Origin of the sequence: Halomonas hibernica (genome assembly GCF_013183775.1) — a bacterium.
Lineage (GTDB): Bacteria > Pseudomonadota > Gammaproteobacteria > Pseudomonadales > Halomonadaceae > Vreelandella > Vreelandella citrativorans.
Window position 1 is genome coordinate 1 of sequence record NZ_VIFN01000007.1, and the last position, 115,343, is coordinate 115,343.

Annotated in this window: 100 protein-coding genes, 3 pseudogenes and 1 riboswitch (1 of these 104 running past the window's edge); of the genes and pseudogenes, 48 read left to right on the top strand and 55 right to left on the bottom strand. The window is 53.8% G+C overall.

Annotated elements, in window-relative coordinates; all coding sequences use genetic code 11:
* From FKN99_RS11615 to FKN99_RS11625, 3 genes are all read right to left on the bottom strand, one after another.
* A partial coding sequence (locus FKN99_RS11615; protein WP_216658070.1) for a hypothetical protein occupies nucleotides 1-347 on the bottom strand: 347 nt, incomplete at its 3' end.
* Nucleotides 348-395: 48 nt separating this feature from the next.
* Nucleotides 396-1,249 (bottom strand): IS5 family transposase gene (locus FKN99_RS11620; RefSeq protein ID WP_087110723.1). Its coding sequence is split into 2 segments (ribosomal slippage): nucleotides 396-893 and nucleotides 896-1,249, totalling 852 coding nucleotides; the frame shifts between segments, so codons are not numbered across the junction.
* A 147-nt stretch (nucleotides 1,250-1,396) separates the two neighbouring features.
* Nucleotides 1,397-2,239: a DUF4365 domain-containing protein gene (locus tag FKN99_RS11625; protein WP_172118004.1), complete on the bottom strand. Its 843-nt coding sequence runs from the start codon at nucleotides 2,237-2,239 to the stop codon at nucleotides 1,397-1,399.
* 241 nt (nucleotides 2,240-2,480) lie between these two features.
* On the opposite strand from FKN99_RS11625, the gene FKN99_RS11630 reads away from it, so the two are divergent.
* From FKN99_RS11630 to thiC, 3 genes are all read left to right on the top strand, one after another.
* Nucleotides 2,481-3,425 carry an integron integrase gene (locus FKN99_RS11630; protein WP_172118005.1) on the top strand — a complete coding sequence of 315 codons (945 nt, stop codon included), beginning with the start codon at nucleotides 2,481-2,483 and terminating at the stop codon, nucleotides 3,423-3,425.
* A gap of 82 nt (nucleotides 3,426-3,507) precedes the next feature.
* Nucleotides 3,508-3,661, top strand: a riboswitch (TPP riboswitch).
* A 90-nt stretch (nucleotides 3,662-3,751) separates the two neighbouring features.
* Nucleotides 3,752-4,420, top strand: a complete 669-nt coding sequence (tenA, locus tag FKN99_RS11635; protein WP_172118006.1) for a thiaminase II — start codon at nucleotides 3,752-3,754, stop codon at nucleotides 4,418-4,420.
* Nucleotides 4,421-4,442: 22 nt separating this feature from the next.
* Nucleotides 4,443-6,353, top strand: a complete 1,911-nt coding sequence (thiC, locus tag FKN99_RS11640; protein WP_319941283.1) for a phosphomethylpyrimidine synthase ThiC — start codon at nucleotides 4,443-4,445, stop codon at nucleotides 6,351-6,353.
* A 68-nt stretch (nucleotides 6,354-6,421) separates the two neighbouring features.
* Here thiC and FKN99_RS11645 read toward each other — a convergent pair whose 3' ends face one another.
* From FKN99_RS11645 to FKN99_RS11660, 4 genes are all read right to left on the bottom strand, one after another.
* Nucleotides 6,422-7,585 (bottom strand): DUF2955 domain-containing protein, encoded by a 1,164-nt coding sequence (locus FKN99_RS11645; protein ID WP_172118007.1) that lies wholly within the window; start codon nucleotides 7,583-7,585, stop codon nucleotides 6,422-6,424.
* Complete coding sequence (locus FKN99_RS11650; protein ID WP_172118008.1) at nucleotides 7,575-8,636, bottom strand: HlyD family secretion protein; 1,062 nt, start codon at nucleotides 8,634-8,636, stop codon at nucleotides 7,575-7,577. Before FKN99_RS11650 ends, FKN99_RS11645 begins: the two co-directional genes overlap by 11 nt.
* Before the next feature lie 243 nt (nucleotides 8,637-8,879).
* Entirely contained in the window at nucleotides 8,880-9,389 is a 510-nt protein-coding gene (locus FKN99_RS11655; protein ID WP_172118193.1) for a porin family protein, read from the bottom strand.
* A 77-nt stretch (nucleotides 9,390-9,466) separates the two neighbouring features.
* Entirely contained in the window at nucleotides 9,467-10,387 is a 921-nt protein-coding gene (locus FKN99_RS11660; protein WP_172118009.1) for an EamA family transporter, read from the bottom strand.
* Between the two features lie 147 nt (nucleotides 10,388-10,534).
* Here FKN99_RS11660 and FKN99_RS11665 point away from each other — a divergent pair, with 147 nt between their 5' ends.
* On the top strand, nucleotides 10,535-11,719 hold the full coding sequence (locus tag FKN99_RS11665) for an acetate/propionate family kinase (RefSeq protein ID WP_172118010.1): 1,185 nt from the start codon (nucleotides 10,535-10,537) through the stop codon (nucleotides 11,717-11,719).
* The gene (gene pta, locus FKN99_RS11670) at nucleotides 11,716-13,899 is read left to right on the top strand and encodes a phosphate acetyltransferase (protein ID WP_172118011.1); all 2,184 of its coding nucleotides are present in this window, start codon (nucleotides 11,716-11,718) and stop codon (nucleotides 13,897-13,899) included. The genes FKN99_RS11665 and pta overlap by 4 nt, the downstream gene beginning before the upstream one ends.
* Before the next feature lie 129 nt (nucleotides 13,900-14,028).
* Here pta and cyoE read toward each other — a convergent pair whose 3' ends face one another.
* The 6 genes from cyoE to FKN99_RS11700 all read right to left on the bottom strand — a co-directional run bounded on the left by cyoE (nucleotide 14,029) and on the right by FKN99_RS11700 (nucleotide 19,882).
* On the bottom strand, nucleotides 14,029-14,955 hold the full coding sequence (gene cyoE, locus FKN99_RS11675; protein ID WP_172118012.1) for a heme o synthase: 927 nt from the start codon (nucleotides 14,953-14,955) through the stop codon (nucleotides 14,029-14,031).
* A complete protein-coding gene (gene cyoD / locus FKN99_RS11680) occupies nucleotides 14,913-15,236 on the bottom strand; it encodes a cytochrome o ubiquinol oxidase subunit IV (RefSeq protein WP_087108378.1) in 324 nt (107 codons plus the stop codon). The genes cyoE and cyoD overlap by 43 nt, the downstream gene beginning before the upstream one ends.
* Complete coding sequence (gene cyoC, locus FKN99_RS11685) at nucleotides 15,233-15,847, bottom strand: cytochrome o ubiquinol oxidase subunit III (RefSeq protein WP_172118013.1); 615 nt, start codon at nucleotides 15,845-15,847, stop codon at nucleotides 15,233-15,235. The genes cyoD and cyoC overlap by 4 nt, the downstream gene beginning before the upstream one ends.
* On the bottom strand, nucleotides 15,847-17,823 hold the full coding sequence (gene cyoB, locus FKN99_RS11690) for a cytochrome o ubiquinol oxidase subunit I (protein ID WP_172118014.1): 1,977 nt from the start codon (nucleotides 17,821-17,823) through the stop codon (nucleotides 15,847-15,849). Before cyoB ends, cyoC begins: the two co-directional genes overlap by 1 nt.
* Before the next feature lie 2 nt (nucleotides 17,824-17,825).
* The gene (gene cyoA, locus FKN99_RS11695) at nucleotides 17,826-18,812 is read right to left on the bottom strand and encodes a ubiquinol oxidase subunit II (RefSeq protein WP_172118015.1); all 987 of its coding nucleotides are present in this window, start codon (nucleotides 18,810-18,812) and stop codon (nucleotides 17,826-17,828) included.
* 278 nt (nucleotides 18,813-19,090) lie between these two features.
* Nucleotides 19,091-19,882: a DeoR/GlpR family DNA-binding transcription regulator gene (locus FKN99_RS11700; RefSeq protein WP_172118016.1), complete on the bottom strand. Its 792-nt coding sequence runs from the start codon at nucleotides 19,880-19,882 to the stop codon at nucleotides 19,091-19,093.
* A 304-nt stretch (nucleotides 19,883-20,186) separates the two neighbouring features.
* On the opposite strand from FKN99_RS11700, the gene FKN99_RS11705 reads away from it, so the two are divergent.
* The 8 genes from FKN99_RS11705 (at nucleotide 20,187) to FKN99_RS11740 (ending at nucleotide 28,368) form a co-directional block, all read left to right on the top strand.
* Nucleotides 20,187-21,029: an outer membrane protein OmpK gene (locus FKN99_RS11705; protein ID WP_406565428.1), complete on the top strand. Its 843-nt coding sequence runs from the start codon at nucleotides 20,187-20,189 to the stop codon at nucleotides 21,027-21,029.
* 54 nt (nucleotides 21,030-21,083) lie between these two features.
* Nucleotides 21,084-22,367 (top strand): NupC/NupG family nucleoside CNT transporter, encoded by a 1,284-nt coding sequence (locus tag FKN99_RS11710; protein WP_172118017.1) that lies wholly within the window; start codon nucleotides 21,084-21,086, stop codon nucleotides 22,365-22,367.
* A gap of 86 nt (nucleotides 22,368-22,453) precedes the next feature.
* Entirely contained in the window at nucleotides 22,454-23,245 is a 792-nt protein-coding gene (deoC, locus tag FKN99_RS11715; protein WP_172118018.1) for a deoxyribose-phosphate aldolase, read from the top strand.
* Nucleotide 23,246: 1 nt separating this feature from the next.
* Nucleotides 23,247-24,575 (top strand): thymidine phosphorylase, encoded by a 1,329-nt coding sequence (gene deoA / locus FKN99_RS11720; RefSeq protein WP_172118019.1) that lies wholly within the window; start codon nucleotides 23,247-23,249, stop codon nucleotides 24,573-24,575.
* Nucleotides 24,576-24,602: 27 nt separating this feature from the next.
* Entirely contained in the window at nucleotides 24,603-25,847 is a 1,245-nt protein-coding gene (locus FKN99_RS11725; RefSeq protein ID WP_172118020.1) for a phosphopentomutase, read from the top strand.
* A gap of 32 nt (nucleotides 25,848-25,879) precedes the next feature.
* Nucleotides 25,880-26,605 (top strand): purine-nucleoside phosphorylase, encoded by a 726-nt coding sequence (deoD, locus tag FKN99_RS11730; RefSeq protein WP_172118021.1) that lies wholly within the window; start codon nucleotides 25,880-25,882, stop codon nucleotides 26,603-26,605.
* Nucleotides 26,606-26,629: 24 nt separating this feature from the next.
* Nucleotides 26,630-27,037, top strand: a complete 408-nt coding sequence (gene cdd, locus FKN99_RS11735; protein WP_172118022.1) for a cytidine deaminase — start codon at nucleotides 26,630-26,632, stop codon at nucleotides 27,035-27,037.
* 206 nt (nucleotides 27,038-27,243) lie between these two features.
* The gene (locus tag FKN99_RS11740; RefSeq protein WP_172118023.1) at nucleotides 27,244-28,368 is read left to right on the top strand and encodes an aminotransferase class V-fold PLP-dependent enzyme; all 1,125 of its coding nucleotides are present in this window, start codon (nucleotides 27,244-27,246) and stop codon (nucleotides 28,366-28,368) included.
* 151 nt (nucleotides 28,369-28,519) lie between these two features.
* On the opposite strand, the gene FKN99_RS11745 is transcribed toward FKN99_RS11740, so the two are convergent.
* Nucleotides 28,520-29,956 carry a hypothetical protein gene (locus FKN99_RS11745; RefSeq protein ID WP_172118024.1) on the bottom strand — a complete coding sequence of 479 codons (1,437 nt, stop codon included), beginning with the start codon at nucleotides 29,954-29,956 and terminating at the stop codon, nucleotides 28,520-28,522.
* 111 nt (nucleotides 29,957-30,067) lie between these two features.
* Between FKN99_RS11745 and FKN99_RS11750 the strand changes: the two genes are divergently transcribed.
* Nucleotides 30,068-31,150, top strand: a complete 1,083-nt coding sequence (locus tag FKN99_RS11750) for a DnaJ domain-containing protein (RefSeq protein ID WP_172118195.1) — start codon at nucleotides 30,068-30,070, stop codon at nucleotides 31,148-31,150.
* Between the two features lie 52 nt (nucleotides 31,151-31,202).
* Nucleotides 31,203-31,631 (top strand): hypothetical protein, encoded by a 429-nt coding sequence (locus FKN99_RS11755; RefSeq protein ID WP_172118025.1) that lies wholly within the window; start codon nucleotides 31,203-31,205, stop codon nucleotides 31,629-31,631.
* On the opposite strand, the gene FKN99_RS11760 is transcribed toward FKN99_RS11755, so the two are convergent.
* Entirely contained in the window at nucleotides 31,628-33,979 is a 2,352-nt protein-coding gene (locus tag FKN99_RS11760; RefSeq protein ID WP_172118026.1) for a mechanosensitive ion channel family protein, read from the bottom strand. The two genes, FKN99_RS11755 and FKN99_RS11760, sit on opposite strands and share 4 nt — an antisense overlap.
* A gap of 129 nt (nucleotides 33,980-34,108) precedes the next feature.
* Between FKN99_RS11760 and FKN99_RS11765 the strand changes: the two genes are divergently transcribed.
* Complete coding sequence (locus FKN99_RS11765; RefSeq protein WP_172118027.1) at nucleotides 34,109-35,113, top strand: amidoligase family protein; 1,005 nt, start codon at nucleotides 34,109-34,111, stop codon at nucleotides 35,111-35,113.
* A gap of 58 nt (nucleotides 35,114-35,171) precedes the next feature.
* A complete protein-coding gene (locus tag FKN99_RS11770) occupies nucleotides 35,172-35,855 on the top strand; it encodes a gamma-glutamyl-gamma-aminobutyrate hydrolase family protein (RefSeq protein ID WP_172118028.1) in 684 nt (227 codons plus the stop codon).
* Here the strand turns inward: FKN99_RS11770 and tpx are convergent.
* The gene (tpx, locus tag FKN99_RS11775) at nucleotides 35,845-36,348 is read right to left on the bottom strand and encodes a thiol peroxidase (protein ID WP_087108345.1); all 504 of its coding nucleotides are present in this window, start codon (nucleotides 36,346-36,348) and stop codon (nucleotides 35,845-35,847) included. The genes FKN99_RS11770 and tpx overlap by 11 nt on opposite strands.
* A 167-nt stretch (nucleotides 36,349-36,515) precedes the next feature.
* Between tpx and FKN99_RS11780 the strand changes: the two genes are divergently transcribed.
* Nucleotides 36,516-37,232 (top strand): glutamine amidotransferase, encoded by a 717-nt coding sequence (locus FKN99_RS11780; protein ID WP_172118029.1) that lies wholly within the window; start codon nucleotides 36,516-36,518, stop codon nucleotides 37,230-37,232.
* Between the two features lie 34 nt (nucleotides 37,233-37,266).
* Here the strand turns inward: FKN99_RS11780 and nfi are convergent, their stop codons facing one another.
* Together nfi and FKN99_RS11790 are read right to left on the bottom strand one after the other, a co-directional pair.
* Nucleotides 37,267-37,977, bottom strand: a complete 711-nt coding sequence (gene nfi, locus FKN99_RS11785) for a deoxyribonuclease V (RefSeq protein WP_172118030.1) — start codon at nucleotides 37,975-37,977, stop codon at nucleotides 37,267-37,269.
* Nucleotides 37,978-38,101: 124 nt separating this feature from the next.
* Nucleotides 38,102-39,826, bottom strand: a complete 1,725-nt coding sequence (locus FKN99_RS11790; RefSeq protein WP_172118031.1) for a DEAD/DEAH box helicase — start codon at nucleotides 39,824-39,826, stop codon at nucleotides 38,102-38,104.
* 531 nt (nucleotides 39,827-40,357) lie between these two features.
* On the opposite strand from FKN99_RS11790, the gene FKN99_RS11795 reads away from it, so the two are divergent.
* Both FKN99_RS11795 and FKN99_RS11800 read left to right on the top strand, forming a co-directional pair.
* The gene (locus FKN99_RS11795) at nucleotides 40,358-40,555 is read left to right on the top strand and encodes a CsbD family protein (RefSeq protein WP_087108335.1); all 198 of its coding nucleotides are present in this window, start codon (nucleotides 40,358-40,360) and stop codon (nucleotides 40,553-40,555) included.
* 122 nt (nucleotides 40,556-40,677) lie between these two features.
* Nucleotides 40,678-41,160: a PRC-barrel domain-containing protein gene (locus FKN99_RS11800; RefSeq protein ID WP_172118032.1), complete on the top strand. Its 483-nt coding sequence runs from the start codon at nucleotides 40,678-40,680 to the stop codon at nucleotides 41,158-41,160.
* Nucleotides 41,161-41,250: 90 nt separating this feature from the next.
* On the opposite strand, the gene FKN99_RS11805 is transcribed toward FKN99_RS11800, so the two are convergent.
* Both FKN99_RS11805 and FKN99_RS11810 read right to left on the bottom strand, forming a co-directional pair.
* Nucleotides 41,251-42,252 (bottom strand): glutathione S-transferase family protein, encoded by a 1,002-nt coding sequence (locus FKN99_RS11805; protein ID WP_172118033.1) that lies wholly within the window; start codon nucleotides 42,250-42,252, stop codon nucleotides 41,251-41,253.
* A gap of 83 nt (nucleotides 42,253-42,335) precedes the next feature.
* The gene (locus FKN99_RS11810; protein WP_172118034.1) at nucleotides 42,336-43,256 is read right to left on the bottom strand and encodes a LysR family transcriptional regulator; all 921 of its coding nucleotides are present in this window, start codon (nucleotides 43,254-43,256) and stop codon (nucleotides 42,336-42,338) included.
* Between the two features lie 738 nt (nucleotides 43,257-43,994).
* On the opposite strand from FKN99_RS11810, the gene FKN99_RS11815 reads away from it, so the two are divergent.
* Nucleotides 43,995-45,665 carry a peptidoglycan DD-metalloendopeptidase family protein gene (locus tag FKN99_RS11815; protein WP_172118035.1) on the top strand — a complete coding sequence of 557 codons (1,671 nt, stop codon included), beginning with the start codon at nucleotides 43,995-43,997 and terminating at the stop codon, nucleotides 45,663-45,665.
* Between the two features lie 144 nt (nucleotides 45,666-45,809).
* Here FKN99_RS11815 and FKN99_RS11820 read toward each other — a convergent pair whose 3' ends face one another.
* Nucleotides 45,810-47,450, bottom strand: a complete 1,641-nt coding sequence (locus FKN99_RS11820) for a L,D-transpeptidase family protein (protein WP_172118036.1) — start codon at nucleotides 47,448-47,450, stop codon at nucleotides 45,810-45,812.
* Nucleotides 47,451-47,555: 105 nt separating this feature from the next.
* Between FKN99_RS11820 and FKN99_RS11825 the strand changes: the two genes are divergently transcribed.
* From FKN99_RS11825 to FKN99_RS11855, 7 genes and pseudogenes are all read left to right on the top strand, one after another.
* Nucleotides 47,556-48,281: a murein L,D-transpeptidase catalytic domain family protein gene (locus FKN99_RS11825; protein WP_172118037.1), complete on the top strand. Its 726-nt coding sequence runs from the start codon at nucleotides 47,556-47,558 to the stop codon at nucleotides 48,279-48,281.
* Between the two features lie 85 nt (nucleotides 48,282-48,366).
* Nucleotides 48,367-49,386: a patatin-like phospholipase family protein gene (locus FKN99_RS11830; RefSeq protein WP_172118038.1), complete on the top strand. Its 1,020-nt coding sequence runs from the start codon at nucleotides 48,367-48,369 to the stop codon at nucleotides 49,384-49,386.
* A 304-nt stretch (nucleotides 49,387-49,690) separates the two neighbouring features.
* A complete protein-coding gene (locus FKN99_RS11835; protein ID WP_172118039.1) occupies nucleotides 49,691-51,043 on the top strand; it encodes an MFS transporter in 1,353 nt (450 codons plus the stop codon).
* A gap of 108 nt (nucleotides 51,044-51,151) precedes the next feature.
* Complete coding sequence (locus tag FKN99_RS11840) at nucleotides 51,152-52,417, top strand: nitrate regulatory protein (RefSeq protein ID WP_172118040.1); 1,266 nt, start codon at nucleotides 51,152-51,154, stop codon at nucleotides 52,415-52,417.
* 15 nt (nucleotides 52,418-52,432) lie between these two features.
* Nucleotides 52,433-52,607: pseudogene (locus FKN99_RS11845) on the top strand (short-chain dehydrogenase); the annotation flags it as partial.
* Nucleotides 52,608-52,774: 167 nt separating this feature from the next.
* On the top strand, nucleotides 52,775-53,767 hold the full coding sequence (locus FKN99_RS11850) for an LLM class flavin-dependent oxidoreductase (RefSeq protein WP_172118041.1): 993 nt from the start codon (nucleotides 52,775-52,777) through the stop codon (nucleotides 53,765-53,767).
* A gap of 134 nt (nucleotides 53,768-53,901) precedes the next feature.
* Entirely contained in the window at nucleotides 53,902-54,396 is a 495-nt protein-coding gene (locus FKN99_RS11855) for a GNAT family N-acetyltransferase (protein WP_172118042.1), read from the top strand.
* 201 nt (nucleotides 54,397-54,597) lie between these two features.
* Here FKN99_RS11855 and FKN99_RS11860 read toward each other — a convergent pair whose 3' ends face one another.
* Both FKN99_RS11860 and FKN99_RS11865 read right to left on the bottom strand, forming a co-directional pair.
* Nucleotides 54,598-55,173 carry a DUF1415 domain-containing protein gene (locus FKN99_RS11860; RefSeq protein WP_172118043.1) on the bottom strand — a complete coding sequence of 192 codons (576 nt, stop codon included), beginning with the start codon at nucleotides 55,171-55,173 and terminating at the stop codon, nucleotides 54,598-54,600.
* A gap of 75 nt (nucleotides 55,174-55,248) precedes the next feature.
* A complete protein-coding gene (locus FKN99_RS11865) occupies nucleotides 55,249-55,917 on the bottom strand; it encodes a GntR family transcriptional regulator (RefSeq protein WP_172118044.1) in 669 nt (222 codons plus the stop codon).
* A 191-nt stretch (nucleotides 55,918-56,108) separates the two neighbouring features.
* Between FKN99_RS11865 and FKN99_RS11870 the strand changes: the two genes are divergently transcribed.
* The 4 genes from FKN99_RS11870 to FKN99_RS11885 all read left to right on the top strand — a co-directional run bounded on the left by FKN99_RS11870 (nucleotide 56,109) and on the right by FKN99_RS11885 (nucleotide 59,746).
* Nucleotides 56,109-56,666, top strand: coding sequence for a chromate transporter (locus FKN99_RS11870; protein ID WP_172118045.1), 558 nt, complete (start codon nucleotides 56,109-56,111; stop codon nucleotides 56,664-56,666).
* Nucleotides 56,663-57,193: a chromate transporter gene (locus tag FKN99_RS11875; protein ID WP_172118046.1), complete on the top strand. Its 531-nt coding sequence runs from the start codon at nucleotides 56,663-56,665 to the stop codon at nucleotides 57,191-57,193. The genes FKN99_RS11870 and FKN99_RS11875 overlap by 4 nt, the downstream gene beginning before the upstream one ends.
* Nucleotides 57,194-57,339: 146 nt before the next feature.
* Entirely contained in the window at nucleotides 57,340-59,190 is a 1,851-nt protein-coding gene (locus FKN99_RS11880; protein WP_172118047.1) for an ABC transporter ATP-binding protein, read from the top strand.
* Nucleotides 59,191-59,500: 310 nt separating this feature from the next.
* Nucleotides 59,501-59,746, top strand: coding sequence for a hypothetical protein (locus FKN99_RS11885; protein WP_172118048.1), 246 nt, complete (start codon nucleotides 59,501-59,503; stop codon nucleotides 59,744-59,746).
* 78 nt (nucleotides 59,747-59,824) lie between these two features.
* On the opposite strand, the gene arfA is transcribed toward FKN99_RS11885, so the two are convergent.
* Complete coding sequence (gene arfA, locus FKN99_RS11890) at nucleotides 59,825-59,974, bottom strand: alternative ribosome rescue factor ArfA (RefSeq protein WP_172118049.1); 150 nt, start codon at nucleotides 59,972-59,974, stop codon at nucleotides 59,825-59,827.
* A gap of 130 nt (nucleotides 59,975-60,104) precedes the next feature.
* Nucleotides 60,105-60,914, bottom strand: coding sequence for a 2,5-didehydrogluconate reductase DkgB (gene dkgB / locus FKN99_RS11895; protein ID WP_406565429.1), 810 nt, complete (start codon nucleotides 60,912-60,914; stop codon nucleotides 60,105-60,107).
* A 163-nt stretch (nucleotides 60,915-61,077) separates the two neighbouring features.
* Here dkgB and FKN99_RS11900 point away from each other — a divergent pair, with 163 nt between their 5' ends.
* A complete protein-coding gene (locus FKN99_RS11900; protein ID WP_172118051.1) occupies nucleotides 61,078-62,337 on the top strand; it encodes an MFS transporter in 1,260 nt (419 codons plus the stop codon).
* Here FKN99_RS11900 and cobA read toward each other — a convergent pair.
* Nucleotides 62,302-63,216: a uroporphyrinogen-III C-methyltransferase gene (cobA, locus tag FKN99_RS11905; protein ID WP_172118053.1), complete on the bottom strand. Its 915-nt coding sequence runs from the start codon at nucleotides 63,214-63,216 to the stop codon at nucleotides 62,302-62,304. The genes FKN99_RS11900 and cobA overlap by 36 nt on opposite strands.
* Nucleotides 63,176-65,911 (bottom strand): nitrate reductase, encoded by a 2,736-nt coding sequence (locus tag FKN99_RS11910; protein WP_172118054.1) that lies wholly within the window; start codon nucleotides 65,909-65,911, stop codon nucleotides 63,176-63,178. The genes cobA and FKN99_RS11910 overlap by 41 nt, the downstream gene beginning before the upstream one ends.
* A gap of 758 nt (nucleotides 65,912-66,669) precedes the next feature.
* Between FKN99_RS11910 and FKN99_RS11915 the strand changes: the two genes are divergently transcribed.
* Genes FKN99_RS11915 through nirD form a run of 3 tightly spaced genes read left to right on the top strand, consistent with a single transcriptional unit; the run spans nucleotide 66,670 to nucleotide 70,882 of the window.
* Nucleotides 66,670-67,953 carry an NAD(P)/FAD-dependent oxidoreductase gene (locus FKN99_RS11915; protein WP_172118055.1) on the top strand — a complete coding sequence of 428 codons (1,284 nt, stop codon included), beginning with the start codon at nucleotides 66,670-66,672 and terminating at the stop codon, nucleotides 67,951-67,953.
* A gap of 2 nt (nucleotides 67,954-67,955) precedes the next feature.
* A complete protein-coding gene (gene nirB / locus FKN99_RS11920; protein ID WP_172118056.1) occupies nucleotides 67,956-70,466 on the top strand; it encodes a nitrite reductase large subunit NirB in 2,511 nt (836 codons plus the stop codon).
* A gap of 26 nt (nucleotides 70,467-70,492) precedes the next feature.
* Complete coding sequence (gene nirD, locus FKN99_RS11925; protein ID WP_172118058.1) at nucleotides 70,493-70,882, top strand: nitrite reductase small subunit NirD; 390 nt, start codon at nucleotides 70,493-70,495, stop codon at nucleotides 70,880-70,882.
* Between the two features lie 48 nt (nucleotides 70,883-70,930).
* Here nirD and FKN99_RS11930 read toward each other — a convergent pair whose 3' ends face one another.
* The 5 genes from FKN99_RS11930 to FKN99_RS11950 form a co-directional block, all read right to left on the bottom strand.
* Nucleotides 70,931-71,842 (bottom strand): GntR family transcriptional regulator, encoded by a 912-nt coding sequence (locus tag FKN99_RS11930; protein WP_172118059.1) that lies wholly within the window; start codon nucleotides 71,840-71,842, stop codon nucleotides 70,931-70,933.
* 10 nt (nucleotides 71,843-71,852) lie between these two features.
* Entirely contained in the window at nucleotides 71,853-72,584 is a 732-nt protein-coding gene (locus FKN99_RS11935) for an ABC transporter substrate-binding protein (protein WP_319941286.1), read from the bottom strand.
* Between the two features lie 37 nt (nucleotides 72,585-72,621).
* Complete coding sequence (gene acnA, locus FKN99_RS11940) at nucleotides 72,622-75,249, bottom strand: aconitate hydratase AcnA (RefSeq protein ID WP_172118061.1); 2,628 nt, start codon at nucleotides 75,247-75,249, stop codon at nucleotides 72,622-72,624.
* Nucleotides 75,250-75,452: 203 nt separating this feature from the next.
* Nucleotides 75,453-75,578, bottom strand: coding sequence for a hypothetical protein (locus tag FKN99_RS18005; protein WP_264757786.1), 126 nt, complete (start codon nucleotides 75,576-75,578; stop codon nucleotides 75,453-75,455).
* A 214-nt stretch (nucleotides 75,579-75,792) separates the two neighbouring features.
* Nucleotides 75,793-76,320: a GNAT family N-acetyltransferase gene (locus FKN99_RS11950; RefSeq protein WP_172118062.1), complete on the bottom strand. Its 528-nt coding sequence runs from the start codon at nucleotides 76,318-76,320 to the stop codon at nucleotides 75,793-75,795.
* Nucleotides 76,321-76,449: 129 nt separating this feature from the next.
* Here FKN99_RS11950 and FKN99_RS11955 point away from each other — a divergent pair, with 129 nt between their 5' ends.
* Complete coding sequence (locus tag FKN99_RS11955; RefSeq protein WP_172118064.1) at nucleotides 76,450-77,385, top strand: cation diffusion facilitator family transporter; 936 nt, start codon at nucleotides 76,450-76,452, stop codon at nucleotides 77,383-77,385.
* A gap of 14 nt (nucleotides 77,386-77,399) precedes the next feature.
* Here the strand turns inward: FKN99_RS11955 and FKN99_RS11960 are convergent, their stop codons facing one another.
* Nucleotides 77,400-78,572 (bottom strand): MFS transporter, encoded by a 1,173-nt coding sequence (locus tag FKN99_RS11960; RefSeq protein WP_172118065.1) that lies wholly within the window; start codon nucleotides 78,570-78,572, stop codon nucleotides 77,400-77,402.
* 136 nt (nucleotides 78,573-78,708) lie between these two features.
* On the opposite strand from FKN99_RS11960, the pseudogene FKN99_RS11965 reads away from it, so the two are divergent.
* Nucleotides 78,709-80,109 (top strand): annotated as a pseudogene (locus tag FKN99_RS11965) (aminotransferase-like domain-containing protein).
* Here the strand turns inward: FKN99_RS11965 and FKN99_RS11970 are convergent.
* Both FKN99_RS11970 and FKN99_RS11975 read right to left on the bottom strand, forming a co-directional pair.
* Nucleotides 80,088-80,231: a hypothetical protein gene (locus FKN99_RS11970; protein WP_253927035.1), complete on the bottom strand. Its 144-nt coding sequence runs from the start codon at nucleotides 80,229-80,231 to the stop codon at nucleotides 80,088-80,090. The pseudogene FKN99_RS11965 and the gene FKN99_RS11970 sit on opposite strands and share 22 nt — an antisense overlap.
* A 75-nt stretch (nucleotides 80,232-80,306) precedes the next feature.
* Nucleotides 80,307-81,056, bottom strand: coding sequence for a FadR/GntR family transcriptional regulator (locus tag FKN99_RS11975; protein WP_172118067.1), 750 nt, complete (start codon nucleotides 81,054-81,056; stop codon nucleotides 80,307-80,309).
* Between the two features lie 406 nt (nucleotides 81,057-81,462).
* Between FKN99_RS11975 and FKN99_RS11980 the strand changes: the two are divergent.
* Nucleotides 81,463-81,703: pseudogene (locus FKN99_RS11980) on the top strand (IS630-like element ISHsp2 family transposase); the annotation flags it as partial.
* Between the two features lie 170 nt (nucleotides 81,704-81,873).
* Here the strand turns inward: FKN99_RS11980 and FKN99_RS11985 are convergent.
* The 11 genes from FKN99_RS11985 to FKN99_RS12035 form a co-directional block, all read right to left on the bottom strand.
* Nucleotides 81,874-83,451, bottom strand: coding sequence for an aldehyde dehydrogenase (NADP(+)) (locus FKN99_RS11985; protein WP_172118197.1), 1,578 nt, complete (start codon nucleotides 83,449-83,451; stop codon nucleotides 81,874-81,876).
* A complete protein-coding gene (locus FKN99_RS11990; RefSeq protein WP_172118068.1) occupies nucleotides 83,451-84,200 on the bottom strand; it encodes a FadR/GntR family transcriptional regulator in 750 nt (249 codons plus the stop codon). The genes FKN99_RS11985 and FKN99_RS11990 overlap by 1 nt, the downstream gene beginning before the upstream one ends.
* 47 nt (nucleotides 84,201-84,247) lie before the next feature.
* A complete protein-coding gene (locus FKN99_RS11995; protein WP_172118069.1) occupies nucleotides 84,248-85,573 on the bottom strand; it encodes an enolase C-terminal domain-like protein in 1,326 nt (441 codons plus the stop codon).
* 11 nt (nucleotides 85,574-85,584) lie between these two features.
* Nucleotides 85,585-87,072: a tripartite tricarboxylate transporter permease gene (locus tag FKN99_RS12000; RefSeq protein ID WP_172118070.1), complete on the bottom strand. Its 1,488-nt coding sequence runs from the start codon at nucleotides 87,070-87,072 to the stop codon at nucleotides 85,585-85,587.
* 2 nt (nucleotides 87,073-87,074) lie between these two features.
* Nucleotides 87,075-87,608, bottom strand: a complete 534-nt coding sequence (locus tag FKN99_RS12005) for a tripartite tricarboxylate transporter TctB family protein (protein ID WP_172118071.1) — start codon at nucleotides 87,606-87,608, stop codon at nucleotides 87,075-87,077.
* 7 nt (nucleotides 87,609-87,615) lie between these two features.
* Nucleotides 87,616-88,560, bottom strand: coding sequence for a Bug family tripartite tricarboxylate transporter substrate binding protein (locus tag FKN99_RS12010; RefSeq protein ID WP_172118073.1), 945 nt, complete (start codon nucleotides 88,558-88,560; stop codon nucleotides 87,616-87,618).
* Between the two features lie 50 nt (nucleotides 88,561-88,610).
* On the bottom strand, nucleotides 88,611-89,522 hold the full coding sequence (gene kdgD, locus FKN99_RS12015; RefSeq protein WP_172118074.1) for a 5-dehydro-4-deoxyglucarate dehydratase: 912 nt from the start codon (nucleotides 89,520-89,522) through the stop codon (nucleotides 88,611-88,613).
* A gap of 426 nt (nucleotides 89,523-89,948) precedes the next feature.
* A complete protein-coding gene (gene garD / locus FKN99_RS12020) occupies nucleotides 89,949-91,517 on the bottom strand; it encodes a galactarate dehydratase (protein ID WP_172118076.1) in 1,569 nt (522 codons plus the stop codon).
* Nucleotides 91,498-93,057, bottom strand: coding sequence for a tripartite tricarboxylate transporter permease (locus FKN99_RS12025; protein ID WP_172118078.1), 1,560 nt, complete (start codon nucleotides 93,055-93,057; stop codon nucleotides 91,498-91,500). Before FKN99_RS12025 ends, garD begins: the two co-directional genes overlap by 20 nt.
* Nucleotides 93,058-93,074: 17 nt before the next feature.
* Nucleotides 93,075-93,509 (bottom strand): tripartite tricarboxylate transporter TctB family protein, encoded by a 435-nt coding sequence (locus tag FKN99_RS12030; protein ID WP_172118080.1) that lies wholly within the window; start codon nucleotides 93,507-93,509, stop codon nucleotides 93,075-93,077.
* 116 nt (nucleotides 93,510-93,625) lie between these two features.
* Nucleotides 93,626-94,681: a type 2 periplasmic-binding domain-containing protein gene (locus FKN99_RS12035; protein WP_172118082.1), complete on the bottom strand. Its 1,056-nt coding sequence runs from the start codon at nucleotides 94,679-94,681 to the stop codon at nucleotides 93,626-93,628.
* A gap of 910 nt (nucleotides 94,682-95,591) precedes the next feature.
* Between FKN99_RS12035 and FKN99_RS18010 the strand changes: the two genes are divergently transcribed.
* A complete protein-coding gene (locus FKN99_RS18010; RefSeq protein ID WP_264757783.1) occupies nucleotides 95,592-95,714 on the top strand; it encodes a hypothetical protein in 123 nt (40 codons plus the stop codon).
* Between the two features lie 94 nt (nucleotides 95,715-95,808).
* On the opposite strand, the gene speG is transcribed toward FKN99_RS18010, so the two are convergent.
* Nucleotides 95,809-96,342, bottom strand: coding sequence for a spermidine N1-acetyltransferase (speG, locus tag FKN99_RS12040; protein WP_172118084.1), 534 nt, complete (start codon nucleotides 96,340-96,342; stop codon nucleotides 95,809-95,811).
* 64 nt (nucleotides 96,343-96,406) lie between these two features.
* Entirely contained in the window at nucleotides 96,407-97,621 is a 1,215-nt protein-coding gene (locus FKN99_RS12045) for an NAD(P)/FAD-dependent oxidoreductase (RefSeq protein WP_253927036.1), read from the bottom strand.
* A gap of 81 nt (nucleotides 97,622-97,702) precedes the next feature.
* On the opposite strand from FKN99_RS12045, the gene ltaE reads away from it, so the two are divergent.
* Nucleotides 97,703-98,713, top strand: a complete 1,011-nt coding sequence (ltaE, locus tag FKN99_RS12050) for a low-specificity L-threonine aldolase (protein WP_172118085.1) — start codon at nucleotides 97,703-97,705, stop codon at nucleotides 98,711-98,713.
* A gap of 24 nt (nucleotides 98,714-98,737) precedes the next feature.
* Here the strand turns inward: ltaE and fhuB are convergent, their stop codons facing one another.
* Nucleotides 98,738-100,735, bottom strand: coding sequence for a Fe(3+)-hydroxamate ABC transporter permease FhuB (fhuB, locus tag FKN99_RS12055; RefSeq protein WP_172118087.1), 1,998 nt, complete (start codon nucleotides 100,733-100,735; stop codon nucleotides 98,738-98,740).
* A 219-nt stretch (nucleotides 100,736-100,954) separates the two neighbouring features.
* On the opposite strand from fhuB, the gene FKN99_RS12060 reads away from it, so the two are divergent.
* The 3 genes from FKN99_RS12060 (at nucleotide 100,955) to fhuF (ending at nucleotide 103,357) form a co-directional block, all read left to right on the top strand.
* Entirely contained in the window at nucleotides 100,955-101,548 is a 594-nt protein-coding gene (locus tag FKN99_RS12060; RefSeq protein ID WP_172118089.1) for a cytochrome b, read from the top strand.
* Nucleotides 101,549-101,652: 104 nt separating this feature from the next.
* Entirely contained in the window at nucleotides 101,653-102,420 is a 768-nt protein-coding gene (locus FKN99_RS12065) for an ATP-binding cassette domain-containing protein (protein ID WP_172118091.1), read from the top strand.
* A gap of 160 nt (nucleotides 102,421-102,580) precedes the next feature.
* Nucleotides 102,581-103,357: a siderophore-iron reductase FhuF gene (gene fhuF, locus FKN99_RS12070; RefSeq protein ID WP_172118092.1), complete on the top strand. Its 777-nt coding sequence runs from the start codon at nucleotides 102,581-102,583 to the stop codon at nucleotides 103,355-103,357.
* Between the two features lie 56 nt (nucleotides 103,358-103,413).
* Here the strand turns inward: fhuF and FKN99_RS12075 are convergent, their stop codons facing one another.
* From FKN99_RS12075 to FKN99_RS12090, 4 genes are all read right to left on the bottom strand, one after another.
* Nucleotides 103,414-105,069 (bottom strand): multidrug ABC transporter permease/ATP-binding protein, encoded by a 1,656-nt coding sequence (locus FKN99_RS12075; RefSeq protein WP_172118094.1) that lies wholly within the window; start codon nucleotides 105,067-105,069, stop codon nucleotides 103,414-103,416.
* Nucleotides 105,070-105,230: 161 nt separating this feature from the next.
* On the bottom strand, nucleotides 105,231-105,953 hold the full coding sequence (locus tag FKN99_RS12080) for a hypothetical protein (protein WP_172118096.1): 723 nt from the start codon (nucleotides 105,951-105,953) through the stop codon (nucleotides 105,231-105,233).
* Nucleotides 105,954-106,019: 66 nt separating this feature from the next.
* Complete coding sequence (locus FKN99_RS12085) at nucleotides 106,020-106,577, bottom strand: cytochrome b (RefSeq protein WP_172118098.1); 558 nt, start codon at nucleotides 106,575-106,577, stop codon at nucleotides 106,020-106,022.
* A gap of 83 nt (nucleotides 106,578-106,660) precedes the next feature.
* Complete coding sequence (locus tag FKN99_RS12090) at nucleotides 106,661-107,533, bottom strand: LysR substrate-binding domain-containing protein (protein ID WP_172118100.1); 873 nt, start codon at nucleotides 107,531-107,533, stop codon at nucleotides 106,661-106,663.
* A 101-nt stretch (nucleotides 107,534-107,634) separates the two neighbouring features.
* On the opposite strand from FKN99_RS12090, the gene FKN99_RS12095 reads away from it, so the two are divergent.
* Nucleotides 107,635-108,513 (top strand): DMT family transporter, encoded by an 879-nt coding sequence (locus FKN99_RS12095; protein WP_172118101.1) that lies wholly within the window; start codon nucleotides 107,635-107,637, stop codon nucleotides 108,511-108,513.
* Nucleotides 108,514-108,645: 132 nt separating this feature from the next.
* Here FKN99_RS12095 and FKN99_RS12100 read toward each other — a convergent pair whose 3' ends face one another.
* Together FKN99_RS12100 and FKN99_RS12105 are read right to left on the bottom strand one after the other, a co-directional pair.
* The gene (locus tag FKN99_RS12100) at nucleotides 108,646-109,419 is read right to left on the bottom strand and encodes an RsiV family protein (protein ID WP_172118103.1); all 774 of its coding nucleotides are present in this window, start codon (nucleotides 109,417-109,419) and stop codon (nucleotides 108,646-108,648) included.
* 109 nt (nucleotides 109,420-109,528) lie between these two features.
* Nucleotides 109,529-110,956: a hypothetical protein gene (locus FKN99_RS12105; RefSeq protein WP_172118105.1), complete on the bottom strand. Its 1,428-nt coding sequence runs from the start codon at nucleotides 110,954-110,956 to the stop codon at nucleotides 109,529-109,531.
* Nucleotides 110,957-111,332: 376 nt separating this feature from the next.
* Between FKN99_RS12105 and FKN99_RS12110 the strand changes: the two genes are divergently transcribed.
* From FKN99_RS12110 to FKN99_RS12120, 3 genes are all read left to right on the top strand, one after another.
* On the top strand, nucleotides 111,333-111,656 hold the full coding sequence (locus FKN99_RS12110) for a septal ring lytic transglycosylase RlpA family protein (protein WP_406565430.1): 324 nt from the start codon (nucleotides 111,333-111,335) through the stop codon (nucleotides 111,654-111,656).
* A 260-nt stretch (nucleotides 111,657-111,916) separates the two neighbouring features.
* On the top strand, nucleotides 111,917-112,921 hold the full coding sequence (locus FKN99_RS12115; RefSeq protein ID WP_172118108.1) for an NADP-dependent oxidoreductase: 1,005 nt from the start codon (nucleotides 111,917-111,919) through the stop codon (nucleotides 112,919-112,921).
* 237 nt (nucleotides 112,922-113,158) lie between these two features.
* A protein-coding gene (locus tag FKN99_RS12120) for a glucose/quinate/shikimate family membrane-bound PQQ-dependent dehydrogenase (protein ID WP_172118110.1) crosses the window boundary here: on the top strand, nucleotides 113,159-115,343 show its 5' portion. It continues 335 nt past the right edge of the window; the window shows 2,185 of its 2,520 coding nt (coding positions 1-2,185); the start codon lies at nucleotides 113,159-113,161; its stop codon lies off the right edge, out of view.

Genomic DNA, 115,343 nt, shown 5'->3' on the forward strand with positions numbered 1-115,343 from the left:
TTTAAATGCTCGATACGCTTTACTGATACGTCTTTGCTCTCGATTACTACTCCAGGAGCTGGACATATATGGTTGTATTGGAAAAGTAATTCATGTAAGTGCTCTTCGATTTCGTCTATTGAAGCGATGTACTTTTTAGCAGCCAAATAGGCATCTTCTTTACGCTTACTGCTTAGCCATTGAAAATAAGTGAAAAAACCGAAAGCAAAACCAAAAAAGGTTACAAGGAGCGTGCCGATATCAGTCCACTTCACGTCCGAGAATATATTTTTATGCTCAGTAGCGCCGATACAATATCCGATCACCAATAAACATAGCGCTATAAACAACCCAATTCCATATTTCATAATTTCTTAAACTCGAAGTGTTGCTGCTTAGCTCAAACTAACGCTTTGCTAGGCTTTGTACGAAAAGTTGGCTCGCAAGCAACGCTCTATGCAGGCTACGCATACCATCGCTCTGAAACTGCTCGCTAATTTTTCGTAGCGCGTTGCAAATCGACGTAACTCTTTAAGCCATCCAAAGCAGCGTTCTACCGCGTTTCTCTGGCGGTATCTGTGCTGATCAAAACGCCTCGGCAAACCAGGGCGTGTCTTGCGATGCATTTGACGTTGCGCAATAACGGGTTTTATACCGTGCCTGTCACAGTAACGGCGCAGTTCATCACTGTCATATCCTTTATCAGCGACCACGTAGCGGCTACGTTTGCGAGGCCTTCCAACACGGCCTGGTAGATAAACACTCTCCAGCGTCGAGATGAAATGTCGAGAATCAGCCTGCTGTCCTGGAGACAGGGTAAATGCCAGCGGCCAACCATGGGAATCACATACCAGGTGGATTTTTGTCGTTAAACCACCACGACTACGCCCCAATGCGTGATCTACCGGTTCTTCTGAGCCCCCTTTTTGCCGCCTCCTGCGGCAGCGCGGGTGGCACGTATCGAGGTCGAATCAATCATCCACGTATCCAGATCCATCAGTCCATCTTCACGCAGCCTGAGCTGTAAGCGAGAAAGGATAGCTTCAAACGTGCCATCATCCCGCCATTTTCGAAAGCGCTCATAGGCAGTTGACCAGGGACCATACCGCTCGGGTAGATCTCGCCATTTGGCACCAGAACAGAGCACCCAGAAAATACCATTGAGGACCTGCCGGTCATCCCGCCGGGGCCTGCCCATCACCTGAGTTGGCGACACAATATCTGTAATCTGCGCCCAGTTCTCATTGGATATCTCGTACCGGCCAACCATAATTCATTTCCCCCTATGCTTCTATTGCATGGGAAAACTTAGCAGATATCACTTTTCGTACAAAACCTAAGCGGCAATAAAATAGCTGGCTAAAATTAGCGAGGAACGAGCAAAAGCCAGCTGTTTTTTGTCCGTTTGAGCAACTTGTTATATGCTTTTGATATTATCGACAATATAGGCAAGATTACTATGATATGGGTGCTCTTTCCATGACTGCAATACATCCATTATAGAGTTATGTTCTAGCGATCTAATATATTCTATTGATAATTCTCTAAAAGAGTTATATGCATCTTGTAAAGCTGGAAATTCAACAAGTCTATCGTTAAATACAGTAACAATATCAGTGAAGCATTCTATTTCTTGCACTTCATCCATTTCAAAACAAAAAACATTAAATATTTCAATGAAATCGTCATCACACCCGGTATTATAAAACCCATAAGCCTGTTGTGATGGAATATAGTATGACGATAAAAAGTCAATATATTTTTCTTTCAAAACCTTACTGCTTTCTTCAAGGGTGTCTACATTTTTTAGCGCAGGAAGAAACCTGAATGTATTTTTTTCATCTATTGTCAACCTGTTACCTTCAGCAAAAGACAAAGTTGCCGTCTTTGAAGAATTTAATTTAGCTTTTTTTATTAATTCATCTATTGACTTCGTATTTACAACTTTCCAGTAAAGTATTGGCTCTATATCATCGACACCAATGATACGAACTATTACTACAGGCTCTTGCATTTCACTCCAATATTGAAGATTATTGAGCTTTAAAGAAGTCGACATTTTTTTGGTGTCGGTAGACTTTATTTGGACAGCTATAAACTGTCCAAGAGCTTTGTCACTTTCATCGCATATTTCAATTTGAGCATCCAATCCTATATCAATATCAAGAAGTCGACATGGCCAACCAAATGTTTGCGTTATCCAGTAAGCAAAATAATACTCACCGATATCACCATTTCTATTTTCCTTTGCATAGTACATTGCAACTTCCCTTACTGATGCATATAACAGTGATTATATAGCCAGCTGCATAACCTCAATGAACGCGTCAGCGCGTTCATTGAGGTTATCTAGCCGCCTAAACCAAATCTACCTCATTGATTCTATTGCTAGCAAAGCAAATTTTGGCTGCCTATCAAAAATTCGCATGCTGTCACGATTTGCCATTTTCAATAACACTGTATATAAATACATACCAAGATAAATACAAAGGGATACCCCCATGAAGCTAATGGATAGGGTCCGGGCTACCTTACGGGTGAAACGCTATAGCTTTCGTACTGAGAAGACATATTGCTATTGGATTCGATTTTTCATTCGTTTTCATGGAATACGCCATCCAGCCACAATGGCGGGTGAAGAGGTAAAGCAATTTCTGGAGCACCTTGCCGTTGAAAGGCACGTTGCAGCGGCCACACAAAACCAGGCACTTAATGCCATTGTATTCCTGTATCTCCACGTATTAGACCAACCTCTGGGCGAGATCGGCACGTTCAGCCGAGCTAAACGCCCTCAGCGTTTACCGGTCGTGCTTTCCCACCAAGAGGTGATGCGTGTTTTCGAGCATCTTGCAGGCTCCATGCATCTCATTGCTTCTCTTATGTATGGCTCCGTGTTACGTGTTTCTGAGGCCTGCCGTCTGCGTGTCAAAGACCTCGACTTTTCACGGCAAGTCATTACCGTCCGTGCTGGTAAAGGTAATAAAGACCGGACGACGCTCTTACCACCGTCTTGTATGGCGCCATTGCAATCTCACGTTCACCGGGCAGAGCAGCAACTGAAAAAACGCCTTAAAAATGGCGCGATACCTGTATCGCTACCTCACGCGCTAGACCGAAAGTATCCAAATGCTGGCATCTCCCTTACTTGGCAATGGATTTTTCCTTCATCCAAGCCTTGTTTCGATGCTGATAACCGGGTAGTGCTCCATCATATTCACACCTCTGCCGTCCAAAAAGCGGTGAAACACGCTATGTGCGCGGCGTCTTTAACGCGTCCTGGGTCATGCCATTCTTTGCGTCATAGTTTTGCGACACAGTTGCTTAGCCAAGGTACAGATATTCGCACGGTGCAAGCATTGCTGGGGCACAAAAGCGTCGAAACCACTCAGATATATACGCATGTACTGGATAATGATTTTGCGGGAGTGAAAAGCCCTTTGGGTTAACGGCGCCGCCTGACCAACCTGGATATGTTCGGCCATTTGTCCCCTTGCATCTCCTTCCACCGCCACCTAGACTCGCTGAGTTGAATGCTTGACGGGGTGCCGGTGATATCCGGCTGAGATGGCGCAGGGCGTAGCAATTTTGCTGCCAAGCGCTGGTCCCGCTGAACCTGATCCGGCTAATGCGCTGCTTTTGATGTAGCGCGGGTACCGGCGTAGGGATCAAGCGATGGCGCCGGCTAGCTCTCTCCCACAATCGCTCGCCACCCTTCCGTGCCATTTCCTCGATCTTTTCGCCTGCCCTTCGGATCACCACCACCGGAGGATGTATGGGCTACCGCTTTACTGATTTAACCACTGCCTGCCATGACGATTGGCGCGCCTACATTGAGCACGACTTTGTGCGCCAGCTGGGCAACGCCACGCTGCCTGAAGCGTCATTTCGTCACTACCTGAAGCAGGATTATCTGTTTCTGATTCACTTCGCTCGCGCCTATGCATTGGCCGCCTACAAAAGCCCTACGCTTGCCGATTTGCGCCAGGCCCACGAAGGGTTGAAAACCATTGTGGATGTGGAACTGGGCTTGCACGTGGGCTTTTGTCGCGAGTGGGGTATTTCCGAGGAGGCGCTTGCCGAGCTACAAGAAGCTCGGGCGACCATGGCCTACACCCGCTACGTGTTGGATACCGGCAACCGTGGCGACCTGCTGGATTTACACGTGGCACTTGCTCCTTGCCTGGTGGGCTATGGCGAGATTGCCAACTGGTTGAACGCGCAATCCTCCACAGTGCGTGGCGGCGATAACCCGTTCGATGCCTGGATTGCGATGTACGAAAGCGAGGAGTTTCAGGCGGCCATGCAAGCCGAGCTTGAATGGCTTGACGCACGCCTCGCCGACGTCACCCCTGCCCGCTTTAATGAGCTCAGCAAAATTTTCCGCGATGCTACGCGCCTGGAAATCGACTTCTGGCAGATGGGCCTGGACCTTTCTCATTAATTCCAAGAACAAGGATATAACCGTGAACAAAACCGTTACCCAGAAGACAGCCCGCTTTCTAGCCGAAACCGCCCAAGTGGATGCCGCCGCGATTTCTCCGCTGCCCGGTTCACGCAAGGTGTATCTTGAAGGCTCGCGCCCGGATATCCGCGTGCCGTTTCGGGAAATCAGCCTCTCGCCGACCAAAACGACCAGCGTGGATGAACAGAATCCGCCGCTGCTGGTGTACGACACCTCTGGCCCCTACACCGACCCCAACGCTCAGATTGATCTACGCCGTGGGCTTCCCGCGCTTCGCCGGGCGTGGATTGAGGAGCGCGACGACACCGAGTTTTTAGAAGGCCATACGTCTGAGTACGGCAAACGCCGCGCCAACGACCCCATGCTGGCCCAGCTGCGCTTTGATTTGAAACGCACGCCGCGCCGGGCAAAAGAAGGCAAGAACGTTACCCAGCTGCACTACGCCCGCCAAGGGATTATCACGCCGGAAATGGAATTTATCGCCCTGCGCGAGAACCAGCGCCGCCAAGCACTGGGTAATGCTGAGGTAGAGCGAATTTTGGGCCACCAGCATCGCGGCCAGAGCTTCGGCGCGAGCATCCCAGAAGAGATTACGCCGGAGTTTGTGCGCGATGAAGTCGCTCGCGGGCGGGCGATTATTCCTAATAACATCAACCATCCTGAAAGCGAGCCGATGATTATCGGGCGTAACTTTCTAGTCAAAATTAACGGCAACCTGGGCAACTCAGCCGTTACCTCGTCGATTGAAGAAGAAGTCGACAAAATGACCTGGGGGATTCGCTGGGGCGCGGATACCATCATGGATCTCTCCACCGGGCAGAATATCCACGAAACCCGCGAATGGATTTTGCGTAACTCTCCAGTACCTATCGGTACAGTGCCTATCTACCAAGCGCTGGAGAAGGTCAACGGCGTGGCCGAAAACCTGACCTGGGAGGTGTTTCGCGATACGTTGATCGAGCAGGCCGAACAGGGTGTGGATTACTTCACCATTCACGCAGGCGTTTTGCTGCGCTATGTGCCGCTGACCGCCAACCGGGTGACGGGCATCGTCTCACGCGGCGGTTCGATTATGGCCAAATGGTGTTTGTATCATCATCAGGAGAGCTTTCTTTACACCCACTTCGAGGAGATCTGCGAGATCTGCAAGCAGTACGATGTGGCGTTTTCATTAGGTGACGGCCTGCGCCCAGGCTCTATCGCCGATGCCAATGACGAAGCGCAGATGGCCGAGCTTAAAACCCTGGGTGAGCTGACCCACATTGCCTGGAAGCACGACGTGCAGGTAATGATTGAAGGTCCCGGCCATGTGCCCATGCATCTTGTGAAGGAGAACATGGACAAGCAGCTGGAGTACTGCGACGAAGCGCCCTTCTACACGCTCGGCCCGTTGGTCACGGATATCGCACCAGGCTACGACCATATTACCTCGGGCATTGGGGCGGCGATGATCGGCTGGTTTGGTTGTGCCATGCTCTGCTATGTCACGCCAAAAGAGCACTTGGGCCTGCCCAATAAAGATGACGTCAAGACCGGCATTATTACCTACAAAATTGCCGCCCACGCGGCGGATCTCGCCAAGGGCCACCCGGCAGCACAGCGGCGTGATAACGCGCTTTCCAAGGCGCGGTTTGAATTCCGCTGGGAAGACCAGTTCAATCTGGGCCTCGACCCGGACACCGCGCGGGAATTCCATGATGAAACCCTGCCCAAGGATTCCGCGAAGGTCGCGCATTTTTGCTCCATGTGCGGGCCCAAGTTCTGCTCGATGAAGATTAGCCAGGAAGTGCGCGACACCTACCGCGACCGCACGCCAGAAAGCACTAACGACGCGGAGTCCGTTAAGCGCGGCATGGAAGAGCAGGCGGAGAAATTTCGCCAAACGGGAAGCCAGCTGTACCAGGAAGTGTAAAGCGGTTTAAAAACTCAAGGGTTAAACGCAAACAGGGGCCTGAAAGCCCCTGTTGTCGACGTGTTACGCTAACTTTCGGGTAGTCGCGTTGGCTCCCAAAGATTAAGCAAATAATGCAGGCAAGCCATAACGAGTAGCGTTACTACCAGCGCCACGCTCATGGATGAGAAGCGATACAGCGCGCTATAGACAAGGTCCTGACTGGGGCCTAATGATTGCCCAAACAGAATGCCTAAAGTGGTCATCCCGCCAAACCCAATGCCGGAACCACCGCCTTCAAGTATGTGTTCGCGCCCAAACAGCAATAGCCCCAACCAATAAAGCACAATCGCCAGCAGGAAGTGGTTGCTTTGCGTATAAAGCAGAAGCTGCATTATCAGCGCCAGGTTACACCCCAACAGCGTGCCGATGGCGCGTTTGCGAGCGGATACGCGCGCACCGGCATACCCCATCGCGAACAGCACCAGAATGGTCGCCATTTGTGCCGAGAGCGACCCCTGCAGGTCAAACACCTGAAAAACGACAAAGGAAAGTGTCGCGGTAATGCCGCCCATCAGCGTTTCATGGCGCATCTGCGCTTTCGTCTTGGTGCTTTTGGGCGGCGGTTGGCGGGGCTCAACGTCGGGGAAAAGTGTGTACATCAGCATGGCGATGAACACGGCAAGCACACTGGCCACAAAATTGGAGGCCAACAAATCCGCTAGATCGACGCTGGGGTAGCTCGCAAAATGCAGCAGGATGCTTAAGGTTAATACGCCATTGGCCCCAAACAGAAACAACGGGCCTTTTGCCATCAAGCTAAACCGAAACAGGAACATACCCAACACGACCAGCGTCATCACCACCGGCATATGTTTAAGTAGGCCGACCACCAGGCTGACTTCCAGCGCATTCACCGATACGTTACCTAAAAACTGGCGAATAATGCTGATATTCAGAATGGGCACCATACCCAGCAAAAACATCGGAAAAACGGTAAAGAAGACGCCGTAGTTCCAACCCATTAACTGACTGATAATAAATCCGAGCGTGCCACCACCAGCCACCCGCAAACACTGGCGAAGGGCATTCTCACTCAGGCGATGGTAAGCAGGTGCCTCTGGGCCAGCGCCGCTACGGCGGGGCGTGCGCTTAAAAAAACTACGCAACACGTGACTGATTGACCACGTGCTGGCATCCGCCGGTTTTGTATCAGCGGGCCCTGCAGTAGTAGAGCCCGCATCAGTAGACATAATGTAGCCAACTGATCAGATGCGTTTGTAGCCATGCAAAGGGGTGCGCCAGCGCATGTTCTCCCGGCAGCAGTTGCACCGTTGCCCGGGCACCGCTTGGCAGCAGCGCCGCAATGGGTTCGTTGAGGGCAACATGAATACGCAAACGCTGCGCATCGCGCACCCAGCGGTCAGAGGTAGGAATATCCGCCAGCTGCCCATCAGCGGTCAGTTGCCCTTCCCGCACGCCAGCATCAAAAGCACTGACCTGCCCTTCAAAGATATGCCCAGGCATGGCATCAAAGATCACCGCAGCCGAGTCGCCGGGCAGTACGTGGCGTAGGCTTTTTTCACGGAAGTCGGCAACGATATCCATGTTCTGAGTCACCAGTGCAATCACTGGCTGCCCTGCCTGAACATAGTCGCCCACCTGAAGCTGCAAGTTCGTCACCTGGCCTGACTCTGCCGCCCGCACTTCGGTACGTTCGACGTCCAACTGCGCTTTCTCAAGGGCGTTGTCGGCTTGGCGCAAGCGCAGGTTGGTATTTCCGTTCTCGCCTAGCTGTACTTCCAGGCTCTGTATGTTCGCCTCGGCGGAAGCCACGTCTGCCAGGGCGGTATGCTCAGCCGCTACCTGCTGCTCGTACTGCTGGCGTGAAATACTCTGCCGCCCCACCAGGGTTTCGCCACGGCGCCGCTCGCTGCTGCGCTCCTCCGCAACGGCCTGGGCAGAGGCCAGCACCGCCCGGGCGGCGGCAAGCTCTGCTTCAAGGCGCGTGTTTTCGCGCTCAGCCTGCTCACGATTTAGCCGCGCTTGATCAAGGGCAAGCTGAAAGGGCTCGGGGTCCAGACGAAACAGCACATCGCCTTTAGCAACCTGCTGATGGTCACGCACGGCCACTTCTTTCACTGGCGCGCTGAGCTCTGGCGCCACACGGGCAACCGGGCGCATTACCCTGGCCTCGGGCGTCATGGGCATGAAGCTGTCAGCTATCAAGAAATAGATAAACAGCAGTGCAAAGGCAGCCAGCGCTACCTTCACCCAGCGGGCGAATTTTTGATCAGGGGACATGAAGTTTTACTCGTTGATTTGCGCACCTTCTGCGTACGCGCAGAGCGCTTATGGCCAGCGCATGCTTAATGGAATAGCGTATTTTAGCAAATGATTAGCAAGCTAACAATAAGCCACCCTTCTGCTTTATGAACGTTATTGAGTAGCGTCCTTGGCTGCCTGCAGAAAAACCCTATAAAAAAACCCCAGAGCCAAAAGGCCCTGGGGTTGGATACACCACTAACGCGTTTTAAGCGTTAATCATTAAAAACGGTATTTTAAGCCCACACTTGCGGCATCGAAATCGTAGGCAGACTTGTCCAGATAACGCATGTAATCAGCGCTGATGGCCAGATTGTTGGCGACATCAATTTCACCGCCCGCGCCATAGGAGAAACCGCTTTCTCTGTCGTGGTCGAAGTCCACTTCAGTGACACCGACCAGACCATAAAGGCGCGCATTGGGGGTAATAGGCGCGATGCCTTTTGCGTAAGCACCTACCAGGTAATCCAGCTTGGTATCACCATCGGAGCCACCGGCACCCAGATGCCCTTCGAGCGCGAAGTAATCATTGAACTGCGCGCCACCGCGTAAACGCAGGCCTACGTCGTTACGTGAGGAACCGCGGTCAGGGTCAAGGTTCCAAAACATGGCGTCGCCCGCCACGTAACCTTCAGGGTAACCCAATGATTGCTGTGCCTGGGCTGATGCAGCGAATGCACCCGCGCCGACCAAGAGTGCCGCAGAAGTGAGTGATAATACGGTCATCTTCATCGTCATGTACCTCCGTTAAAAAACAGTGTTTCCTTACACAGATTCATTGTGGTACATGTCCGGAAAGAACGCAACGTTTACCGCCCCTTGGATAGGCTAAGTGCGACAATACCACCCACCACAACAGCCCCGCCCAATAACTGGCCTGGGCTTAGCGTTTGCCCTAATACGAAATAGCCGATCACCAAAGAGGCGACAGGTTCGATATTCATGACCGGGGCGTTGCGCGCCATATCCAGGCGCGGCACAAAAATAAACAGTGTCGAGAACGCGGTGGCGTAGAGCAGCGCCAAAAGCCCCAAACCCACCCAGCCTTGGCTATTGTCAGGTAGGCTCATGCCGCCTGGCACGACACCTAAAACCCCGCCGATTACCATGGCGAAAAACACGGTTTGCATGGTTAAAAGACTGCGCAGCGTGCTGCCTACCTGGGATAAACGGTGCTCGGTAACCCATAGCGCGCAGGCGAAAACGAACGCGGCCAGCAACCCAAATCCAATACCGGCGACCCATTCCGGCCCCATACTGTCAGCACTGGAAAGCCACGCAGGAATATCCAGCACGACCAACAGCCCGATTAAAATGGTCCCCATAATAAGGCAGCTGCGAAGCGTTGGACGCGGCCCGCCCAGCGCCCAACTCAATAGTGCTAACTGAATGGGGAAGGTATTGACCAACAGTAGCGCAATAACGACAGGAAGCCGCGCAACCGCTGAATAAAGGCTGACACTTTGAATGGTGATAAGAAGACCTACCACCAATTGCCAGGGCCAAGTGCCCGAAGGCAGCCATAAGCGTTTCTTCTGAACGATCACAAGGGCGAGCAGGATCAAACAGGCTACCCCGGAACGCGTTAATACGGCCAGCAGTAACCCTGTACCGTTATCAAAGGCAAGCCTAGCCGATACATGGTTGGCAGCGAACATGGTGCCAACGGTCATTAACAGCAAAATGGCCAAGTGGCGCGGCAGGTGGTTGGGTAACGAGGACGTAGTCATAGGCTCCAGGCAGCAAAAGAACGTTAACCGCCAAGCATGCCCGGATTTGAGTCGAATGGCTAAACAAATATCCGCCTACGTTAATGCCCCTTGCCGCCTGCCACACTAAAGTACAAACTAAACCTTTACTCTTTTGGTAGATTCTTTATGAATGCACCGGTGCTGGTTATTAATTGTGGTTCATCCTCTATTAAATACGCACTGATCGATCCGGCCCCTGATGCCCCGCGCTTAGCAGGCTTGGCAGAGCGCTTAGGCAGCGCCGATGCCCGTTTAAAAGGAATAAATAGCGCGGGGGGAAGCTTTAGCCATGCACTCCCCAATGCTGACCATACTCAAGCGCTCAACGCCATTTTAAACAGCCTGGAAGGACGCATTCCTGGCGCTATTGGGCATCGCATTGTTCATGGCGGAGAGAAGTTTACTCAGGCCGCCTTGATTGATAGTGATGTTATCAGTGCGATTAAGGCCACCGCCGCGCTGGCGCCCCTGCATAACCCTGCCAACCTGGCAGGCATCAGCGCTACTCAAAAGATATTTCCAGCACTACCTCAGGTTGCGGTATTCGATACCGCGTTTCACCAAACCCTCCCCGTAAAAGCTTACCGCTATGCCCTGCCAGAGAGCCTCTACGCTGAACACGGCATTCGTCGCTACGGGTTTCATGGCACTAGCCACGCCTTTGTTAGCCAGCGTGCGGCCGAGCTTAGCCCTCGCGGTGCGGGCGGTTGGTTAACAGCCCACTTGGGCAACGGCTGTTCCACCGCAGCGGTGTGGAATAATCAAAGCCTGGACACCAGCATGGGCCTTACCCCGCTGGAAGGCCTGGTGATGGGCACGCGCAGCGGCGACGTCGACCCAGGCTTGCACGCCCATTTACACCGCCAGCTGGGCTGGTCGATGGACAAGATTGATGATGTGCTGAATAAGCAAAGCGGGCTATTGGGGCTTTCTGGCTTAACCAACGACATGCGCGAAGTCGAGGAAGCAGCCGAGCAGGGTCATGCAAGAGCCATGCTGGCGCTAGACGTGTTTTGCTACCGCATTGCCAAGTCGCTTGCTGCTCTATCTTGCGCACTGCCGACGCTTGATGGCGTCATTTTTACCGGCGGCATCGGTGAGAACTCTCCTCTTGTACGCCGCCGCGTTATCAGCCTGCTGCCTCACTTTGGCTTTGCCCTTGATGAGGCGAGCAATGACGTGATGATTCGCGGCAAAGAGGGCAAGCTGGACAGGGCAAATCATCAGGGCCCCGAAGCCTGGGTTATTCCTACCGACGAAGAAGGCCGTATCGCAATGGAAACACGTCAATGCCTGGAGGCCCACGCATGAGTTCGCCCCCTTCTCAACCCCAAGCCATTCTTCTAGTGCCCACAAGCATGGGGGCCGGGTTAACCTCGGCCTGCTTAGGCTTGATTCAGGCGCTCGACACCATTGGCCTTAAAGCCGGTTTTTTGAAGCCGTTTATGCAAAAAGAGCTGAACGGCCCAGGCCTTGATCGCTCAACGGCACTGGTGTCTCGCACGCTCAACCTGCGCCCGCCTTCGCCGATCTCACAAACCCGGCTGGAGCGCCTGCTGCGCGATGACCAAACCGATGAGCTATTGGAAAATGTGGTCGAGTTATATGAACAGGTAACGCAACAGGCTGAGCGGGACGGTAACGCGCTGGATTTAGTCGTAGTGGAAGGCGTAGTGCCTACCCAGTACACCACGTACGCGACGCAAACCAATGCTCAACTGGCGCATGCACTTAATGCCCGCATCATCCTGGTGGGCACCGGGGATTTAAACGAGCCACAGGCACTTGCTGAAGAGCTTGATATGCACGCCAGAAGCTTTGGCGGGGTTAGCTCGACCCGCACGTTGGGCGGCATCCTGATGCGCATGAAAAACCTGCCTTACGGCCAGGAAGATGACCTTTCGGCAGCGCCGGGCACCATTAAGCCGCAGCTTGAAGAGTCGGTACTTAACGAGCTTCGCGGCTATTCACCGTCACTGGCCACCGACAGTTTTCACCTAATCGGTATCGTGCCTTACAGCAAAACACTCAATGCCCCCCGCACGCTGGACGTGGCACGGGCACTGAGTGCCAAGGTGCTAAACGAAGGCGATGCGGCAAGCCGCCGGGTAATGTCGACAAGCCTGTGCGCGCGTAGTGCTGCGAATGCCCTGCATATTTTCACACCCGGTAGCCTGGTGGTGGCGTCTGGCGACCGTGACGACGTCGTGCTGGCATCCGCCCTCGCTACCATGAACGGCACTCAGTTGGCGGGCATATTGCTGACCAATGGTTTTTTGCCTAACGACAATATGATTGAGATGTGTCGCCCGGCGCTTAGAACCGGCCTGCCCGTGCTGGCGGTTGAAACCGACAGTCTGACCACCGCTCAAAACTTGAGCCAGCTTAGCAGCGAAATCCCCGTTGATGATTTCGAGCGTGCCGAGCAAGTGGCGCGCTTTGTCGCTGCCCATATCGACCTTGAATGGCTAAAAGACAAGTTAAGCCACGGCTATGCACGGCGCTTATCACCTTCAGCGTTTCGCTATCAGTTGGTCAAACAGGCGCAGCACGCAAAAAAACGGATCGTACTGCCGGAAGGCGACGAACCCCGCACAGTGGAGGCAGCGATTATTTGTCAGCGGCGCGGCATTGCCAACTGCGTGCTGTTGGGCAGTCGTGAAAACATCGAGGAAGTGGCGCGTAACCGCGGTTTAGCACTGCCCGGCGAGTTGACGATTATCGACCCCGAAAGCACGCGTGCCCACTATATCGCGCCCATGGTAGAACGCCGGCGTGGCAAGCTTAACGAACTCACTGCTGAGGCCCAGCTACAGGATAACGTGGTGCTTGGCACCATGATGCTCCAGCTGGATGAAGTCGATGGCCTTGTCTCGGGTGCTATCCACACCACCGCTAACACCGTGCGCCCGGCGTTTCAGCTGATAAAGACCGCGCCAGAATATAGCCAGGTATCATCGATCTTCTTTATGCTGCTGCCCGAGCAGGTAGTGGTGTATGGCGATTGTGCGGTGAACCCGGACCCGGATGCCGAAACGCTGGCTGAAATAGCCCTGCAAAGCGCTCGCTCCGCAGAAGCGTTTGGTATTGAGCCGCGCGTGGCCATGATCAGCTACTCAACGGGAGATTCAGGCACCGGCGCGGATGTCGATAAAGTGCGTGAAGCTACGCGCATCGCCAAAGAGCGTGCCCCGCACTTATTGATCGATGGCCCGCTTCAGTACGATGCAGCCGCCATTGAGAGCGTGGGCAAACAGAAAGCGCCAGATTCGCCCGTAGCGGGCCGCGCCACCGTCTTTGTATTCCCGGACCTGAACACCGGCAACACGACCTACAAAGCGGTGCAGCGTAGTGCCCGCGTAGTGAGCGTTGGCCCCATGCTGCAAGGCTTAAACAAGCCAGTGAATGATCTTTCCCGAGGCGCACTGGTGGATGATATCGTCTATACCATCGCGCTGACCGCTATTCAGGCAAGCCAGCGAGAAGCGTAACCCCGTCATCGCACCTGATAAGCTTCGCCGGTGCGACCAATGGTAAGTAAGCGTTAAGACAAGAAAAAGCCCCGGCCAGTTTAACTGCCCGGGGCTTTTCTCATTCAACCACTTAGCGGTGTGGGTCAATCACGCCCACATTATTGGCACCATGGATTCCAACACAATCACCAGGCTCATTGCGGTGATGGTCAAAATCGATACGCCAAATACGCGTTTGGCCCAGCGTACATCATCATCCAGCCGGTAGCCGCAAATCGCCAGGTAGAGCCAGTAGCCCCCCATGGTCAGTGCGACACACAGGTAGCCAGTACCTGCCTGACTTGCCAGTACCAAAGCCAATGAGGCGGGAATAAACGCCACAATGTAGCCAAGGATGTGATGCTTTGCGCGCTTGATCCCGTGAACAACAGGCAGAACGGGAATCGAAGCGCGTTGGTAATCGGCATAGCGGAAAATCGCAATGGCATAGGAGTGAGGCATCTGCCAGAGGCAGAAGATTAACAGCAGAACCATCGCTCCACTGTCAAAGGTACCCGTCACTGCGCAGTACCCGATCACGGGCGGCATAGCGCCTGACAAGCTGCCTACTACCGTGCCGTATTCGGAGTTGCGCTTCATATAGAGACTATACAGCCCCACATACACGCCCCATCCGATAACAGCCAAGGCCACCGTCAACCCATTGGTGCCCAATGCCAAGCAGACCACACCACTGATACCCAGAAACGCCGACAAGCCCAATGCTTGCGTGATAGAGACGCTTCCTCTCACCAGAGGACGATGGCGCGTGCGCGCCATCAGAGCATCAATGTCCCTATCAATCACGTTGTTACAGGCACAGCCTGAGGCGATCACTAATGCGATCCCCAACATGACCGAAGCAAACGTCACCAGATCGAATTCACCATGCGCGGCTAGAAAGTAGCCACCAAGGGCGGCAATGAGATTGCCGCCAATGATTCCTGGTTTGGTTAGCTCAAGCAGATCGTGCCACCGGTTGGGCATTCTGGTTAGCCGATCATCATGTTGAGATGTAGATGCTGCATGATCCACAGCGAACCTCCTACCACTAGGCCGAGAATCAGCACCGTAAAGACGAAGGAAAGCATGTTCCAGCCATCTTCAGTCTTGAAGTCCAAGTGCATGAACATCACAAGCTGAACTAGCACCTGCAAAACGGCCGTCACAGTGATGATTCCCACGTTCACGGGTAAGCTGAACGAACCCAGCATAACCGCGCCAAATGGAATGACAGTCAGGACTAACGACAACACAAGACCCGTTACATAGGACTTTACGGTGCCGTGACCGGACGGTTGGCTAGAAGAACTCATACCAGCACTCCCATCAAGTAGACGAAGGAGAAGACACAGATCCAGACGATATCCAGGAAGTGCCAGAACAAGCTCAAGCACAGGATACGCGGACGCGTTTTATCATTCAGACCTTTAGTCGACAACTGAACCAGCATGACCAGAATCCAGATCATACCGAACATTACGTGCAGACCGTGGGTACCTACCAGTGTAAAGAACGCTGACAGGAAGGCGCTGCGATCCGGGCCCCACCCTTCATTGATAAAGTGATGGAATTCATAGATTTCCATGCCCAGGAACATCAGGCCCAGCACGAACGTAATACCCAGCCACATTTTCACCTGGCCGACGCGATTGGCATTCATTGCCAGAACGCCCATGCCGAAGGTGAAACTACTGATCAGCAGTGCAAAGGTGCCGAAGAGAATCAAGGGTAGTTCAAAAATATCCGCGCCGGTCGGCCCACCTGCCGTGCCCCTCATGAGCACGGCGTAGGTGGCGAATAGTGTTCCGAAGATCACTAAGTCGCTCATTAGGTAGACCCAGAAACCAAATACCTTGGTAGGACCGGCATCGTGGTGCTCATGCTCTTCAGCATGGGCATCGTGATGTAGGGATTCAGTAGCCATTACGCCTGGGCCTCCACACGTTGTTGATGAGCACGTTCGATTCGCTCGACCTCTGCAGCAGGCACGTAGTAATCGATATCGTCGTTAGATACCCGCATCAGGAAGCTCACCAGCATGCCGATTGCACTGAACCCAGCCAGCCACCAGATGTGCCATACCATGGCGAAACCAAAGATCATCGCAAAGACACTGATGACAGGTCCGGCCACCGTGTTCCTCGGCATATGGATATCCGTGTAAGGAGCATTGTCCAGTTGCTCGTTGCCACGCTGCTTTTGTGACCAGAAGCTGTCGATATCACCAACGACGGGCAGGCGTGCAAAGTTGTAGAACGGAGGCGGTGAAGAGGTTGCCCACTCCAGCGTACGGCCATCCCATGGGTCGCCGGTCACATCCGCATACTTATCGCGGTTACGCACGCTTACGTAGAACTGGATGAGCGTACAAGCGATACCCGCAGCAATCAGCAGTGCACCGACCAAGGCAACGATAAACCAGGGCTGCCATTCAGTGTTCGGGTAAGAGTTCATGCGGCGTACGGCACCGTAGAAGCTCAGTACGTATAGCGGCATGAATGCCACGTAGAAACCTGATACCCAGAACCAGAAAGAGCGCTTGCCCCACTTCTCGTCAAGCGTGAAGCCAAAGGCTTTCGGGAACCAGTAGGTCAGACCCGCCATCATGCCGAAGACCACACCACCAACGATAACGTTATGGAAGTGGGCAATAACGAACAGACTGTTGTGTAGCACGAAGTTTGCCGCCGGCAGCGCCAGCATAACGCCTGTCATACCACCGAGGACGAAGGTGATAATAAAACCCAGCGTCCAGAGTGTCGGCGAGGTCATTTCCAGGCGTCCACGGAAGATAGTGAACAGCCAGTTAAAGACTTTCACCCCAGTCGGTACGGCGATGATCATTGTCATGATGCCGAAGAAGGCATTGACGTTGGCGCCTGCGCCCATGGTAAAGAAGTGGTGCAACCAAACGATGAATGACAGGATCGTGATCGCGATCGTTGCCCATACCATGGTGTGGTAACCGAACAGACGCTTGCGTGCAAAGGTCGCAATAACTTCTGAAAACACACCGAAGGCCGGCAGAATCAGAATGTAAACCTCAGGGTGGCCCCACGCCCAGATAAGGTTGACGTACATCATCATGTTGCCGCCCATATCGTTCGTGAAGAAATTCATCCCCAGGTAACGATCCAGCGTCAGCATGGCAATAGTAGCGGTCAAAATCGGGAAGGAGGCAATGATCAGTACGTTGGCGCACAGCGACGTCCAGGTAAAGATCGGCATGCGGAACAGGGTCATGCCCTTGGTACGCATTTTCAGGATAGTAACGAAGAAGTTAATACCCGTTAACGTGGTACCTATCCCGGATATCTGCAACGCCCATATCCAGTAATCGACCCCGACCCCGGGACTGTACTCTATCCCCGATAACGGCGCGTAAGCCAACCAACCAGTGGTAGCGAACTCACCCACGAACAGAGAAATGTTGACCAGCATAGCCGAAACCGCGAACAGCCAGAAACTCAGGTTGTTCAGGAACGGGAACGCAACATCGCGCGCACCGATCTGTAACGGAATAACCAGGTTCATCAGGCCGATAACCATAGGCATGGCCACGAAGAAGATCATGATAACGCCGTGGGCGGTAAAGATCTGGTCGTAGTGGTCAGGCGGCAAAATGCCCATCGAACCACCTGCGGCTACCGCCTGCTGCACACGCATCATCAGGGCATCAGCAAAACCGCGCAGCAGCATGATAAGCGCCACGATGAAATACATGATACCGAGCTTTTTATGGTCAACGGAGGTGAACCACTCGTTCCATAGCCAGCCCCACTTACGGAAATAGGTCAGCGCGCCTAACAACGCCGCGCCGCCTAGAATCCCCACGAGACCCGCAAGAACCAGAATGGGTTCGTGAAGGGGAATTGCTTCTAGGGTTAATTTACCGAACACGGTTACTCTCCCGCCTCATTGCTCACAGGTTGGCCTTCTTCAGCCTCGCCACTCGCTTGGTTGTCGGTCGTTTGATAGGCTTCATTGCTATCGATAGCTGGTGCGCGAGGCGCATCTTGAGTGTCGGTTTCAGGGTTGCTGCCAGTACGGAAGCTGGAGACCAGACGCTCATAGAACTCAGGTGTAACACTTGCGAAGTACTCAACGGGGTTGAACGAAGAGCGCTCAGCCAATTGTGAGTAGCCTTCTGGGTAGGTCAGCGTTTGTGGTGACTGCCGAACCTCTTCTACCCACGCATCAAAGTCTTCATCTGATGTCGCGTGAGCATCGAAGATCATTCCAGAGAAACCTGCACCGCTATAGTTGGTCGAACGACCGCTATAGGTACCGATCTCATTAGCTTCGAGATAAACGTCATTATCCATTCCTGCCATGGCATAAATCTGGCTGCCTAGTCGAGGAATGAAGAAAGAGTTCATCACCGAACCGGAGCTCACTCGGAAGCGGACGGGCGTATCAACCGGGAATGCCACTTCATTTACCGTTGCAATACCTTGCTCGGGATAAATGAACAGCCATTTCCAATCAAGTGCCACGACTTGGATTTCAAGCTCAGGTGTATCACTTTCAAGTGCGCGATGGGGGTCAAGGTCGTGTGAACTTTTCCAGGTAATTACGCCCAAAATAGCGACGATTACGACAGGAACTAGCCAAACAATGCCCTCGATCCAGTTAGAGTGCGCCCAGTCAGGAAGGTATTCAGCCATCGTATTGCTACGGCGATAGTACCAGCCAAACACTATCGTCATAACAATAACGGGGATGACCACGATCAGCATCAAGCCAAATGAACTCAGGATCAGTGAACGCTGGGTTTCACCAACGACACCTTTTGGGTCCATCAAGGCCGAGCTACAGCCTGCAAGCAGCAAGCACAGCGCAATGAGCACCAGAGTGCCTGACCTGCGCCAGTAGGAAGGTTGTTGCATGGTGCGATCTCGTCAGAGTTGCGTTACAAAACTAGCCGTCAAACAGCAAGCCAAACGATATGCCATATGTCAGCTAACTAACACCCCATACTCTTCCCAAAACACTCTGCCAAAGGTACTGCCTGTGCTCCGGGAAAAACATGCGCTACCGGGATTAGAAGCAGGTAGCGGATTGAACCGACATCCTAACATGAAGGAGGCCCGCTCTAACCGGCGTATCTTCCTTTGATCCAGGCAACGAATCAAAGCGACGATTTGACGCACCTAGCCGCACCCTCTTAACGCGGTTGTTCATAAGTAGATGAAACAGAAAGGTGGGTAAGCACACGCCCCGTAAAATGGGTAAATAACGCGGGCGCGCTGCCCTCATTAGTCACAACAATGTCAAAATCGTTCAATGACGCGAAATAGGCGGGGCGAATCATGCCGATTTTACTCGCGTCGATCACTAATAAGCGCTGCGAAGCACAGGCAATAGCCGCCTGCTTGGGGGCTACTTCATGAAAGTGAAAACAACTAACGCCCCGCGTGCAATCAACCCCAGCAGCGGAAATAAATGCCTTATTGATACCGATACGCTCAATGGCGGCGCGCATGTCATCGCTGCCAAATGATTGTGATGACACATAAAATAGCCCGCCCAATAGCACCAAACGCACATTGGGTAGCGTCGATACCGCCGTGGCGACATTTAACGCATAGGTCACCACCGTTAGCTCATGAAAATTTCCCAGCTGCCCCAAAAGAGGCACCAGCGTTGAGCCGCAATCAATAAACAGCGTATCGCCCTCTTCAATAAAGCTTGCGGCCCGCTTGCAGAGCAAGTGCTTTAACGGATAGTCGTTGGCTTGCTGCTCCGCCAAATCGTACGCAGGAGTGTTACTTGGGTAACTTGCCATTACCAACCTTCCGCCCAGCAGCGTTAACGCAGAAGGCTGCGTTGAAAGGTCGCGGCGTATGGTCATTTCTGAAACACCGCATAAACTAGCGGCGTCACGTAAATGCAACGTACCACCACCAGCAAGCGTTTCCTGAAGCAATGCCAACCGCTGGGCGCTACGGTCGCTCATACCAAGTATCTCCTCATTACCGTTATTATCCGCTTTATAATGTGTCGTGTATGGCGGGTGCCATGACCATTGTTACCCAACGGCGTGCTTAGCCTATGGCCGAGACGTTAAAGCCGCAAGCTTAACGTCTGGAACATGCAAGCCCTCCTGCGACGCCCCGGTCGCGTCATCCAAGAAGCGTTGGTGTGAGTTTATTGCAAATGGGCGTTAAAAAAATAACATGCAATGTTATAATTATAACATTTTCGCCAGCCCACATAATTCTAACGACGGCCAAACTATGGCAACCCCTCTTGAGGCTTACATGACTGCTCCGATCTCAATGCGTACGTTTTCATTCACTACCAGCGTTGGCGTTTTAGCCGCTGGCTTGGCACTGGCAACACCGGCAATAGCTGCCGATGCGCCACCCCAGCCGACGACACCTCTTTGGTCCTTTGCCAATGTCTCGGTTAACTACCTCGACTGGTCTAACGGTACCGAGCGCCGCACGGCCTCCAACGCGGCAAAAAGTGACTTTACCTACGTAGAGATCGAAGGCGGCGCGGGCTTTAGCTGGGGCGAGTTCTACGGTTTCTTTGATTTCGAAAACCCGACCAACGATCAGTTCGATGAATCGAGCGGCGGTAAAGATAACTTCCGCACGGCAGGCAAGGTAACGTCACACATTTATCTGGGGGATACCCCGCTGTCGCTCTACGCCCACGTGTACGACTTCCGTGACTACGGCTATAACAGCCGCGAACAAGACCAAATCCTGGGCCTGGGCTACCGCACAACGTTCGCCAACGGTTTATGGTTTAAACCCTTTATTGGCGCAGCACGCGTTCAGAGCGAAAGCTATACTGGCATGAACGGCTACATGGCTGGCTGGGTCGCGGGCTATGACTTCGCCGCCCTTAATCAAAACTTCAGCGTCACCAACTGGCACGAGCAAACGTTTGGCCGCGACAGTGACTACCTGGAACAGAACTATGTAGGTGGCAAAGCCGGAAGCGTAGGCACCAACGGTGCGCTGAGCCTTTGGTGGCACCCCAACGATTTGATCACAACGGGCGTTCAGTATCGCTACTCGGAGAATAAGCTCGGCACGCCGAATGCTTATCAAAACGCGATGATTTACTCTATCAAGCTCAACATACTTTAAGCAGGCTCAACTTACTTTAAACGAGCTCCCTTAGCGGACTCAAAGGATTCCCATATGACCCTCCTTATGAGCTTGGTTGGCATGGTCACTCTGGTGGCTATCGCTCTGATTTTTTCTTACGACCGCAAGTCAATTCGCTTGCGTACCGTGCTGGGCGCTTTTGGCATCCAGGCAGCCATCGGGGCGTTTGTCCTCTATGTGCCGTTTGGACAAACCATTTTGCAAACCATTTCCATGGGAGTGAGCCAGGTACTGGTTTACGCCAACGATGGTATTGGCTTTCTGTTTGGTGGTCTGGCTGATGTGGATAACGTTGGCTTTATCTTCGCGATCAAGGTCCTGCCGGTCATTATCTTCTTCTCCTCGCTGATCGCCGTGCTTTACTACATGGGCATCATGCAGTGGGTGATTCGTATTCTGGGTGGCGGGCTGCAAAAGGCGCTCGGCACGTCGCGTACGGAGTCGCTTTCTGCGACCGCCAATATCTTCGTAGGCCAAACCGAAGCGCCGCTGGTGGTACGCCCGTTTATTGCTCGCATGACGCCCTCGCAGCTGTTTGCCGTTATGTGCGGCGGCCTTGCCTCGGTAGCGGGTTCGGTACTTGCCGGTTACGCGCAGCTGGGCATTCCCATGGAGTATCTGGTCGCGGCGTCGTTTATGGCAGCCCCGGGGGGGCTGCTGTTCGCCAAGCTGATCATGCCGGAAACCCAGGACGCGACTGACAGCGACAGCATCTCTAAAGTCGAGGAAGAGCTCCAAGAGCAGGAAAACAAACCCGCCAACGTGCTGGATGCTGCTGCCTCAGGCGCTACCTCTGGCCTAATGCTGGCGGCCAATGTTGGCGCCATGCTGCTGGCCTTTATTGCCTTGATCGCACTGATCAACGGCATTTTAGGAGGCGTTGGCGGCTGGTTTGGATTTGAGTCGCTGAGCCTTGAAATGATCCTGGGCTGGCTGTTTGCCCCGCTGGCTTTCATGCTGGGCGTGCCATGGGCTGAAGCCACCGTTGCGGGCTCCTTTATTGGCCAGAAGCTAGTGGTTAATGAGTTCGTCGCCTTTATTAACCTGGCCCCCTACATTGATGGGGAGCAGGTGGTTGCCGCGACGGGTCAATTAATGACGCCTCATACCACGGCCTTCTTGTCTTTCGCCCTGTGCGGCTTTGCCAACCTGTCCTCAATCGCTATTTTGTTGGGCGGTTTAGGCAGTATTGCACCGAGCCGTCGCGCTGAAATTGCCCGCTTTGGGGGCAAAGCCGTTCTGGCCGGTACACTGTCCAATTTAATGTCAGCCACTATTGCTGGCTTCTTCATCTCGCTGAGCAGTATTACGACATAACGCAGCGAGTACGACACCATGCAACGGGCGCTGCTGTTTGATCTCGCAGTGCCCGTTTTGTCTTTTATCAATTTTGTGAGAATCCAATGACCGCGACAGCCTCTCCCCACGCCATCCAGGCCGCCCGCCAAGCGCTGAGCTTAATGGATTTGACCAGCCTGAATGACAGCGACACCGACAGCACGATTGAAGCGCTTTGCCAGCAGCTTAAAACGCCTTACGGCAACCCGGCCGCCGTTTGCGTCTATCCGCAGTTTATTGTTACCGCTCAGCGTGCGCTAACTGCCCACAAACTCAACGAGCTGGTAAAAATCGCGACCGTCACCAACTTCCCGAATGGCGGCGATGACATTATGGCGGCTGCCCGTGAAACCCGCGATGCCGTTGCCTCTGGCGCCCACGAAGTCGATGTGGTGTTCCCCTACCGCACGCTGATGGCAGGTGACGAAGAAACCGGCCTTGAGCTGGTTGAAATGTGTAAAGCCGCCTGCGCAGACCAGGCCCTGTTAAAAGTCATTATCGAGTCAGGCGAACTCAAAGACCCAGCGCTTATCAAACGTGCTAGCGAGCTTGCTATTGAAGGCGGCGCCGACTTTATTAAAACCTCTACCGGCAAAGTGGCCACCAACGCCACGCTGGAAGCCGCCGAAATTATGCTGAACGCGATTAAAGCAAGCGGCAAAGACGTTGGCTTTAAAGCCGCAGGCGGCGTGCGCACCACAGAAGAAGCCGCTGAGTACCTGGCACTGGCAAGCAACATCATGGGCAGTGCATGGATAACACCGGCACATTTTCGCTTTGGTGCATCGAGTCTTTTAGCCAATTTATTAAACACACTGGGCGGCGTAGAAAGCGCAGCACCACAGGAAGGCTACTAATATGCTCCCACAGGAATTAATTCGCGAAAAACGCGATGGCAACCCGCTGGCAGCAGCGGACATCAAAACGTTTGTCCAGGGCATTGCCGATGACCGTATCAGCGATGCTCAGATTGGCGCCTTCACCATGGCGGTATTTCTTAACGGCATGAGCCGTGAGGAAGTCGTAGCCCTAACCACCGCCACGCGTGACTCCGGCCACGTCATGCAGTGGGACTCCTTAAACCTGCCAGGCCCGGTGGTCGATAAGCACTCCACCGGCGGCGTGGGTGATCTGGTGTCTCTGGTACTCGGCCCGTGGGTCGCGGCGTGTGGCGCCTTTGTACCGATGATTTCAGGCCGTGGCCTTGGCCACACCGGCGGTACGCTGGATAAGCTTGAGTCGATCCCCGGCTACGACCCCTACCCAGCTCCTGAGCGCTTCAGTGATGTGGTGAAGTCCACTGGTGTGGCGATCATCGGCCAGACCGGCAACCTGGCACCGGCGGATAAGCGCATTTACGGCGTGCGTGACGTTACCGCCACGGTTGAGTCCATTCCGCTGATTACCGCGTCCATTCTGGGTAAGAAGCTTGCTTCCGGCCTCGATGCACTGGTTATGGATGTCAAAGTCGGCAGTGGCGCGTTTATGCCCACCACCGAAAAATCCCACGAGCTTGCCAAAAGCATCGCCTCGGTCGCCACCCAGGCCGGTACGCCGACGACAGCCCTATTGACCGACATGAGCCAGCCGCTGGCACCGTGCGCGGGCAACGCGGTTGAAATCGTTGAGACACTAGAGCTGCTGCGCGGCGAGCGTCCCAACAGCCGCGTAATGCAAGTCACGCGTGAGCTGGCGGTTGAAATGCTCATGGCGGGCAAACTGGCCAAGAGCCGTGAAGATGCCCTGAGCCAGCTTGAAAAAGCCCTGACCTCAGGTGCCGCAGCCGAAGTATTCGCGCGCATGGTACGTGAGCTGGGCGGTCCGGGTGACTTTATGGAGCGCTCTGACAGCTACCTTGCCAAAGCCAACGTGGTCAAACCCGTATATGCCGAGCAGTCGGGCAATGTGCTGCGCATCGATACTCGCGCAGTGGGCATGAGCGTGGTCGAGCTGGGCGGTGGCCGCCTGCGTAACGACGCCAGTATTGATCATAGCGTGGGCTTTAGTGCGATTGCCGAGCTGGGCACCCAAGTGGATAGCCAGCAGCCGCTAGCCTTCGTTCACGCGCGTAGCGATGAAGCAGCTGACCGCGCCGCTGCCCAGCTGCGTGCTGCCATCACCATTGGCACGGGCGAAGCGACGATTGATTCACTGCTTCAAGAAACCTATCGCGGTGAAGCGCTTTAATGAGCACCGCCTGACGAGGAAAACGCCATGAAACGTGCAATTGTGCTGGTACTAGACTCCTTCGGCATTGGCAGCGCTGCCGATGCTGCCGCCTTTGGCGATGAAGGCTCGGACACCTTGGGCCACATCGCTGCCGCCTGCGCGCGTGGCGAAGCCGATACGGCTGAGCGCTCAGGCCCCTTGAAGCTGCCTAACATGGCCAAGCTTGGCCTGTTTCACGCCCACCGGGATAGCACCGGCACGGTTGCCGAAGGCGTTGCCCTCCCCGAGGTGCTTGAAGGCGCCTACGCCCACGCCCAGGAAATTTCCAGCGGCAAGGACACCCCGTCCGGCCACTGGGAAATCGCTGGCGTGCCGGTACGTTTTGACTGGGGTTATTTCAGCGATAAGACCGAAAGCTTTCCACAAGAGCTACTGGACAAGATTGTTCAGGCAGCCGACCTGCCCGGCGTGATCGGCAACTGCCATGCTTCAGGCACCGAGATCATCGCCCGGCTGGGTGATGAGCATGTGCAAACCGGCAAACCGATTGTGTATACCTCAGCGGATTCGGTCTTCCAGATTGCCGCCCACGAGGAGCACTTTGGCCTGGATCGCCTTTACGCGCTGTGCGAAACCGTGCGTGAGCTGCTGGAGCCTTACAATATCGGCCGGGTAATTGCCCGCCCGTTTATAGGTGAAGACAGCGCAAGCTTTGCGCGTACCGGTAACCGTCGCGATTACAGCATAGAGCCGCCTTCGCCCACGGTACTGCAAAAGCTCGCCGATGCCGGTGGTGAAATGGTATCGATTGGCAAGATTGCCGATATCTACGCCCACTGCGGCATTACCCACAAGGTCAAAGCCAGCGGCCACGATGCACTGATGGACGCGACGTTGGGTGAAGTGGCGCGCACCGCTGCTGAAACCAGCGACCGCCCGACCATGATCATGACCAACTTTGTCGATTTCGACTCGGTCTACGGTCATCGTCGTGACGTGCCGGGCTACGCGGCCGCCCTTGAGCACTTTGATGCTCGCCTGCCGGAGCTGCTGGCTGCGTTGAACAGTGACGATCTGCTGATTCTTACCGCCGATCACGGCTGCGACCCAAGCTGGGAAGGTACTGAGCACACGCGCGAATACATTCCTGTGATGGTCAGCGGCGCGGGGTTTGCGCCAGGGCCGATGGGCGCACGCGATACGTTTGCCGATATTGGCCAGACACTGGCGGATTACTTCGCCCTTCCCGCAATGGACGATGGCAAAAGCTTTCTCTCTTATGCTGCCTGATGGCGCTATTTAACAAGACATAAGGAAACCACATGGCTACTCCGCATATTAATGCTGAACAGGGTGATTTCGCGGATACGGTGTTGATGCCCGGCGACCCGCTGCGCGCCAAGTACATTGCCGAAACTTACCTTGATGACGTGCGTCAGGTGAACGACGTGCGTGGCATGCTGGGCTATACCGGCACCTATAAAGGCCGCAAAATTTCCGTGATGGGCCACGGCATGGGTATTCCGTCAGTGTCCATCTATGCCAAAGAGCTGATTACCGATTACGGCGTGACGTCGATTATTCGCGTAGGCTCCTGCGGCGCAGTACGCGACGACGTTAACGTTCGTGATGTGGTGATCGGCATGGGTGCGTGCACGGATTCCAAGGTGAACCGCATGCGCTTTAACGACCACGACTTTGCCGCGATTGCGGATTTTGAGCTGACAAGCCACGCCGTAGCCGCCGCCAAAGCGCAAAACGTGCCGGTGAAAGTGGGCAACATTTTCTCCGCCGATCTGTTTTACAACCCGCAGACCGATATGGCCGAGCTGATGAAGCGCTACGGCATTGTAGGCGTTGAGATGGAAGCGGCTGGCCTTTACGGCGTTGCCGCCGAGTTCGGTGCCCGCGCACTGACCATCTGCACCGTATCGGATCATATTTTGAAAGGTGAAGCGCTCTCCAGCGCCGATCGTCAAACCACCTTCAACGATATGATGGTCATCGCGCTGGATACCGTCCTGCGTGACGACGCCGCCAACGCCTAAGTGGGTTAAACCGAGGAATCATCTATGAGCCAAGCAGACTCTGCGCTGGTCAACACGCTGCTTGATGCACTGAACAATGCCTACGTCCCTTACTCCGACCACCCGGTCGCGGCCGTCATGGAGTGCCCGGACGGCCAGCAGTTTGTAGGCGCTAACGTCGAAGTTGCTCACTACAAGGGGCTTTGTGCAGAAGCATCGGCCATTAGTGCGATGGTAACCGCTGGCCAGCGCGAGCTTGCCAAGGTGTATGTAATGGGGCCAGGCGAGCACCTGTGCACGCCCTGTGGGGATTGCCGTCAGCGTATTCGTGAGTTCGCTACCCCCGATACGCAAATCATGGTTATCTCCCGCCAGGGAGAGGTGCTCAAAACCTACACCATGGAAACATTACTGCCGGACGCCTTTGGCCCCGAGCAACTGCCTCAACGCTAGGCCGCATTCATTACTGCGGTTAGCCGCATCAGGCTGGTTGTCACTCTGCCGCCGTCTTCATGACGGCGGTTTTTTATTGCCTTGCGAACCACACTGCCAGCACTGGCCTCGCCTAACAATTCCTCGTACTCTATTTCCTCGGGCTCTAATTCCCCAAACCCTGTAAGGCACTTTATCTCGCACGCTTACTCATTAAGGAGAACGCCATGGCGGCCCTACTGCCCAACGTTGATCCCACCGGACTGCTTGAATACTCGGTGGTGTATACCGACCGTTCGCTCAATCACATGTCGCAGCAGTTTCAAGGCGTCATGCGCGATATTTCGACCACGCTGAAAGAGGTCTATAACGCCCATGCAACGGCCATTGTTCCCGGTAGCGGGACGTTTGGCATGGAAGCGGTCGCACGTCAGTTCGCCCTGGATCAGAAAACCCTGGTGATTCGTAACGGCTGGTTCAGCTACCGCTGGACGCAGATTATCGAGATGGGCCGTTTAACCGACCAACACACAGTGCTCAAAGCACGCCGCGTGACGTCTGATGACCCGCAGTCGCCGTTTATGCCTGTACCTGCGGAAGAAGCCGCCGAGCGTATCCGCCAGGAAAAACCCGCTGTGGTGTTTGCCCCCCAGGTAGAAACCTCTGCGGGTCTACTGCTGCCTGATGACTACATTCGTACCGTGGCGCAAGCGACGCGTGAGGTGGGTGGCCTGTTTGTGCTGGACGCCATTGCCGCAGGCACCCTGTGGGTGGATATGCAGGATTTGGGTATTGATGTAGTGGTAAGCGCACCGCAAAAGGGCTGGAGCGGTTCACCCTGCTGCGCCATGGTCATGCTTTCTGAGCGCGCCACACAGCGCTTAAGCGAAACGCAAAGCAATAGCTTTGCCTGCGATTTAGCCAAATGGCACGCGATCATGCAGGCCTACGAAAACGGTGGGCATGCCTACCACGCCACCATGCCAACGGATGCCTTGCGCCAGCTGCGCGATATCATGCAGGAGACTCGTGAATACGGCTTTGCCAAGGTGAAGCAAGAGCAGCAGGCCATTGGTCAGGGCGTTCGGGACATGCTCGCACGCCACGGGTTTATCAGCGTTGCCGCTGAAGGCTTCGAAGCACCGGGTGTCGTGGTCAGCTACACCAACGATGCCGGGCTTGTCGGCAAGTTTGCCCAAGCAGGCGTTCAAGTGGCGGGCGGTGTGCCCTTAATGTGCGATGAAGGTGATAACTTCCAGACCTTTCGTATCGGCCTGTTTGGGCTGGATAAACTGCATCACACTAAACGCAGCGTGGACAACCTGGAAAAGGCCCTTACTTCGTTCAATTAATCAGCCGTTACACAGTGCTTAACGCTGACTATATCCGCTCAGAGGCGTCTTTTCGGGCGCCTCTGAGTGAATCGCTTGCAGCTGGCTGGCACTCGCATGCACAGAGGCTGCATGTAAGGACTGAATTAAGAACTGAGTTTAAGAAATGGCTTCAAGGGCTGAGCTCACTGGATGTGCCTTCTGAGGCGCCACTTTCAGCAACTTTTTCGACATCGACGATGCCTGAACGACTAACCACCACCTTCCAGCGCGCCAGGTAGGGGGCATCTTCACTGCCGGTTTCACGCACCACCAGGTTGAACAAATGGCGCCGTTCAACGCTTTCACGTACGGCCTGACCATCTTTTAACCGAAAGATATGATGCTTCTCTTTGCTCATTAAGCGGGTCAGCATCAAGAGATCAATATACAGTGTCTCTCGCGTATGCTCGTAACCACTCAAAAACCGCGTGGGCGACATACGGGAACTGGAACGGTAATGCAGCACATCCTCTTCCCGCTCAGCCACGGTCCGTCTTCGCATCTGTTTGATGTCTTCGTTCAGGGCGGTGTAGCGCTTGTAATCAAACCATTCAAGCTGACGCCCCACCAGCGCATTACGCGTGGGGTCAACGTATTGGCGACGCCATTTTGGCCGCCCCCGACGCAACAGGCGCCAAAGCGTATTGCGCAGGTCGTCCTTAAACACTTCACGCAAGGCATACAGCAGCGCCATGGCAAGCACAAACAGCGCCGTAATATCGCCAACGACTTCGCGTACGCGCAATACTCCCAGCGTGACACAGGCCATTACCAGTGCGGTTGCCAACGCTTTTACGGCTTTTTGCTCACCGCCGCCTAACTCCAGCGCCTCCTGCTTCAAGGTAATCGGATATTCAATCAAGCGGCGTAGCAAGCGCATTTTATTCGACATGCGTGTTGGGTCTTCCATCACACGCTCTGAGTTGTACTTCTGTTCGCGTCGATACTCACTTTCACGCTCGCACACATTGATAAACTGGCGCTTGATATCACTAAACTCGCCACCTCTTGGCATATAGGCCACTAGTGAAAGCAGCTGCTGCTCAGTAAACCAGGAGAGATAGTTATCAATATTGGCGAAATATTTGTATAAGCGCTCATCCGTGGGTTGATTGCGGCGCATCTTCCTTAAAATGCTTTCGCTGAGCTTCTGCATTTCATTCAGTTGCTCACACAGCTCTTCTCTTAGCGTCTGCACATCGCTGGACTCTTTTTGCCGTTCGCTACGCAGTTTGCGTTCGCGGACCAGCATTTTTTGAGTCGTCCGCTCCATGGCAGTCACATACTGATACGCATAAAGACTTAAGCTTAATCGGTAGGATTCGCTACCCAACTGATTACGGCTGGCGAGCCGGCTATGCACTAGCGGCAGGTGGTAGGCATCGCTATAGTACGTCCGCGAGACACTAATGGATGAGTGATAAAATGCCTCTTCCGAGATGACGTGAGCATTTAAACCCAGCTCGCCAGGTACAAAAAGATAGACGTCAAGCCTATGCGATGTCTCTTCCTTGAGCCGCCGTGTAAGGCGTAGCTGGTAGCTATTTTTGCGCTCGACGTTAATCACCTGGTCAATCTCCTACTTCATTGCCTTGAGCGATGATATACCATGACACCAATTGTCATGGTGGTCCGCTTCGTGCGGGGATGGTTTACTTTTACCCTTTGGAGCCTGGGAATGCCCATTGCCCGTTTCTCCCCCTTTGAGCTGCTGCTACTGCAAAGCCGCAGCCAAGTGGATACGGCAAAGCTACTGCTGTTGGCCTGGATATTGGTACACCGCCAACACGTTTCAGAAGGTCAACGGCGACGCCGTTTGGCCCAGGTGTGTGCGCACTTTCGTCATGGGCATGAACTGGCGCCAGTCATGCATATTGCGCGGCAGCGCGACCTCAAGGCTATTCAGCTTGCCGCTGAAGTCATTCGCAAGGAGTGCTCTGCAGAGCATAGCCTTGGCGTCATGCATCAAGCCATCACAGTGGCAACCGACAATGGCGACCTTTCTCTGTCGAACCATTATATATTGCGGTTCGTGGCAGATTTGCTCAATGTGCTGCCCACAACACTTGGCACGCTATTTAAAGAGCTTACAGGACGCGCGCTCGCTCTGCCGGAAGATCCCAGCCGCGACGCCTATTGGCGTACCCATGACGCTGACTATTACGCACAGCAAGCACGCAAGGCTGAAGAGGCTGCCCGCCAGGCCCGCGAGGCTCAGGAAAAAGCCGAACAGCAGGAAAAAAGGCGCCAGGAAGAAGAGGCCCAACGCGCGCATTCGAAAGCCCAGGAAAAGGCCGAGCGTGAGAGAGCCCGCAGCGACAAGTCTCGTGACGACAAAGCGCGTAAAGACCAAGCGCGCAACGAAAAGGCTCGACAGCAGCAGGAACATGCTCGGCGCAAAAAAGAGGAGCGTGAGCGCGCAAAACGCCAGCAACAAAACTCGAAAAGCGGTTCGCAAAAAGGCTCACAGCAGGGCTCATACCAGGGTTCACGCCAGGGCTATCAGAACGGCTATCAGCACAGCCATCAACAGCGCTCGTCCACACCGGCGCCACCTGATCGCACCACCCGCGCTTTGGCGGTACTGGAGTTATCACCCGGCGTTACCCAAGCAGAAGTGCGCCGTGCCTACCGGCGCATGGCACAGCTACACCATCCGGATCGCTTCTATACCCAAAGTGAACATCAAATTGCCCTTGCTTCAGCACGTTTTCAACGTATAAAAAGCGCCTATGATTACTTGATGCAAACCTATCGGTAAAATAGGCACACTCTCTGGTGTTAACCTCCAACCCTAAAAGAACAATGCACCTATGCGGGATTTGTACCAACGCCTTAACGTTCCACCCCAAGCAAACGATGAAGAGCTACAGCAAGCCGTTGCTCGCTGCCCCAACAGCGCTTTGCGCCAGGATGCGGAAGCCGCATTCGCCGTCGCCAAGCGGCGTGCAGACTACGATAAGCTGCACGCCACGCTGAGCGACATTGGGCAGCTGCGTACTCAGCTTGGGCTAACCCACGGCGCCCATTGGCAGGATGATGTTGCCAACGATTTTTCAGTACCGCCTGACGAGATAGTTTCCCGTCACGATAAATTGGTCGACCGCGTCAGCCACGTCGTAAAACTCTACAACCGTTGGCGTGGCTTGCGCGGCGCTTGGCTACTCATTGCGATTTTCACCATCGGTACAGGCCTGGGGATTGCGCTGGGACTCACCTTGAGCCAGACGATTGCGGCTTAAGGTGAGCCGCGATACGTCCCCCCCTCATCACGCTCTATCTCTGCTTGAGTAGGCTGCGGGGCGGGCCTGGGCGGTGCAGGCTTTTTATTGGCCTCGTGCTCACCCGTTGTGGCTTCCCCATTATCAAGCGATAGGTCGGTGCCTCCGGTCAGCTCCATACGGTCTTCTGAGCGCGCTTCCATGCTGACACTTAGACGCGGCACACCCAAATCGATGGACTGCGCTTCCATCCTCTGTTTAAGCAGTAGATTAAAGGCCCGCGAAACATCCCATTGCATTTCAGGAGCGGTCCGAAAGCGCATGCGCAAGATAGGGCAGCCCTCTTCAAATCCCTGAACCCCCTGCATTTCAAGCGGCGACCAGATGTAATGACGCATCATCGGGTCATTGCGCAGCTCCTGGGCGGTTTCCTGCATTAGCGTAATGGCATCATCAATTTTCATGTCATAGGGAATGCGTATCCGCATTAGCGCAATACCAAACTGACGCGACATATTGTGGATCGATTCAATACGACTGAAGGTAATAATATGTACCACGCCATCCAGGTCGCGTAACCGCACGGTACGCAGAGTCAGCCCTTCTACCGTCCCCATATGGTTGTTGATGCGCACAAAGTCATCTACCGCCAACGAATCTTCAATCAGAATAAAGATGCCGGTAATCAAATCCTGAACCAACGTCTGTGCGCCAAAACCTATCGCCAAGCCGATCACACCGGCACCCGCCAGCAGCGGTGTCACGTTCACCCCCAGGTTAGCCAGCCCGACAATAAACGCGATAATCAAAATGGCGACAAAGATTACGTTACGGATCATCGGCGTGATGGTTTGCGCCCGCGCCTGGTTAACCCGCCGACCACGAGCGCGGCCCGAGGAAGTCAGTGCCCGCTGAATGGCCGTGTCGGCAAATATCCACACCAACCATGCCAACAAAATTGTCGCCCCCAGGCTAACCAGCGCTTGGCCGATACGCGTACTGGCCACCGCTTCTTGACCTAGCCCAAACAGCGATCCTCCCCACACTTGCATGGAGAGTTCAGCAAATACCATCCATGAACAGATATGCGCCAACACAAACCCAAAGCGCTCGAGGCGTTTTCGGTACTGGCTAAAGCGCCGACGACGACGCTTACTCAAGCGCTCGGATTGACGGCGTATCAACCCGGTAATCACCAAGGTAAGTACCAGCAAGCTCGCAGAAATTATCGAACGTGCCAGCGCGGTCCCGACATCGCCCACGGTGATAAAAATCGCCAATAACGAGCCGCCCACCAGTAGCAGTGCCGGGATATGCCATAAGCCGCCCAAGGTACGCACCATCTCAACGGCCGTGCTGGCCTCCCGGCGCTGCTTATAGGGCCGATTACAAATGAGATGACGTACTGGCTGCTTGAACTTGATAATAAAGCGCGCAGCCAGCAGCGCGGCCAGCATATTGGACAGCATCGAGACAAGGCTTGAGAGTTCGGTCCCCAGTAGATCCACCAGGCGCGCTGAATTTACCGCATCGCCCAAAGCGATCAACGCCCCGATCACAAACAGCCCACGCAGTGCCTGCTGCTGCAACAACTGCACAGCGGTAAAGCGGTGCCCTCGACTAAAGAAGGCAATGACGGTCTCGAACACTACCGATAACGCACGTCCAAACAGGCAGACATACGCAATAACCAACACCACCGTGCGCCCTGGGCTGTAGGGCAGCAGTTGGGCAATGCCCAGAATAATCGCAAAGGCCAGTGCCCAAGGCAGCATGCGGCGTAGAAAATGCGCCGCCAGCAGCCACGCCTTGGGATCACGAGGCAAATCCAGGGGCCACTCTCGGCGCGTCGCAACCAAGCGGCCAAAGGCAATCATCAGTACCAGCAGCGTGACCCAGATAATCCCCATCACTGCGCCGTCAACAACTTCACGGATCGCCTGCCCGCGGTCCGTGCCAGCATTTAAGGCACGCAGATCAGCGGCCCCTTGCACCAGTTGCCGTGACCACTCATCAATCGGTGAGTTGCCTGCCTGGGCCTGTTCGCCGAGATCCGTTAGCGTGTCGGCAAGTGCGCCCAGCAGCCCTTGGCGTACGATGCCTTCCTCTTGAGTAGCATCCGTTGTTACCTGTAGCTCGCGCAGCGAGTTAAGCAGCGCCGTACGCTGCTCTTCATTGTCGAGCATGGCGATAACATCATTCAGCGAGCGTTGGAATTCATCACTGCTGACCTCTTCTTCCTGGTTCGGCTCATTTCCACTCAAACCGGAAAGCGAGACGACCTGGGCCTGAACCTGAGTCGCCATTACGCTGACCAGTACCGTTAACGCAATGTAAATGGCAGTGTTAATTATCCAGTGCTGTCGCACACCATGCTCCTAAAATGGATTCAAAAATGACACCGCGCCTACTCCCTCTCGCCTCCCGGAATCCGCTCAGCCTACCTGCGCGACTATGATAGGCTGATAGTCTAAACGTTCACCTCACAGGATGCCGAGATGACGCTGCAAGCTCCCCCGAATCGGTTAAATAGCGACGGCAAGGCACGCCGTGTGGGCATTGAGATCGAATTTGCCGGTTTGCCACCCCACGACACTGCATTAGTGGTTCGCGATCTGTTTAAAGGTGAGCTTAACGTGGTAAGCCCCCACCGGCTACTGGTTGAGGGAACCCGCTGGGGTGTATTTGGCATTGAGCTTGACACCCAGTATGCCCACCCCGATCAGGCATTGCTTGAAGAGCAGGCCAACCAGGATAGCGAATGGGAGCGGCATCGGCATCAGCGCCGCCTGGAATTTCACCAAAAGACCCGCGAATTTATTGGCGACATGGTAACAGGCCTGGTGCCCACCGAGCTTATTTGTCCGCCGGTGCCGTGGAATGAACTTAAAGAGCTGGATACTATTTTTCAGGCATTACGCGACCAGGGTGCAAAAGGCACAGATGCTAGTCTGCTGTATGGTTTTGGTTTGCACCTTAATTTGGAGGTAGCGCGTCTGGACGTTGACTACCTGCTGGCGGTGCTGCGTGCTTATCTCTTGCTGGCCCATTGGCTGCGCGATGAGATCAAAGTGGATATCACCCGTGAAGTGCTGCCCCATGCTAACCCTTTCCCCAAGGAGTACGCGTTAAAGGTGCTGGATAGGCGCTACCAGCCAGACCTTGCATCGTTTATTAACGATTACCTGCACTATAACGCCACGCGCAATCGTGAGTTTGACCTACTGCCATTATTTGCATATTTGTGTCCAGAGCATCCTCACGCGCTGCTGCATACCAAACTTATAAAACCGCGTCCCGCGTTTCATTACCGATTACCCAATGCACAGCTCTCTCAGCCAGGCTGGGGGGCAGTAGTGGAATGGAACCGCTGGGTTGAAGTGGAACAACTCGCGGCGGACACTCAGCTTCTTCAAACACGCTGCGATGAATATATCGCCAAGCAAAATCGACCGTTCATGATGCGCTTAAAAGACAAACTGACAACGTGGATGCGCCGTTAAGACAGCGTTCCATGTCAGCAGCACGGCTATTTTTGACGACTCAAGAGAACCTATCTGAATGCAACGGCCGCTTATTGGAATTACCACCTCGGATTATAAAAGCCACCTTGCCTGGTGGTTTGACTGGTTTGCCGTATGGCGGCATGGCGGAAAACCCTTGCGGCTATCCCCTTCCCGCCCGTTACCAGCGTATCTGGATGGGTTAATTATTGGCGGTGGCGATGATATTCAGGCGACCCTTTACGGCGGTGAACTCCAGTTGGATGTACGCCTTGACCCAGCACGCGACGCCTTGGAACTTACCTTACTTGAACGATTCATTCCCTTAAACACACCCGTTTTGGGTATTTGCCGAGGTGCGCAATTAATCAACGTGCATTTAGGCGGCACGCTGGACCCCGATATTTACACCACCCACGAAGGCTTAAAACGTCGACGCACGGTACTTCCCCGTAAGACGGTCGATATCGTGGGGGCAAGCCAACTGTATCAACTACTCGGCGTCACCTGGTGCCGGGTAAATAGCCTTCATCATCAGGCCGTTAACCAAGCGGGCCAAGGGATAGAGATTGTCGCGCGTGACCGTGATGGCCTGGTGCAAGGCATCGAATCGCGCGAACATGATTTTTTAATTGGGGTTCAATGGCATCCCGAATGGCTGATATTTAACCGACCCCAGCAGCGCCTGATTAGTGCGCTGCTGGAGGCCGCTAAACGTTGTCAGCAGTCAGCTACGCCGTAAGTACGGCCAGTGCCGCATCGTAGTTCGGTTCATTTTTGATTTCGCTGACCAGCTCGCTATGCAGTACGCGATTATCGCTATCCAGCACCACCACGGCACGTGCACATAAGCCCTCCATAGGGTTATTACGCAGCGCGACACCCCAGGCTTCTAAAAACTCGGGATGGCGGAAGGTGGAAAGCGTTTTAACATTGTCCAACCCTTCCGCACCGCAAAATCGCTGAGCGGCAAAGGGCAAATCAGCTGACACCACCAACACCACGGTATCGTCCAAATTAGAAGCAAGCTCATTAAAACGCCGTGTCGACATGGCGCAGGTCGGCGTGTCGACGCTGGGAATTATATTGAGGACTTTCCGCTTGCCTGCGTAGGTATCCAGCGTTACGTCTTGAAGATTGCCATCGGTTAATACCATCTCTGGCGCGGCTTGATCAACGGAAGGTATTACCCCGGCTACATCCATCGGTTCACCGGCACGCGTCACGTGTTGCATTGTCATCTCCTTGTTAAAGCTTAATGAGCAGGATCGCTCATTATTGGCGTTACTCACTGAATGGCGGTTACATCCTATTCGCCCTGTCGCATAATGACATGCTTTATCCCCTTGATGCTCGCATCAACAGTGTGCGCACCAAGCTGCCTTTTTTCACAGGAATCAATATGGCCTCTGTCGTCATTATCAAAACCGGCGATGCATTTTCTGACGTTGTCGAACAGCACGGTGACTTTGAAACCCTCTTTGAGCAACAGCTAAACGATACGCTGCCTGAGCATTTAACACTTCGCGTATGGGACGCCCGAAAGGAGTCTGCGCCGCTACCGCTAAACGCGCTGGCAGGCATTCTGATTACCGGTTCGCACAGCATGGTGAGCCACCAAGAGCCCTGGAGCGAACGCTTAAAACCCTGGCTACAGGAGGCGCTTCAAGCGGACATTCCCATGTTAGGCGTTTGCTACGGCCATCAGTTAATGGCAGCGGCTTTTGGAGGTGTCAGCGACTTCCACCCCAAGGGGCGTGAGCTGGGTACGCATAGCGTTACGCTGACGGATGCGGGCCTTCAAGACCCCCTGTTTAGCCAGCTACCCGCGCATTTTATGGCCCACCTGACCCATGCGCAGTCTGTGTTAGGGTTGCCTTCCAATACCCAGGTGCTGGCCTGTAATTCCCACGATGCGCACCAAGCACTGCGTTACGGACCGCGCCAGTGGAGCGTGCAGTTTCACCCTGAGTTCACTGTACCTGTCATGCGCGCTTATATAGCGCATCAGCGCGAAGTGCTGCTTGAACAGCAACAAGACGCAGAGGCAATTGCCGCTCAGGTGGTTGAAACACAGGAGGCTACAAGCTTACTCAAGCGCTTTATCACGCTTTTATAAAACGCTCATCACATGGTCACGTGAGCCAGACATCTTAAAACAGCGAATTCTGTGGCTTTTTGACATGCTGGTCGCGCCTTGAAGCCAACCTGTCGGCCAAGCGGGTAGGCTCTGGCAACTTGGTACGCCCCAGGCAACGCATTACCCAATCAAGCGATGTTTCAAGACTAATTCGGTGGCCAGGCGAGACAAATACCGGCTTCACCTTGTCACGCGAGCGCAGGACGGCGCCAATCGTCTCGTCACCGGCTCGCAGTGGCACCCAATCCCCACGTACCTCGCCTACCTCATCGTGCTTGCCGTAAAGGCGTGATTTGGCAACGCCGATGGTAGGCAGGTCCAGCCACAACCCCAAGTGCGCGGCGATTCCGAGCCTTCTGGGGTGGGCGATCCCTTGGCCATCCACCATGATTAATTCGGGCAGTATATTGAGCCGTTCAAAGGCGCCCAGTGCCGCCGGTATTTCGCGAAAAGAGAGCAGCCCTGGAATATACGGCATTCGCGTCGGCTCACGATGAACAACGCGCTCAACAAGCGTTAAGTCAGGTGCTGTTTGTGGGTCCCACTTGAGCACCACCACGGCTGCCCGCGTGGTATCTCCGTTGTCTTCAAAGCCAATATCCATCCCGGCGATGTGCGTTACCGGCGCAATACGGTCATCAGACTCTAACCGTGTAGCAAGCTCTTTCTGAAGCGCGATAGCCTCTTTAGGCGCCAGGTTCCATTCATGCAAGGCTGCTTTCACTGTCGACTCCCTGTCGCTTTTTTGGCGTGTCATCTTTTAGCGTAGCAAAAAAATGCCCCCGCACCGGAAACCGGTACGAGGGCATTTTAGGCGCGGTTAATACCGCTATCGCATGCTTAAGCGATTACGCTTCGCGGCGACGGATCGGCGCATCGCCATCATCACGACGACGGCGCGGAGCACGCTCAGGCGCACGGTCTTCGCTGATTTCCAACGGACGACCGGCGACACGAGCACGGGCCATCTTGGTCAGAATAGTGGAAGGCAAACCGCTAGGCAGCTCAACCACTGAGAAGGCGTTACGGATATCGATACGACCGATACGCGCACCTTCAATGCCGCCTTCATTCGCCAACGCACCAACCAGTTGGCCTGGCTTAACGCCATCTTTATGGCCAACGGATACACGGTAGCGAGTCATGCCTTCGCTAGGTGCGCGCGGACGCTCGCCACGTTCGCCACGCTCACGGCGAGCACCTGGCTTGGCGCTGCCACCTTCACGCGGGGCACGCTCTTTACGCGGCGCTTGCAAGCGGCCAATCGGCGCTTCATCAGCACGTGCCATGGCAGCAAAGGCGCAGGCCAGTTGAATAGCGTCGTGACCTTCTTCTACCAGACGCTCTACCAGTGCCTGCTGCTCTTCGGCGCCTTTGGTAAGCGCTGCCACCACACGGTGGTGGAACACTTCGTCACGGTGAGCGCGAATAGCAGCTTCGTCAGGCAGCGGCATTTCGGCCATTTTCTGACCAGTTGCCTGCTCCATCCAACCTACTTTACGGCCTTCACGGAAACCAGCAAAGGTAATCGCGATGCCGCTACGACCAGCACGACCAGTACGGCCGATACGGTGCGTATACGCTTCTGCATCTTGCGGAAGATCGTAGTTGATAACGTGCGTAATGCGCGGCACGTCAAGACCACGGGCAGCAACGTCAGTCGCAATCAGTACGTCGACCTTGCTACGCTTCAGGCGAGTAATCGTACGCTCGCGCAGGCTTTGGTCCAAGTCACCGGACAGGCCAGCGGCGTTGACGCCACGAGCCGTCAGTTGCTCAACCAGGGTAGTACAAGCGGCACGAGTACGTACGAAGACAATAGCGGCATCGACCGGCTCGACTTCAAGAATACGCGCCAGCGCTTCAAGCTTGGCACCGCCGTCAACGCGTACAATGCGCTGCTCAATGTTTTCGCCAGTGGTCGTGCGCGACTCAATCGCCACTTTTACCGGGTCAACCAGATAGCGGTTAACAATGCGCTCAATTTCAGTCGGCAGTGTGGCCGAGAAGAACACACGCTGTGCATCTTTCGGGGTATCGGCGACCACGCGTTTTACGTCGTCGATAAAGCCCATGCGCAGCATTTCATCAGCTTCGTCTAATACGAGTGCTGACAGGCCGTCCAGCTTCAAGCTGCCACGGTCCAGGTGATCAATAATACGGCCGGGGGTGCCAACGACAACTTGGGCACCACGCTTCAGCGCGCCTAACTGTTCACGGTACTCTTGGCCACCACACAGGATGGCCACTTCAAGGCCCTGCAGGTTTTGACCATACTTACTAAATGAGGCTGCAACCTGCTGAGCAAGCTCGCGGGTTGGGGCCATGACTAATACTTGAGGAGCACGACGCTGAAGATCCAGTCGTGACAATAACGGTAAAGCAAATGCTGCGGTTTTACCGGTACCGGTTTGTGCTTGGCCCAGCATATCGCGACCTTCCAGCAACGCAGGAATAGTTTGCGCCTGGATAGGTGAAGGGGTTACATAGCCCTGTGCTTCAACAGCAGACAGAACGGCAGGCAATAGAGCCAGATCGCCGAAGCTCGGCGAGGCGACAGAAGTCGAGGTCATTAATCACACCTTGGTAGGCCGGCAGTACCGGCAAAAGAGCATCGTAAGCGTCTCTGACTCTGACAACGATGTTGCGCTAAAAAGCAGCATCGAAAAACAGGTTCCGTCAATAAGCGGATAATGTCATCAGTGGAGTCGGAGACGCCGGTCGCACCTGGCATACGGTTGGCAAACCTATATATTCTCAAAGGGCCAACCGCTGTGGCGACCTTCTGCGCCGATTTCACCCGTTTGGTGAAATGCTGGAGGCGCGCCATCTTCACAGCAATGAACATCTGCAATCAGCGAGATGTTCCCGCAAGCCTTGCTACGCATCAAATATAAAAACTACGTAGACATCGCTTATCGTCGTGATGGAGGGGTCAACACATGCGAGGAGCGCGCATCCTAACACCTCAAATAATGAATGACCAGCCTTTTTACTACACCTTTTTTACTTCACCCAAAACAAACATCGTCATTTGCACTTGTGCAAATATCGTCTAACTTAATTAGATGCCTCAACACGTTCAGCAATTCAAGGAGTGATGTATGAACTGGGATCAAATTGAAGGCAAGTGGACGGAAATGAAAGGTAAAGCACGCACTAGCTGGGGCGACTTCACCGATGATGAGCTTGATCAGATTGGTGGCAGGAAAGATCAGCTAGTGGGCAAGCTTCAGCAAAAATATGGCCTGACACGTGAAGAAGCCGAAAGACGTGCTGATGATTGGGCCAACACGCTATAACCCGTCAGCGTCATAAGCCTACTCACTTCTGTTTTAGTCAAACGTTGCAAGTTATTGGCGACTAGCGATGAATGGGCAGCCAATGTTGACCATTCTGTATTTTAGCCACATGGAGAGAAGCTATGCGTAAGACAATGTTAACCACCGCTATCGGTACCGCCCTGTTAGGCAGCCTGGCCTTCGGAGTGCAAGCGTCAGAAGAGCCCCAAGGCATGTACTCCGCTAAAGATATCCTTGACGCTGACGTCTACTTCAACAACGGGTCCGGCGATGAGATCGGTGAAGTCGATAATATTCTGTTCGATGAAGAGATGCGTATCAATGCGCTGGTCATTGAGAGTGGCGCCGTATTAGGCCTTGGTGGTCGTGAGATCGTTGTAGGCACTGACTACTTCTCGCTTGAAACCCACACTGAGAGCGACGGGGATACCGAGCACCGCATTATTCTTGATGCAACCCACGAAGAAGTTGAAGAATTTCCGACCTACAACCATGACTGGTGGGAACAAACGAAAGTAAATGCTCGTGATGCGTGGGAGACTACCCGCGATGGCGCACAAAGCGCTTGGCAATCAACACGTGAAGCCATATCAAATCACGATTAACACCGTCCATCATCAGCTAACGTAATAACAGAAGACCGCCTTTTCGGCGGTCTTCTGGTTTGCAGCGGCCGGCTGTGCTGAACAAGCTGCCTAAGCGCTCTGCTTAGAACGTACCCCACGCCCTGGCAGGCGCTCTCGATCATGGGGGCGTTCAAAGTCAAGCAGCGGCCCAGCAGGTACAATACGTGTTGGGTTAATCGTATCGTGGCTGTAGTAGTAGTGACGTTTTATATGGCCCATATCAATCGTTTCAGCCACCCCCGGCCATTGGTAGATCTCGCGCACATAATTGGACAAATTGGGAAAGTCTTCAATACGCTTGAAATTACACTTGAAATGGCCGTAATACACGGCATCAAAACGAATCAGCGTCGTAAACAGGCGGATATCCGCTTCTGTTAGCCACTCACCCGCCAGATAACGCTGGTTACCCAAACGTTTTTCCACACGCTCTAGTGCTTCAAACAGCGCATGAACATGCTTTTCATACACATTCTGCTCGGTGGCAAAACCGGTCTTGTAAACGCCGTTGTTAATATGGTCATAGACATCGGCATTCACTTGGTCGATCTGTTCGCGCAAATCCTCCGGATAAAAATCCAAATGGTTGCCAGTAAGATCATCAAACGCGACATTCAATATACGTAACAAGTCGGCCGACTCATTATTAACGATGGCACTTCGCTTTTTATCCCAGAGCACCGGGACCGTTACCCGACCGGTATAGGTGGGGTTAGTCATGGTGTATAGCTGATAGTGGTAATCAACGCCGTTAACGGCATCACCGCTTGAGCCTTCATTCTGCTCATAGGTCCACCCTTTATTTAGCATCAAAGGGCTCACATGCGACTCACCTATCAACGACTCCAGCCCTTTTAGCTTACGCATTATGAGGATGCGGTGCGCCCAAGGGCAGGCTAACGAAACGTATAGATGGTAGCGGTCCTTTTCAGCGGGATAGCAGGCCCCGTCAGTTTCCGGTTGATCGCCGACCCAATCACGCAGCTGAGCAGACTCACGGACAAATTCACCGCCGCTCTTTTTCGTGTCGTACCACTGGTCGTGCCATTCACCATTAACAAGCAAGCCCATAAGGCATCTCCTAAAAGGGTAATAAATATCTGACGACGCTACCTTCAGCATACCCCCGGTGCGCAGATGCTCAAGCGGATGTTTTACGGTGCTTCATTCGAGATAATCGAACCATGGGAATAGAGCTCTTCGACCGCTTGCTTTAACGCAGCCGCCATAGCATGAGCGGCAGGCCCTGCACGATCACGATCCCGAAAAATCATCTGAACAGGCACTTCGCGTGTGCCACCCGCCGGAAGCGGCAATGGCTTTAACTCGCCACGCGCTAGCTCTTCTGTAATATGGGATTCAGGCATCCAAGCGAACCCTAGGCCACGCTTTAACATATCCAGAGAGGTGTTCAAATGACCTACCGTCCAACGCTGCTCGGCCTTTAACCACCCTGCATCCAAAGGCTGACGCAAGGCTGAGTCACGAACCACCAACTGGCGATGCTGTGCCAGATCGCGAAGGTCCAATGACCGCCCCAACTGGTGTAGAGCATGGTCCGGATGGGCAACCGCAATAAAGCGAACGAGCACCAGAGGCTCACCTAAAAACCCCTGCGCCGATATACCCGAAACCACGAGGTCTGCGCGGCCGTCATAGAGCATTTCAATTCCACCGTGGAGTACGCTCTCATATAGCTGCACGCGTACTTGAGGATACTCTTCCGAGAAACGCTCTAGTGCCTTCGCCTGGACCGCCGCTGGGAATATCTGCTCGATTGCCACGATAATTTCAGCTTCCAGGCCTGCCGCCAGCCTTGACGCCACATCTTCTAAAGAGGCTGCGCTTTCTACCAATTGACGTGCGCGGCGCAGCAGTAACTCACCAGCCTCCGTCAAGCGTACCTGACGCCCAACCGGCTCAAGCACCTGAACACCTAACTGCTCTTCCAGCTTATGAACGGCATGGTTCAACGTAGAGGGGCTTTTATGGATCGCTTCCGCTGCACGCGCAAATCCTCCATGGTCTACCACGGCTGCCAGCATTTGCCATTGCGCAAGTGTTACCCGGGACATTTCGATTTCCTCGATGCTATACAGCGATACAATCCGCTTAATCTTCGAAAAAATCTCACTAGAATGCCAGTAATCAATAAAAAGTACCGCTTATTCAGTGCTTATTTACGCCATCCGGCACAATACAGCCGGCCTGCCAGTGCATGTTGGTTTTATCTGCGTCGCTCAAATACGCAGCGCGCTCTATTGCTCGTCTGGCCAACGCCCTAACCACGTTAAAACGCTAAAAAAACCCGCAATTAACCTTTTGTTACAAAAAAAACGTCAAGATTAACCCCGCCTTAAGTCTGACAGACAGTATCCACGGCTCACGGTATTATCTTCGCCCAACCTAAAAATTCTTAACTAATATTAACAATAGCTTAAGCGCTTGTTTTCAAACAACAATAATAATAATTCCTATTAGACCTTACTTACCCGACACTCCTAACCGCCACAAAACCTCTACACCATTCCCTTCCTGTCTATGACTAGGTTAGTAATTCTCATGTTTTTCATGATCAGAAGTATGCAATACACAGAGGTAGCCGACTCGCTTTATCCAAGCTTTTATTTACCTTTGTTAGCAAACAGTGTTCACAAACAGTGATATCTGCCATTTACTTATGCTCATATAGCAAAAGTATCTTTTATGTATAGATATACAGTCTATGCACCTTTTGCTCCATGGGGTATGGTTCCGGGGTTTGTTTACTTTCATATTCGTTTTCGATCACGAACTCGGCGGTCTATTTACCCATGTTGCGAATCCTTCATTCGCTGCCCCGCACGCATAAGTTGTTACTGTTACCTGTGGCTACAATGGTCACTGTGCTGGGCGCACAAAAATTAATTACAACGTATCACGATTTAAACCAACCCCATACACCGCTTGAAAGCGTGTTAGTACCGCTTCCCAGCGATTCAGCGCCAGGTCTTCCTTCCCTTGGTCAGGAACGAGCGCCGGTTGCTGATGCCATCAATCGCGCCTCAAGGGCCATTGATGCCACCCGCGAACATATTCCCCTTAGCGATTTAGCGGCAACAGAAATCGTTGATCTTGATCTTATCTCTAGTGCGGATGCGGCGGTAGCAGAACACCAGCCGCCCAGTGCAGTACTCAACGATAGCGCAATCGATAACGGCGCACTGCATATGTCTATTGTCGTAGGCACACTCTCAAGCGGCATGCTCGATATCGATCCGTCGTCCTCTGTCGAAATCGCAGATGCTACTTCTTATGAAGATTACGGCATTGATCTGTTCGATGACGTCTCTTTTCTTGAGCTGGAACTGGCTGCTGAAGAGCCCTATGTCCCTGAATGGAAGACCCACCTTGTTGAGCCAGGTGAAACCTTTGCCGTTCTGGCACAAGATGAGCTGGGGCTAGGCTATAGCGAAGTACTGGCACTGTTGGATGACATGCCAGAATCTCAAATGCTGACAAACTGGCGTGCAGGCCACAGCTTCGACTACCAGCTAGATGAGGACGGCCGCCTGCTTGCGCTTCGCATGATGAAAAACATGCGCGACGGGGTATTAATAGAAAGCGATACTGACAGTTTCGCCATTACGTCTATTGAGCGACAGGGTGAGCCGGTTCAACGCCTTTTTGCGGGTAGTGTTAGCGGTAGTTTCGCCCGTTCAGCTCAGGCAACAGGTTTGAGCAGCAGCTCGGTTACCGAGCTTACTCACTTGCTAGAGAAGAAACTTGATTTTCGCCGGGACAGTCGCCGTGGCGACCAATTCCAGGTGCTGGTTGAGTCCGACATGATTGATGGCGAAACGCTGGGCTCCCGCGTACTAGCAGTAAAGTATGCCGGAGAGCGCATGGACCTCACTGTCGTACGTAATGCCACCGACAATAATTTCTATACGCCCGAAGGCAATAGCCTGGATCCCTCTTTTGCACGCTACCCCTTTGACGGCAGTTACCGCCTTAGCTCCGGTTTCAATCCACGCCGTAAACATCCGGTAACGGGTCGGATCAGCCCACACAACGGTACTGACTTTGCAATGCCTATTGGTACGCCGGTGACTGCCCCCGCCAATGGCCGTGTTGAGAAAATTGCCAACCATCCAGCCGCAGGCCGCTATATTATTATCCGCCATGACAATGGCTATCGTACGCGCTACCTGCACTTGTCCCGGCAGTTGGTAAGCCAGGGCCAACGCGTCACCATGGGCGAGCGCATCGCGCTTTCGGGTAACACTGGCCGCAGTACAGGCCCTCACCTGCATTACGAGGTCATCGTTAATAACTCGCCCGTTAATGCAATGACGATAGACCTTCCTGAAAACATGGGCTTAAACGGCGACACACTAATTGCCTTCCAACGCCAAGCCGAGCCGATGCTTGCTGCGCTTGAAAGTGGCGAAACCGGCACGATTAGCGTGGCGGGCTACCAGTCAGAAAGCGATACTGAGTAATCCAGGTTTTTGTAATCCAAGTTTTGTAATCCAAGCTTTAACACCCTATAACAATGCCGCCCCCAAGGGCGGCATTGTCGTTTTTACCCTCTGAACGGTAGCCACGCACCTTGCGCTATCTACACGCTGGCCTGCCCTCTACGTTCATACAGAACGCTGGAGCGCTGCCAATAGTGACGCATCGCGCCGGTAGATATCCGTGCGAAACTCCACTTCCCCTTGGGCGTTGGGCCATGCGGTCAAGTAATGTAGTGCAACAGGAATGCGCTGAGGCAAGTTCACATTACGGTCGCTGCCACCACTATTTATTAGCGTGCTGAGCTGGTAACGACTGCCACTATCTTGCAAAAGCATTTGGGCAAATTCGCGCACCCCTTCGACGCGTACGCAGCCCGAGCTCAATGCCCGTTGATCACGCTGGAAAAGCCCCTGTGCTGGCGTGTCGTGTAAATAGATCATGTCATTATTGGGAAAGCGCACCACTACCCGACCCAAAGGGTTACTGCTCCCCGCTACCTGGCGCAACATAACGCCCCCAGGGCGTTGCCAATCGACCTCGGCGGGGTCTAGCTGCGCACCGGACATATTGATCACCTGCATATTATGCTGGGCTAAATAGTCGGTGTTCTGACGTATCCGGGGCAGAACATCTTCACGCAGGATGGTAGGCGGAATCGTCCAGCTGGGATTGATCGTTAGGTGGCTGATGGATGAGTGAATAATAGGCGTTTCACGGCGCGGCGACCCAACGACCACCCGGGCATTCCACTGCTGGCCGTTTGGCCGAATATAGTGCAACTGGTAGCCTGCGATATCTACCCAGACCCGCGGCTCACTAGACTGCTGGGGGCCTATCCAGCGAGCACGCTCCAGATTAACCCGCAACTGATCAACACGTGAGGCGGCAGGTGCATTAAGCGCCAAGCGAGTACGATCGCCGACGACGCCATCGGCGGTTAGTTGATGGCGCCGCTGAAAGCGTTTTACGGCCATTTCGAGTTCAGTATCAAAGGTGCGTCTATCGCCGCCTGGCGCCTGAACGCCAATCATGGGATAGGCGCTGCTGTCTGCCGAGACCAGGCCATCTTCTCCCCACATCGCCAGGCGTTGGCGCAGCAGGATTACGTCATCATCCCTATCACCCGGGCGCAGCGAGTCTTCGCGCGACGGCAAATACGGGGTGCTGCCTAGCGTGGCCATCTGACGATAGCGGCTGAGCGCCTCTCGCAACTGCTGATACTCACTTGAGGCTGGACGAGCCAGCTCAAAGGCGCGCTCCAATGCCTGGTCATCAACGGCCTGAGCAACGCGAGCCAGCGAGTAGCGACGCTCAGGGCGTGGGGCATCCCAATTCGGCTCAACGTCACGCGGGTTGACCTTGCCACGCTCCAGGTGATCGAGCGCCAACAACAGCGACGACGTTGCCTGAATATCAAACGCAGCCTGAGCGGACTCTCCAGCGTTCTGGCTACTCTGGAAGGCGCTCAACAATCTATCGGCACGGTAGTCACTAGGGGTCAAACCATCACTTTCAAGCAGGTTAAGCGCATTGGCTAACGCCTCAACCGATGAAGCCTCGCGCCAGGCTAGCTGCTCATTACGCAATTGATAAAATTCACGGATCGGCAGCGACGCCTGATCTTCAGCCGCCAAGCGCTGTATAAGTGCCTGTTTAAGCGGCTCAGAGGCCGCATACGCCGGTGTTAAACCGAAAGGGATATGGGACAGTGCTAGACCTAGAGCGGCCCCTATCGCCCATTGTCTTAGTGACTGCATCTCGTTCATCACCCTCTCCTTGCGTTACTATGAATTCCCATTCGCGGCATGCTTACTTTCATCATAGCCGTTTACTGTTTTTCGTCGTCGCTCTTGTCAGCAGGATTGCTCTGTATGGTAACCCGTTTGCGCCCACTATCGTTGTCATGCTGTTTACCTTTCGCGTTCATTAGCCTCCCTTTATACGCGAGCAGTTTCTTTTCTGATGTCGCCTCAACGCCCCCTCCCGGTGTGTTATCGCTTAATCATCAGTTGCTTCAATTAGCGCCTTCGGCTACCCCAGAAGCGCTGCGCCTTGCCGCCCAAGCGCTTAGCTGTGCGGACCCCGATGTCGAGCGGCTGGCAGTTATCGACTATTCACTGCCTTCCACCGAGCGGCGCATGTGGGTCTTTGATCTGCGCCAGCACACGCTGCTGTTTGAGGAATTGGTTTCCCATGGCCAGGGTTCTGGTGATGCGCAAGCCGACGCCTTCTCGAATATCCCCGAAAGCTATCAATCAAGTCTTGGCTTGTTTCGTACCATGAATAGCTATTACGGACGCAACGGCTACTCCCTTAGGCTTAACGGGCTGGAACCCGAGGTCAATGACCTCGCCTACGAGCGTGCCATTGTGATTCACGGAGCCGACTATGTTAGCGATGACTTTATCGCGCAAACAGGCCGCCTCGGCCGCAGCCATGGCTGCCCCGCTGTACGCCAGGATATCACTTACCCGCTGATTGATAGCTTAAGAGATGATCAGTATGTGTTTGCCTATTACCCCGATGAGGAGTGGCTCGCCAGCTCAAATTTCTTACGCTGCCAAACGCCAGGTGCCCCCCATTTAGCGCAACGTTAAATTCGCGCCTGGTGGCATGTGTCGGTTCTTATGCCATGCTGAGAAGCAGTGCAGCATGAATAAGCTAACTAACGCATGAGGCCTTATGACTCAAGTCAAGAAGTTGGATCTCGCATTGCAAGGCGGCGGGGCACACGGCGCTTATTCATGGGGCGTCATTGACCGCCTGCTTGAAGATGAGCGCATCGAAATAGAAGGTATTAGCGGCACCAGTGCCGGTGCCATGAATGGCGTGGTGATGGCCGATGCCCTTACCAGGGGCGGCAAGCCGTTAGCCAGGCAAGCACTGACGGATTTTTGGCAGGCGGTCAGTCGCGCGGGTATGGCAAGCCCGGTACGTCGTTCGCCGATGGATGTCTGGACCGGCAACTGGAGCCTTGATCATTCGCCAGGCTATATCGCGATGGACCTTATGACGCGCCTGATCTCGCCCTATCAATTCAACCCGTTAAACGTTAACCCACTGCGTGACATCGTTGATGCACACATTGATTTCGAGCGGGTGCGCCAATGCGAGCAGCTTAAGCTGTTTGTGGCGGCTACCAATGTGCGCACGGGCAAACAGCGTGTCTTTCGTCGTGAAGAGATGAGTCTTGATGCTGTGATGGCCTCTGCCTGTTTACCCTTGGTGTTCCAGGCCGTTGAAATTGATGGCGAGGCCTACTGGGATGGTGGCTACATGGGCAATCCTGCGCTGTTTCCCTTAATGGAGGAGTGCAGTTCACGCGATATCCTGCTGGTACAAATTAATCCTATTAGCCGCGACTCAGTGCCGACCTGTGCGTCATCCATCCTGAACAGACTTAATGAAATTACCTTTAACGCCGCACTGATTAAAGAGATACGTATGATTGCGCTGCTGCAACACGCCCTGGAAGAGCAAGGGATCAACAACTGTTACCAGCAGGCACTCTTTCACCGTATTAGCGGCGAGCAAGCGCTGGAAAACCTTTCCGTTTCCAGCAAGATGAATTCGGAATGGCCGTTTCTTTCACATCTTTTTGAACAAGGCCGAGACGCCGCGCAGCGCTGGCTGGATGAGCACTTCGAGGCAATCGGCAACCACTCAACGCTGGATATCGACGCCGTTTACCTGCACGACTAAACAGCACTATTGTGATGCATGCCGCCTACGGCATGCCCATCAACAGCGCATGGGGCTGTTCCTCTTTCTGTAAATCTTCGGCCTATAAAAAGTAACCAACTGATAAGGCTTATAAAAATCCCCGATGGCGAATTAATTGCTTAACTATCTCTTGTGATGGTAGGCGTAGACCAGGCCCAACCGGGTACGAGTGCGTCGAGCCTGACCTTCAATGACGAAGGCATGTTCTCGTGAACACGTAACGCAACAGAGCGATTTGGCGTTGCGTGATGCTCAACTGGTTAAGATCCTGTGAGGCCATCCCATGGACATACGCAATAAAGCCAATCGTATTCGACTGCTAACGTTCTCCACGCCTCAGATGCGTGCCTTCCACTTGTCGTGGTTTGCTTTTCATATCTGTTTTTTTGGCTGGTTCGGCATCGCACCACTTATGGCGGTGGTGCGCGATGACCTTTCCCTGACACAGACACAAATTGGCAACACGATCATCGCGTCTGTCGCGATTACCGTTATCGTACGGCTCCTGATCGGATTGCTGTGTGACCGGTTAGGACCGCGCAAAACCTACACGGGCCTGCTCATTTTAGGTTCCCTTCCGGTCATGGGCATCGGCTTTGCCAATAGTTTTGAGACGTTCCTGCTTGCCCGCTTAGCTATTGGCGCTATCGGTGCCTCGTTCGTGATTACGCAGTACCACACCACCATGATGTTTGCACCGAATGTCGTGGGCACCGCTAATGCAACGAGTGCGGGCTGGGGTAATCTGGGCGGCGGTACCACGCAAATTCTTATGCCGCTTATCTTTGCGGGAATGCTGATGCTGGGTGTTAACGAAGCGCTCGGCTGGCGTCTTGCCATGGTCGTGCCCGGCGTTGTGATGTTTATCACCGGGCTAGGTTATTGGTTTCTCACGCAGGATGCGCCTGACGGCAACTTTAGTGACCTGCGCGCACGGGGAGAATTACCCGAGGCAACGGGCGAGAACAGCGCCACTCAAAGCTTTTTAGCCGCGGCGAAAGATATCCGCGTTTGGGCACTGTTTGTGGTTTATGGACTCTGTTTTGGTGTTGAACTTACGATCAACAATATTGCAGCTATCTACTTCTTCGACAAATTCGACTTAACGCTGGCAATGGCTGGCATGATTGCAGGGCTTTTTGGGTTGATGAATATTTTTGCCCGCACGCTGGGTGGTGTTTTCTCGGATCTGTTCGCCAAACAGGGCGGGTTAAAAGGACGTGTGCGCTGGCTATTTATTGCGCTGGTTTGTGAAGGCATTGCGCTGGTCGCCTTTTCGCAAATGCACGTTCTAAGCCTGGCCATTGGCATCATGCTGGTGTTTAGCCTCTTCGTACAAATGGCCGAAGGCGCCACGTTCGGTGTCGTGCCGTTTATCAATAAAAAAGCCTTGGGCGCAGTTGCCGGGATTGTGGGTGCAGGCGGCAATGTCGGCGCCGTCTCGGCCGCCTTTCTGTTTCGCAGTGAAAGCTTAAGCTATCAACAAGGGCTATTTTACTTGGGCGTGACCGTGCTGGTACTGGCCTCGTGTGTATTAGTCGTTCGGTTTAACGACGTAACGGAAGCACAAGAAGCAAACGCTTACCGTGACGCCGTGGGCGATGATACCGGTGCGGGGGCCCTTTCATTACGTTAACGCTAGGCATTAAGTTAACGCCAGGCATTATGCTCAAGCAGCCCCCTACTCTCCGGCGCAAGCCAGCCATGAGAGAAGGGGCAACGCGGCGAGTAAAAGGAAATCGTTATGTCATCTGCCCAGCAGCTACTCTTAACCGCCATTCGTTGCGATATCGACAATTTTCGTTATTTAGCGACGGCCTCGGAAATCGTTGCGGATATTAGCCGTTTTATCCATGTGCTTCAGCGCGAACGCGGTGCCTCAACGATTTACCTTGCCTCTCAAGGTCAGCGCTTTAAAACACGCCGCCAGACGTATATTAACAAGAGCAAAGAGGCCGAAGCGCTGATGCGCAGGCGCTTAGAGGCGCTAAGCCAAGAAGCACGCCCACAGGCAGCGGCGCGCCTGCTGCGCCGAATAGCCGCCATGTGGAACGCCCTGGACGACTTAAGCGCACTGCGCAGCGCCATTGATAACGTTGCTATTTCTCCCGATGCCGCCACCCAAGCCTTTAATCACCTTATTGGCGGTTTGTTAGCGATTGTCTTCGAAGCTGCCGACACTTCAGACGATCCAGATATTACCCTCGCGCTGGTGGCTATTTTCCATCTCATGCAAGGCAAGGAGCTGGCCGGACAAGAGCGTGCCTGTGGCGCCTTTGGCTATACCCTTGGCCATTTTGATGACAGTCACCGCCAACTTCTCGGCCAACTGGTTAACGACCAGCAGCGCTGTTTTGACACTTTTATCGAATTTGCTACGCCAGACGCCGCGCTTGCCTGGCAGCAAGCCGTTTCAATCAGCACGCTAACCGGTATTCAACAGCTGCGCGAGGCCGCCTGCCAGCCAGCGTCGCCGCACATAGCGTCTAACCCGCTGGGTGAAACCTGGTACGAGCTAACCACGCTGCGCATTGACGCAATCAAAAGCGTCGAAGATACGTTAAACGTACAACTAGCCGCACTTTGCTATCGAAAAATACACCAGGCAGAAGCAACGCTTGAGCAGACCAAAGCCAAGCCTTACGCGCATAAACCCACGCCGTGCGAACCGTTACTGGCCCTTAACCATCCTCAGCCGCTGGGTGATTTAACGGCCAGCGCGCTGACCTCACCGCTTGGCCGCTCCTTGATAGCGTTAACCCAGGCCCAGTCCAGCCGCCTACAAGGGTTAAGCGATGAGCTGGAAAATACCCGCAAGGCACTGCGCGAGCGCAAGCTTATTGAACGCGCGAAAGGGCTTATTATGGCGCACCAATCAATGAGTGAAGAGGAGGCTTACCGCTTCCTTCGCAAGACATCAATGGATCAAAGCAAAAGCATGGCAGACATGGCGCAAGCCATTCTCGACCTCTCCTCCATGCTCAAAGAGGCTCCAGCATACTCACGCTAAACGGGCCATCCACTGATGTCACCTCGTTTGATTGAGCCAGGCATGGTCAATACGCCCTTTTTTTGATGAACCGCCTGAAACGGCGCTGGAAGCTCGCGATATTGCCAACGCGGTTATTTATGCGCTCTCTCAACCGGCTCATGTCGACGTTAACGAGATCCTGGTTCGCCCCACCCCGCCGAGTGACTAACCGATCAAACAGGTTACGCAGCCCAAAAGGGCTGCTCCTTGCATTTGGCCTTCATAGCCCGCATACACTCTACTAACAAGCGTGCTAATGATTTAACCGCGTGCCGCCTCATTGCCTACGCGTCCAAATCTTTAAGCATGCTCCACGTCTTTATTAGTAGGTGAAATATGAGCCAACTCTCTTCGACCGCGCTCTCTGTACTCGACCTTGCCCCTATACGCCAAGGCGGCAGCGCTGCTGAAACGTTCCGGGATAGCGTTTCACTGGCACAGCGAGCCGAGCAGTTGGGCTATACCCGTTACTGGCTTGCCGAACATCACAACATTCCTGGAATCGCCAGTGCCGCCACGTCCGTTCTGATTGGCCATTTGGCAGGCCACACTTCCACTATACGGCTGGGCTCGGGCGGGGTAATGCTGCCTAATCATCCTCCGCTTGTGATTGCTGAGCAGTTTGGCACGCTGGAAACGCTCTATCCTGGGCGCATTGACCTGGGACTTGGGCGGGCGCCCGGTTCTGACGGTGCCACTATGCGTGCCATGCGGCGCAGCATGCATGCGGGCGTAGATGATTTCCCCGAGCAACTAAGCGAGCTGCGTCGCTACCTGGGTGATGCAGAGCCCGGCCAGCAGGTGAAAGCGGTACCTGGCCAAGGAACTAACGTGCCTATCTGGCTGTTGGGTTCAAGCGGCTACAGCGCCCAACTGGCCGCCAGGCTGGGCCTGCCCTTTGCATTTGCGGCGCAGTTTGCACCCGGCTACCTATTTGAAGCGTTACGCCTCTACCGCGATAACTTCCGCCCGTCTGAGCATCTGGATAAGCCTTATGCCATGGTCGGGCTGCCGGTGATGGCCGCAGAGAATGATGCCATGGCGCACTACCTTGCTACCTCCGCCCAGCAGAAGTTTCTGAACCTGATCCGTGGCAAGCCGACTCAGTCGCAGCCTCCGGTAGAGCAGTTGGACTGGTCACCCATGGAGCAGTCGCAAGTCAACCAGTTCCTGGGTGCCGCGATTATTGGTGGTCCAGAAACAGTTAAAGCAGGACTTGAAGACTTTCAGGAACGTACAGGCGCCGATGAGTTAATGATTAATAGTGACTTTTTTGATCATGCCGACCGCGTGCGCAGCTACGAAATCGTTGCTCACGTAGCAAAATAAGCGCAACGTACAGCCACTTAAGGGGCCTCAAGCGCAGATGCCCCTTCCATGTTGACAGCCGCAGGCATCGCTGCGGCCTGGTACCATTCACGCCCCTCACATGCTACTCGGCTTATCTCTACCAGGTATTAACCATGTCTACACTTACCTTCACCTTGATGACGCAAGACGACTTCGCTATTTTCTGGCCCACTTTTAAGGCGATTGTGGCGGAACAATACACCTATGCCATTGACCCCGACATTAGCTACGAGGCGGCCTACTCACTATGGTGCCAAGTCCCCAAAGCCACGTATGCCGTCAGAGATTCAGCAGGCGAACTGGTGGGAAGCTACTACCTCAAAGCCAACGCGGCAGGCCCGGGTGGCCATGTGTGTAACTGCGGCTATATGGTCACCGCTGCTGCCCGCGGTAAAGGCGTTGCGCGCGCGATGTGTGAACACTCTCAGCAACTAGCCCGCACCCATGACTTTAAAGCCATGCAGTTTAACGCTGTTGTTGCCACGAACGAGGCAGCGGTAGCGCTTTGGCAGCGTTTAGGATTTAGTATTGTGGGCACGGTGCCGAAAGCTTATTGTCACGCAACACAAGGACTCGTAGACAGCTACGTGATGCATAAATTCTTATAACTTATTCGACTAAAATATTAATTTTCATAGCTTTATCGATATCACAACCACCCCAACGAACCATGCTCTGGGAGATGCATTAGGTTTTCTCGTTGTCATGTTGATGACAGTGGCGGCGCTTGGCATACCCGCAGAGAAAAGCGCAACAATCGATCCAAAGCAAGGGCGTTTGAGCTTTACATAAACAACACGAATAAGGCGTTATGGCGTTTTACCCGTAGATGCCCGTTGCACTAATGCATCCTGAAGATAGCGCTCTGCCCTACTGCTTCCCATCGCGCTCAAGTGCGCCACATTGCGTTCCGGGATGACCGAGGTATCACCATAAAACTCAATGGCTTTTTCAACGCTCGCTTCGCGCAATAGGTGCACCATTGCGTAGGGTGAGCGGTTGGTGTAGTTCGAAGCGTCCTCTGGCGTGGCGTCCTCAAAGCAGTAGTCCGGGTGAAAAGTCGCCAGCTGATAAACACCTTCATAGCCCTGTTCGGCCAGCATGCTTTCTGCCAGTTCTACATAGTCCAGATAGTGGTCAAAGTGCTTAAAAAGCGTGGGAAAGACCAGCAGCGTGGTTTCTGTTTCCGGATGCTCATCCAACCACTGCACTTCGACCATCAGCTCTTCCAATGCCACCTCAAGCTTTTTTGAGCGTACGACGCCCACACGAATAGTGTCACGCTCTACTTCTCGCTGAGCAAAGGGACATACGTTTTCAGCCACAATAAAGTTGCGCACCCAGCTCAACGTTTGCTCAATGACATCACTATCTGAATATTGCATCGCTCTTTTACATCCGCTTTATCGTGTTTAGTACGCGCCAGTGTACACTGATCGCTGATGGCTTAGCTGATGCTTTTAGCCGTGCTGCGCAAAGCACGTTAGCGCAGCCTCATAGGATTTAAGGATATGCTCATCAAGAAGCTTTCGCGCTGCTTTCACATCGCGCTTTAAAGCAAGCGCCACTAGCTCATGGTGCTGCTGATCCAACTCCTGGCGAATGACCGGCATTTTGGGGCCCAAGCGCCGGTACCGATCAAATTGATCGTGCAGCTGTTCAATAAACCGCAGCGACCATATAGAGCCGCACGATGCGACCAGCGTGCGATGAAACTGGGTATGCAATCGCTCCCACTCATCGTCATTATCCAGCGTCATGTCGGCACATTTCAGGCGATGCTCTGCCGCGAGAAGGTTTGCCTCCCACGCCGCATCCCCCAGCGAAATTGCCTGTTCAAATGCCATACCTTCCAAGGCCAAGCGCGTTTTTACAATATCATCCAGTTCACTGCGTGAAAGAGTCGGCACCCGAAAACCGCGCTGATTTTCCTGTATCAGCAGACCATAGGCGGCCAACTTGTTTAACGCTTCACGCAAGGGGCTTAAGCCCACTTGATACAGCTCTTTAAGCGCATTGATTGCCAACTTTTCGCCAGCAGCAAAACGCCCATTAACCAGGTCTTTGCGTAAAATATCGTAAATACGGCTAGATGCTGTTGTTGTGGAGGGCTGAACGTACTGGTTCATGGTAGGGTCCTTTCATCCACCGGTGAGCGCATATCACTTATTCCGTTTGACGCCTGCTAACGCTCTTGATTATATTATTCTACCCTGAAAAATAATCGATTTTATTACATATAAACGATATAAAGAGAAAATATGGTTTTTCAACGCATCTACTACCGTTTTCGGCCTGCCTACCATAGCGTGACACGCTGATGAAACAGACAGCCCTGTTCTGGGCCTTCTTTCGCGTCGGTATTTTTGGTTTCGGTGGCGGCCCCTCAATGATACCGCTGGTACATGCAGAAGTCGTTACACGCCACCAATGGCTGACGGACGAAGAGTTTGCCGACATATTAGCCATTGGCAACACCTTGCCTGGCCCTATCGCAACTAAAATGCCTGGTTATATCGGCTATCGTGTAGGCGGCATTAGTGGCTGTATAGCGTCGGTACTTGCTGTTTGCTTCCCTATGATAGTTGCCATGGTGGTCATGCTGGGCGTTTTTAGTCGGTATCGGGATGTGGCCTGGATTCGTGGGATGGGGCAAGCCGTGGTGCCCGTCGTCATGGTGATGATGGGGCAACTGGCTTGGGACTTCTTTGATAAATCGCAAAAGGCGCTAGGCTGGCTTGTCAGTAGCCTAATGGCGATTACCGCTGGCCTATTGATTTATTGGCTAGGCATTCACCCCGGTTTTATTATTGGCGCGATTTTGCTGGCGGCGCTGTTACGCCCTTCCACGGCTAAAAAAGCGGAGCGCTCAGCATGATTTATTGGCAGCTCTTCCTGGCATTTTTTGTCCCGAACATTGTTGGCTACGGCGGTGGCCCAGCCATTATCCCCCTGCTTGAAGCCGAAGTAGTCGGCCGCTATGGCTGGATGACGTCTCAAGGGTTTGCGGAAACGCTTGCGCTTGGAAACGCGCTGCCTAGCCCGATTGCTACTAAAATGGCCGGCTACGTGGGTTATGAAGTGGCCGGCATCGGCGGTGCCGCCGTCGCGATAGCGGCAACGGTTGTGCCTTCACTACTGCTGATGATTGCCGCACTAGGGCTTTTGTACCGCCATCGCGAGTCGCCCCAAGTCAAGCGTATGAGCCAATGGGTACGCCCAGTAATCGCCATTATGATGGCTTGGTTAACGTTGGGCTTTTTCCTTGAAGGCGTTAATGGCGCAGGGTGGGCACATACGCTGATTATCGGCGCCATTGCCGCGATTGCGCTGGTACGGTTCAGCGTTCATCCCGCGTTTGTGGTGATGGGTGCGCTTGTGTACGGCGCCTTTATCCTTCCCTAAGGTTTGTACAAAAAGAGCCTGTGTTCATCTTCTTCTCCAGCTTCAACCGCCGCGCGCTATTAAAGCGCCGGCGGTTGGAGTGGCTATTGCGACGCAACCCACGCATCATAATAGCTTCTTTCGCTCTCGGTTCATGTTAACTCCCTATGCCCCCACTGTTTTCCACCTCTGGTAACGCCCCGTCGGTTAACGGTTTTTTCAACGTGTTTCGCTACAGCAAGCGAGCCCTGGGCCTTGTTTGGGAAACCTCCCGTTGGATGATGTTCGGGCTGGCGCTTTGCACGCTGGTGGCTGGCGTGTTGCCTGCGGCGGGTGCCTGGGTGGGCCAACTGATCATTGATGGCGTCGTCAATGCAATGGACACCTATCGCGACAACCCTTCCGCTAACCTGACGGTTATTATTATGCCGGTGCTTGAGCTTGTGGCGTTAGAGGCTCTCGTCATCGCCTTGATCGCACTGGCCCAACGCGGGCTTTCTGCTCAGCAGTCGCTGCTTCGCGCCCTGCTGGGCCAGAAAGTCAATGTCATGATTTTAGAAAAAGCAGGCACGCTATCATTAAGCCAGTTCGAGGATTCAGAGCTTTATGACCAATTAACACGTGCTCGCCGTGAAGCCTCCACGCGGCCTTTAGCGCTGGTTAATAAAACCTTCGGGCTGCTGCAAAATGCCATCTCACTGGTCAGTTTTAGTGTACTGCTTGTGCAGTTTTCCCCTTGGGCGCTGCTGATTCTAGCGGCAGGCGCCCTACCGGTGTTCGTTTCAGAAGCCAAGTTTTCAGGTGATGCATTTCGCTTGTTTCGCAGGCGCTCACCCGAAACGCGTATGCAGGGCTATTTGGAAACCGTACTGGCCCGCGAAGACAGCATTAAAGAAGTCAAACTGTTTGGCCTTGAGCCGCTTTTTTTGCAACGCTATCGCGATATTTTCAACCGACTATTTCGCGAAGACCGGCGGTTGGCACTCCGCCGCGAGGGCTGGGGCTTCTTGCTTGGCTTGCTGGGCACGCTAACGTTCTACGCAGCGTATGGCTGGGTAGTGGTTGAGACGATTGCAGGTGCTATCACGCTGGGTCAGATGACCATGTACTTGATGGTGTTTAAACAGGGCCAGTCTGCGCTTTCTGCAAGCCTTACCGCCATCAGTGGCATGTACGAAGACAATCTCTATCTCTCCAACCTCTACGAGTACCTGGAACAACCTACCCAGCAGGAAGGCGGCACGCGCTTGCAAGGCACGCTTCCCGGCGACGGGCTGCGCTTTGAAGATGTAAGCTTTGCTTACCCAGGCGGCAAGCAGGTATTGCAGCATATCTCACTGCACCTGTCTCCCGGTCAAAGCCTTGCCCTGGTCGGCGAAAACGGCTCCGGAAAAACCACCCTCATTAAGCTTTTAACGCGGCTTTATCACCCTACAGCGGGGCGAATTCTGCTGGATGGCAGTGATCTTCGTGACTGGGAAAACAGTGCGCTACGCAAACGCGTCGGGGTTATTTTTCAGGACTTTGTCCGCTATCAATTGCCGGTTGGCGAAAATCTGGGCGTGGGCGACACCCAGGCGTTTAATAATCAAGCGCGCTGGCAGCAGGCCGCTCGCAATGGCATGGCCGACAGTTTTATCAAACGCATGCCTCAAGGCTATAACACTCAGTTGGGCCGCTGGTTTAAGGATGGACAGGAACTCTCTGGCGGGCAGTGGCAAAAGATAGCGCTCTCGCGCGCTTACATGCGCGAAGAGGCCGATATTTTAGTGCTGGATGAACCCACCGCTGCGATGGACGCCGCCGCTGAAGCCGACGTATTTACAAGGTTTCGGCAGCATAGCCACAATAAAATGACGATTCTCATATCGCACCGCTTCTCAACCGTCCGCAATGCGGATCTCATCCTCGTTATTGACCAAGGAGAGATTATTGAACGCGGCACGCATGAGGCATTATTGGCTATCAATGGTCGTTATGCTCACTTATTTCATCTGCAGGCGAAAGGCTATCGCTAAGTAAATGTTGCAGCATTTTTATCAATACGTTAAAACAAAGAGGTTGCCTGCTGAAGGCAACCTCTTTGTTTTAACTCGCTGTATTAACCGAGAAACTATCATGCGCTGGCAAATCCGCGTCACACGATCCAATAAGCTACCCCGCGTTATGCATAACGTGGCGAGTGCTTATTGTCATCGTGCGCCAGAGTAAGAGAGTTATCACTGGCCGCGACGATCTCGCGGCCAGTCTCAGTTAAAACCCGCCCTTCTCTTAACGACTGACCGCAAGCCCGTCCGGCCTCCCAATGAATGTATGGAGACCGAACTCATGGCAATCACTCTTACCCGTAACTTGTTCAAAATTCTAAGAAAGCACCGCATACAGCGCCGCCTGCCTACAGACCGGCGTCTACACGATGCTCACCTGCTTAACGATATCGGCTTACGTTGGGAGCACGGCCAACTGGTCTCAATTCATGGCGTAGAAGAAGCGGCCGCCCGCACACAGCGTCATCAGGCTGATAATCGCAATGCTTATGAAACGTGTCCCCACTGCGGGAGCCGGTTGACATAGCCAACGCCCCGGCCACAGGAAGTGGTCGGGGCGTTCTGTTTTGATAAAGCCACGCAGAAGTATTGCCAAAACGCTTTATCAAGCGGCTTGGCGATACCCCCGCAGGGCCTTGCGCCCTTTACGGGAGTAGCTGCCTTTACCTTTTTTGGGCGTTTGCTGCTGCATCTTGAACATGGGGGTTCGTAGCTGTGCTTTGAGCGCGTTGTCGCGAATCTTGTGTTGCTTCATGGAGTCTTCCTGTAAAGCGGATTTATTTAAAAGCTGTATAAAATAAAGCTATATAAATAGCGGTGCCTGCTTGTGCAGGCACCGCTATGACATTATGAGATGCCTAACGTTCCCATGCGCTCATTTAATATCACTCATCCCATTTAGGTGCAAAGTCAGGGTTGGCGATGCGCTCCTTGCGGTCCAGCTTGGCAATGTCGTCCATTTCACTGTCGTTTAATACAAGATCAAACGCGGCAATATTGCTTTGGATATTACGCGCCTTGGTGGAAGAAGGAATGGTGATCATGTCGCGCTGATTGACCCAGGCCAAGGCGATTTGCGCAGGCGTTACGCTGTGCGCATCCGCGATCTGCTGGAGCGTGGCATCGTCCATTACCTTACCCACCGCCAGCGGCATAAAGGCCGTTACCTGAATACCGTGATGCTCGCAGCGCTCAACCAGCTTGCGGTTTTGCAGGAAAGGATGCACTTCAATCTGATTGGTGAGGATTTCGCCTTTACCCAAAATCTCCACCGCTTTATCAAGCTGTTCAATAGTGAAGTTGGATACGCCGATGTGGCGCGCCTTACCCAGTGCCTTCACCTCTTTGAAAGCGGCCAGGTACTCTTCCATCGGCACTTCGTTATCCGGCGATGGCCAGTGGATCAGCAGTAGGTCAACGTAATCGGTACCGAGCTTTTCCAGGCTTTCATCAACACTCTCTTTCAAGCGCTGCGGCGCCAGGTTGTCGAACCACACTTTGGTGGTCAGAAAAATGTCGCCACGCGGTACGCTGCTGTCACGAATCGCTTCACCAACGCCCTTCTCATTACCGTAAAACTGAGCGGTGTCGATATGGCGATAGCCTGCTTCAAGCGCCGCATGGATGCTCTCTTTAAGCGTATCGCCTTCCAGGCGAAAAGTACCAAAGCCGGGGTTAGGCATAACCTTTTGCATCATTAACATCCTTTTCTATTGATAGCGTGTTAATTAACATGGGGCGGCCACCGCGTGACTTCAACCACCTATTCAAAAAAGCCCATACCACGTTTGGCGCCATAAGCGATAGAATTATGAAAATTCGCTTGCTAACATTCTCTTGCTAACCAAGATACCGCCCATGCCCCCCGATAACGACACACTTGCAGCGACCGATGCCCCGCTGCTTCCCATTCACCGCCAGCCGGGCTTTTTAAGCTTTCTTCTCTCTCGCCTTGCTGCCGTTTTTGCCATGCAAATTCAAGCCATTGTGGTGGCATGGCAGGTATATGACATTACCCGCGATGCCATGTCGCTTGCCTACGTGGGGCTTGCGCAGTTTCTGCCTATGGTGATTTTACTGCTGCCCGCAGGCGATGTGGTCGACCGTTTTCCGCGCAAGCGCATCCTACAACTCAGTTGGGCGGTACAGGGTATCTGTAGCGCCCTGCTGCTTTTATTGGCGCAGGCCAATCATGGCAGCGTTATTGAATTTTATGCTGTGCTGGCTCTGTTTGGCTGTGCTCGGGCGTTTACCGGCCCCACGCTGCAAAGTATGTTGCCCAACATTGTGCCCCGCACTCAGTTGGCCCAGGCCATTGCGCTGAATAGCTCGATCATGAAAGTCGCCGTGATCAGCGGGCCATTGCTGGGCGGCGTGCTTTACGCCATGGGCGGCGGTAGTCTGGCCTACGCCGTGTGCCTGGGCTGCTTTATCGTCGCGCTGGCCTTACTGGTGCTGGTACCGGTGCGCTATGTCGAGAAAGCCAAGGTATTGGAAAGTACCGCTTGGAAGCGTTTTTCCGCAGGTATTCGTTATATCCGCTATCAGCCGATTATTCTGGGCGCCATTTCGTTGGATCTGTTTGCCGTGCTGCTGGGCGGCGTCGTGGCACTGCTGCCCATTTACGCTCAGGAAGTCTTGCATGTGGGCCCTGAAGGATTGGGTGCTCTGCGCAGCGCAATTGCGGTGGGTGCATTATTGATGGGGCTTTATCTTGGCGTTCGCGGCATCAAGCGACGCGCCGGGCATGTGATGTTTGCCGCCGTGGCCGTGTTCGGGTTGGCGAATCTAGTGTTCGCGTTCTCCACCCTGTTCTGGGTGTCGATGATCGCCATGCTGGTGGCGGGTGCGGCCGATATGATCAGCGTTTATGTACGCACCACCGTGATTCAGCTAGCCACGCCGGATGAAATGCGCGGCCGAGTGAATGCCGTCAATATGCTGTTTATTGGCTCAAGCAATGAGTTAGGCGAGTTCCGCGCGGGCAGCATGGCCGCCGGGTTTGGCGTAGTGCCCGCCGCGGTAATTGGCGGCGTAGGCACGCTGGCGGTGGTCGGCCTGTGGATGCGTCTGTTCCCGACGCTATGTCGGGTCGACCGCTTCGATGATGCCCGCTGAAGCAAGCATATTAGCGGGGCTGCTCGCGACCATACTGACCACGCTGCCCACCAGAATCACACAGGGTGACGGCAGCGGATGATCCGCCAGGCGCTGGGGCATATCATTAAGCGTACCCACCAATGCCTGCTGTTCGGGCAGGCTGGCATTGGCGACCAGCATGATCGGCCACTCATCGGGCAGTCCCGCCTGGCGTAGCCCTGTGCAAATGGCCTCTACCTTGGAAAGCCCCATATAAAATACCAGGGTTTCATCGCGACGGGCCAGGGTTTGCCAGTCGGGCGCGCCGCCCTCACGGCATAGCTGTGCAGTAATAAAGCGCAGTTGCTGAGAGTGGCCCCGGTCGGTCAGCGGAATCCCCAAACTTGCGGCGGCGGCAGACGCCGCAGTAATCCCGGGCACAATGTGTGCGGGCACATTGGCATCCGCCAGGGCGGCAAGCTCTTCGCCCATACGCGCAAATATGCCGGGGTCACCGCCTTTCAAGCGCACCACCGATTTGCCGGCGGTTGCCAATTTGACCATCAAGGTGCCAATTTCCGCTTGCGGCATGCTGTGATGGCCGCTGGCCTTGCCAACGTAGTAACGCTCAGCGGAAAGCGGAACCAGCCCTAACACATCGTCGCCTACCAAACGGTCATACACGATAGCATCGGCCTGCATTAACAGCCGCGCGGCTTTCAGCGTTAACAGCTCCATATCACCACTGCCCGCACCAACCAGATACACATGCCCAGCCGTGCATTCGCCGCGTAGCTTAAGCGAAGGAGTGCTTGAGGCGCTGCGTGGGGAACGCTGGAACGGCGACAGCACGCGCTGCGTAAAGCACAACGTGGCCTCAGGCCACTTCTGTAGTAGACGCTTGCTTAGCACGCGCATGTGAACGCTCCTCTTCAATCAGGGACTTCAATTCAGGCAAACAACTACCGCATTGGGTTCCGCAAGCAAGCCGTGCGCCCAACGCTTCAACGCTGGTATCACCGGCACGAATAGCATTAACAATCGCCGCCTGGCCCACTTGGTGGCAGCTGCATACTACGGGGCCGGTATCCGCAGCGCCATCTTCGCACCCCGCCAGCAGTCGGCGCCGGTGCTTATCACTGATGGCTGTTTCGTTAAAACGCGCTTCAAGCCAGGCAAGCCCGGGCAATTCGCGCGGCGGGCCGACCATCAGCCACCAGCGCAGTTTGCCCCGCACAATAGCCGCAGCGCGCAAGCGGCCATTGCCGCTGTCTTCACACCACAAAGAAGCCCCTTCGGGTAGCCACGTAGTGAGTAGCGCCAGCCAATCATGTACCGGCTTTGCATCAGCCAGCTGCCAACGCTGACAGCCCTGCATGGGTACGCGTGCCCAATAATCGCTTCTGCACCACGGGGGCACTTCCTGACTATTATCCCCTAATGGATGGGCAATCAACAGCGTTGCCTCCCAAGCTGCTTCAAGCGGTGCCAGCGCCACAGCGCCGTGCTTGGCTTCTGGCTGGCCTGACACAGGGTCGGTCAAAGCTTTTAGCATGGCACCGCTACGCGCCGATTTACTGAACGCATCGCTCCAGTGCATGGGAATAAACACCTCGCCACGCCGCTGGGCATTCGAGATTCGCACGCGCCCCCGGTACTCGCCACTGGCGGCGGACAATACTGCCAGTTGCTGGTCGCCAATGCCATAGTTCGCAGCATCGTCTGGATGGAGCTCAATAAACGGCTCGTGGCGATGGTTCATTAGCCGGGGCGCACGCGCCGTGCGCGTCATGGTGTGCCACTGATCACGAATACGCCCGGTGTTCAGGCGCAGCGGGTAGGCGTCACTTAAGCGTTGCTCCGGCAAGCGCGGCGTTATGGCGATGAAGTTGGCGCGCCCATCAGGCGTGGCAAACTTGCCATCTTCAAATAACCGCGCCGTTCCGTGAGGCGCTGAAGACGTCACCGGCCACTGAATAGGCGCCAGCGCGTCGTAGCCCTCGCGCCCAAGTCCCACCAGGCCGGAAATATCGAATAGCCGTTTGCTCTCTCCCTCATTCTCGAAGCCGGAAAGGCGCGCGTGCTCATCAAAAATCTCATGGGGATGGTTATAGTCAAACGCCTCATGAAAGCCCAACCGTTTGGCGGCTTCGCACATAATCCACCAGTCGTGACGTGCCTGGCCAGGCGCAGGTAGCAAACCACGCTGCCGTGAAATACGCCGCTCGGAATTGGTCACCGTGCCGTCTTTTTCAGACCACCCCGTCGCGGGCAGAATGATATCGGCGTACGCCAGCAGGTCGGTATGGCTGGCGCACTCAGACACAATTACCAGTGGGCACTTTTCAAGCGCACGCCGCACGCGGGCGGCATCCGGCAAGCTGACCACCGGGTTGGTGGCCATTATCCACAGCGCCTTTATGTCGCCCCACTCAACTGCTTCAAAAAGCTCAATCGCCTTATAGCCAGGCGCCTGGGGCAATTCAGGCGTTAACGTTTCCGTCGCCCAGAAGCGGGTGACTCGCCTGAGGGCGCCGGGCGTGTGGTAATCCATATGCGCGGCCAGCTGGTTGGCAAGCCCACCCACTTCACGCCCGCCCATGGCATTGGGTTGGCCGGTAATCGAGAAAGGCCCCGCCCCCGGCAAGCCGATTTTGCCGCCCGCCAGATGACAGTTGATGATCGCGTTGCACTTATCAGTACCGCTTGTGGATTGATTGACGCCCTGGGAGTAGAGCGTCACGACATGGAGTTGGCTGGCAAACCAGTAGTAAAAGGTCTCCAGCCGCTCTGGGTCGATATCACATATCGCCGCCACGCCATTAATGTCGCAGTGGCTCGCGGCCAGTAGCGCTTCGTCGAAACCTTGTGTATGGCGGTCCAGATAGAGCTGATCCAGCTTGTTATTCTCAGCCATCCAGGCCAGCAGACCGTTGAACAGCACCGCATCGCTGCCGGGTGCGATGCCGAGGTAAAGGTCGGCAATTTCGCAGCTGTCGGTCACGCGTGGGTCGATGACCACCACCCGCATCAGCGGATTGCGCGTTTTGGCGACCTTCAAGCGCTGATAGAGTACTGGATGGTTCCAGGCCAGATTCGAGCCCACCAGCACCACCAGCTCGGCCTCTTCAATATCTTCATAGTTGCAGGAAACGGCATCCGCGCCCAACGAACGTTTATACGCCGCCACGGCAGAGGCCATGCAGAGCCGTGAGTTGGTATCCAGGTGCGGCGTGCCTAAAAAGCCTTTAAATAGCTTATTGGCCACATAGTAATCTTCGGTCAATAGCTGGCCTGAAAGATAGGCACCGACTGACTCAGCGCCGTAAGTTGCGCGAGTTGTTTGCAACCGCTCTGCCAAGGTGGTTAACGCCACATTCCAGTCAACCGCTTGGCCATCGACCCAGGGCGTGGTGAGCCGGTCATGGTGGCCGAGGGTTTCGTGAAGTGCCGAGCCTTTCACACATAGCCGACCAAAGTTGGCGGGGTGGTCACGGTCGCCTTCAACGGCGCTGATTGTGCCGCTAGCCACAGTGGCGATTACGCCGCAGCCGACACCGCAATAAGGGCACGTTGTGTTTGCTTTACAAGCCGAGCGTGTGGCCTGGGACATACTGATTTCCTCCCGCTTAAAAGCAAAAAGCGCCCAAGCGAGCCTCACAAAAAGCCTGCCTGGACGCCGTTGTCTCAGGGACACCTGCACCGGTGCCAAATGTCGCACTGCTGGGATTGGACATACTTATTAATGGCCTGTCGTCTGATGGCGTTAGCGTTGTTATTTGCCCCTCAAACTCGATGGCTGCATTTTATTGTGCCGATAAACCCATTTGTGCTTTGTTGCTTGTTGCCAAGGTAATAGCAAGGCCTACGCCAACCAACCCATTAAAACAAAAACACCAAATTAAACAGAAGGTTAATAACCAATAAAATATCTTTCGACTTATCTTGTAGGCAGGTTTTTTGCTAACGTTGACTACTCACGGTGCATTCTTACCGCTTAGCGCACCAATAGCGTGCGCAGGCTGAGCGTAAGCGGCTGAAAAGGCGCTGCCTTCAATCTACCTCTTTAAACCAAAGCATTGATAATCAATATAAAAATAAATAATTAACGATATTTGGCTGATTAATTGCCCTGTACTGGTTAGATAAATTTAAGCTTAGCGGGCAGCCAACGGTGGCTGCTCTGTGCGAAACCCAACAAACGGGTTTGGCCTCAGCTACCGGGCAACGAAGCCCCTGATACGGTTTTCCTGGTAATCCACTTGCCCGGGACGCTGACTCAGGGGCTTTTTTTATTGGCTTTTCTTCAGCGCTGCCGAGTATTTGTGGATAGGCATTTGTAGCCAAGCGCTAAACTGTAAGGAGCAACCTATGATCGCTATCTCTCGGTGCTCGTCTGATGATCACTTGGTCATTATCGGCAACGGCATGGCGAGCCAGCGTCTGCTAGAGGCGGTCGTTAAATTGCCTCACCGACCCCAGCAGATAACGGTGATTGGTGCAGAAGCATCTCCCGCTTATAACCGGATACTGCTATCGCCACTGCTCGCCGATGAAATGCCGCCTAGCGCCCTCACCTTGCGGGATGCGCAGTGGTACGCCAAGCAAGGTATCACCCTCCACCTGAATGAATGCGTGCTGGAGATCAACCGCGAAGAGCAGCGTGTTGTCACTACCTGCCGCACGCTGACCTATGACCGCTTGGTGATTACCACCGGCTCACGCCCAACGCTGCCCGAGGTTCCCGGCATTGGCCTTAACGGCGTGTATGGGTTTCGTACCCTGCAAGATGCCGACACGCTCGCAACGCTTGCCCTACAGGGCGGCGAATGTGTCGTAATCGGCGGCGGTTTGTTGGGCCTGGAGGCCGCCGAAGGGCTTCGCAAGCGGGGTGCCAGCGTCAGCGTTCTACAGCGCAGCGAGCGATTGATGAATCGTCAGCTGGATAGCATGGCCGCTGGGCTGCTTGAAACGACGCTTACCCTGCGTGGCTTGACCATCTTAACCAATGCGCGCATCCGCCATTTTGAAGACGATGGCGCAGGCAACTTAGCCGTTGTTGTACTCGGGGATGGCCAGCGTCTGCCTGCTCAGAGCGTCATCGTGGCAACCGGTATTACACCTAACGCAGAACTGGGCCATCTGGCAGGCCTGGCAACGCAGCGCGCCATCATGGTTGATGACACGCTCACCACCTCAGACCCGCGTATTCACGCATTGGGTGAGTGCTGCCAGTTCGAGCAGCACACCTACGGCCTGGTCGAGCCAATCTGGCGCCAAGTAGATGTGTTAGCCAACACGCTGTGTGGCGATGGCAGCGCCCGCTATAGTGAGGCGCCGACCGCCACCAAGCTTAAAATCAGCGGCGTGGCCCTTTACGCGTTTGGCCCCACCGAGGCTGCGCCAGAACACGAAGTACTGCATTACAGCGACCCGGAAAGCGGTGATTACCGCCGTTTGTTACTGCGTAACGAAAGACTTGAAGGCGCGGTGCTGTATGGCGATACCCATTCCGGTCCCTGGTATTTCGCCCAAGCGCTGGCCAAAACCAATCTAGGCACCTGCCGCCAAGCGTTGCTGTTCGGTGAAGCCGATGCCAACGCCCTGCTTCTTGATACCCCACCCACTCCCTCATCGACGCTGGAGGCAGCTTAGCCATGTCCACCACCTCTAAACGCAACGTAATTATTATTGGTAACGGTATGGTCGGCCACCACCTGGTCGAACAGTTGGTTGAAAACGGCGCCTTGTCGCAGATGAGCGTCACCGTGTTTGGCGAAGAGCGCCACCGTGCTTATGATCGCGTGCACCTTTCTGAATACTTCAAGGGCCGCGACGCCGAAGCGCTGGCCCTGTGCGATGGCGACTACTACGCAAGCCATGGCGTGACATTCAACAGCAGCGAAGCGGTGGTCTCCATCGACCGCGCGGCAAAAACGCTAGCCACCGAGCGCGGCCATTACGCCTATGATCAGCTGGTAATGGCCACCGGCTCCTACCCGTTCGTGCCGCCCATTCCCGGTAACGATCGCGAAGGCTGCCTAGTCTATCGCACGCTGGACGACCTGGACGCCATCCGCGAGGCGGCGCAAAGTGCGGCCACCGGCGTTGTGGTGGGCGGCGGCCTGCTGGGTCTGGAAGCGGCTAACGCGCTGCGCGGGTTAAGTCTGGAAACCGCGGTAATCGAGTTTGCTCCACGCCTGATGCCCATGCAGGTGGATAGCGAGGGCGGCGAACTGCTGCGCGAAAAGATCGAAGCACTGGGTGTTCAGGTACTCACCGAGCGTGCCACTCAGCGCATTGAAGATGGCGCAACCAGCCGCCATCGCATGGTCTTTCAGGATGACAAAATACTGGAAACCGACCTGATCGTGTTCTCGGCGGGTATTCGCCCGCGTGATCAGTTGGCCCGGGAGTGTGGCCTGGAAATCGGCGAGCGCGGCGGCGTAGTGATCAACGATCAGTGCCAAACCAGCGACCCGGCGATTTTAGCCATTGGCGAAGTGGCGCTGTGGAATCAGAGTATTTTTGGCCTGGTGGCGCCTGGCTATCAGATGGCCAAGACAGCGCTTTCGACGCTCACCGGCGGCGACGCTTCTTTTACCGGTGCTGATATGAGCACCAAGCTTAAACTTCTGGGGGTAGACGTAGGTTCGATTGGCGATGCCCATGGCAACCAAAACCCCGGCGCGCGGATGTTTCGCTACCTTGACCCACTTACCCAGATTTACCGCAAGATGGTGGTCTCAAGTGACGGCAAGAAGCTTCTGGGGGCCATGCTGGTGGGCGATAACAGCGTCTACGACACACTGCTTCAGTACTACTCCAACGGTATCGAGCTGCCCAAAGAGCCCGCCTCACTGATTCTGCCGCAAAGCGACGCCGCCCCGGCACTTGGCCCGGATGCCCTGCCGAAAACAGCGATGATCTGCTCGTGCCATAACGTCACCAAGGCCAGCATTTGTACGGCCATTGACGCAGGCGCCAGCGACTTGGCATCCGTGAAAGGTGATACCCGCGCCAGCACCGGCTGCGGTGGCTGCGCGTCGCTGTTGAAAAGCGTGGTGGATCATGAATTGGCCGCACGCGGCGTTGAGGTGGATAAGTCGATTTGCGAGCACTTTCAGCACACCCGCCAAGAGCTTTACGACATCGTGCGTGTGGAGGGCATCAAGACCTTCAGCGAGTTGATCGAAAAGCACGGCGCGCCTAGCACCCACCACTTGGGCTGCGATATCTGCAAGCCTGCCGTAGGTTCTATTCTCGCCTCCTGCTTTAACGAGCCGATTACCGATGCCGCGCATATCCCGCTTCAGGATACCAACGACACCTTCATGGCCAATATGCAGAAAAACGGCACCTACTCGGTGGTGCCGCGCATTGCAGGCGGGGAAATCACGCCGGGTAAACTGGTGGTGCTGGGCCAAGTAGCGCAAAAGTATGGCCTTTATAGCAAGATCACTGGCGGCCAGCGGATCGATCTGTTCGGCGCCCGCCTGGAAGACCTGCCTGAGATCTGGGGCGAGCTGATTGAGGCCGGCTTTGAAACCGGCCACGCCTACGGCAAGTCGCTGCGTACGGTGAAATCCTGCGTGGGCAGCACCTGGTGTCGTTACGGCGTGCAGGACAGCGTGGGCATGGCGATCAAACTTGAGAACCGCTACAAGGGTCTTCGTGCACCTCACAAGATCAAGTTCGGTGTTTCCGGCTGCACTCGCGAGTGCGCCGAAGCCCAAAGCAAGGATATTGGGATTATCGCCACTGAAAACGGCTGGAACCTCTACGTGTGCGGTAACGGCGGTATGCGCCCACGCCATGCGGAGCTGTTTGCCACCGATCTTGACGATGAAGCCCTCTACCGCACCATCGACCGCTTTCTGATGTTCTATGTGCGCACGGCGGATCGCTTGCAGCGCACCTCGGTATGGCGGGAAAACCTGGAAGGCGGGCTGGAGTACCTTAAAGAGGTGATTCTCGACGACCGCCTGGGCATGGGCGAGGAACTGGAGCGCCAGATGCAAACCGTAGTGGACAACTATCAGTGCGAATGGGCAGGCGCCATCAGTGACCCGGATAAGCTCAAGCGCTTTAGAAGCTACGTCAACGACAGCCGCCCCGACCCATCGATCATCATGACCAGTGAGCGCGGCCAGCTACGGCCTGCCTAACCACCATCATTTCAAAGGGCTACTCCATGACCGCTACCGCAATGAAGCAAGCACCTGATATACAACGCAGGCACGGCCAGAAACTGTGCAGTAAAGCCGATCTGGTCGCGTTTTCCGGGGTTGCTGCGTGGCTTGAAACGCCACAGGGGCCAAAGCAAGTCGCGCTGTTCTACTTGCCGGGCCTCCCGCGTGAGCTTTACGCCATCGACCACCACGACCCGTTTTCCAACGCCAATGTCATCGCCCACGGTATTGTGGGCGATATAAAGGGCGCCGCCGTGGTGGCTTCACCCATCTACAAGCAGCACTTTCGTTTGGAAGATGGCCAGTGTCTGGAAGATGACAGCGTCACGCTAGGTACCTGGAAGGTGAGCTTTAAAGGGGTGGATGTGTGGGTTGAGGAATCAGCCACATAGGCGAAGATGCCCATGCAAGAAGCAGCTTAATCGTTCTCTGCCGTGCCGTTAACGGGCAAAAATACCCTGGGCAATGCGCATTTTTTCCTGACGCGTGCGCTCCAGGTGTTCCGTTAGATAAACAGCCGCTTGTTGATTATCTCCCGCCTCCAGCAGGTCAAGAATCGCCAAGTGCTCTTTATACTCGGGCACGGGCGATTCGCGCCGGGCATAAACGTGGTATTCAATCAGGCGACGCAACCGGTTAGCGCGTTTAAGGCTCTCAATCAGAAACTGGTTATTTGAGCCATTAACGATGCTTTCATGGAAGTAGGTGCCGTTTATATACATTTGACGCTCAGAGATCGTGTTTCCTTCTTCAGACACGGCCTCCGTTAACGATTCCCTTAACTGCTTGAAGACTTTCTTATTAATCTGGTAGCCAGGCTCTCTTAACGCGGCGGGCTCAATTAGTAACCGAAAACGAAAACACTGATCATACGTTGCCTGAGAGGTTAAGAATTCGTTAAATTCCCAGCCATAGCCCAAAAGCCTGGACACCCAGCCTTCAGCCTCCATGGCATGCATCGCTTGAAGAATCGTGCTGCGGCCAAGCGTATATTTTTTAGCAAGTTCCGCCTCGGTAATTTTCCCGGCGATCTGATTATTTAAATAATCGACGCCAATCGTAAAACACAGTGGCGAGATAGAAGAGCCTTGCTCTAGCGGCTCGACAGCATCGGCAAAAAGCCCACGTTTGGTATCCACTAAAAAGAAGCCGCGATTAGGCTGGCGCTTCACCACCCCCTGCTCTTCCAAAAACTGGAAGGCGGCACGAATGGGCGTCCGCGAGACCTTCAATTTCGTTACATAGCTCGCCTCCGTCAGGTGGCTCCCTACGGGTATAGCCTCTTCATGAATCAACGTGTGAATACGCTTTGCCAAACGCTCAGCGGTAAGAGGTGATGCACTATTAACCACGACCCATCCTTTAAGCGCTTGGCGCGACCGAGGCACCCTGAATATTATGCTTGGCTAACAAGCGAGCGACCTCTCCTTCCGCTTTTGCCTCTTCAATAAACGCGGATAGAAAAGCGGCGGCTTCCTGAGGGCGGTTTTTCGGAACGCCCATCGCCTGCTGGATCGTCATAAAGTGCCCAGGCAACAGCCGCAAACCACCAAACTCCTCAATACCCGCTTCCAGCTGCTGCTTCACGCCTGCGGCGATATCCAGCTTGTGTTCAATAAAGAACTCCACCACTTTCGGAGAAGTAGGTGCTCTAACCAGCTCGGCGTGTTGAATAGCGCGGCTAAGGTAAAGATCATAAGCACTGCCCTTACCAACCACGATCTTCTGACCATGGCGGTCAGCCTCTTGCTGATCCGTAATTGGCGAATCCTCGCGTACCAGATAGCAGCCTTCAATCAGCACATAGGGCGCAGTAAATTGAATACTTTCAGCACGCTTGGGGTCTAGCGCAAAAAAGCCCATATCGGCCTTTTCATCGCTGACAACGGCAACGGCCTCACCGGCGGAGGCATATACTTGAAGCTCAAGCTCAACTTCCAGCCTGTGCGCGATCATCTTTGCCAAATCAACCGAAACGCCGTAGGGCTGCTGATCGGCATCGAGCCCGGCCAAAATGGGGTTACCCACGTTAATAGTGGTGCGCAACACGCCGGTGGGCGCCATTAGATCTCTTAACCGGTTAATATCGTTCACTTATCACTTTCCTTATGAAAGGCTTGGCCAGTATTACTCAGGCCAATGTTTTTTTCAGTAGCGAGGGAATAACGCCGCCTTCTTTAAGCAGTGCAATTTCTGCCTGCGTATCGACCTGGGCGATAGCCATTAGCGTCTCTACCTCGCCTTGCTCTCTGAAAATATTAACCGTAATCCGAGCGCGAGGGGTTAGCGTATCGGCCTGCGCCTGAATCTCGATTTGATCACCCGGCTCAATATTCAGCGTGGTTGAGCTAACGCCCGCGGGTAAGCTCAGCGGCAAAATTCCCATGCCGATCAGGTTTGAGCGGTGAATACGCTCAAAACTTGCGGCAAGTACCGCACGAACGCCTAGCAGCCGCTGGCCTTTTGCAGCCCAGTCTCGCGATGACCCTATACCGTAGCGCTCCCCCGCGATGATCACAACGGACTCATTGGCTTCACGGTAGCGCCTGGCTGCCTCAAAAAGAGGCATAACATCGCCGCTGGGTATATGACGCGTGTGTGCAACCGGTGCATCGAGAGCAAGATAGTTTTTTAACGTTTTATTGTGGAAGGCGGCCCTTACCATGACCTCCCAATTGCCCCGGCGCGAGGCAAAAACGTTCAGATCGTCACGACGTTCACCACGCTCAACCAGATAGTCAGCGACACGGCTATCAGCCGGAATGGCGCTGGCAGGTGAGATATGGTCGGTCGTGACATCATCACCGACTATCAGCAGCGGGTAAGCAGTATAATGGCCTAGCTGACTGCCCTCGGATACCGCAGCAAACGGTGGGCGGCGCAGCGTGTTAGAAGCTTCCTCCCATGGGAAGGTCGCTGTTTTAGGCGCATCCAGAGCCTCCCAACGGGTGTTACGGCTTGCCTGTTTGAAATCTTTTGCAAAATCGGCAGCGTTCAGCGCCTCGGCTAACGCGGCATCGACGTCTTCCCTGGCAGGCCATAGGTCACGCAGGTAGATATTCCTACCTTCATACTCCGCCAGTGGCTTTTTGAAATCATGCTCGGCATTACCGGCCAAGGCAAAACCCACGACCAGCGCAGGCGACATGATAAACCCCAGATCAAGATCTGGGTGCACGCGTCCTGGGAAGTTTCGATTCCCCGACAGCATCGCTACTGCACGGCAGTTGCCTGCTTCCTGTGCCTGCCTGATCCCTGGGGGCAATGGCCCCGAGTTACCGATACAGGTAGTACACCCATACCCGACGATATCAAAACCGATAGCGGCCAGATCTTCCATTAGCCCTGCCCGTTTGAGATAGGTAGCGGCTGCTGGTGAGCCTGGAGCAAGCGAGGTTTTTACCCAAGCAGGCGGTGTTAATCCATAGCGGCGAGCCTTTCTGGCCAATAGCCCTGCGGTGATAATAAGGCGTGGATCGCTCGTGTTGGTGCAGCTAGTAATGGCAGCAATCGCTACGGGGTGGCGGGGCAGGTTTGAAACTGCGCGGTGAGGTGCTGCACTTGGCGTAAATTCAAGCTGTGACAACACTTCTCCCACATCGGTGTAGTCATGCACATCCTGGGGTCGCGTAGGCCCGGCTACCTGTACACCAATACCGCTTAAATCAATCTCTATACACTGTGTATAGGTAGGCTGCTCATCGGCTTCAAACCACAGTCCTGTCGCTTTGCAGTAGTGCTTTACCCGTGCAACGGCTTCTTTTGAACGCCCTGTTTGGTCAAGATAGCGCAGGGTTTGCTCATCCACCGCAAAAAAACCGGTAGTGGCGCCGTACTCAGGCGCCATATTAGCCACGACAGCACGGTCACCGGCCGTTAATGTGCTCACGCCCGGTCCAAAAAACTCAACGAACTTGCCCGTTACGTTCAGCGCCCTCAAGCGCTGAGTAACTATCAGCGCCAAGTCGGTGGCCTGTGCTTGCGGCGCCAGTGTGCCTGTCAGCTTAACCCCCACCACGTCAGGAATGCGTAGCATGGTGGGCACACCAAACATTACCGTTTCCGCCTCCAGGCCACCTACTCCCCAGCCCAATACACCAATGCCGTTAACCATTGGTGTATGGCTATCAGTACCTATCATCGTATCGGGCACCATCCAGCATTCGCCGCCACGCTCTTGAGTGGTTACGACGGTGGCCAGTTGCTCAAGGTTTAGCGTGTGCATAATACCGGTGCCCGGCGGATGAATGGTCACGCCTTCAAGTGCATTAGAGGCCCAGCGTAAAAAACGATACCGCTCGCGGTTACGGCGCATTTCGTGCTGAAGGTTGTCCTCTGAGGCGCTGCTGCTGGCGAACACTTCCACAGCAAGCGAATGATCTACAGAAACATCTACCGGTAAATGCGGTTTAAGCACTTCAGGGTCACCACCCGCCTCACGTATTGCATCACGCATAGCGGCAATATCCACTAACGCAGGTGTGCTCGTTGTATCGTGCATCAATATCCGTCCCGGCTGAAAGGCGATTTCATCACTGCTCGTGCCGTTTTCCAGCCACCTCAAAAGCGCTTGAATACTGCGCTTGCGCTCCTCCCCCATCGTATTACGCATAATATTTTCAAGCAGAAGGCGCAGCACATAGGGCAGCTTATGAAGCGTCTCGCCGAGTAGTTTGGGTAGTTCGATAATCGCGTAATCATGGCCCTTGAACGTCAAATAGCCATGCGTGTAGTGGGTTAGCTTCTCAAGCTTGTGCATAGTTCATGCCGCCGTATCTGACGATTGTCGTTATTAACTGGTGAGTCGATCTCAGGCGCCATAATTGCACTTTATTAATCAAAAATACAATATTTGCTTTAGCCGACTTCCTGTCCTGAAGAGGTCTACTGTTTGATTTTTCCAATGAAAACGCCGCCTGATAGGCGGCGTTAGAAGCAGAAGTGCGTTACAACCATTAGCCGTTAAGCATTAAGAAAATCGATCAACGCTTTATTAAACTCGTCAGCGTGGGTGGTGTTAATCGCATGCGGGCCGCCTTCACTAGCGCTGGTACCTGCTTTTCCCAGGAACGGCCGCTTAATGGCCATCCATGGATAAGCACCACAGGTTTGCCTGCGCCGTATACCTCATAATAAATCTCTACCGGCGTTCCCTGTTCTGTACCCGCGCTTAACACTGGCATCGTTAGCCCCTCCTGATTGGCTGCGTATTGATCAACAGCATGCCTTCAAGGTAGTACACGCTTTTTAACGTTACCAAGGTACGCAGCACAGAGCGTTGCTGGGCCTTATAACGCCGCTTTCAGCAGACTGCCTTCAAGGCACACTGATATACTAGGCAATCAACGCGCTTGTCGGCCACTTGGGAGTGCGCTGGCAAGATATCCATGGCATCGAAGCTGGCTTTCTGCAACACATGCTGAGAGGCATCGTTCTCGACAGAAACAATCGCCGTTAGCGTAGTGAGACCATAGACACCGCGCGCTTCCTTCATTAGATGCTTAAGCGCCCTATAAGCAACTCCTTGACCGCAGGCACTTTTTGCAATGCGATAACCTACCTTCGCTTGGTGTTCGTCAATATCGCGCAAATTGGCGCGGCCGATAAGCATTCCTCTCTTGCGTATCAACAGCGGGCTCATTCGACGCTGGGCATTCAGGGAAAGGCACTCAACAATATGCTGTGAGACGCCTTGAGGCGTATAAAAATGCCTATAACGCGCTTCAATATGCTGCTCAAACCAGGCACGTTCGGCGGTTTCAAACGCCAACAGGTCGACAGCGTCTTCAGGGGTTAATAGCGAAAAGGTTAAGTCCTTGGCATGACGCATAACGTCCTTCTCTTTGTGAGTACTTTGTCACTCGCCTTTGTGGCCTTAATGCATAGCATTCGTTGGTTCAAAGATGAAAAATGTTGCTATGCTTGCGGGTTATATCACTGGCGGTGGGGCCAAATATCCATGAAAACAGAAACGCGTACACTGGCATTTTCCGCCTTTATGGCGCTCTTGATTGGCTGTGCCGGAATTACCGCTACACTCGCCTCCAATTCCCAGGCTATTTTGCTCGATGGGTTATTTAACCTAATCTACTTTAGTGTAGCTTTAGTGACGATCAAGGTGAGTAAATTAGCCAGCCGCCCTGATAGTGAATCTTATCCGTTTGGATACAGTTACTTCGAGTCGCTGGTTAACCTGTGTAAAGGGTTATTAATTCTGGGTGTTTCCATCTTTGCTTTGGTCGATGCCATTGTCGCGCTCCTCTCTGGCGGGCGAGAGATTGCAGCGGGCCTTGCGGTCATCTATGCCCTGTTTGCCACGCTTGCCTGCTCGCTGACCGCTTGGGTAATGCACCGCAGCCAACGCTATACCGCAAGCCCTCTGATCGCGGCCGACAAACTCAACTGGATCGTCAATAGTGTGATTTCCGCAGCAGTTCTCGCGGCATTTTGCCTGGTCGTACTCCTTGAGCAGTTAAATTTGAACACGCTAGTGCCGTATATCGATTCGGTACTGGTTATTGCGGTCGTTGTGCTGTGCCTGGGCGTGCCTGTACGCATGGCCTCCCAAGCGCTGAAGGAGTTACTCAATAAAACGCCCGAAGAAGCCATTGCTGCCCCTGTGCGCGACGCTATTTCCCAAGCACTGGCAGAAACGCATACCCAAGAAGTCCGTGTGCGTATGGTACGTCCAGGGCGCCTGCTTTACGTTATGGTGCACGTGGTGCTGCCTGATGAAGGCATCACCACGTCGTTAACCGCTCAGGATGACCTACGCGCACGGATTGATGAGCAGGTGCGCCGCTGCTACGTACCGGTCGTATGCGATGTGGTGTTTACCGCAGACACGCTGTGGGCAGCGCCCTCTTGTGGGTTGCTGATTGAGCGACACACGTAAGCAAAGCGCACGATTTATGGCTGGCGAATGGCCGTCAGCCGCTTGGAAGGCTTGTTCCGGCCGATGAGCAGCAAACTAACCGTGGCAATGGAACCCACCAGTAACGCCACGCCAAATAGCGTCAATGCGGCTACATGCCCGACTGAATCAACAAGGGCTCCCGTTGTCATTACCGGGAGGCTAAATCCCACATACGCCATCAAAAAATAGCCGGCGCTTGCCTGGTTAGAAGACGGGCCAGCAATGGCTAGCACTCCGCTTAAGCCCCCCAAATAGATAAACCCATAGCAGGCGCTGCTGGCCGCAACTGCTCCCAGTAACACAGCTACCAGGCTTCCTTGAAGGGCGCCCCAAGCAATTAATCCGTAGGCGAGAGGTAAGATCATCAACCCCAGCACCGTGGCCTTCACGGGCGCCAAGGCGCGTGCCCAAGGCTGAAACAATACTCCGCAGCTGCAAATGCCAAACGTGGCAAAACCACTCCAGGGTGTTAAACCGTTCTGGCTTAACGTGGAGGGCAATATAGCAATCACCAACCCTACGGTTGCCCATGCAAGTAAAATGGCTAGCCCAAAGCTCAGTGTTCCCGGCGGATAACCTGGCAGTCGCCACATCGCACTTTGGGTAGCAGCAGGTGCGATATTTTTTAGTGGCATCACTGCAACTAACGCAATGGTGCCTACGCCCAGATACAGCCATAGGCTTGGCGGCGTCACACTGGGCGTATGGAGAATAAACAAACTGGTAACCGCCGCACCCAAACCAAACCCAAGCGCGGTACTGGACGTTACGTACGTCGTTGCCATGCGACTGCCGTCACTATTAAGTAACTGATGCATATATCCAGGCGCGACGGCTGAGGTCAGCCCGGTACCAATGCCTAATAAAAAGCGCGCAACCCCCAGCGTTATCAAGCCAGGCATCAACAGGGTTAGCGCAGTGGCACTTAAACAGAGCAGAAGTGCGACAATGATTAGCGGTTTAGGACCCACCCGATCCGCCAGCCCATTAAGCCCCAGCAATACCGGCATGACGCCCGCGACGTAACAAGCAAACGCGAGTGTGGCTGCGCCCACGCCGACGCCTGCTTTCGCCGCCAGGATATCGTAAAGCGGTGCCTGTAAATTAACCGCAGTGGTAATCATACATAGTGCAAAAGCCAACCGGGGCGCGTTATATCGGTCCATCTGTTTTCCTAAACGGGTCATGGGTTAAGCCATTACGCTCGCACCCATCCCACCTAGAGGTAAGGTACACTTGTCCATCATTACCCAAGCACTGTTCCTGCGTTTGTGAGAACAGTGGCCGGCAGCAGAGATGTTTATGAAACTTCAGGTCGACCGACATGCCGCTTCCCCAATTGCGCAGCAGCTTGAAAAGAGTATTCGCCATTGGATTCAAGAGAATGGAGCGGGCGGGCGTCGCTTACCTTCCATACGCCGCCTAGCGGCAGAGCTCGATATTAGCCGTAATGCGGTTATTGACGCCTACGAACGGTTGGTGGCTATTGGCCTGGTTCGCTCAAGACCCGGCTCCGGATTCTTTATCGCTGATGGCGCTGCCGTTACCCCCCAACCATCGTTAGCCTCTCCCCCTCTTCAAGAAGTTACCAATGGACTATGGGGGCTTTTTAGCGCTAATGAGCACTCGCTAAAACTGGGCTGCGGGTGGTTGCCTAATGCTTGGCGCGAGAGCGAAGACCTGACCTACGCCATTCGCCAAGTGGCGCGTAAAAGCCAATCAGGAATTTTTGAATACAGCACGCCCCAAGGACTGCAGGAGCTTCGCAGCTTGATCCAGGAGCGCTTGCGCCCCCTCGCAATATCAGCAAGTGCTGAGCAAATTGTCATGACCAGCGGCGGCAGCCATTCACTGGATTTATTGGTGAGAATGCTGCTTGAGCCCGGCGACGTGGTGTTTGTGGAATCGCCGGGCTATTACAACCTATTCGGCTTGCTGCATTTACAGCGCGTTCGCGTGATAGGGATACCGCGCCTTGCTGATGGGCCGGATATTAACCGTTTGGAAGCCCTCTTAGCAGAGTACCGTCCCAAGCTTTTTTACGTGAACAGCGTGTTTCAAAACCCTACCGGCAGTACGCTCACACCGGCGATTGCACATCGCGTTTTACAGCTCGCCGAGCAGTACGATTTCACGATTGTAGAAGACGATATCTACGCTGACTTTCAGCACACCCCGACCACACGGCTCGCCGCACTGGATGGTCTTAAACGAGTTATTTACCTGTCCAGCTTTTCCAAAACGCTCACCTCATCGCTGCGGGTCGGCTTTATAGCCGCCCCGCCTTCACTAGTGCAACGGCTTGTGGATATCAAGATGTTAACCAGCATTTCCTCCTCGCGCTTTGCTGAGCAGGTGCTGATCACGCTGCTTCAAAACGGCAGCTATCGAAAACTCACTGAACGCTTAAGAACCCGGCTCTCCAACCAGATGGCACTGGCGCTTACGCAGCTCAAGCAAGTCGGTTGGGAGGTATTCACTGAACCGGCAGGCGGCATGTTTGTATGAGCCAAATCGCCGGTGGAGAAGGAAGCACTAATGGCGAGCGCACGCCGTTTTGACATCATGCTATCGCCCAGCCACTTGTTTTTCCCTGACAATCAAACAACGCCATGGCTGCGCCTGAATATCGCCTATCTGCAGGACCCAAGAGCTAAAGCGTTTATTGCCGCCAATAGCGATCAAGGCAACACGCCAAAATAGGTCATCAAACCAACAATGACGCTGATGGTGACAAAGGACATGAGCGTGCTCGCCATCAGTGCACCGGCAGCCACGTTTCCCATACCATAACGCTGCCCCAGTAAAGGATAGACACTTGCCATGGGCGCGCTGGCAGTTACGCCACGTAGTTGCAGCCCATAGAGTGAGATAGAAAGAGCCGATAGATATGCTCTGCACTATTTTAAATCACGATACTGGGCATAGGTATCTCGAGCCCGGCCAAGATGCTGACGCATCATTTCTCGTGCGGCATTGCCATCACGGCATAAAATAGCATTGAGAATTTGGACATGCTCTTCTTGCACCCGCTCCAGATAGCGCTGAGAAGAAAGCGGATTAATATCATTACTCAGAAGCTTGGCTCGTGGAATCACGCTTTGACTCCACTGCTCATAGAACGATTGAAAAAAAGGGTTTTTAGTCGCCGTAGCAATTGCAAAATGAAATAGATAGTCTTCTTCCCGAGCCTGGGACTTGGTTTCATAAGCATTGGCAAACGCTTGGTGTTGGAATTCCAAGCGCTGCCGGTCTTCCTCATCGTAGCGCAGGGCTGCCAACTCGGCAGCCGCAGGCTCCAATGTTAAGCGCAGCTCCAAAAGATGCAAAATATCTTCCACCGTAGTGGGATTGATACGCTCTGCTGGAAGCGCCTTCAATTTAGAAGAACGCAGAACGGACGTACCTACACCACGTCGGGTTTCTACCAACCCTAATGATTTTAGATGAGTAATGGCTTCTCGGATAACGGTACGGCTTACACCAAAGGATTCACAAAGGCTATTTTCTGTTGGCAGTTTATCGCCTACCGCCACCTTGCCTTGTGTGATAAGCGCCTCTAACTGATCCGCCACATGAACAGACAAACTGCCCTGCTGAGCGACTTTATTGACCTTAAATGACGCCGTACCAGGTGTCTGTTTGATCATATCAACGATCCTTTCCATTTATTTACCTGCTTGTACTATATCGTACAAACAAAGCTCTATAAGTACTATTAGGCTTTATAAGGGTGACCAATTGCGGCAAGCTTTCCTCCTCGATACCGCATTGCCCCATCATTGCGGTCAATAGTCACAAACATGATATTCCGTCTTTCCACGCTGTGGCTAAGAGTTACCCTCGAAGTACCTAGCCTAAAAAAACCAGCATGGGAGTTATCTCAACGCTATTGGGCGCCCCATAAACAACGGCATGTTCTAAACGCGGTGTTAAAAAAGCACGTTTTAACAAGCCGATAAAGTCATTCAGGCTCAGCCATGTGGCCATCATGCGAATATCTGCGGGCTTGTCAAAACAGGAGACAATCCGCATGCTCAACGTTTCAACACCGGGAAAGAGGCGGGTAAGACCGTCAGCACGGGGCTCTTTCGTCGAGCGTTGAAAAAAATGACTTCAGCTTCAAACACATCCGGCACTCACTCAAGGCACTGCGTGACGGGCTGGGTTCCCCCCCCAAGGCCTTCTCAAGACACTCCAACAGCAGGAAACCCAGGGTGAGCACGAGATCTATTACTTTGATGAGCTAGGCTTTTCACAATCGTCATCAGTACCCTATGCGTGGTGTCCTATCGGCCTACTCGCCGGAGCTGAATCTGATTGAGATACTATGGCGTCAGATAAAATACGCATGTCTGCCGTTGAGTGCTTACCTTTTTGCGCGATTAATTTTGATCAAGCTTAGCCGTCGATACAAAAAAGCGGCCCGCAGGCCGCTTTATCTATCACTTCACTTTCGATTAGAGGCTAGTGCTCACGCTTACCATCAACGAGACGGCTGACGTTCAGCGGGTTATCTTCTTTAAGGGCTTCTGGCAGCAGTTCAGCAGAGAGCGACTGGTAACATACCGGACGTAGGAAGCGCTTAATAGCGGCACTGCCCACTGACGTTGTCCGGCTATCAGATGTTGAGGGGAACGGGCCCCCGTGGACCATAGCGTGACAGACCTCAACACCGGTCGGCCAACCATTGGCCATGATACGACCCGCTTTACGCTCTAGCGTCGGGATTAACGATTTTGCTAGATCAGTATCGGCATCATCCATATGCAGTGTGGCCGTTAGCTGGCCTTCCAGCTGTTCAGCTACTTGCTTAACTTCAGTCATATCCTGGCATTCGATAACCAGCGAGCTTGCGCCGAATACTTCAGCCTGAAGCGCTTCTGAGCTCAGGAAATCGCTTGCAGCGGTCGCAAACAGACCTGTTTGGCACTGGTAGTCACCACTACCCATTTGGCCACGGGCAATTTCACGTACTTTAGCTTCACTGGATAGTGCAGAAACGCCTTCTTGATAAGCCTTGTGGATACCCGGCGACAGCATCGTTTGAGCTGCACTACCCTCAACGGCAGCTTGCGCGGCGCTCATGAACTTATCCAGATCAGGTCCTTTAACAGCAATTACTAAGCCAGGGTTGGTACAGAATTGACCAGCACCCATGTTCAGCGAGCCGACGAACGCTTCACCTAATGCTTCGCTGCGTGCCTTCAATGCTTCAGGCAGCAGGAAGACCGGGTTGATACTGCTCATTTCAGCATAAACCGGAATCGGCTGAGCGCGCCCTTGGGCCGTTTTCATAAGCGCCATACCACCACTACGAGAGCCGGTAAACCCAACAGCCTGAATACGCGGGTCCGCAACCAAGGCTTGGCCTATTTCGCTACCCGACCCAAAGAGCAGGGAGAACACACCTTCAGGCAGTTGGCAGGCATTTACTGCTTTTTGAATTGCGCGTCCAACAAGCTCCGAGGTCCCCGGGTGAGCCGAGTGCGCCTTGACCACTACCGGGCAGCCCGCTGCCAATGCAGACGCTGTATCACCACCGGCTACAGAGAAAGCCAGCGGGAAGTTACTTGCACCGAAAACAGCAACCGGGCCAAGAGCGATATGGCGTTGGCGCAAATCAGGGCGCGGCATCGGCTGACGATCCGGCATGGCAGGGTCAACACGCACATCCAACCACTCTCCCGCGCGTACAACAGAAGCGAACAAACGTAGCTGACCGCAGGTTCTGCCACGCTCACCTTCGATGCGCGCCTGGGGCAGGCCGGTTTCAGCCATAGCGCGTTCAATCAACTCGCTACCGATGGCCTCGATTTCATCGGCAATCTTTTCAAGAAAGGCGGCACGCGCCTCTAGAGGTATTTCACGGTAAGTATCAAATGCCTCCCAGGCGAGTGATGTTGCCTCCTCAACATGCGCCTGATTCAACCCCTTATACTCGGGTGAAAGTGTCTCACCGGTAGATGGATCAATCGCCTGGATAACAACTCGATCACCTTCAACAGCGCGCTGCCCAATTAGTGAGGTACCTTGCAATGTCATCATTCACTCCTTTCGGATGGCTTGTATTGTGCATACATTTCTAATGCTCGATTAAGATGTTGAAACATCGTTTCTCGGGCTGCTTCTGCATCACGCGACAAGATTGCCTCAAGTATGAAGGTATGTTCTTCGCGAACACGCTCCAAATAACGCTCTGCCGCTTGCGGGTTAATATCAATGCTGAGCAATTTAGCACGCGGTATCACGCGATGATCCAATTGCCCAAACATCGCTTCGAATACTGGGTTCTTGGTGGCTCTTGCAATCGCTTTATGGAAAGCAAAATCTTCATCCCTGGCCTGGGTTTTCGCAGCGTGTGCCGCGATAAAAGCAGTATGCCTAACACGAAGGTCTAGAGCATCCTGCTCATCATAGCGCAGGGCAGCAAGCTCAGCGGCTGCAGGCTCTATGGCTAGGCGCAGCTCAAGCACATGAAGAATATCCAACACCATGGTCGGGTTAATCCGCTCGGCGGGCCTTGCCTCAACCGCGTTAGAGCGCAGTACTGTCGTACCGACTCCGCGCCGCGTTTCCACCAGCCCAAGCGATTTAAGGTGCGTAATGGCTTCGCGAACGACCGTTCGGCTAACCCCGAATGACTCACATAGTCGGTTTTCAGTAGGCAGCTTTTGGCCAGCAACGATTTTTTGTTGGACAATTAGCGTTTCCAGTTGATCAGCCACATGGGCTGAAAGACTTCCCTGTCTTTTAACTCGATGAAAACCTAAATGTGCAATATCCGGTGGCATAGTCAGCCTCTGCGTCTTGTTTCACCCTAAACCCAAGGTAGTTTTGGTTAGCGCACCAACGCTGGCCGTTTGGGATCAAACTCCCACCCAGGCACTAAGTACTGCATGGCCATGGCATCATTACGCTGAGTCACGTCTAACGACTTATACAAGCGATGAGCCTCCATGAGCTTTTCTTCATCAAGTTCCACCCCTAGCCCTGGCGTTGTCGGTACTTTTAGCTTGCCGTCTCGAATCAAAAAAGGCTCTTTGGTGATACGCTGATCGTCTTGCCAAATCCAGTGCGTATCAATGGCGGTAATGTCGCCAGGGCAGGCGGCTGCCACGTGGGTCATCATCGCCAGCGAAATATCAAAATGGTTATTGCTATGTGAGCCCCAAGTCATACCCCACTCGTTGCATAATTCGCCAACCATGACCGCTCCCTGCATGGTCCAGAAATGGCAATCAGCAAGCGGAATATCCACGGCATTAAGCTGTACGGCGTACTGCAATTGCTTAAAGTCGGTCGCAATCATGTTTGTTGCTGTAGGCAGGCCTGTACGCTTCTTGAACTCAGCCATGGTCTCACGCCCAGAGTAGCCTTCTTCCTGACCGCAGGGGTCTTCTGCATAGCTGAGCAGATGCTTGATTGGCTCCAGCGTGCGTACCGCTTCATCAAGCTTCCATGCACCGTTGGGGTCAAGCGTCAAACGGGCTTCCGGGAATGCTTCATGTAGCGCGCGAATGCAGTCGGCTTCTTCCTCACCACGCAACACACCACCTTTGAGCTTAAAGTCTTTGAAGCCGTAGCGCTCGTAAGCAGCCTTGGCAAGGTTCGCCACAGCGTCTGGGGTCAGGGCTTCCTGATAGCGTACTTCATCCCAAGAATCTTTAGGCGACGTTGCTTTTGGATACGGCAGGTCAGTCTTGTCAGGGTCCCCCAACAAGAACAGATAACCTAGGGCTTCCACTTCGTCACGCTGGCGACCATATTGGCCCAGCAAATCTGCAACAGGCAGTTGCAGCGCTTGGCCGTAAAGATCAAGCAGTGCAGACTCGAGTCCGGTGATGACGTGAACCGCTACACGCAAGTCAAATGTTTGTCGGCCGCGCTCTTCACGACCATTCCTGGCTAGCACCAAGCGGGCGTTATTCAGCGTTTGCTTGATATTATTGATGGTGGAGTCTTCAACGATATCCCGACACTGCTCCAAGCCTTTAAGAATACCAGCACTAGAGGGGATCTCACCGACGCCCTTGTTACCAGCATCATCTTCAAGAATAACGATGCAACGAATAAACCAGGGCGCATGACCGCCGCTCAAGTTAAGCAAAAATCCATCGTACCCAGCAACAGGCACCACTTTCATTGATTTGATTTTAGGAAACATAGTTATTAACCCTAAGCTGATGTCGTTTTATGTTTAGCGTTTTGCCACAGGCTGAATGCCAGGAATAGCATGGCGACGACGAGGAATGCCAAGCTGATCGGTCGGGAGATAAACACTGACCAATCCCCGCCTGATACCAGCAGCGCTCGTCGCAGGTTTGATTCTGCAATGGGGCCAAGGATCAGTCCCAAAATGACCGGCGCAGTGCCAAAGCCGTATTTGTTCAGAAAGTACCCTAGTACACCAAAGGCCAACATCAGGTAAACATTGAAGATATTGGAGTCCACCGCGTAGACACCAATGACGCAGAATACCAGTATCATCGCCATCAAGAGCTTACGCGGAATTTGCAGGATCTTGATAAAGAGTCGGATACCAAACCACTGGAAGAGCATCATGAAGATATTGGCCACGAAAAAGGCGATGAAAATACCGTAGATAACGGCGCCCTGTTCGGCAAATAGCGTGGGGCCCGGACGTATGCCCTGAATCATGAGCCCGCCCATCAACACGGCAGTCGCCGCCTCGCCCGGTACACCAAGCGTTAGCATGGGGATCAGTGAGCCACCAGCCAGAGAGTTGTTGGAAGATTCCGAGGCGATGATACCCTCCGAGTGGCCCTTGCCAAATTTCTCCGGCGTTTTGGACATCTTTTTGGCCTGATCGTAGGACAGAAACGATGCAATGCTGCCACCGGCACCGGGAATCGCGCCAACAATTGTACCGATTGCCGAGCTGCTGAGGACGACCTTCCAGTGTTTAAGCACTTCGAGCCAGCGGGGCGCCGCTTTATCCACTGGTGTACTAGCGGTATCGGGTTTTTCGGTTTTAAAGTAGTCGACTACATCGGCTAGCACTTGTGAGACGGCAAACAGACCAATAAGCGCGGGCAGCAGATTGATCCCCGTCAGTAGCGACATGTTGCCGTAAGTAAAGCGCATGCTACCAACCATGGGGTCCGAGCCGACCGTAGCCAACAGCAAACCAATCAGACCGGCGGCAAGGCCTTTCGCCAGATTTTTGGAAACCGAGGCGATAATGACCAAGCCGAAAATACTCAACGCGAAGTACTCGGGTGCGCCAAAGCGCAGCGCAAATTCAGCGATAGGCGGCGCAAGCACGCTCAGTACTACCGCACTAAATATGCCCCCTAAAAACGAAGCAACGATTGCAATGCCTAGCGCTCGTCCCGCTTGGCCGCTACGCGCCATGGGAAAGGCGTCAAGCGTGGTCGCCACCGAAGAAGGCGTGCCTGGTATATTCAAAAGCGTGGCCGACACCGAACCACCAGCGATGGCCCCGCACAGCGTACCCAGCAGCATGCCGACACCCATTACGGGTGGCATACCAAAGGTCAAGGGCAGCAAAAGCGCGATCGCCATGGCAGCGGTCAGTCCAGGTAGCGCTCCCATAATGAGGCCCAACAGGGTTCCACCTGCAATCGCAAGTAAGACGTATCCCTGGAAAACGAGCCCTAGGGCATCAATGTAATCACTCATGATCAAACTCCGGCGATTCCCAGGGTAGGTAAAATAATGCTAAAGCCTTTGGTGAAAAGCATAAAAATGGCAAGCGAGGTTACGATTGAGAAACCGGCAAGCCCTGCCACCCCTTTTGGAGTCACTTTTCGTTCCTGCTTATTGAGCATTACCAGCACAGAGACCATGGAAAATATCATTAGGGCGGTGGTAATGACGTAGCCTAGTGGCTCCAGTAAAAACGCATAAAGCACTAAAAGACCTAGTACAGCGGTCCAGGCAATGACTGAAACAACCAGACTACCCTTTTGAGGGGCCGCTATGTCTTCGTCACTCGGGCCTTCAGAAATCCTTGGAGCTGCACTTGTAATAATCGTTGTCAATAAGGAGACTAAAAGCATAACGATTAGAAAAACACAGATAGCCTTTGGGAAAAATGCCGGCGACAAGCTGCCGCCGGCTGCACTTCCTCGGATAGAATAACTTTCCATCAGGAAGTAACCCACAAGGCCTATTAGAACAATATGAAACGTTGCTTCTGCAATAGGCCGCTGCATAACTTCCTCACTGAGCCAGTTTTTCAGCTTCTTGAATCATTACCTGAGAGGTGTTCTCGACAAAGGCGTCGAGCTCATCGCCATAAAGCGGCATAATGTCAGAACCCATCATTTCCGCAGCGCGCTGAAATTCAGGGTCTTCAACGGCAGCTTGAATCGCTTCTACCCAGCGATCTTCAGTTTCCTGGCTGATTCCCTTAGGTGCCGCCACGCCACGCCACTGACTGATGTTAAAGTCGTAGCCCTCTTCCAACATGGTGGGGGCATCTGGCAGGGCACCGCTACGCTCTTCGCCAGTGGTAACGATGGCGCTAAGCCGACCAGAATCGATACCTGACACTACTTCAGAGGGGTTCAGAACGACCGCGTCAATATGACCACCCATGGCAGCAGTCACTGCATTAGCACCGCTGTCGTAGGGTACTACCTGGAAGTTAGCACCCAACTCTTCAGCCAGCGCTACGGCCATCACATGCGTTGAAGAACCAACACCGGATGCACCCACCATCAAGGGACGGCCAAGCTCTTCAAGGCCTGCGAGCATCTCCTCAAGGGATGTCCAGCCGTTTTGGCTATTAACGGCCAAAACGTATGGCTCGACCAGTACGCGGGCGATGTACTCGAAATCACTGTAGGTATAACCAACGTTGCCCAGACCTTCTAGAGTGAAGGTGGCATTGGTCGGAATCGTCATGACGTAACCGTCGGGTTTTGCGTTAACGGCGGTTGAGAAACCCACCGCGCCGCCGCCGCCGGAAACGTTACGTACCACGATAGTGGTACCCAGCGCTTCTTCAACCGGGTTCTGCAGCGCACGTACTACGTTGTCGGCACCACCACCTGCATTCCAGGGCACGATAAACTCGATGTTTTTCTCTGGATAGTCCGCATAGGAGAGAGCAGAGGAAAGAGCAGCGGTAGCGACTGAAATAGCCAGTATTGTCTTTTTCATTATTTCCACCTGTTACTGTGAGCGTGAGCGCCCTATTTATCAACGGGCGATTACTTTACTGCCTCAATCAATTTTTCCAGCTGTTTGCGCTCTTCTTGAGCAGGCATTACTAGAGGTGCGCGAACACTGCCCGCCGGACGGCCGACGATATCGGCACCCGCTTTGACCAAACTGACGGCATAACCTGCTTTCTGGTCACGCAGATCGATAAATGGAATAAAGAAGTCGTTCGTAATTTGTTTAACAACGTCTGAGTTACCAGCACGCAGTGCTTTATAAAAAGTTACTGCCATATCTGGCACGAAGTTAAATACCGCAGACGAGTAGGTATTAACGCCAATCGATAGATAAGCTTCTGCAAAGATTTCTGCTGTCGGCACACCACCGATGTAAACCAAGCGGTCGCCTACTTGTTTGACGATCTTGTTAAGCGCCTGAATGTCGCCTTTGCCGTCTTTAAGACCAATTAAGTTAGGGCAGGCATCAGCAAGCATTTGTACAGCTTCTGCGCCCATGATGCCGTTACCACGGTTGTAATAGACCACATTGATGGCGGTGGAATCACAGATCTGGCGGGCATACTCGACCAGGCCATCCTGGGGGCACTCGGTCAGGTACGGAGGCATCAGCAGAATACCGTCAGCGCCTGCTGCTTCTGCAGCATTGGCAAAAACCTTACCTGCTTCCACGCTGAGGCCTGCGCTGGCGATAACAGGCAACTTTCCGTCGACGACTTCAACAGCCACGCGCACAATTTCGCGATACTCATCAAGTGTCAAGTTGAAGAACTCTCCGGTACCGCCAGCAATAAACACAGCAGAAATATCGTGACTGATAAACCATGCTAGCCGCTGGCGGTAGCTCTGCTCGTCAAATTTACCGTTTTCGTCGAAGTCGGTAATAGGAAACGATAACAGGCCATCACTAATTGCTTTAGTTACTTCTTGTTTAGAAAACTTCACGTAAACGCCCTCATGGTTTTAGCGCCACCCACATGGATTTGAACATATACTAGCAGCGCAGATAATTGTCATACATCATACAAGTAACAACTTAAACAACTACGCTTATCCCCGCAAGCATAAAACCCTACGCCTCGACTAAAGTTTAATGCACCGATATTTGTGCTAAAATCTATTAAATTTCGCCAACAGCATATAAATCTTCCGGTTAATTTATAGACTTCAACATTTCTTTTTCCAAAGCGTTCTTTAGCAGCAGACATGGAGAGGCAGCCGTCAGACAGCTGTAAAAATATTGCCTAACCACTGGGGCATACAATAAGTGCAGCTGGCATTGCTGGAGTCAGGCGTGTTGAACAGGGATAAAGGGCATCTCTCCATTGGTCCAATGTCACTGTACGGGTAGCCACCCCGTTGCGTTCAGGGTCACGTAACCGGTGCAGGATTAAATAACACTAGATCGTTATGGATACCCAATCGATCAGCAGCGGCTTGCTTGCGCCCACTCGCCACATCGAGAATCAGATGAAAAAGCTCCCATCCAACGTCTTCAATGCTGGCATCACCCGTGGCGATCCGCCCGGCGTCCAAATCGATAATGTCGTGCCAACGTCTTCCTAACTGTGAATTAGTAGAGACCTTTAGCACCGGCACCATTGCCAAACCATAGGGCGTTCCGCGCCCTGTGGTGAACACCTGCAGGTTCATGCCTGCCGCCAATTGCAGAGTCCCGCAAATAAAGTCGCTCGCCGGTGTAGCTGCAAAGGTGAGCCCTTTACGCCGTAAGCGCTCACCAGGACCAATCACATCCACAATGGGCGAGTTACCCGACTTAATCACCGAGCCAAGCGCCTTTTCAACGACATTACTTAACCCGCCTTTCTTGTTGCCAGGCGAGGGGTTGGCACTACGATCAGCCTGTCCTTGAGAGAGGTAATCATCGTACCAAGCCATCTGTTCAATCAGCGCTTTTCCCACTTCCTTGTTAATAGCTCGCGGCGTTAGCAGGTGGATGGCATCGCGTACTTCCGTGACTTCAGAGAACATCACGCTACCGCCGGCTCTTACGATCAGATCAGTAGCAAAGCCGACGGCTGGGTTCGCAGTGACGCCAGAGAAAGCATCACTTCCTCCACACTGCATACCCACCACAAGATCAGATGCAGGGCAGGTCTCACGACTGCGCTTGTTGAGCCGTTCCAAATGGCGCTCGGCCATGGCTAAAATACCGTCGACCATGTCACCAAACCCTTCAAAGCTCTCATCCTGAAGACTCAGTACGTTGGCTTCCGGATCGGCGGCTTCGCTGTTTTCATAGATTTTGACCGGGCGATCTTCGAGCAGTGTCGAGGGCTGAAGCTTTTCGCAACCCAATCCGATCACCATGATCTCGTTACCGAAGTTGGGGTTCAGCGCAATATTTTTTAGCGTACGAATGGGCACAATCGCCGCCGGTGCGTTGATCGCCACGCCGCAGCCATAGCTATGGTTGAGCCCGACCACATCATCAACATTGGGAAAGCGTGGCAGCAATTCACGCTTGATACGACTGACTACGTAATCCACGGTGCCGGCCACGCACTGAACGCTGGTGGTAATCCCCAGCACGTTCTTGGTGCCCACGCCGCCGTCCGGATTGCGAAACCCTTCAAAGGTATAGCCTTCGAGCGGTTCGGAAGCTGGCGCCTGTCGCGTGGCCAACGAGAGCTCGTCAAGGCCTGGGGCCGTCGGCAAGCGCACATTGGTTTCATTGACGTGGCCGCCACGCTCGATAGCCACCACGGCGGTGCCGATGACCTCGTTATAGCGAATCACTGGGCTATCCTGGGCAATCGCTGTCAATGCCACCTTGTGGCCCTGCGGAATAGGCATCAAGGTAGTACACCCCTCGCTGATACTCACACCTTCAGCCACCCCGCCCTGCTCAATCACAATGGCAACATTATCGTTCGGATGTACTTTAATTACGCGCGAATTAGTCATTGTTTGAGCCATGGTGTTTTCCTGAAACGATGTGCGGGCCCGAGGCTTGGCTTAGCTCCATTTTTTGGCGAGCACGAGACCTGATGCCCATGATGATTGCAAACACCACAGAGGCAGCGATCAAACCCCACAGCACCATCGCAATCGGGCTTTTAGTGAAGAAGACTGAGTAGGTGCCAAAGGACTCAAGGCTTTTTACAAAATATACTTCGGCCTGACTTCCCAGAATAAAGCCGATGATTAGTGGCGCTATTTCAAGGCCGATTTTCTGAATCAAATACCCCAGAACGCCAAAGATAAGCAGAGTCCAAACATCGAACATGATGCCGTAATTAATGGCGTAAGCGCCCACTACGCACATCATCACAATAATGGGATAGAGAATATGCTTGGGCACCATTACCACTTTGGCAATGTACTTGATGGCAAAGAACATCAAAAAGAACATCACGACATTGGCAAGCACCAAAGCCGTCATCATGACGTACCATGTTTCATGATTTTCCGGGATGAACAGCGGCCCGACCTGTATTCCCTGTAGTGTAAAGGCGCCAATCAGTACTGCCGTGGTAGCATCACCTGGAATGCCAAGCGAGAGCAGGGGGATGAGCGCACCACCGGTCAGCGCGTTATTAGCAGACTCCGAGGCGATTAACCCTTGTGGCGCTCCTTTGCCCATCTGAGACGAGTTACGTGCCAGGTTTTTCTCTTGGGTATAGGCGAGAACGGAAGCGGCACTGCCACCCACGCCCGGCAACATCCCCACAAAAGTGCCAATAAAAGAAGAGCGTGTCAGATTCGTCAGGCTGCCCTTAAAGATAGACAGCGAAAACCCACCTTCTTTACCAATTTTAATACGTTGCCCAGCGACATCGCGTTTTACGCCTTTTTCAGCCTCCAGCAAAATGGTGGAAATACCGAAAATGCCGATTAGCACCGGTAGCAGCGAGAAGCCTTCAAACAGGTAAGGTTCCATGAAGTCGAACATCAGCCGCGTATGACCATTACCACCGTCAGAAATGCTGTAATCGCCAATGAGGCTTAGCCAGACGCCAATGACGCCGCTAAATATACCGATCAGCATGCTATTTGAAAGAGAGGCAATAACGCTCAATGCCAGCAAGATAATCAGGAACTTCTCTACATAAGAGAATTTGATCGAAAAATCCGCCAGCAGTGGCGCAAACAGGAACAGTACGGCTGCGCTAATAAGACCGCCAATGACAGAGGCAATGACACAAATGCGCAATGCCTTTTCACCCTCCCCTTTACGCGCCATAGGGTAGCCGTCGAAGGTGGTGGTTATCGAAGAAGGCGTACCGGGGATATTCAGAAGTACCGCTGGTACCATACCGCCTGAAATTCCGCCCACATAGAGGCCCAGCAACAGTGCCAAGCCATGGTTCAACCCCAAAGCATAGGTAAGTGGCAGACAGACAGCGACGGCCATGGTAGCCGTCATGCCTGGGATCGCGCCGAAAATGATACCTACAAGGGTGCCAAATCCAACGAGTAGAAAAAAAGTAAAATCGAGAACTGACAAAAATTCCATGGCGGTACTCGCGTCGGTTATGGCAGTGTGATGGTGAATAGCTTGGCGAGCACAAACCAAGCCAGCGTAGGAGCGACAACAGCATTGATGACGACAATAACGAGGGCTTTTTTCGTCCACTCATGCAGATAAAGTAGCGACATGAGAAGTACAAACGCTATTGAGACAAACAGAAAGCCATAGCCCGTATAGGGGAACAGATCACCGACAACCGCCATCAGATAAAAGTACGCGGCTATCAAAGCAAAGGTGCCGAAGAAACGAAAATTGTCTCTTGATTCACCAATAATGGGTAAAGTGCGCTCTCCTCGCTTAACCGCAGCCATAAAGGGGGCTACCTTGGTTATTAGAATCAAGGCAAACAGCCCACCCAGAATCCAGTGGATAATGGTGGGAAAGAATAAGTGTGAAGTCCCGAAATCTATCGAAACACTAAACAGACCTGACTCCATATTTACTCCAGAAGTATTAACACAGCGTGCGTATAAGTAAGGTATATACGCTTGGCCCCTACCCATGCTCAGCGCATGGATAGGGCGCTAGTAACAAGCTACTAGCGCCCGCCCGTTTAGTTGATGTTGCTGATGATGTCTTCGTAGCGGAACATTTTCTCTTGAAGGTATTCAGAAGCCTCTTCTGAAGGCTTGAAGTCAGGAATAAAGAAGGCATTCAGCTGCGCCTCCTGAATGCTGCCTTCGTCATATATTGCAACAAGCGCCTCATCAATCTGATCTACGATACCTTGGTCCATCTCTTTGTTGTAAATGAAGAAGAACTCTTTATCGAAGGTAAAGTTTTCGTCTTCACCCATGGTGACATTCACATTAGGCTCGACGTATTCAAGAAGTTGCTCGCGGGTCGTCTGGCCAAGCCCCTCTTCCGGCGCCTGCTCGATAGTGCCTTGGCGTGCCGTCAACCATACAAAGCGCATGGCTTTCTGGTCATCTTCGGGTAAACGGGTGTATTGCTCATTGGCCTGGACACTGCCATTAATGACATCGGCTTGACCGTCAAACAGTTGCTGATTTTTATCAGACTGAGAGCCCGTATTAACGGCTACCAGATTGTCTTCCTGTCCCGGGTGCTCAATAGCAATGGCGTTTTTCAATGCACTGAAGCCAATCTCGGAAACGCCGCCGGGCTGGATAGCTACGCGCACGGTTTCGCCGTTACCTACCGCCTCGATGATATCGTCGAGTGTCTCATAAGGAGAGTCTTTGGCCACGAGATAGGCGTTACCGGGGTTGATCGCGATAGTCGGCCCAATCGTGTACTTTTCAAAGACATCGTCATAGCCTTGCACGCCATAGAGATGACCAAGATAGGATTGGTCATGAAAGATCATCAGGGTATTGCCCCGAGAATCCCTATCCAGCGTGCGAAACGCTGAGCTTGCGCCTACGGCATCAACCTTCATATTTAAACCGAGGTGCTCGGCTAGACGATCAACTACGATGCTGGCGTTTTGGTAAGTGTCGCCACCAGTAGAAGTAGAGCCAATTACGACGCGGATATTGCCTCGCATCTGGGCCTCTTGTGCCATGGCAATGCCAGAGTGCATGGCTAATGCTGCAATCAAGCCAGCAGAGCCAACGCCCATCATTGTTTTCTTTGATAGCAACATAAATTCACCTTTTGCGTTCATTGTTGATTTTATCGGTTTGAAGATACTTATTCGTTGGCACTATCAAAAAACTGCTCCAACGACTTCTGCCATCGATTCAGCACACCTATCTTTACGAAAACCAAGCATTCTTCACAAACCTGCGAATACAGCCGCATCAACTCATTTCACAAGCTAATAAGTGATTAGTTAAAACCTTGAGAGCAGAGTCGCCTCTCACACATGGCTCTATTACGGCTTATCGTCATACATCATACAAACAAACATTATTGCCAAGTACCGAGTGTCGCAAGGTTTATTGCTTAAATTGAGACCAAAGTTTTAACTACACATAACATAGACTTTTGTCTCAAGAAAAAATAAAAAACTATCAAAACAAACGGTTGAACACAGAGTGCAGTGCAGCAAATATAAGCAGCAAAACTATTAGCCATGCTCCAGAAAATAGTGCATGTTGACCCACAGCTAACCAACAGACCCAACAATAACAGTGCAAGCTCATGCGTTAGCCTAGACAGCACTTAGTGGGAGGCTGCGAGCTACTCCAGGAGTAAGCGCTAACGTAGTGGCGGTGACGGAGCTTTAAAGCCAGACATGTGACCATGGGCTTTAGCTTTGGGATTACACGTCAGTTCACCAGCGAACGGCTAAAAAACATCCAATTCCTGGCACCCTGAGGCTTTTTTTATATTGTTTGTGAAACCCTTTTTCATTCAACAATGTAAGCACTCATCTACTCAATCTGTAAGCCATTACTTACAGTCCATCGTCTTTTACCTACAACGTTAGGACTAGCGCCAATCCTCAAAAGCGCCTACTATCCTCCGCCGCAGCCAATGCTGCGACGCACAACCAAAAATTCTCATAACAAGAACCGTTGTTAACTCCCCTGCTAACAGGAGTGCATGCTATGCAACACTCAATGACTCAGTACCCGGCCACTAATGCGGACATTATGGAAGTATGGGCACAGCACGCGCTTGCGCAGCGCGCAGCGTTTGATGCCTTTGCCGCTTATCTTTGTGATTACTAAAGTCCGCGGCTGTTTACCCCCTATCAACGCCTCCCCTTGGAGGCGTTATTTTTTGTACATGAGCAGTCGATTCAAGCCATCCATCAGCCAACCACTAGGTAGCGTCGCTTTCAAGCGCTGCTAAATAAGCCTCCTGCAGGATATACATCCGCTTTACGTCTCGGTATTTGCCGTTGATAAAGAACTCCTGAACCAGATGTCCTTCTTCGATGAACCCACTCTCTTCATAAAGGTGAATCGCCTTAACGTTCTCCACTGCGACGATGAGAAACACCTTATGAAGGTTCAGGATGGTAAACGAGTAGTGCAGGGCCTGGCGGATCAGCGAGCGTGCAAACCCTTTTCCCTGATGGTCCGGAGTAATAATGATTTGGAACTCTGCGCTGCGATGGATGTAGTCAATTTCAATCAGTTCCACCAAGCCAATCGCCGTTCCGGTGCTGTCTTCCGCTACAAAACGTCGCTCGGCATTATCATGGATATGTTTGTTATAAAGCTCCTCCAGCTCATCAAATGATTCGTAGGGCTCCTCAAACCAGTACGACATAATACTTTGATTATTATTAAGTTCATGCACAAAGCGCAGGTCACCGCGCTCAAGGGCACGTAAAAATAGCAAGTGGTTCATGGGCGCTGATCTCATCGTGTAACGACAATGTGGGGTGGTAATATCACATAGCCCGTTACGTGGCTTAAATATGGCGTTTAAACGAAAATAACTCTGCCAGCGGATGCGGTTTTCCTTCAATTAAAGCGCGCAGTAGCTTGGCCCCTATCATGCTGTAACTAATGCCGTTTCCGCCGTACGCCATGGCAAAGTGCACGTTTGGCCCATGGGAATCATGAGGACCAAAATAAGGCAGTCCATCGCATGTTTCGGCAAACGTGCCCGCCCAACTAAAGGTAGGATTAATCGTTAACGACGGCCAGAGCGTCTTGACCTTGTCTGCCAACCCCTCGGCTTTTTCCAGTACTCGTTCATCGCGGCGCTTGGGAATATCCTGCTCATCATCATCACCGCCCACCAGCAGCCTTCCCTCCTGAGTCGTGCGCAGGTAAAGATAGGGCCGCGCAGACTCCCAGACGAGGGTATGTTTAAGCTCGCCCAGCATGTCAGGCGTTAGCGGGTCGGTAACGAATGCGTAGCTGCTCCGGTTTTTAGCCACCGGCTTAGGCAGCCACGCTTGAGACTCATAGCCTGCGGCCACCACAACCTGCTGACAGTTGAGCGTTGCGCCGTTCGTCAACGTAAGCGCTATATGCTCACCGTGCTGGGTCATGCGCTCCACCTGGGTACGGTCGTATACCTCGCTACCCCGCGTGGTTATCTTGCCAAACAGCTGATAGACCATTCGATAAGGGTCCATGCGTGCGGCAAGCTCGGTTAAAATAGCGCCTGGCGCATCAAAGCCGTAGCGTTCCAAAAGCGTTGCCCGCTCAAGCCACTTGGCCTTAAAACCATTTTTCTGACGCAGCCAAAGTTCCTCTTTCAACGACGCTACGTCTTCCCCACTGCTTGCATAATAGAGGCTTTGCTGGCGTTCAAACTCCACATCCTCCAGTTCAAGCGCCAAGGCTTCAAGCTCAAAAATTGATTCGGCACACGCTCGATAAGCAAGCACCGCGTTTGCCTCGCCGTAACGCTGGGCAAGCTCGGTCATATGGGTATCAATTTCATACTGCAGCAGTGCGGTACTGGCGGCCGTGCTTCCCCAGCCTATATCACGGCGCTCAACCACCACCACGTGATGGCCATGCTGGCTTAGTTCATTGGCAATCAGCGCCCCGGTTATGCCGCCGCCGATGACGGCCACCTCGCATTGATGGTCATGGGTTAGCTGTGGGAAAGTAGCCAACAAACCGTTCTTTACTGTCCAAAACGGATAGCCGCTTTTAAGATCCATCATGTTCCCTTTGCAACGCCTTTATCGGTAGCTTTAACACTAGTGGGTTAACGTAGAAATCACTTATTTATAAAGGAAATCTTTATGATCGATTTACGCAGTGACACGGTCACCCGACCCGATGCCGCCATGCTAGAAGCCATGATGAGTGCGCCTGTTGGTGACGATGTCTGGGGCGATGATCCTACGGTCAATGCGTTTCAGGAGCATCTTGCCACCTTAACCGGCAAGCAGGCGGCACTGCTGTTTCCAAGCGGCACCCAGAGCAACCTGGTGGGCCTAATGGCGCATTGTGAGCGGGGTGATGAGTATATCGTTGGGCAGTCAGCCCACACCTATCGCTATGAAGGGGGCGGCGCTGCGGTGTTGGGCAGTATTCAGCCACAACCAATTGAAAATGCCAGTGATGGCAGCCTGCCGTTAGAGAAAATCAGCGCAGCGATTAAAGCCGATGATGTTCACTTTGCCCGCACGCGTCTCTTGGCGTTGGAAAATACCATCGCCGGTAAAGTACTGCCCGAAACCTACGTTCATCAAGCCACCGAGTTTGCCCGTTCACGAGGTTTGGCAACGCATCTGGACGGCGCGCGGCTTTTTAATGCGGCCGTTGCAAGCCAAGTGCCGCTTGAACAGCTGTGCCGCCCCTTTGATAGCGTTTCACTGTGCTTCTCAAAAGGGATGGGGGCACCGATCGGCTCGGCGTTGATAGGCCCACGAGACTTCATCGAGCGCGCCCGCCGCTGGCGTAAGGTAGCGGGAGGCGGTATGCGCCAGGCAGGAATCATAGCCGCCGCCTGCCAGTATGCGTTAGATAACAATATTCAGGACCTGGCCGACGACCACCGCCGCGCAGCACGCCTGGCCGAAGGCTTGGCCCTGCTTCCCGGTATTGAGGTGACGTCTCAAGCCACCAACATGCTGTTTGTACACATTTCGGAAGAGCACCTTCAGCCTCTTTCAACATGGCTTAAACAGCACGATATTTTAATTGAGCTTTTATACGCCACGCGTCTTGTCGTGCACCGCGATATCAATGATGCCGATATCGAAAAGGTACTCGACGTGATGGCCGCTTACTTCAATCAACACCCTTAGGCGTAACGCTTAAGCGCGTAAGCCTCATAAACGCCGCAGGCCCCACATAAAGTAGGCGCCGCCAATCAACGAGGCAACAAGGCCTGCGGGAATCTCATACGGAAACATAATCTGGCGGCCGACCCAGTCGGCCAGCACCATGAGCAACATTCCGATCAATGCGGCGCCAACCAGTTGCTGCCGAGCGCGGGAAAAACCCACCAAACGCGCCATGTGCGGTGCCAGCAGGCCGATAAACGAGAGCGGCCCGACGACCAGCGTGGCACACGCGGTTAACAGTGCCACCAGCAGCAACAGCCCCAACCGCGCTCGGTTCAGGGACACACCCAGCGCTTGAGCCATCGGCGCGCCCAACGGTAGGATGTCGAGCCAGCGGGTAAAAGGAAGGGTTATCACTGCCAACACAGCGGCGATGCTTCCCACCACCACCGCACTGGTCACATCCACGTAATACGTAGAGCCTGCCAGCCAGGCAATAACCTGCTGCCCTCGCGGGTCGCCGCCCGCCAGCAGCACGCTACGCACTGCATCAAACAGTGCGCCAATTGCAACGCCGCTAAGCAACAGCCGCTCAGGCACAAAGCCACTACGGCGATTCAAGATCACTAGCACGGCCAGTGTGGTCAATGCCCCCAGGGTCCCAATGCCGATCAGCGCTGCGTTGCTCGGTGCAGGCAGCACGTAAATACCCAGGATCAACGCAATCGCGCAGCCCCCACTGATACCCAGCACTTCGGGGCTCGCCATAGGGTTAGCGGAAAGGCGTTGAAGCACTGTTCCGGCGATGGCTAACATCAAGCCACTGGCTGCCGCGGCGATGACTCGGGGCAGGCGCCACTCCATCACCTGCCAGTGGGCCGGACTAATCCACTCCCAGCCGTTAGCGCCCAGGCCTGACAGCAGTCCCAGGCACACTGCCATTGATAACGCGATTAAAAGCCCCATCGCCAAGCGGTACGGCATTGGATGACGGCTTACCAGCATCCCCGGGGGTTGCGGAGGCCTGTCCCCCTGAAGCTTCAGCCGAGGAATGAGCCATAAAAGCAGCGGTGCACCCAGCGCGCCGGTAATGGCGCCGGTGGGAACCAGCGTCGTCAGCATGCCCGAAAAGCGCTGTAGTAGAAGATCCGTGGTCGCCAGCAGTACCGCGCCCAGCAGCGTCGACCAGAGTATGCGGCTGCCTAACCGGCGTGCCCCGGCCATGCGCACAATATTGGGTGCCGCCAAGCCAATAAAGCCAATAATACCGACAACGCTGACCACGCTGCCGGTAATAAACACCGCAAGCCCGAGCCCAGCAAAACGCAGATATTTAAGCGAGATACCCAAGCTCTTGGCGCTGGCATCGTCAAGTTCCAACACAGCCAGTGGGCGTAACAACAGCCCTGCGGCCACAGCACTGATGGCCAAGTGGGGCCATAAGGTGGCTACCCCACTCCAGCCGTTCTGGGCAAGCGACCCCGCCCCCCAAATCAATAGCCCCGCCAGCGTCTCATGGTTGAACAGCAACAGCGCGGTCGAAAGTGCGCCCAAATATAGATTAACCACCAACCCAGCCAATACCACGACCACAGGCGCTAGCCCACGCCGCCAGGTCAGCGCAAACACTAGCCCAACGGCTAAACCGCCACCGATTAACGCCACCCACTCACGTCCGATGACCAGCAGCCCTGGCGCCATCAACGTGGTAGCTAGCAACGCCAGGTTAGCACCCGATGCCACCCCAAGCGTAGTGGGTGATGCCAGCGGGTTTCGCAGCACCTGCTGCATCAACACACCCGCCAGCGCCAAACCGCCGCCAGCCAAAAGCGCCACGCCTATTCGTGGCCACCAAGCATAATAGAGTAACACCTCATTGGTACTTCCAAACGAAGGCGCCAGCAGTGCCTGAAACCCGGAAACAATACCGCCCTGAACATGAAGGCTAATGCCGAACAGCACCAACAGCGGCAAGCTAAGTAACCAAACGGCCTTGGCAGGCGACATACGGCACGCTTTTTGAAGGACGGCTGCACTTAGCATGGCAGGTTATCTCGGATAGTCGTCCACGCTTGGGCGGTGGACGCGATAGGCAGCACGGTCATTTAAGCGCCTTGGCTTTTTAATCAGTCATGGGTGAATATAAGCGCGTGATTTTAAATGATAACGATTAGCACTACAATTGATGCCCTCGTTAGTGAGCCCTCCGCAGGGCTGTAATAGCGTGTCATCAAAACAGTTAATGAACCGAGAACGATAATAATGGCCGACATAACCTCCCCTGCTGCTCTAACAAACCCTCACTCCTGCTGGCGAGACAGTGCTACGCGCTATGGCCTCATAAGCCGCACTCTGCACTGGATAACGGCCGCTATCGTACTGCTTCAGTTCAGCGTTGTGCTGGCGTGGCGCGGGTTTGGCGAAACGCCCCTCACCTTACTGCTATCAAGCATCGGCCCCCACGGCTCGTTGGGCGTTATACTTTTAGTGATAACGTTACTGCGTGCGGACTGGGCATGGCTAAATCGCCAGCAGCGTCCTTCGTATGCGCCTGGGATAAGGGGTGCGCTAGCGCATGGCGGGCATGTCACGTTGTATGCACTGCTGATCGCGCTACCCACGCTTGCCATCTTGCGCCAGTACGGCAGAGGCGGTGCGTTGGATGTCTACGGCCTACCGCTTTTCAATGCAGCCGAGCGCGAGATCCCATGGATGATAGCGACAGCCAACGCACTACATAGTCCGCTCGCCTGGCTGCTTTTAGCGCTGGTGGCTGGGCACGTGATAATGGCACTTATACACCGTACGGTGCTCAAGGACGGTGTGTTTTCCCGGATGGCCAGCCCGCTTTCGTGATAGACAGCCGTTTGTGCGAAGCGTTGGAGCAGCGCTACTAAATGATAACCATTAACGATACAATCGGGTTTTCGTAATCACCTTCTGACGGCCAGGAGTCCTCCATGTTCGAGGTCAAAGGCGCTACCTTTGCGATCAACGGCAAGCCCCTTTTACAGCCCATTGAGCATACCTTTCAGCAAGGCAAGGTCTACGGCCTGATTGGTCATAACGGCTCGGGAAAATCGACTCTGATCAAGCTACTGGCCCAGCAGCAGCCGGTAAGCCAGGGCGAGATCTATTTTGACCAACGCTCGCTCAGTGCCTGGGGCAACCGGGAGTTTGCGCGCCAGGTGGCCTATCTTCCCCAGCATTTGCCCAGCGCCGAAAATTTAACCGGCCGAGAATTGGTCGCTTTTGGCCGCTACCCGTGGCACGGCCTACTGGGCCATCATAACCAGAAAGATAAAGACGCGATTGACCGAGCCATCACGCTCACCCATACCGAAGCGTTTGCCGACCGCTTGGTCGATACGCTTTCTGGAGGTGAGCGCCAACGCGTTTGGCTTGCCATGCTATTGGCACAGGGTAGCCGCTTTTTGCTGCTTGATGAGCCGCTGGCCGCGCTGGATATTGCCCACCAGATGGAAGTCCTCGCACTCATTCGCAAGCTCTGCGATGAGCTCGGCTTGGGGGTTATTATCGTTCTGCACGATATTAATATGGCCTCGCGCTACTGCGATGAGCTGATGGCCCTACACAGCGGCCGCTTGCTCGCTCACGGCACGCCAGGTGACATGATGAGTAATAGCACCCTGGAAGCTATTTATGGGTTGCCCATGCAGGTCATGCAACACCCTAACGGCGAGCATAATATCGCGGTCGCTCAATAAACGCGCTTTTGTAAAACGCACTGATTCGCAACTAACACTTCAACTGATAAGCATTATCGATTAAGCTGACTCCTTCACTTTCAACCTGCGCTAACGCCACATCGTTACTGTTTGCGCAAGTGTGCTTGAACTTTTACAAGTTCATGTCGGGAGTTTTGTTATGCCACCGCTAGCCCTGACCCACTCTGCCTGTACCTTGCCCTCGCTCGCTGACTGCTATCAGGGCGCACTTGTGCTGCTTACCCCGCCCTTGATTGGCGGCACGCCACCGGCCGGTGCAGTAAAGGCTTCGCGCTGGCGCAATGCAGCACTGCTGGAACAGGATCTGGAGCGCTACGCTGCTCGCTACCCGGGTGGCGACAAGCGCGCCATTACGTCGCTGTGGTCGAAGTGGCATTTCAGCGCGTTGACCGTGCCTACCCTCGCTTCTCACCTGCTTCTTAACCGTGATCTACCGGTAGAGCAGGATGATGTACACGTCATTTTGAATGATGAAGGCTGTACAACACAGCTTTGGCTGCCCCATGAAGGCGCGTTGATGGATGCTCAGGACTCCAGCGAGCGCTTTGCCAAATTGATTACCCAGCACTGGGCGCCACTTATTGAACGCTTGTCCGCCATTTCAGGCGCAGCCCCCCGGGTGTTCTGGAGCAACGCCGGTGGCTATCTGGATTACTATGTGAAGGTACTTGCCGAACACCCGGAAGTGAACCAGGCGGCGCTTAGTGCTGCCCGAGCACTGCTGGAATCGCGCCATATTGATGGCCAGCGCAATCCGCTCTTTGAGCCTGTACGCACGTATACGCCCAAGGGCAGCGATGAGGTGAAGCAAGTACGCAAGCTTTGCTGCCTGCGCTATTTATTGGATGAGTTCAGCGTGTGCAGCAATTGTCCGCTGGAAGGGTGTGACCGAGTGGCCCGCAAACGAGCCACCTAACGGCTGTCTAGCTGTATATTTTTTAACTTCAGATCTCTAACCTCAGATTTTTAACATCAACTGTTAATCTGAGTGACCGCATCCTGGCTTGCCAGATCGCGCTGCGCGCCGGTTAATTCTCTTAGCTGCCCTTGGGACATCTCCAGCAAACGGTCGGCATGTACGAAGTAGCTATCATCGTGGCTGATCGCAAACACCGTTTTGCCCATACCACGCAGGTGCGGCAATAGTTCTCGGTAGAACAACCGCCTGAACTGAGGGTCCTGGTCGGCGGCCCACTCATCAAGTAGTAAAATATCCCGCTCTTCGGCAATCGCCAGTAACAGTGCCAGGCGCTTGCGCTGCCCTTGGGAAAGTTGGGTATTAATGACCCGATTATCCTCCCACTTCAGCTTTTGCTGCATTTGTAACCGCTCAAGCCAGGTCGCTACCAGCACAGGGTCGGCATTTTTCCCGTCCGCCCCCATCGCCAGGTCAAACTGATGAAAGTCGGTAAATACACTGGCAAATCGCGCTCGAAACCCTTGCCACTGCGCCTGTGTGAGCGTCTGTCCATCCACCTTGATATGCCCGCTTTGCGGCTGATACAAGCCAGTTAACAAACGCGCCAGGGTGGATTTTCCGCTGCCGTTACCGCCAATCAAAAATACCTGCTCACCGCGCTCAAGCGTCAAATTGACGGGCCCAACGTGAAACCCTTCGCCCTGCTCACTGCCAGGATAGTGATAAGTCACATCCACAAGCTCAAGGCGCTGCCAGGCAGCAAAGGCGTCATCAACCGCAAAGCCCGGCTGATACTCGGCAAGCTCCAGGCTTGCCAGCTTATCAAACGCGACCTGTGCGCTGATCAAGGTGGGCCAGGCGCCGATGGCTTGAATTAAAGGCGTGCGTAAGAACAGTAACGTCAATGCAAAGGTAGCGGCAACGGCAGGTGTCGCCCAGCCCAGCCCGTTGGCCATGAAAAACACCACGCCAATGGCTCCCAGCATCATAATGTTGGACCAGTTCCCCGCACTTAGATGATACGTATCCGCGCGAATAATATGGTAGCGGTACTCGCGCGCGTTGCGGGTGAAGGTGGCATCAAAGAAGCGCTGAGCCCGGTCACGGTTGAGCGCTAACTCTTTGCGCCCTTCAATGGCGGATTGGTAATCTTTGTAGAGACGATCTTCGCTTTCGCGTACCAGGCTAAAGTGCCGATATACCTTCGAAATCAGCACCCAGCCCACCCCCATCGTGGCCGCAATCCATATCACGGTAATGACCACCATTTTCGGTGAAAGCCACGCCAAATAGGCGACCGAAGCAAGCGCCAACACGGCACCCTGCACAAGCTCAGGCAGGCGCACAAAACCAATGGTGATATTACGCACATCACTTGAAAGACTCGCCAGCAGCGTGGCATTACCCAACTGCTCAAGCCGCTCGATATCAGTGTCCAGAATGCGCTTCACAAGCCTTGTGCGCAGGTCATACACAAAGTAGTGCCCCAGCAGGGTAATCGCTAACTGGGTCCCCAGCGTCACAACGAGCAACACAAATAGCAAACCCAAAAACTGGGGCAGCGCTGAAAGCGGGCTGCCAACTTCAATCAAGCGCTGATTAATAAAGGCAATGACGCCAACCCCGAGGCCCGCGCTTAAAAGGCTTAACCCAATGGCCCCTAAAAATGGCCAGCGGTAATGACGAAAGACAACCTGCAACAACTCCATTAGCGCTTCCTGACAGAAAGATAGGCAGCAAATTGTGACGGACTACCTCGTCAAGTCAATGCGCAAAGTGATTTTCATTTGCAAATGAGGCGTTCATACGCAGCGACCAAACGGCCAATGAGCCAAATAGTAAATGAGCACCTACAGATCGACGCAAGAATCTACGAAAACACTAGCAGCACGGTACTGATAAGCGCGCCTAACGCGAAGGGCCAAAAGCGGCTATGGCGGTCTTCCGGCAACTCCTCTTTCAACACGTTAAGCACAATACCACCGGCCACAAACGCATAAAGCAGGCTGACAATGGGTTCAGAGACATCTACCGTTAACCCCAGTAGCCAGCCGACAACCACCGCCGTAGCCAGCACCCAACGGCCCTTGCTTAAGTAGACATCCCGGTGATGACGCACCAAGCCATGGTCGTTGACCAAAAAGTGCGCGCTCATCGCCAGAAAGAAAAAGATAATGGCAGGAAGCTCATTATTGCGATAAACCAGTAAGTAGCCGATAAGCGCGTTATAAAGCGAAAAAGAGCCAATATGTATCCAAAAAACGCCTTTCAGCTTTTGAAAATTAACCGACTCATCCTGCTGACCTTTATGTGAGTGCTTTGTCGCAGCTTGCTCAAGCCCATAAAATACCGCCAGCCCAATGAGCGCCACGATATAGGCGTTATGCTCCAGCACCGCCAGCAGGCCGTGTGCGTTAATGGTTTCGTGAGCATCGCTTAGGGTAGGAAATATATGAATAAAGACATAAGCAACAGAGACGCCACCTGCTAACGAAAGCCAAGCGCTGCGAGGCACAGCGCTTAGCTTTCGAAGCCTGCTGGCAAAGATATGCACGGCGGCCAAACCGATAACGAAAGCAATCTGCAGGCCCATATATCATCGCTCCCTGCGAGGGTTTGGGCTTGAAACCTGGTCGCTTGAAACCCAGTCGTTTGAAACCTAGTCGAATAGGCTCATACGTTTGGTGACATTATCGCGCTTTACCCGCCAATGAAATAACGCTCCCGCCACGTGCAAAACGATTAACACCACAATGGCCCAGCCAAGACGCGCGTGCCATGTGTAGAGCTGGTCAGAAAGCGCTGGGCGTTCACTGATCAGTGCAGGCAGTTGCCACTGAAAGAATTCAACCGGATACCCACCGCTGGCGGTCGCGACCCAACCCAGTAGCGGCATCACCACCAACGCCAAATAAAGCAGGTGATGCACGCTGGTACTGACAATACGCTCAAACGCATTCAAGGGCGGGTCGTGGTCAGGTACGACAAACGCCATGCGGGTCATTATGCGCAGGGTCATTAGCAGTAAAATCGTTAAACCCAGGGTTTTATGGCTGGTATAAAGCAGGTTAGTGAGCGTGTTGCCTACCAGCGCCACCGTGCGTTCATACCCTATCGTTCCGATGGTTAAGCCACTGGCCAAAGCAAGTAGCACGGCGACAGCCACCAGCCAATGCAGCACCCGGTGTGGATAAATGTAGTGATCCAATTCGTGCATTGAGCACTCCTGGCAGCAACGTTATATGGCGTTTAGTCTAGCTATATTAAGTCGATTAATCATTCAACGCTTTACACTTGATCTTATAGCGCCTCACTGGGAGCCGCTAGCTGCTCACGAATCAACTCGCCCAAGCGCCGGGCTGGCTCGGATGGCCGATGAGGCGCACGGTGCAGCGCCAGCTCGATCATGGGCAAGGCGGGCAGGCCGCTACTTTCATCCAGCGGACGCAGTGAAGGGGTCAACATGCTGCGTGTCACCACGACAACGGCAAGCCCGGCAATGACTATCGGTGCCAACCCCGCCATCGACTGGCTGGTATACGCCACCCGCCAGTCACGCCCCTCGCCATGCAGTGCCTGCTCGGCGACTTCCCTAAACACATCAGCACCTGGTGAGTAAAGCGCCAGCGGGATAGGGTCACTGAGTAACGGCTGCTGGTTAACGCCCACCGCCCAAACCAGCGGCTCGCGGCGGATAACATCGCCACCGGGTGAGTTACGTTGGCGCGTCACCAGGGCTAAATCAAGCTCAGCGGCTTTTACCTGTTCAACCAAGTGGGCACTTGTTCCGCAAATAACCTTAAGCCCCACCGCTGGATAAAGCTGGTGAAAGTAGGCAAATACCGACGGCAGCAGCGATGCGTAATCTTCTGGAATGCCCAAGGTCAGATCCCCGGTTACCTGCTGGGCCTGCATATCGCCCCATGCTTCGTCGTTAAGCGCCAGGATGCGCCGTGCGTGAGTAAGTAACCGCTCACCATCTGGTGTGAACCGGATACGCCGTCCATCACGTTCGTGCAGGCTGAGCGACAGCTGAGCCTCCAAACGCTGAAGCTGCATGCTCACCGTGGACTGCGTGTAATCCAGCCGTTTCGCCGCCGCCGTGACGCTACCGGTATCGGCAATCGCCACTAGCGTACGTAGCAGCGTGAGGTCTAACGTTGGCGCCCGCATATATCACCATTATTGATTAAAACAATCACAAAAGATCGATATTGTGATGTGTTATTAACGAGTATGCTGCGTTGCATATGTTCCAGGCAAGGAGATCATTGATGCAACGTACACATTCCCCTATCGTGTTTCCTCGTTGGTATAGTGTTGGCGCCGCGTTAGTGGCTGTCATCCTGTGGAGCGTGGCCCCCTTGCTTGCTGAACGTGCTCACTCGTCTTCGCCCTTGCAGCTAACCGCTTTAACACTGCTAGCTGGCGCATTTGCCACACTGCCGCTAAGCCGCCGCGTTACTACCACTCACTGCAGCCTGAACTGGCAGTTAGGCATCTGGGTAGGTATTCCGTTGTTGATACTGGGCGCAGTAAGCACTTACTTTATAGGTATGCGCCTTGCGCCTGCGGCCGAGGCTGCGCTTATCACGTACACTTGGCCAGTACTTTTTGTGTTGTTAAGCCAGTGGAGCCGCTTTGGTCGGATACGCTTGGCCGGTATTACCGGGGCGCTGGTTGCCTTTTCAGGGGCTGCCATTCTGCTCGTGCCGCAGGCATTAAGTAATGGTTTGGGAGGAGCAACGCTGGGCTATGGGCTCGCCTTGCTTGCCGCCTGCTGCTGGGCACTCTATTCATGGTTAAGCCAGGCCGCCCCCGTGTGCATTACGCCACTTCTCCCTCGCCTGCTGCTGATTGCCTGCGCCATCGCGACGCTTGCCAGTATCGGAATGGAAGGCCAGCTGGTTCTACCCAGCAGTGAAGCGCTACTGGCGGGCGTTGCGTTGGGGTTAGGGCCTTACGGAATCGCCATGGTAGCCTGGGATAAAGCCCTGCGCTGGGGGCATGCAAGCCTGGTTGGCAGCCTTGCCTATGGCGTGCCCATTTTAGCGGGCCTTTTGCTGGTACTTGCGGGCGTTAGCGTACTGGATTGGCGCTTACCCACTGCGGCGCTGCTGGTAGTGGTGGGCTGTTTAAACGCTGGCCGATGAGACTCATCGCCATACCCATGCCTGCTTATTAATTAATGAATAAGCAGCAGAGCAGGAGCATTGAGATACTGATTAGCTCCTGCCCCGCACGGGCTGTTTACTTCTCCAAACAGCCAATTACCTTACCGATTCTCATTGGCCTAAATAGCGAGGCTCAACAATCCCTTTTAATTCCTCAACAGGGATCGTTAACTCAGGCTGCCCCATCACATAGGGAGCAATTTCGTACACGTTGTATTTTACCATCCACTCCTTTTCAAGCGGTGCCACGTTGGTGCTGTCAGTAAATGGCCAGCTGGACGCAAAATCCTCGCCAACATCCTGCTCACTCATCCAGCGCTCATGCGCCTCGGCTAACGCTTCATCAAAACCCTCCTGGCCGCCAGCCATGAGCATATCATCGAGAGTCACCACCTCATTCAAACGCTCATCAATGACCATGAACTGCGTGGATGGTAAACCGTGGGCCTGGCCTGCATAAATCACATAGCTATCAAGTTCAAGCACCAGAAGGTCGTTCTGACGGGAAAACACGCTGGCACTCAGCTGTGCTTCACTCGCCATCGGGTGAGGCAGCCTGGTATTGTCCTCTTCAGCACGATGAAAAAACTCATCCGCGAAGTGATCCCAGTCGTCAGCGGGCGTGTCGTCGCCATCGGTGATACCCAAGGCAAGCGCAAGCAGACGTTCTTGCACCTGCTCTGTTAATGCGGAGTTATCAGGAAACGTTAATGCAGAGATCTTTACCGTTGAACAGTGCTCATCCTGACAATCAGGAGATGAATACTGCTTATCCAATGGCTGGTATGCGAGGGCGCTGGTATCGGCCGTTTCAGCATTAGCTGATTGGCAGACACTAAGCAGCAGAACCGCAGCGGGACATACACTCATTTTCCAACGAAGCATATTGTATCTCCATGTAAGGCATTTTGTCGGGCGCCAAGTTGAGTCTAGTCATACTTAAGCGCCCTTGCCCACCAAGAAGAGAAACAACAGCTTAAAATAGCGTAATCAGTTACATACTGGGCTGCATTTGCGCCGGCTCAGCGGTTACGTCAAGTTCAAACAACCCGCTGCTCGCCGTGCTAAAGCCACGTGCAATGACCGTATAGGTACCCGGCAGCAATTGCTGTTGCAGTTGCGCATTGGTACCGGCACCACCATCGTCATCACTAACAGCGACACCTTCGCCCTCAAGTTCCAGATAAGCATCAAAGTCGCTGGAGCGCATACCAATGGTGACTAATGAGCTTTCGGCTAGCTCAAGCTCGTACACCAATGACTCACCGGTATACCAACCGTTTAACGTTTCACCAAGCGTGATTGCACCGCTGTTACGCAGCTCGACCCCTTCAGGTAGCTCTTGCGGTGCCAAGGTAATTCTGAACAAACCGCTATCACTGCCATAAGCAGTACGCGCCGTTAACTGATAAGTACCGGGCTCAAAAAAATCAGCAATACGGGCATTCAGGTTATCGCCGCCATCGTCATTTTCACGGTAATAGCCATCAGGACCTTCGAGCACTAGATAAGCATCAATATCATCCGACATCATGTCAATCTGGTACATGCCCGCTTCTTCAATTTCAACCTGATAGCTAAGATCCTGGCCGCTATACAAACCATTTAATGAGTCGTTGGGCACAATGCTGCCGTCGTTGCGCAGCTCGCCATCGCCGGGTAATTCGCGCGACTCAGCAGTCAGCGTGAAAAGGCCAGCACCTTCGTCATAAGGTGTGCGCGCCGTCACGGTGTAGTCACCCGGCACCAGGAAGTCTGAAATTCGGGCATCCAAATTACCCGCGCTATCGTCGTCCTCTCGGAAATAGCCATTTGGCCCGCTAAGCTCAAGATACGCATCAAATTCATCGGAACGCATTTCCAACTGATACATGCCCGCTTCTTCGATGGTCAGCGTATACTCACTAGAAGTGCCATCCAACCAGCTGTCCAGTGGAGCATCAAGGGTCAATACTGTGCTATCGCTTAGTTCAACCACTCGGCTGTTCAACGTATAAGGGCCGTAACTGCTGCTATCAGCACCGCTGACCACCACCATGTAATCGCCCGCTTGCTCAATACGGTGGCGTGCAGTAGGCGCTACGCTCAACAGCTGAAGCTGATCATCATAAAGCGCTACGATGCCATTCAGGGCACCGCGCAAACTAAACTCAACCAGATCACTCTCATCAAGCGTCATCATGTAGCGGTCATAGCGGCTTCCATCATTGCCATTAAGCAGGTCACTGGCCGTAATTTCCCCACGCAGTTGCTCGCCAAGCGTAATGCTATCCAGCCCCGCCAGTGCAGTTTGTTCGGCGGTTTGAGACGCCACCGAGGAAGAGGAAGATGCATCGGAAGAGAGCGTCTGTGCAGCTAAAAAGCCGACAACAGCTCCCCCTACCGCAACCACGATTAGCGCAAAAGGAGAGGATTTAGCCATTAGGGCGTCCTTGATCAATGACGGAAGGATGGGTCGTTCAGCAAGATTAATAATACGTAATGGTAAGTAAAATGCTCAATGAGCGGTATCATTTTAATGTACCAGAAGAACTTTACTTATATTCCTACACCTCCCGTTAACCCCCTGAAATGCAAGGTCATAACGGGAACATCAAAAAATACGCAACTTTGGGGTCAATTGCACCGAACGTCTTAAAGCTTGCTGACTCTGAAAGAGCGCGTTACCATCCCTTCGCCTATCCGGCACCTCATTGATGCTTGCGAGACTCTCGACCGACACGAATAACTGAGGTACTCCAATGGGAGCCCCTACACGACTATTTCGAACGAGTTGTTTAGCTGTCCTGCTTATCGCCATGACAGCAAATAGCGCGTTTGCCAACGACACAGATACACAGGAAGGCGTTGCTTCCTACTATAGTGACCGCTTTCAAGGCGCGCTCACTGCCAGCGGAGAAGCGTTTGACCAGCAGGCACTCACCGCTGCTCATCCTAGCTTACCGTTTGGGACGAAAGTGCTGGTAACCCGCCCTGATACAGGGCAAGAAGTAGAAGTGCTGATCAATGACCGCGGCCCCTTTGTAAAAGGGCGGATTATTGATCTATCCAAACGAGCAGCACGCACACTGGGCATGCTGAACCAGGGAGTAGCCCCGGTTATGGTAACGTTGCTGGATTAACGGATAGCACACCCCCTAAGTGTGTGGTACCCCTTAGCCGCTCAACGACACATCACTTCTGTTATTCGCTGAATCCTACAGGGCGCTCATTTGAGCGCCCTGTTTTTTTGTCTCCTGTTCTTGCCTGGTGTTTTAGATGCTTGGCTTACCGCATAAATGACTTCAAAAAAAACGAACTTACGCGCAAGGTAATGATCTCTATGCTTCAAGTACATCTGTTTCAAGTACGTTAATACGCTTTCACGTGACTGGAGGTATGCATGAAGTCTCATTTCTTTACCCTCACCGATTACCCCAACGGCTTACCCGAACGTGAACTGTTCACCCTGGACTCCCAATCACTTCCTGATCTCAGCCCAGGTGAAGTGCGTATTCGCAACCGCTGGCTCTCGGTAGACCCCTACATGCGCGGCCGTATGAGCGGGCAACATACGTATGTCGCACCGTTCAGGCTGGGTCAGCCGATGGAAGGTGGCGCAATAGGCGAAGTGATTGCCTCCAGCGATGAACGCTTAAAAGAGGGCGATATTGTTAGCCATATGGGTGGCTGGCGCGATATCGCTCAGCTCTCTTCAGCAGGCGTTTACCCATTACCCAACGCTGATGTACCCGAGCAGGCGTATCTTGGGGTATTGGGTATGCCTGGCATGACGGCCTGGACCGGCCTTAACCGCATTGCCGAGTGTCGCCCTGGCGACAACGTGTTGGTAAGTGCTGCCAGCGGTGCGGTAGGCTCACTAGTGGTGCAACTTGCCAAGGCCAAGGGTTGTCACGTGGTCGGTATTGCAGGTGCAGCGCATAAGCTTGCGTGGCTTGAGTCGTTGGGTGTTGAGCCCGTTAGCTACCGCGACCGCAGCGCTCACGAGTTAAGCGATGCGATACAGCTGGCCAGCCCCGAAGGCATTGACGTTTATTTTGAAAATGTGGGAGGCATTTGCCTGGAAGCCGCATTAAGCCAGCTAAATGAAGGCGCTCGTATTGCGGTCTGCGGCATGATCGGAAGTTATAACGCCGAAAAACCCACGCCAGGCCCCAGCAATCTGTCTCAAATGGTGGTACGCAAAGCGAAGATGCAAGGATTTATTGTGGCAGACCATTGGGATCACTACCCTGAGTTCCTCAAGGAAGTAGCTCCCCAGGTAACGGCGGGTAAAATTGATTACAAGGAAACGGTTAAAGAGGGCTTGGAGAGCACACCAGAGGCGTTTTTGGAGCTGTTCAAAGGTGGTAATACTGGCAAGATGCTAGTGGCACTAGAGCGCTAACACCGTGTTAGAATGAATAAATAGTAGCAACACACCATGGCCACGCTATCTTTATAGCGTGGCTTTTTTATGCGCTATCCAACGCCGTTTGATCAGTTCACATCCATTACTGGTACTTTCGGCGCAGCTCAGTCACCTGTTTGATGGGTAAACCCCGTCGAAGCCGGTACCAAGCCTAGCCATCAACAGCTATCAAACGTAATAAGCTGTCAATCGTAATAAACAGGGGGAACACTCATGGATGAAAATACGCGAACACGCGGGAAATGGCCTGCCTTACTGCTAGGCCTCTTACTGATTGTTGCAGGCCTGGCGTTAGCGGTAGGCGGCGGCAAACTCATTAGCCTCGGCGGCAGTGCCTACTATTTGATAGTTGGCATTGGCATTACCGCCACCGGTATTTTACTCGCTATGCGCAGGGGCGCTGCCCTTTGGCTTTATGCGCTAATTTTAATAGCGACGCTGCTTTGGGCACTGTGGGAAGTTGGCCTGGACTGGTGGCAGTTGGTTCCCCGCGTCGCCGTTCTTGCGCTCATCGGCATCATTATGCTGCTTCCCTGGTGGCGAAAGCCGCTTCGTTCGCGAGGCGGAAGTCTCGCGCTGACCGCCAGCATTGCAGCCGCTATAGTGGTGGCTATCGCCAGCCAATTTGATGACCCCACGACCATTGATGGCACGCTTGCCAATAACAGCACGTCGGGTAGTGAGAGCGTCAACCCCGCCCAGGTAGCCGGCGATGACTGGCCTGCCTATGGCGGCACCAACGCGGGCACGCACTACTCATCGTTAAGTCAAATCACCCCTGAAAATATTGGTCAACTGGAAGAAGTATGGCGTATTCAGACCGGTGACCAGGCGGGCCCCGACGCCCCTCCTGAAATTACCAACCAGAATACGCCGTTAAAAGCTAACGACAGTCTGTATATCTGCACCTCCCACAGTCGCGCTATGGCGCTTTCTCCCGAAACCGGTGAAACCCTGTGGGAGTTTGACCCGCAAATCAGCACCCAGGGCGCCGACGACTTCTCGGGCTGGGCGCACATGACCTGCCGAGGCCTTGCGTACTACGATGCTGCCAACTACGCAGACAGCGGTACAGATGATGCGAGCGAAGCAGGCGTTCAGGCGTCTGAACTTTTTGCGGATGCCAGCGCCTTTGATATCGACGTTGCTATTCTTAGTGGTTTGACCGAAACCGCTGCAGGTGATGCTGACAATGCGCCCTCGGCAATTATTAGCCAAACCGATGTGATGTGCCCGCGCCGTCTTTACCTGCCCACCGCCGATGCCCGCTTGATCGCCCTGAATGCCGACACCGGTGAGCCTTGCGAAGGGTTTGGGGTAAACGGCGAAGTTGATCTAACCCGCAACATCGGCAGCTTCAACCCAGGCGGCTACTACTCCACCTCCCCTGCCACCGTGACCGAGAACCTGGTCATCCTGGGCGGCCACGTGACGGATAACAGCTCAACCGATGAGCCGTCAGGCGTTATCCGCGCCTTTGATGTGCGCACTGGCGAGCTGGTATGGAACTGGGATAGCGGCAACCCGGAAGAAACAGAACCGCTTGCCGATGACGAAACCTACACGCGCAACTCGCCCAACGTATGGGCGCCCATTAGCGTTGATGAAACGCTGGGGCTGGTGTACCTGCCAATGGGCAATGCAACGCCCGACCAGTATGGCGCGGACCGTACCGAAAACGATGAAATCTACAGCGCAGGCTTGGTGGCGCTTGAACTCGAAACCGGCCAGGTTGCTTGGGTCTATCAGTTCGTTCATCACGACCTGTGGGATATGGATATGCCCGCTCAACCCGTACTGATTGATTTGGCGACCAGTGACGGAGTTCAACCCGCGGTGATCCAGCCAACAAAGCAGGGCAGCCTTTACGTGCTTAACCGGGAAACCGGCGAAGCGATCGTGCCGATTGAAGAAATCCCTGCGCCCCAAGGCGCCATTGAAGGCGACTGGACAGCAGAAACTCAGCCGCGTTCGGCACTCAATCTGCTACCCCCACCGCTAACCGAGCGCGACATGTGGGGTGCATCACCGTTTGATCAAATGATGTGTCGTATTCAATTCAACTCACTGCGCTATGAAGGCCAGTACACGCCTCCCTCGCTTGAAGGCAGCATCATCTACCCGGGTAACGTCGGGGTGATGAACTGGGGCGGCGTTGCGGTTGACCCTGAGCGCCAGGCGCTCTTCACCGGGGCCAAGTACTTGGCATTTATCTCGCGCTTGATTCCTCGTGATGAGGTTGAAGAAGGCCAGGGGTCTGCCAGCGAACAAGGGCTACAGCCAAACGCAGGAGCCCCGTACGCCGTTGAACTAGGGCCGCTGCTGTCGATATTTGATTTGCCCTGCCAGGCACCGCCCTGGGGCGATGTAGCGGGTATCGATCTGCAAAATGCCGAGG

Excerpts from the sequence above, each read along its gene's own strand:
- FKN99_RS12000 (WP_172118070.1), bottom strand. The coding sequence starts at position 87,072 with ATGAGTGATTACATTGATGCCCTAGGGCTCGTTTTCCAGGGATACGTC.
- FKN99_RS11825 (WP_172118037.1), top strand. The coding sequence starts at position 47,556 with ATGGTAACCCGTTTGCGCCCACTATCGTTGTCATGCTGTTTACCTTTC.
- cdd (WP_172118022.1), top strand. The coding sequence starts at position 26,630 with ATGAGCCAAGCAGACTCTGCGCTGGTCAACACGCTGCTTGATGCACTG.
- FKN99_RS11975 (WP_172118067.1), bottom strand. The coding sequence starts at position 81,056 with ATGATCAAACAGACACCTGGTACGGCGTCATTTAAGGTCAATAAAGTC.
- FKN99_RS11660 (WP_172118009.1), bottom strand. The coding sequence starts at position 10,387 with ATGACTACGTCCTCGTTACCCAACCACCTGCCGCGCCACTTGGCCATT.
- FKN99_RS11800 (WP_172118032.1), top strand. The coding sequence starts at position 40,678 with ATGCGTAAGACAATGTTAACCACCGCTATCGGTACCGCCCTGTTAGGC.
- FKN99_RS11705 (WP_406565428.1), top strand. The coding sequence starts at position 20,187 with ATGACTGCTCCGATCTCAATGCGTACGTTTTCATTCACTACCAGCGTT.
- FKN99_RS12035 (WP_172118082.1), bottom strand. The coding sequence starts at position 94,681 with ATGTTGCTATCAAAGAAAACAATGATGGGCGTTGGCTCTGCTGGCTTG.
- FKN99_RS11780 (WP_172118029.1), top strand. The coding sequence starts at position 36,516 with ATGGCCTCTGTCGTCATTATCAAAACCGGCGATGCATTTTCTGACGTT.
- FKN99_RS11830 (WP_172118038.1), top strand. The coding sequence starts at position 48,367 with ATGACTCAAGTCAAGAAGTTGGATCTCGCATTGCAAGGCGGCGGGGCA.
- arfA (WP_172118049.1), bottom strand. The coding sequence starts at position 59,974 with ATGAAGCAACACAAGATTCGCGACAACGCGCTCAAAGCACAGCTACGA.
- FKN99_RS12090 (WP_172118100.1), bottom strand. The coding sequence starts at position 107,533 with ATGCGGGCGCCAACGTTAGACCTCACGCTGCTACGTACGCTAGTGGCG.
- FKN99_RS11960 (WP_172118065.1), bottom strand. The coding sequence starts at position 78,572 with ATGGACCGATATAACGCGCCCCGGTTGGCTTTTGCACTATGTATGATT.
- FKN99_RS12065 (WP_172118091.1), top strand. The coding sequence starts at position 101,653 with ATGTTCGAGGTCAAAGGCGCTACCTTTGCGATCAACGGCAAGCCCCTT.
- FKN99_RS11810 (WP_172118034.1), bottom strand. The coding sequence starts at position 43,256 with ATGTCCCGGGTAACACTTGCGCAATGGCAAATGCTGGCAGCCGTGGTA.
- FKN99_RS12100 (WP_172118103.1), bottom strand. The coding sequence starts at position 109,419 with ATGCTTCGTTGGAAAATGAGTGTATGTCCCGCTGCGGTTCTGCTGCTT.
- FKN99_RS11880 (WP_172118047.1), top strand. The coding sequence starts at position 57,340 with ATGCCCCCACTGTTTTCCACCTCTGGTAACGCCCCGTCGGTTAACGGT.
- FKN99_RS12060 (WP_172118089.1), top strand. The coding sequence starts at position 100,955 with ATGGCCGACATAACCTCCCCTGCTGCTCTAACAAACCCTCACTCCTGC.
- FKN99_RS11850 (WP_172118041.1), top strand. The coding sequence starts at position 52,775 with ATGAGCCAACTCTCTTCGACCGCGCTCTCTGTACTCGACCTTGCCCCT.
- FKN99_RS12005 (WP_172118071.1), bottom strand. The coding sequence starts at position 87,608 with ATGCAGCGGCCTATTGCAGAAGCAACGTTTCATATTGTTCTAATAGGC.
- FKN99_RS12045 (WP_253927036.1), bottom strand. The coding sequence starts at position 97,621 with ATGATGGATCTTAAAAGCGGCTATCCGTTTTGGACAGTAAAGAACGGT.
- FKN99_RS11950 (WP_172118062.1), bottom strand. The coding sequence starts at position 76,320 with ATGCGTCATGCCAAGGACTTAACCTTTTCGCTATTAACCCCTGAAGAC.
- FKN99_RS11990 (WP_172118068.1), bottom strand. The coding sequence starts at position 84,200 with ATGCCACCGGATATTGCACATTTAGGTTTTCATCGAGTTAAAAGACAG.
- ltaE (WP_172118085.1), top strand. The coding sequence starts at position 97,703 with ATGATCGATTTACGCAGTGACACGGTCACCCGACCCGATGCCGCCATG.
- FKN99_RS18005 (WP_264757786.1), bottom strand. The coding sequence starts at position 75,578 with ATGGCCATTAAGCGGCCGTTCCTGGGAAAAGCAGGTACCAGCGCTAGT.
- FKN99_RS11710 (WP_172118017.1), top strand. The coding sequence starts at position 21,084 with ATGACCCTCCTTATGAGCTTGGTTGGCATGGTCACTCTGGTGGCTATC.
- FKN99_RS12095 (WP_172118101.1), top strand. The coding sequence starts at position 107,635 with ATGCAACGTACACATTCCCCTATCGTGTTTCCTCGTTGGTATAGTGTT.
- nirB (WP_172118056.1), top strand. The coding sequence starts at position 67,956 with ATGTCCACCACCTCTAAACGCAACGTAATTATTATTGGTAACGGTATG.
- FKN99_RS11750 (WP_172118195.1), top strand. The coding sequence starts at position 30,068 with ATGCCCATTGCCCGTTTCTCCCCCTTTGAGCTGCTGCTACTGCAAAGC.
- cobA (WP_172118053.1), bottom strand. The coding sequence starts at position 63,216 with ATGCGCGTGCTAAGCAAGCGTCTACTACAGAAGTGGCCTGAGGCCACG.
- FKN99_RS11840 (WP_172118040.1), top strand. The coding sequence starts at position 51,152 with ATGTCATCTGCCCAGCAGCTACTCTTAACCGCCATTCGTTGCGATATC.
- FKN99_RS11870 (WP_172118045.1), top strand. The coding sequence starts at position 56,109 with ATGAAACAGACAGCCCTGTTCTGGGCCTTCTTTCGCGTCGGTATTTTT.
- FKN99_RS11790 (WP_172118031.1), bottom strand. The coding sequence starts at position 39,826 with ATGACCTCGACTTCTGTCGCCTCGCCGAGCTTCGGCGATCTGGCTCTA.
- FKN99_RS11700 (WP_172118016.1), bottom strand. The coding sequence starts at position 19,882 with ATGAGCGACCGTAGCGCCCAGCGGTTGGCATTGCTTCAGGAAACGCTT.
- FKN99_RS12010 (WP_172118073.1), bottom strand. The coding sequence starts at position 88,560 with ATGAAAAAGACAATACTGGCTATTTCAGTCGCTACCGCTGCTCTTTCC.
- FKN99_RS11655 (WP_172118193.1), bottom strand. The coding sequence starts at position 9,389 with ATGAAGATGACCGTATTATCACTCACTTCTGCGGCACTCTTGGTCGGC.
- FKN99_RS11770 (WP_172118028.1), top strand. The coding sequence starts at position 35,172 with ATGCAACGGCCGCTTATTGGAATTACCACCTCGGATTATAAAAGCCAC.
- cyoC (WP_172118013.1), bottom strand. The coding sequence starts at position 15,847 with ATGGCTACTGAATCCCTACATCACGATGCCCATGCTGAAGAGCATGAG.
- FKN99_RS11910 (WP_172118054.1), bottom strand. The coding sequence starts at position 65,911 with ATGTCCCAGGCCACACGCTCGGCTTGTAAAGCAAACACAACGTGCCCT.
- FKN99_RS12115 (WP_172118108.1), top strand. The coding sequence starts at position 111,917 with ATGAAGTCTCATTTCTTTACCCTCACCGATTACCCCAACGGCTTACCC.
- FKN99_RS11955 (WP_172118064.1), top strand. The coding sequence starts at position 76,450 with ATGAAAACAGAAACGCGTACACTGGCATTTTCCGCCTTTATGGCGCTC.
- deoC (WP_172118018.1), top strand. The coding sequence starts at position 22,454 with ATGACCGCGACAGCCTCTCCCCACGCCATCCAGGCCGCCCGCCAAGCG.
- FKN99_RS11820 (WP_172118036.1), bottom strand. The coding sequence starts at position 47,450 with ATGAACGAGATGCAGTCACTAAGACAATGGGCGATAGGGGCCGCTCTA.
- FKN99_RS11630 (WP_172118005.1), top strand. The coding sequence starts at position 2,481 with ATGAAGCTAATGGATAGGGTCCGGGCTACCTTACGGGTGAAACGCTAT.
- FKN99_RS11815 (WP_172118035.1), top strand. The coding sequence starts at position 43,995 with ATGTTGCGAATCCTTCATTCGCTGCCCCGCACGCATAAGTTGTTACTG.
- FKN99_RS11985 (WP_172118197.1), bottom strand. The coding sequence starts at position 83,451 with ATGACATTGCAAGGTACCTCACTAATTGGGCAGCGCGCTGTTGAAGGT.
- FKN99_RS12105 (WP_172118105.1), bottom strand. The coding sequence starts at position 110,956 with ATGGCTAAATCCTCTCCTTTTGCGCTAATCGTGGTTGCGGTAGGGGGA.
- FKN99_RS11650 (WP_172118008.1), bottom strand. The coding sequence starts at position 8,636 with ATGTCCCCTGATCAAAAATTCGCCCGCTGGGTGAAGGTAGCGCTGGCT.
- FKN99_RS12025 (WP_172118078.1), bottom strand. The coding sequence starts at position 93,057 with ATGGAATTTTTGTCAGTTCTCGATTTTACTTTTTTTCTACTCGTTGGA.
- FKN99_RS18010 (WP_264757783.1), top strand. The coding sequence starts at position 95,592 with ATGCAACACTCAATGACTCAGTACCCGGCCACTAATGCGGACATTATG.
- FKN99_RS11995 (WP_172118069.1), bottom strand. The coding sequence starts at position 85,573 with ATGTTTCCTAAAATCAAATCAATGAAAGTGGTGCCTGTTGCTGGGTAC.
- FKN99_RS11795 (WP_087108335.1), top strand. The coding sequence starts at position 40,358 with ATGAACTGGGATCAAATTGAAGGCAAGTGGACGGAAATGAAAGGTAAA.
- FKN99_RS11860 (WP_172118043.1), bottom strand. The coding sequence starts at position 55,173 with ATGCAATATTCAGATAGTGATGTCATTGAGCAAACGTTGAGCTGGGTG.
- fhuB (WP_172118087.1), bottom strand. The coding sequence starts at position 100,735 with ATGCTAAGTGCAGCCGTCCTTCAAAAAGCGTGCCGTATGTCGCCTGCC.
- speG (WP_172118084.1), bottom strand. The coding sequence starts at position 96,342 with ATGAACCACTTGCTATTTTTACGTGCCCTTGAGCGCGGTGACCTGCGC.
- FKN99_RS11805 (WP_172118033.1), bottom strand. The coding sequence starts at position 42,252 with ATGGGCTTGCTTGTTAATGGTGAATGGCACGACCAGTGGTACGACACG.
- FKN99_RS11645 (WP_172118007.1), bottom strand. The coding sequence starts at position 7,585 with ATGTCTACTGATGCGGGCTCTACTACTGCAGGGCCCGCTGATACAAAA.
- FKN99_RS11835 (WP_172118039.1), top strand. The coding sequence starts at position 49,691 with ATGGACATACGCAATAAAGCCAATCGTATTCGACTGCTAACGTTCTCC.
- deoA (WP_172118019.1), top strand. The coding sequence starts at position 23,247 with ATGCTCCCACAGGAATTAATTCGCGAAAAACGCGATGGCAACCCGCTG.
- garD (WP_172118076.1), bottom strand. The coding sequence starts at position 91,517 with ATGGCTCAAACAATGACTAATTCGCGCGTAATTAAAGTACATCCGAAC.
- FKN99_RS11765 (WP_172118027.1), top strand. The coding sequence starts at position 34,109 with ATGACGCTGCAAGCTCCCCCGAATCGGTTAAATAGCGACGGCAAGGCA.
- acnA (WP_172118061.1), bottom strand. The coding sequence starts at position 75,249 with ATGCACAAGCTTGAGAAGCTAACCCACTACACGCATGGCTATTTGACG.
- FKN99_RS11725 (WP_172118020.1), top strand. The coding sequence starts at position 24,603 with ATGAAACGTGCAATTGTGCTGGTACTAGACTCCTTCGGCATTGGCAGC.
- FKN99_RS12075 (WP_172118094.1), bottom strand. The coding sequence starts at position 105,069 with ATGGAGTTGTTGCAGGTTGTCTTTCGTCATTACCGCTGGCCATTTTTA.
- FKN99_RS11755 (WP_172118025.1), top strand. The coding sequence starts at position 31,203 with ATGCGGGATTTGTACCAACGCCTTAACGTTCCACCCCAAGCAAACGAT.
- FKN99_RS11885 (WP_172118048.1), top strand. The coding sequence starts at position 59,501 with ATGGCAATCACTCTTACCCGTAACTTGTTCAAAATTCTAAGAAAGCAC.
- FKN99_RS12110 (WP_406565430.1), top strand. The coding sequence starts at position 111,333 with ATGACAGCAAATAGCGCGTTTGCCAACGACACAGATACACAGGAAGGC.
- FKN99_RS11915 (WP_172118055.1), top strand. The coding sequence starts at position 66,670 with ATGATCGCTATCTCTCGGTGCTCGTCTGATGATCACTTGGTCATTATC.
- FKN99_RS11970 (WP_253927035.1), bottom strand. The coding sequence starts at position 80,231 with ATGGCAAGTGTCTATCCTTTACTGGGGCAGCGTTATGGTATGGGAAAC.
- FKN99_RS11665 (WP_172118010.1), top strand. The coding sequence starts at position 10,535 with ATGAATGCACCGGTGCTGGTTATTAATTGTGGTTCATCCTCTATTAAA.
- FKN99_RS11855 (WP_172118042.1), top strand. The coding sequence starts at position 53,902 with ATGTCTACACTTACCTTCACCTTGATGACGCAAGACGACTTCGCTATT.
- dkgB (WP_406565429.1), bottom strand. The coding sequence starts at position 60,914 with ATGCAAAAGGTTATGCCTAACCCCGGCTTTGGTACTTTTCGCCTGGAA.
- cyoA (WP_172118015.1), bottom strand. The coding sequence starts at position 18,812 with ATGCAACAACCTTCCTACTGGCGCAGGTCAGGCACTCTGGTGCTCATT.
- tpx (WP_087108345.1), bottom strand. The coding sequence starts at position 36,348 with ATGCAACACGTGACGCGTGCCGGTGAACCGATGGATGTAGCCGGGGTA.
- FKN99_RS11740 (WP_172118023.1), top strand. The coding sequence starts at position 27,244 with ATGGCGGCCCTACTGCCCAACGTTGATCCCACCGGACTGCTTGAATAC.
- FKN99_RS12080 (WP_172118096.1), bottom strand. The coding sequence starts at position 105,953 with ATGGGCCTGCAGATTGCTTTCGTTATCGGTTTGGCCGCCGTGCATATC.
- FKN99_RS12085 (WP_172118098.1), bottom strand. The coding sequence starts at position 106,577 with ATGCACGAATTGGATCACTACATTTATCCACACCGGGTGCTGCATTGG.
- pta (WP_172118011.1), top strand. The coding sequence starts at position 11,716 with ATGAGTTCGCCCCCTTCTCAACCCCAAGCCATTCTTCTAGTGCCCACA.
- tenA (WP_172118006.1), top strand. The coding sequence starts at position 3,752 with ATGGGCTACCGCTTTACTGATTTAACCACTGCCTGCCATGACGATTGG.
- FKN99_RS11865 (WP_172118044.1), bottom strand. The coding sequence starts at position 55,917 with ATGAACCAGTACGTTCAGCCCTCCACAACAACAGCATCTAGCCGTATT.
- nirD (WP_172118058.1), top strand. The coding sequence starts at position 70,493 with ATGACCGCTACCGCAATGAAGCAAGCACCTGATATACAACGCAGGCAC.
- FKN99_RS11625 (WP_172118004.1), bottom strand. The coding sequence starts at position 2,239 with ATGTACTATGCAAAGGAAAATAGAAATGGTGATATCGGTGAGTATTAT.
- FKN99_RS11875 (WP_172118046.1), top strand. The coding sequence starts at position 56,663 with ATGATTTATTGGCAGCTCTTCCTGGCATTTTTTGTCCCGAACATTGTT.
- FKN99_RS12030 (WP_172118080.1), bottom strand. The coding sequence starts at position 93,509 with ATGGAGTCAGGTCTGTTTAGTGTTTCGATAGATTTCGGGACTTCACAC.
- FKN99_RS11900 (WP_172118051.1), top strand. The coding sequence starts at position 61,078 with ATGCCCCCCGATAACGACACACTTGCAGCGACCGATGCCCCGCTGCTT.
- cyoD (WP_087108378.1), bottom strand. The coding sequence starts at position 15,236 with ATGAGTTCTTCTAGCCAACCGTCCGGTCACGGCACCGTAAAGTCCTAT.
- deoD (WP_172118021.1), top strand. The coding sequence starts at position 25,880 with ATGGCTACTCCGCATATTAATGCTGAACAGGGTGATTTCGCGGATACG.
- fhuF (WP_172118092.1), top strand. The coding sequence starts at position 102,581 with ATGCCACCGCTAGCCCTGACCCACTCTGCCTGTACCTTGCCCTCGCTC.